The 115,343-nt window shown below is 39.8% G+C and carries 89 protein-coding genes and 2 tRNA genes (1 of these 91 running past the window's edge); 70 read left to right on the forward strand and 21 right to left on the reverse strand.

Annotation, left to right across the window (positions count from 1 at the left end; genetic code table 11):
• The 6 genes from E4661_RS19050 to infB form a co-directional block, all read left to right on the forward strand.
• Window positions 1-1,483, forward strand: a 1,483-nt coding sequence (locus tag E4661_RS19050) for a hypothetical protein (RefSeq protein WP_168796340.1), incomplete at its 5' end; no start/stop codon positions are given.
• Window positions 1,484-1,528: 45 nt separating this feature from the next.
• Window positions 1,529-2,092 (forward strand): REP-associated tyrosine transposase, encoded by a 564-nt coding sequence (locus E4661_RS06570; RefSeq protein ID WP_136466038.1) that lies wholly within the window; start codon window positions 1,529-1,531, stop codon window positions 2,090-2,092.
• A gap of 460 nt (window positions 2,093-2,552) precedes the next feature.
• Complete coding sequence (locus E4661_RS06575; RefSeq protein ID WP_136466039.1) at window positions 2,553-4,265, forward strand: hypothetical protein; 1,713 nt, start codon at window positions 2,553-2,555, stop codon at window positions 4,263-4,265.
• A gap of 286 nt (window positions 4,266-4,551) precedes the next feature.
• Window positions 4,552-5,013 (forward strand): ribosome assembly cofactor RimP, encoded by a 462-nt coding sequence (rimP, locus tag E4661_RS06580; protein ID WP_136466040.1) that lies wholly within the window; start codon window positions 4,552-4,554, stop codon window positions 5,011-5,013.
• Window positions 5,014-5,026: 13 nt separating this feature from the next.
• The gene (gene nusA / locus E4661_RS06585; RefSeq protein WP_136466041.1) at window positions 5,027-6,259 is read left to right on the forward strand and encodes a transcription termination factor NusA; all 1,233 of its coding nucleotides are present in this window, start codon (window positions 5,027-5,029) and stop codon (window positions 6,257-6,259) included.
• A 42-nt stretch (window positions 6,260-6,301) separates the two neighbouring features.
• Window positions 6,302-8,974 (forward strand): translation initiation factor IF-2, encoded by a 2,673-nt coding sequence (gene infB / locus E4661_RS06590; RefSeq protein ID WP_136466042.1) that lies wholly within the window; start codon window positions 6,302-6,304, stop codon window positions 8,972-8,974.
• Window positions 8,975-9,036: 62 nt separating this feature from the next.
• On the opposite strand, the gene E4661_RS06595 is transcribed toward infB, so the two are convergent.
• On the reverse strand, window positions 9,037-9,402 hold the full coding sequence (locus tag E4661_RS06595) for an SPOR domain-containing protein (RefSeq protein ID WP_136466043.1): 366 nt from the start codon (window positions 9,400-9,402) through the stop codon (window positions 9,037-9,039).
• A gap of 234 nt (window positions 9,403-9,636) precedes the next feature.
• Here E4661_RS06595 and E4661_RS06600 point away from each other — a divergent pair, with 234 nt between their 5' ends.
• The 9 genes from E4661_RS06600 to E4661_RS06640 all read left to right on the forward strand — a co-directional run bounded on the left by E4661_RS06600 (window position 9,637) and on the right by E4661_RS06640 (window position 22,219).
• Complete coding sequence (locus tag E4661_RS06600) at window positions 9,637-10,953, forward strand: c-type cytochrome (RefSeq protein WP_136466044.1); 1,317 nt, start codon at window positions 9,637-9,639, stop codon at window positions 10,951-10,953.
• Between the two features lie 32 nt (window positions 10,954-10,985).
• Window positions 10,986-14,117, forward strand: a complete 3,132-nt coding sequence (locus E4661_RS06605) for a TAT-variant-translocated molybdopterin oxidoreductase (RefSeq protein ID WP_136466045.1) — start codon at window positions 10,986-10,988, stop codon at window positions 14,115-14,117.
• 33 nt (window positions 14,118-14,150) lie between these two features.
• On the forward strand, window positions 14,151-15,878 hold the full coding sequence (nrfD, locus tag E4661_RS06610) for an NrfD/PsrC family molybdoenzyme membrane anchor subunit (RefSeq protein WP_136466046.1): 1,728 nt from the start codon (window positions 14,151-14,153) through the stop codon (window positions 15,876-15,878).
• A 2-nt stretch (window positions 15,879-15,880) separates the two neighbouring features.
• Window positions 15,881-16,408 (forward strand): DUF3341 domain-containing protein, encoded by a 528-nt coding sequence (locus E4661_RS06615; RefSeq protein WP_136466047.1) that lies wholly within the window; start codon window positions 15,881-15,883, stop codon window positions 16,406-16,408.
• 3 nt (window positions 16,409-16,411) lie between these two features.
• Window positions 16,412-16,981 carry a c-type cytochrome gene (locus E4661_RS06620; protein ID WP_136466048.1) on the forward strand — a complete coding sequence of 190 codons (570 nt, stop codon included), beginning with the start codon at window positions 16,412-16,414 and terminating at the stop codon, window positions 16,979-16,981.
• A 15-nt stretch (window positions 16,982-16,996) separates the two neighbouring features.
• Window positions 16,997-18,331 carry a quinol:cytochrome C oxidoreductase gene (locus E4661_RS06625; RefSeq protein WP_136466049.1) on the forward strand — a complete coding sequence of 445 codons (1,335 nt, stop codon included), beginning with the start codon at window positions 16,997-16,999 and terminating at the stop codon, window positions 18,329-18,331.
• Window positions 18,332-18,358: 27 nt separating this feature from the next.
• Window positions 18,359-19,417 carry a cytochrome c oxidase subunit II gene (locus tag E4661_RS06630; RefSeq protein WP_136466050.1) on the forward strand — a complete coding sequence of 353 codons (1,059 nt, stop codon included), beginning with the start codon at window positions 18,359-18,361 and terminating at the stop codon, window positions 19,415-19,417.
• Between the two features lie 40 nt (window positions 19,418-19,457).
• Window positions 19,458-21,275 (forward strand): cytochrome c oxidase subunit I, encoded by a 1,818-nt coding sequence (locus E4661_RS06635; RefSeq protein ID WP_136466051.1) that lies wholly within the window; start codon window positions 19,458-19,460, stop codon window positions 21,273-21,275.
• 119 nt (window positions 21,276-21,394) lie between these two features.
• Entirely contained in the window at window positions 21,395-22,219 is an 825-nt protein-coding gene (locus E4661_RS06640; RefSeq protein WP_136466052.1) for a GIN domain-containing protein, read from the forward strand.
• A gap of 1 nt (window position 22,220) precedes the next feature.
• Here the strand turns inward: E4661_RS06640 and E4661_RS06645 are convergent, their stop codons facing one another.
• Complete coding sequence (locus tag E4661_RS06645; RefSeq protein WP_136466053.1) at window positions 22,221-24,485, reverse strand: acyl-CoA dehydrogenase family protein; 2,265 nt, start codon at window positions 24,483-24,485, stop codon at window positions 22,221-22,223.
• 141 nt (window positions 24,486-24,626) lie between these two features.
• Between E4661_RS06645 and ruvB the strand changes: the two genes are divergently transcribed.
• A complete protein-coding gene (gene ruvB, locus E4661_RS06650; RefSeq protein WP_136466054.1) occupies window positions 24,627-25,649 on the forward strand; it encodes a Holliday junction branch migration DNA helicase RuvB in 1,023 nt (340 codons plus the stop codon).
• A gap of 1 nt (window position 25,650) precedes the next feature.
• The gene (queG, locus tag E4661_RS06655; protein WP_136466055.1) at window positions 25,651-26,574 is read left to right on the forward strand and encodes a tRNA epoxyqueuosine(34) reductase QueG; all 924 of its coding nucleotides are present in this window, start codon (window positions 25,651-25,653) and stop codon (window positions 26,572-26,574) included.
• Here queG and E4661_RS06660 read toward each other — a convergent pair.
• Window positions 26,560-27,585 (reverse strand): LacI family DNA-binding transcriptional regulator, encoded by a 1,026-nt coding sequence (locus E4661_RS06660; RefSeq protein ID WP_136466056.1) that lies wholly within the window; start codon window positions 27,583-27,585, stop codon window positions 26,560-26,562. The two genes, queG and E4661_RS06660, sit on opposite strands and share 15 nt — an antisense overlap.
• Window positions 27,586-27,866: 281 nt before the next feature.
• Between E4661_RS06660 and gtfA the strand changes: the two genes are divergently transcribed.
• The 8 genes from gtfA to E4661_RS06700 all read left to right on the forward strand — a co-directional run bounded on the left by gtfA (window position 27,867) and on the right by E4661_RS06700 (window position 42,507).
• Window positions 27,867-29,327 (forward strand): sucrose phosphorylase, encoded by a 1,461-nt coding sequence (gtfA, locus tag E4661_RS06665; protein WP_136466057.1) that lies wholly within the window; start codon window positions 27,867-27,869, stop codon window positions 29,325-29,327.
• Window positions 29,328-29,425: 98 nt separating this feature from the next.
• Window positions 29,426-30,730, forward strand: a complete 1,305-nt coding sequence (locus tag E4661_RS06670; RefSeq protein WP_417936349.1) for an MFS transporter — start codon at window positions 29,426-29,428, stop codon at window positions 30,728-30,730.
• A gap of 103 nt (window positions 30,731-30,833) precedes the next feature.
• Window positions 30,834-33,128 carry an NADP-dependent malic enzyme gene (locus E4661_RS06675; protein ID WP_136466058.1) on the forward strand — a complete coding sequence of 765 codons (2,295 nt, stop codon included), beginning with the start codon at window positions 30,834-30,836 and terminating at the stop codon, window positions 33,126-33,128.
• Window positions 33,129-33,141: 13 nt separating this feature from the next.
• Window positions 33,142-33,723, forward strand: a complete 582-nt coding sequence (gene ruvA / locus E4661_RS06680; RefSeq protein ID WP_136466059.1) for a Holliday junction branch migration protein RuvA — start codon at window positions 33,142-33,144, stop codon at window positions 33,721-33,723.
• Between the two features lie 5 nt (window positions 33,724-33,728).
• Window positions 33,729-40,856 carry a T9SS outer membrane translocon Sov/SprA gene (gene sov / locus E4661_RS06685; RefSeq protein WP_417936350.1) on the forward strand — a complete coding sequence of 2,376 codons (7,128 nt, stop codon included), beginning with the start codon at window positions 33,729-33,731 and terminating at the stop codon, window positions 40,854-40,856.
• 113 nt (window positions 40,857-40,969) lie between these two features.
• Entirely contained in the window at window positions 40,970-41,350 is a 381-nt protein-coding gene (gene gcvH, locus E4661_RS06690; protein ID WP_136466060.1) for a glycine cleavage system protein GcvH, read from the forward strand.
• A gap of 49 nt (window positions 41,351-41,399) precedes the next feature.
• On the forward strand, window positions 41,400-41,750 hold the full coding sequence (locus tag E4661_RS06695) for a VanZ family protein (RefSeq protein WP_136466061.1): 351 nt from the start codon (window positions 41,400-41,402) through the stop codon (window positions 41,748-41,750).
• A 52-nt stretch (window positions 41,751-41,802) separates the two neighbouring features.
• A complete protein-coding gene (locus E4661_RS06700; RefSeq protein ID WP_136466062.1) occupies window positions 41,803-42,507 on the forward strand; it encodes an energy transducer TonB in 705 nt (234 codons plus the stop codon).
• 81 nt (window positions 42,508-42,588) lie between these two features.
• On the opposite strand, the gene E4661_RS06705 is transcribed toward E4661_RS06700, so the two are convergent.
• The gene (locus E4661_RS06705) at window positions 42,589-42,960 is read right to left on the reverse strand and encodes a SnoaL-like domain-containing protein (RefSeq protein WP_136466063.1); all 372 of its coding nucleotides are present in this window, start codon (window positions 42,958-42,960) and stop codon (window positions 42,589-42,591) included.
• A gap of 165 nt (window positions 42,961-43,125) precedes the next feature.
• Window positions 43,126-44,004, reverse strand: coding sequence for an MBL fold metallo-hydrolase (locus E4661_RS06710; RefSeq protein WP_136466064.1), 879 nt, complete (start codon window positions 44,002-44,004; stop codon window positions 43,126-43,128).
• Window positions 44,005-44,131: 127 nt separating this feature from the next.
• On the opposite strand from E4661_RS06710, the gene cyoE reads away from it, so the two are divergent.
• The 16 genes from cyoE to E4661_RS06790 all read left to right on the forward strand — a co-directional run bounded on the left by cyoE (window position 44,132) and on the right by E4661_RS06790 (window position 59,049).
• Window positions 44,132-45,034, forward strand: coding sequence for a heme o synthase (cyoE, locus tag E4661_RS06715; RefSeq protein ID WP_136466252.1), 903 nt, complete (start codon window positions 44,132-44,134; stop codon window positions 45,032-45,034).
• 6 nt (window positions 45,035-45,040) lie between these two features.
• The gene (locus E4661_RS06720) at window positions 45,041-45,622 is read left to right on the forward strand and encodes a cytochrome c oxidase subunit 3 (RefSeq protein WP_136466065.1); all 582 of its coding nucleotides are present in this window, start codon (window positions 45,041-45,043) and stop codon (window positions 45,620-45,622) included.
• A 92-nt stretch (window positions 45,623-45,714) separates the two neighbouring features.
• Window positions 45,715-46,689, forward strand: a complete 975-nt coding sequence (locus E4661_RS06725; RefSeq protein WP_136466066.1) for a cytochrome c oxidase subunit 3 — start codon at window positions 45,715-45,717, stop codon at window positions 46,687-46,689.
• Window positions 46,690-46,736: 47 nt separating this feature from the next.
• Window positions 46,737-47,120 carry a cytochrome C oxidase subunit IV family protein gene (locus E4661_RS06730; protein ID WP_136466067.1) on the forward strand — a complete coding sequence of 128 codons (384 nt, stop codon included), beginning with the start codon at window positions 46,737-46,739 and terminating at the stop codon, window positions 47,118-47,120.
• A gap of 200 nt (window positions 47,121-47,320) precedes the next feature.
• The gene (locus E4661_RS06735; protein WP_136466068.1) at window positions 47,321-47,956 is read left to right on the forward strand and encodes a hypothetical protein; all 636 of its coding nucleotides are present in this window, start codon (window positions 47,321-47,323) and stop codon (window positions 47,954-47,956) included.
• Window positions 47,934-48,680 (forward strand): SCO family protein, encoded by a 747-nt coding sequence (locus tag E4661_RS06740; RefSeq protein ID WP_136466069.1) that lies wholly within the window; start codon window positions 47,934-47,936, stop codon window positions 48,678-48,680. Before E4661_RS06735 ends, E4661_RS06740 begins: the two co-directional genes overlap by 23 nt.
• Window positions 48,677-49,213, forward strand: a complete 537-nt coding sequence (locus tag E4661_RS06745; RefSeq protein ID WP_136466070.1) for a DUF420 domain-containing protein — start codon at window positions 48,677-48,679, stop codon at window positions 49,211-49,213. The genes E4661_RS06740 and E4661_RS06745 overlap by 4 nt, the downstream gene beginning before the upstream one ends.
• A gap of 5 nt (window positions 49,214-49,218) precedes the next feature.
• Window positions 49,219-49,431 (forward strand): hypothetical protein, encoded by a 213-nt coding sequence (locus tag E4661_RS06750; protein WP_136466071.1) that lies wholly within the window; start codon window positions 49,219-49,221, stop codon window positions 49,429-49,431.
• Window positions 49,432-49,543: 112 nt separating this feature from the next.
• On the forward strand, window positions 49,544-50,788 hold the full coding sequence (locus tag E4661_RS06755) for an ABC transporter permease (protein ID WP_136466072.1): 1,245 nt from the start codon (window positions 49,544-49,546) through the stop codon (window positions 50,786-50,788).
• A 20-nt stretch (window positions 50,789-50,808) separates the two neighbouring features.
• Window positions 50,809-52,068 (forward strand): ABC transporter permease, encoded by a 1,260-nt coding sequence (locus tag E4661_RS06760; protein WP_136466073.1) that lies wholly within the window; start codon window positions 50,809-50,811, stop codon window positions 52,066-52,068.
• Window positions 52,069-52,090: 22 nt separating this feature from the next.
• Window positions 52,091-53,203, forward strand: a complete 1,113-nt coding sequence (locus E4661_RS06765; protein WP_136466074.1) for an efflux RND transporter periplasmic adaptor subunit — start codon at window positions 52,091-52,093, stop codon at window positions 53,201-53,203.
• 98 nt (window positions 53,204-53,301) lie between these two features.
• Window positions 53,302-54,006 carry an ABC transporter ATP-binding protein gene (locus E4661_RS06770; protein WP_136466075.1) on the forward strand — a complete coding sequence of 235 codons (705 nt, stop codon included), beginning with the start codon at window positions 53,302-53,304 and terminating at the stop codon, window positions 54,004-54,006.
• Window positions 53,996-55,225: an ABC transporter permease gene (locus tag E4661_RS06775; protein WP_136466076.1), complete on the forward strand. Its 1,230-nt coding sequence runs from the start codon at window positions 53,996-53,998 to the stop codon at window positions 55,223-55,225. Before E4661_RS06770 ends, E4661_RS06775 begins: the two co-directional genes overlap by 11 nt.
• 1 nt (window position 55,226) lies before the next feature.
• On the forward strand, window positions 55,227-56,489 hold the full coding sequence (locus E4661_RS06780; protein WP_136466077.1) for an ABC transporter permease: 1,263 nt from the start codon (window positions 55,227-55,229) through the stop codon (window positions 56,487-56,489).
• 30 nt (window positions 56,490-56,519) lie between these two features.
• Entirely contained in the window at window positions 56,520-57,659 is a 1,140-nt protein-coding gene (locus E4661_RS06785) for an efflux RND transporter periplasmic adaptor subunit (protein WP_136466078.1), read from the forward strand.
• Between the two features lie 28 nt (window positions 57,660-57,687).
• The gene (locus E4661_RS06790) at window positions 57,688-59,049 is read left to right on the forward strand and encodes a TolC family protein (RefSeq protein ID WP_136466079.1); all 1,362 of its coding nucleotides are present in this window, start codon (window positions 57,688-57,690) and stop codon (window positions 59,047-59,049) included.
• Window positions 59,050-59,287: 238 nt separating this feature from the next.
• On the opposite strand, the gene E4661_RS06795 is transcribed toward E4661_RS06790, so the two are convergent.
• The 3 genes from E4661_RS06795 to E4661_RS06805 are packed head-to-tail and all read right to left on the reverse strand — an operon-like array spanning window position 59,288 to window position 60,150.
• Window positions 59,288-59,512, reverse strand: a complete 225-nt coding sequence (locus tag E4661_RS06795; RefSeq protein ID WP_136466080.1) for a hypothetical protein — start codon at window positions 59,510-59,512, stop codon at window positions 59,288-59,290.
• Between the two features lie 9 nt (window positions 59,513-59,521).
• Complete coding sequence (locus E4661_RS06800; protein ID WP_136466081.1) at window positions 59,522-59,821, reverse strand: helix-turn-helix domain-containing protein; 300 nt, start codon at window positions 59,819-59,821, stop codon at window positions 59,522-59,524.
• A 5-nt stretch (window positions 59,822-59,826) separates the two neighbouring features.
• A complete protein-coding gene (locus E4661_RS06805; RefSeq protein WP_136466082.1) occupies window positions 59,827-60,150 on the reverse strand; it encodes a type II toxin-antitoxin system RelE/ParE family toxin in 324 nt (107 codons plus the stop codon).
• Window positions 60,151-60,256: 106 nt separating this feature from the next.
• On the opposite strand from E4661_RS06805, the gene tsaB reads away from it, so the two are divergent.
• Window positions 60,257-60,934, forward strand: coding sequence for a tRNA (adenosine(37)-N6)-threonylcarbamoyltransferase complex dimerization subunit type 1 TsaB (gene tsaB / locus E4661_RS06810; RefSeq protein ID WP_136466083.1), 678 nt, complete (start codon window positions 60,257-60,259; stop codon window positions 60,932-60,934).
• On the opposite strand, the gene E4661_RS06815 is transcribed toward tsaB, so the two are convergent.
• The 4 genes from E4661_RS06815 to E4661_RS06830 all read right to left on the reverse strand — a co-directional run bounded on the left by E4661_RS06815 (window position 60,931) and on the right by E4661_RS06830 (window position 65,161).
• Entirely contained in the window at window positions 60,931-61,755 is an 825-nt protein-coding gene (locus E4661_RS06815; protein WP_136466084.1) for a mechanosensitive ion channel family protein, read from the reverse strand. The two genes, tsaB and E4661_RS06815, sit on opposite strands and share 4 nt — an antisense overlap.
• A 69-nt stretch (window positions 61,756-61,824) precedes the next feature.
• Complete coding sequence (locus E4661_RS06820; protein ID WP_136466085.1) at window positions 61,825-63,933, reverse strand: thioredoxin domain-containing protein; 2,109 nt, start codon at window positions 63,931-63,933, stop codon at window positions 61,825-61,827.
• 59 nt (window positions 63,934-63,992) lie between these two features.
• Window positions 63,993-64,193, reverse strand: coding sequence for a dodecin family protein (locus tag E4661_RS06825; RefSeq protein WP_136466086.1), 201 nt, complete (start codon window positions 64,191-64,193; stop codon window positions 63,993-63,995).
• Between the two features lie 71 nt (window positions 64,194-64,264).
• Window positions 64,265-65,161 (reverse strand): NifU family protein, encoded by an 897-nt coding sequence (locus tag E4661_RS06830; RefSeq protein WP_136466087.1) that lies wholly within the window; start codon window positions 65,159-65,161, stop codon window positions 64,265-64,267.
• Between the two features lie 126 nt (window positions 65,162-65,287).
• Here E4661_RS06830 and E4661_RS06835 point away from each other — a divergent pair, with 126 nt between their 5' ends.
• Entirely contained in the window at window positions 65,288-66,283 is a 996-nt protein-coding gene (locus tag E4661_RS06835) for a PorP/SprF family type IX secretion system membrane protein (protein ID WP_136466088.1), read from the forward strand.
• A 48-nt stretch (window positions 66,284-66,331) separates the two neighbouring features.
• Here the strand turns inward: E4661_RS06835 and E4661_RS06840 are convergent, their stop codons facing one another.
• Window positions 66,332-67,501, reverse strand: coding sequence for a vWA domain-containing protein (locus E4661_RS06840; protein ID WP_136466089.1), 1,170 nt, complete (start codon window positions 67,499-67,501; stop codon window positions 66,332-66,334).
• Window positions 67,502-67,713: 212 nt separating this feature from the next.
• On the opposite strand from E4661_RS06840, the gene E4661_RS06845 reads away from it, so the two are divergent.
• The 7 genes from E4661_RS06845 (at window position 67,714) to E4661_RS06875 (ending at window position 78,679) form a co-directional block, all read left to right on the forward strand.
• Window positions 67,714-69,921 carry a tetratricopeptide repeat-containing sensor histidine kinase gene (locus E4661_RS06845; protein WP_136466090.1) on the forward strand — a complete coding sequence of 736 codons (2,208 nt, stop codon included), beginning with the start codon at window positions 67,714-67,716 and terminating at the stop codon, window positions 69,919-69,921.
• Complete coding sequence (locus E4661_RS06850) at window positions 69,921-70,652, forward strand: LytR/AlgR family response regulator transcription factor (RefSeq protein WP_136466091.1); 732 nt, start codon at window positions 69,921-69,923, stop codon at window positions 70,650-70,652. Before E4661_RS06845 ends, E4661_RS06850 begins: the two co-directional genes overlap by 1 nt.
• Before the next feature lie 70 nt (window positions 70,653-70,722).
• Complete coding sequence (locus E4661_RS06855) at window positions 70,723-71,238, forward strand: gamma carbonic anhydrase family protein (protein WP_136466092.1); 516 nt, start codon at window positions 70,723-70,725, stop codon at window positions 71,236-71,238.
• Window positions 71,239-71,335: 97 nt separating this feature from the next.
• Complete coding sequence (gene fabD, locus E4661_RS06860) at window positions 71,336-72,217, forward strand: ACP S-malonyltransferase (protein WP_136466093.1); 882 nt, start codon at window positions 71,336-71,338, stop codon at window positions 72,215-72,217.
• A gap of 155 nt (window positions 72,218-72,372) precedes the next feature.
• Complete coding sequence (locus E4661_RS06865) at window positions 72,373-75,720, forward strand: T9SS type B sorting domain-containing protein (protein WP_136466094.1); 3,348 nt, start codon at window positions 72,373-72,375, stop codon at window positions 75,718-75,720.
• A 9-nt stretch (window positions 75,721-75,729) separates the two neighbouring features.
• Window positions 75,730-76,722, forward strand: coding sequence for a PorP/SprF family type IX secretion system membrane protein (locus E4661_RS06870; protein ID WP_136466095.1), 993 nt, complete (start codon window positions 75,730-75,732; stop codon window positions 76,720-76,722).
• A 1-nt stretch (window position 76,723) separates the two neighbouring features.
• The gene (locus E4661_RS06875) at window positions 76,724-78,679 is read left to right on the forward strand and encodes an OmpA family protein (RefSeq protein WP_136466096.1); all 1,956 of its coding nucleotides are present in this window, start codon (window positions 76,724-76,726) and stop codon (window positions 78,677-78,679) included.
• Here E4661_RS06875 and E4661_RS06880 read toward each other — a convergent pair.
• Window positions 78,672-79,925: an NRAMP family divalent metal transporter gene (locus E4661_RS06880; protein ID WP_136466097.1), complete on the reverse strand. Its 1,254-nt coding sequence runs from the start codon at window positions 79,923-79,925 to the stop codon at window positions 78,672-78,674. The genes E4661_RS06875 and E4661_RS06880 overlap by 8 nt on opposite strands.
• Window positions 79,926-80,010: 85 nt before the next feature.
• Between E4661_RS06880 and E4661_RS06885 the strand changes: the two genes are divergently transcribed.
• Complete coding sequence (locus E4661_RS06885) at window positions 80,011-81,018, forward strand: alpha/beta hydrolase (RefSeq protein ID WP_136466098.1); 1,008 nt, start codon at window positions 80,011-80,013, stop codon at window positions 81,016-81,018.
• A gap of 215 nt (window positions 81,019-81,233) precedes the next feature.
• Here the strand turns inward: E4661_RS06885 and E4661_RS06890 are convergent, their stop codons facing one another.
• Window positions 81,234-81,968: a hypothetical protein gene (locus E4661_RS06890; RefSeq protein WP_136466099.1), complete on the reverse strand. Its 735-nt coding sequence runs from the start codon at window positions 81,966-81,968 to the stop codon at window positions 81,234-81,236.
• A 297-nt stretch (window positions 81,969-82,265) separates the two neighbouring features.
• On the opposite strand from E4661_RS06890, the gene E4661_RS19270 reads away from it, so the two are divergent.
• Together E4661_RS19270 and E4661_RS06895 are read left to right on the forward strand one after the other, a co-directional pair.
• Complete coding sequence (locus E4661_RS19270; RefSeq protein ID WP_205728934.1) at window positions 82,266-82,610, forward strand: c-type cytochrome domain-containing protein; 345 nt, start codon at window positions 82,266-82,268, stop codon at window positions 82,608-82,610.
• 38 nt (window positions 82,611-82,648) lie between these two features.
• On the forward strand, window positions 82,649-83,293 hold the full coding sequence (locus E4661_RS06895; protein ID WP_205728935.1) for a DUF1549 domain-containing protein: 645 nt from the start codon (window positions 82,649-82,651) through the stop codon (window positions 83,291-83,293).
• Here E4661_RS06895 and E4661_RS19650 read toward each other — a convergent pair.
• Complete coding sequence (locus tag E4661_RS19650; protein WP_136466100.1) at window positions 83,174-83,689, reverse strand: Gfo/Idh/MocA family oxidoreductase; 516 nt, start codon at window positions 83,687-83,689, stop codon at window positions 83,174-83,176. The two genes, E4661_RS06895 and E4661_RS19650, sit on opposite strands and share 120 nt — an antisense overlap.
• 316 nt (window positions 83,690-84,005) lie before the next feature.
• On the opposite strand from E4661_RS19650, the gene E4661_RS06905 reads away from it, so the two are divergent.
• The 8 genes from E4661_RS06905 (at window position 84,006) to E4661_RS06940 (ending at window position 95,596) form a co-directional block, all read left to right on the forward strand.
• Window positions 84,006-84,596: an RNA polymerase sigma-70 factor gene (locus E4661_RS06905; protein ID WP_136466101.1), complete on the forward strand. Its 591-nt coding sequence runs from the start codon at window positions 84,006-84,008 to the stop codon at window positions 84,594-84,596.
• 140 nt (window positions 84,597-84,736) lie between these two features.
• The gene (locus E4661_RS06910; protein WP_136466102.1) at window positions 84,737-85,885 is read left to right on the forward strand and encodes a FecR domain-containing protein; all 1,149 of its coding nucleotides are present in this window, start codon (window positions 84,737-84,739) and stop codon (window positions 85,883-85,885) included.
• 128 nt (window positions 85,886-86,013) lie between these two features.
• A complete protein-coding gene (locus E4661_RS06915; protein ID WP_168796342.1) occupies window positions 86,014-89,652 on the forward strand; it encodes a SusC/RagA family TonB-linked outer membrane protein in 3,639 nt (1,212 codons plus the stop codon).
• Between the two features lie 11 nt (window positions 89,653-89,663).
• Entirely contained in the window at window positions 89,664-91,661 is a 1,998-nt protein-coding gene (locus E4661_RS06920) for a SusD/RagB family nutrient-binding outer membrane lipoprotein (protein WP_136466104.1), read from the forward strand.
• Window positions 91,662-91,769: 108 nt separating this feature from the next.
• Window positions 91,770-92,108 carry an SdrD B-like domain-containing protein gene (locus E4661_RS06925; RefSeq protein ID WP_136466105.1) on the forward strand — a complete coding sequence of 113 codons (339 nt, stop codon included), beginning with the start codon at window positions 91,770-91,772 and terminating at the stop codon, window positions 92,106-92,108.
• 436 nt (window positions 92,109-92,544) lie between these two features.
• A complete protein-coding gene (locus E4661_RS06930) occupies window positions 92,545-93,753 on the forward strand; it encodes a DUF5690 family protein (protein ID WP_168796343.1) in 1,209 nt (402 codons plus the stop codon).
• Window positions 93,743-94,900 carry a TIGR03364 family FAD-dependent oxidoreductase gene (locus E4661_RS06935; protein ID WP_136466107.1) on the forward strand — a complete coding sequence of 386 codons (1,158 nt, stop codon included), beginning with the start codon at window positions 93,743-93,745 and terminating at the stop codon, window positions 94,898-94,900. The genes E4661_RS06930 and E4661_RS06935 overlap by 11 nt, the downstream gene beginning before the upstream one ends.
• Window positions 94,901-94,909: 9 nt before the next feature.
• On the forward strand, window positions 94,910-95,596 hold the full coding sequence (locus E4661_RS06940) for a phosphonatase-like hydrolase (RefSeq protein ID WP_136466108.1): 687 nt from the start codon (window positions 94,910-94,912) through the stop codon (window positions 95,594-95,596).
• On the opposite strand, the gene E4661_RS06945 is transcribed toward E4661_RS06940, so the two are convergent.
• Window positions 95,589-96,155, reverse strand: a complete 567-nt coding sequence (locus tag E4661_RS06945) for a helix-turn-helix domain-containing protein (RefSeq protein WP_136466109.1) — start codon at window positions 96,153-96,155, stop codon at window positions 95,589-95,591. The genes E4661_RS06940 and E4661_RS06945 overlap by 8 nt on opposite strands.
• A 272-nt stretch (window positions 96,156-96,427) precedes the next feature.
• On the opposite strand from E4661_RS06945, the gene E4661_RS06950 reads away from it, so the two are divergent.
• From E4661_RS06950 to E4661_RS06970, 5 genes are all read left to right on the forward strand, one after another.
• Window positions 96,428-99,637 (forward strand): SusC/RagA family TonB-linked outer membrane protein, encoded by a 3,210-nt coding sequence (locus E4661_RS06950; protein WP_136466110.1) that lies wholly within the window; start codon window positions 96,428-96,430, stop codon window positions 99,635-99,637.
• Window positions 99,638-99,668: 31 nt separating this feature from the next.
• Window positions 99,669-101,114, forward strand: coding sequence for a SusD/RagB family nutrient-binding outer membrane lipoprotein (locus E4661_RS06955; RefSeq protein ID WP_136466111.1), 1,446 nt, complete (start codon window positions 99,669-99,671; stop codon window positions 101,112-101,114).
• A gap of 96 nt (window positions 101,115-101,210) precedes the next feature.
• Complete coding sequence (locus E4661_RS06960; protein ID WP_136466112.1) at window positions 101,211-102,869, forward strand: alkaline phosphatase family protein; 1,659 nt, start codon at window positions 101,211-101,213, stop codon at window positions 102,867-102,869.
• Between the two features lie 8 nt (window positions 102,870-102,877).
• The gene (gene pbfA / locus E4661_RS06965) at window positions 102,878-104,245 is read left to right on the forward strand and encodes a (R)-1-hydroxy-2-aminoethylphosphonate ammonia-lyase (protein WP_136466113.1); all 1,368 of its coding nucleotides are present in this window, start codon (window positions 102,878-102,880) and stop codon (window positions 104,243-104,245) included.
• Window positions 104,245-105,834 (forward strand): fibronectin type III domain-containing protein, encoded by a 1,590-nt coding sequence (locus E4661_RS06970; protein WP_136466114.1) that lies wholly within the window; start codon window positions 104,245-104,247, stop codon window positions 105,832-105,834. The genes pbfA and E4661_RS06970 overlap by 1 nt, the downstream gene beginning before the upstream one ends.
• A gap of 73 nt (window positions 105,835-105,907) precedes the next feature.
• Here E4661_RS06970 and E4661_RS06975 read toward each other — a convergent pair.
• From E4661_RS06975 to mutS, 3 genes are all read right to left on the reverse strand, one after another.
• Window positions 105,908-105,992, reverse strand: a tRNA-Leu gene (locus tag E4661_RS06975).
• 38 nt (window positions 105,993-106,030) lie between these two features.
• Window positions 106,031-106,103 (reverse strand) — tRNA-Gly (locus E4661_RS06980).
• Window positions 106,104-106,185: 82 nt separating this feature from the next.
• Entirely contained in the window at window positions 106,186-108,768 is a 2,583-nt protein-coding gene (gene mutS / locus E4661_RS06985) for a DNA mismatch repair protein MutS (RefSeq protein ID WP_136466253.1), read from the reverse strand.
• A 142-nt stretch (window positions 108,769-108,910) separates the two neighbouring features.
• On the opposite strand from mutS, the gene E4661_RS06990 reads away from it, so the two are divergent.
• Window positions 108,911-109,447 (forward strand): RNA methyltransferase, encoded by a 537-nt coding sequence (locus E4661_RS06990; RefSeq protein WP_136466115.1) that lies wholly within the window; start codon window positions 108,911-108,913, stop codon window positions 109,445-109,447.
• A gap of 121 nt (window positions 109,448-109,568) precedes the next feature.
• Here the strand turns inward: E4661_RS06990 and folK are convergent, their stop codons facing one another.
• On the reverse strand, window positions 109,569-110,714 hold the full coding sequence (gene folK / locus E4661_RS06995) for a 2-amino-4-hydroxy-6-hydroxymethyldihydropteridine diphosphokinase (protein WP_136466116.1): 1,146 nt from the start codon (window positions 110,712-110,714) through the stop codon (window positions 109,569-109,571).
• Between the two features lie 69 nt (window positions 110,715-110,783).
• On the opposite strand from folK, the gene sppA reads away from it, so the two are divergent.
• The 3 genes in view from sppA to E4661_RS07010 are tightly spaced (at most 38 nt apart) and all read left to right on the forward strand, a layout consistent with a single transcriptional unit that may run on beyond the window.
• Entirely contained in the window at window positions 110,784-112,544 is a 1,761-nt protein-coding gene (gene sppA / locus E4661_RS07000; protein WP_136466117.1) for a signal peptide peptidase SppA, read from the forward strand.
• Window positions 112,545-112,548: 4 nt separating this feature from the next.
• Window positions 112,549-113,256: a queuosine precursor transporter gene (locus E4661_RS07005; protein ID WP_136466118.1), complete on the forward strand. Its 708-nt coding sequence runs from the start codon at window positions 112,549-112,551 to the stop codon at window positions 113,254-113,256.
• A 38-nt stretch (window positions 113,257-113,294) separates the two neighbouring features.
• On the forward strand, window positions 113,295-115,343 hold the 5' portion of the coding sequence (locus E4661_RS07010) for an AsmA-like C-terminal region-containing protein (RefSeq protein ID WP_136466119.1). It continues 654 nt past the right edge of the window; the window shows 2,049 of its 2,703 coding nt (coding positions 1-2,049); its start codon is at window positions 113,295-113,297; the stop codon falls past the right edge of the window.

A 115,343-nucleotide genomic window follows, 5' to 3' on the forward strand; every position in this document is an offset into this window, starting at 1 on the left:
AGATGTGGATGATACCATTGATGCCATGATCGGGGGCATCAAGAACCTGTTCAATGATCTTTTTTCCCAAAAGGAAGATTTGCTGGACCAACTTTCGGAAACCCAAAGTGTGGAAGAGCAACAGAATATCATCTCAAAGATCAATGATGTGGAGGTGACCATTGCCCAACAGATAGACAATATCCCCGGTAAGGAGCATCTGCCCCAAGAATTGCAACAAGAGCTCCAAGACCTAAAACAAGAAGCAGGCATTGCAGGAACAGGGCAATTGTCGCCCCAAGAAATTGAGGATATCAAAACCGCCGATGCAGGGCGTAGGGAACGGATTAATGAAATCGCCACCGTTGCAGAGAATTATTCGCCCAGTAGTTCATTCGACTTTGAAATCGCACAATCTTTAGTAGGAATTTATAAGGAGGGAAAGCTTTCTTCAAGTATGAGTCCAAATTCAGCGAAACAAAACGTATTTGACTATGAAGGCCTATTTAGTGCACGGTTTGAAGAGTTTTTAACGAACCTTTTGATTGGTGGGGAATATAAAATCAAAATATATACCTACAACTCTCAATTAGAAATATTTGAAGCTATAGAATCTATTGTGCCAAAAAGTGACGAAGTCATCATTTTGATGCAAAAGAACACTTCCAAGGTTCTGGTAAAGCTGATTTTGGGAGAGGGTGTCAGTCGCGATTTGTTGGATAGGAACATCACGAAGGAAGAGCTTGTAAAAACAATACAAGAATCCACACCCTCTTCATTGAAATCGTCCATTCTTTTTGATGAAATAAAGCGACATTTAGCAGCGTATTCCCTAATTATAGAAGCTGAGGCTTATGACGGCAATGTGGTGGCGTTGATAGCCATAAAACTATTGGATTGGGGCATACAGGGTATAGAAAATTTTGAGTTACCGGGTAAATATTACAACCCGGCCGCAAACGATTATTCTCCGTTATTGGGTGGAGATGCAGTAAACAATGCTTTTGTATGCGGCATTTACAATGGATTGATACGTGAAGCGAAGGCATTGCCCGAGCTGGTATCGCTACTAATAAAAATATCTGCGTCTAAAGAGAACCAAACCAAGTTGCAAGAAGAAATTAATCGAATCTTGGAAACCGGCATTCTCCAAACCTTGATAGAGGAGTTGGTCGACAATTATGATTTAGATGCCAATGGTGTGGAAATGGTGGCCTACCAGTTTGGAATAGATATGGTGGCCCTGGCCACGATGTTTGTTTCTTTTGGAGAGCTTACTAAGGCAGGCAAAGTAACCAATATTACCAGATTGGCCGACCCATTACGCGATTCCTTTGGTGTCTTTAGGCTTTCTGCCAAGGCGAGGGCAAAAGTCAAGAGATCAGGTGACGAAATTGTACTACATCGTGGTCATGATTTTGGAAACCTTTTGGCAAAGGTAGATGCCAACAACATATACAGAGAGATTCCCCCGCTCCCGCACGAATCCTTTCGTGTGGTTTAGGAAAGCAAAAAAAGAAATAAAAAGAAATAAAAAGGAATAATATAAATGAGCAGAAACTATAAATTTCATAATCCAGAAGGCTTGTATTTTGTAAGCTTTTCAGTAGTGGAATGGTTAGATGTGTTTACAAGAAATCAATACAAAGATATCTTGATAGAGAGTTTAACATTTTGCCAAACCAATAAAGGCATGGAAATTATGGCATGGTGTATCATGACCAATCACGTGCATTTGATTTTTAGGAGTATAGCAGGAGAAAGGCCAGAACAATTGCTGGGAGATTTTAAACGATTTACAAGTAAAGAAATTGTTAAAGCTATTCAGGACAATCCGAAAGAGAGTAGAAAGGAATTTCTTCTAGAACAATTTAAGAAAGCAGCAGAGAAGTCATCTAATGTAAACCATTATCAATTTTGGAGACATGATAACAAACCTATAGAATTATGGAGTAATAAGGTCATTGAAGAGAAGATTATTTATATGCATAGCAATCCTGTAGAAGCAGGTCTGGTTTTCAAGCCAGAAGATTATGTGTATAGTAGTGCTTTGGACTATGCAGGAGAACAAGGTCTAATAGGGAATATATTGGTTTTCGAGTATTATGGCTAATCGTTGGAAAACAAAACCACACGATACAATCGTGCGGTAGCGGGGTAAGCGTACCGCTCAACAATAAGAAAAGAAAAAATAAACAACAATAAAACCTTTACCATGAAATAGACTAACAATAATTGACGCAGCATAACCCCAGATCAAACTTTCGTTTAACCTGGCCGGAGAATCATTTCTTAAAAAGGTTGTCTGGTCAAACCTAGGGAAGCAAACTATAACCATTTAAAATTTACTTATGCTACGCAACAATTATATAATGCTTTTTTTGCATTGTGCATGTCCACAATGCAGGCCCAAGAAAAACTATGGGAGGTCAACCTACAGAACAACCCATTCAACCACAGTTTAGCCCTAATGGTGAAGTAAAACCTTGGGCGTCAAACATATGATTTATGATTCATTGTAATTGCCCAGTAGTGTGCAGTGCTGCTGGGCAATCCAAACTTTACACTCTAAAATGGTGCTTTCCAAATTAAAAACACCTTGGCTTATTTGTTATTTTCTTTTTGTAACAGCTCCTTTGTCGGCCCAACATATAGATTTGGAGGCTTTTGGGCAAGGAAAGGCATTTAAATTAAGAGGAGGGATTTCGGCAAATGGTATTTTTTTTGATTCGGACCAAAACATTGGCAGAGAACCGTTCACTTATTTTTTACAGGGCAACCTCAATGTTACATTTTATCAATTTAGTATGCCCATAGGGTATAGTTATTCCAATCAAGGGAATCAGTTAAACTATAACCTACCCTTTGACCTTAACCGATTGAGTTTGCATCCAAAATACAAATGGATCCAAGCCCATATTGGTGACGTGGCCATAACATTTTCTCCTTATACCTTAAACGGACACCAATTTACGGGCGGTGGTTTGGAGCTTACACCAAAAGGTCCATTTAAGATAAGTGTTATGTCAGGCCGACTTTTGAAAGCAACCGAGGATGATGGAAAAGAACAAACCATTCCCGCATTTCTGCGAATGGGATATGGGATAAAAATGAAGTATGAAAAAGAACGCTATAGCCTTGGAATTATAGGGTTTTATGCAAAAGATAGGATAAATTCAATAACCAACATACCAGATGATAAAGGAGTGGCCCCTAAAGAAAACATGGTATTGGGGTTTGAGGGGTCTTACAAAGTGCAGGAAAACCTAAAGATAAATGCAGTATATGCCTTATCAGGCGTCACACAAGACTCAAGAGCAGACCCATTGGATGCAAACAATGGTAAGCCCGTTGGTTTGTTCCTTAAAAATAGGGCTTCAACCGAATATTATGAAGCAGGCAAATTGGGAATTGATTATAGTTTTGGTAAATCGACCTTGGGAGTTGCTTATGAGCGGATAGACCCCGGTTATGAGACCTTGGGAGCTTATTTTTTTAATAATGATTTTGAGAACATTACCCTCAACTGTAATACTATATTGCTTAATAACAAGTTGAGCTTGGCACTTAATGTGGGATATCAACAAGACGATTTGAAAAACCAAAAACAACAAGCAACCAATAGAACGGTTGGGGCCATAAATGCTACATATTCTGCTTCTGAGGTACTGACCATAACGACTTCCTATTCAAACTTCAGCACCTATACCAATAGTAAAGTAAATCAGTTTGAAGTTATAAATGACGATAATCTGTTAGATGATAATAATTTTGATTACAGGCAATTATCACAGAATGCCAATGTAAATATCAATTATGTGTTTTCAAAAGGGGAGAACCTGCATCAAAACATTAATATCAATTATGCTTTGGCCGATGTGTCCAATGCAGAAGATGGGATAGTGCGCATTGGCAATGCATCAACCTTTCACAATGGCAATGCTTCTTATACAATTGGGTTGCCCCAAAATGGGATGCGTGTTACCACTGCTTTGAACGGCACTCTAAATATTATTGGCGCGGAAGATTCCACTACATGGGGTCCTACTGTGGGGGTGGGGAATAAATTCCTTGACAATAATTTATCCACCAATTTGGGAGTTTCGTACAACACCAGTAACTCAAATACAGTTCGAACCAATGTCGCCAATCTAAGGGCCAAGATATCCTATCTGTACAAGAAAAAACATAACTTCAACCTTAGTGCGATTCAGCAGTTTAAAAACCTTCCATTGGAAAATTCTCGTGAGTTGACCATAACATTTGGGCACAGCTACAGTTTTTGAACACTACTTTAAAGTCATTATATGTTAAAATTGTTGTCACCTAAAAGGTTTATTGAAAATCTGATTCATTCGAGTCGATTAAAAAACCTTTGGGATAAAACATTAAATATCCTATATTTGCCCCACTGAACGGATATAAAAGTATTCATGAGGGGACTTCGAGTCCCCTCTTTTATTAGTGAAACTTAAATTTTTGGAGCCTTTCTAGGCGAACAAAACTTTATAAGCTGAATTAATTCCGTCTTTCGACGGAATCTTTTAAATAGTATTTTGAAGACTATTTTTTATGTTGAAGGAAAAAGTGGAATCGCTGTTGAACAAGGCATTGGAAGAGCATCCATCCTTGTTTTTGATTGATTTTACTGTTGGAGGCGATAATACTATCCGTGTGGTTTTAGATGGTGATGATGGGGTCAACCTTCAAGATTGTATGGATGTAAGCAGGGCCATTGAGCATAATCTGGACCGGGAAGAGGAAGATTTTTCGTTGGAGGTTACTTCAGCGGGAGCAACATCGTCTCTACAATTGCCACGTCAGTACAAAAAAAATATAGGAAGAAAATTACTGGTTAGGATAGAGGAAGGAGAATTGGAGGGGAATCTGACCCAGGCCACTGAAGAAAGTATTACCTTGGAATGGAAGGCTCGTGAGCCGAAACCTGTAGGTAAAGGAAAAGTTACAGTTCAGAAAAAAAGGGAAATACCTTTTTCTGAAATCCATGAAGCAAAAGTTATATTAAAATTTTAATTGTAGTTCAAAAATGGAAAACCTAGCGCTCATCGAATCCTTTTCGGAGTTTAAGGACGATAAGTTTATAGACAGGGTTACCCTTATGGCGATTTTGGAAGATGTGTTCCGAAATGCGCTAAAAAAGAAGTTTGGTTCAGATGAGAACTTCGATATCATTATCAACCCAGATAAAGGGGATTTGGAGATTTGGAGAAATAGAATTGTGGTTGAAGATGGAGCAGTGGAGGAACCAAATGAAGAAATTTCTTTATCAGAGGCTAGAAAAATTGAGCCTGATTTTGAGGTTGGGGAAGACGTGTCGGAAGAAGTAAAATTGATGGACTTGGGTAGACGGGCTATTTTGGCACTGCGTCAAAACCTGATTTCCAAGATTCATGAGCATGACAATACCACCATCTATAAGCAATTTAAGGATTTAGAAGGAGAAATATATACTGCTGAGGTTCATCATATCCGCCATAAAGCTATTATTTTATTGGACGATGAAGGCAATGAAATTATCCTTCCAAAGGAAAAGCAGATCCCATCGGATTTTTTCCGTAAGGGTGATAATGTTCGTGGAGTTATTGAAAGCGTTGAATTAAAGGGTAATAAGCCAGCGATTATTATGTCTAGGACATCTCCGGTTTTCTTGGAGCAGTTGTTCTTCCAAGAAATCCCTGAGGTTTTTGATGGATTGATAACAATCAAAAAGGCAGTTAGAATTCCCGGGGAGAAAGCAAAAGTGGCGGTAGATTCCTATGATGATAGAATTGATCCTGTTGGGGCTTGTGTAGGTATGAAAGGATCCAGGATTCACGGAATTGTTAGAGAACTGGGCAATGAAAATATTGACGTTATTAACTGGACAAATAACTCACAGCTTATGGTGACAAGAGCATTGAGTCCGGCAAGAGTTTCGTCTGTTAAGTTGAACGATGAGAAAAAAACTGCTCAAGTATATCTGAAACCTGAAGAGGTTTCTAAAGCAATAGGTAGAGGAGGACACAATATTCGTTTGGCGGGTCAATTGACTGGTTATGAGATTGATGTGTTTAGAGAAGGAGTAGAAGAAGATGTGGAATTGACAGAGTTCTCAGACGAAATCGAGGCATGGGTTATCGAAGAGTTTAAGAAAATCGGCTTGGATACAGCAAGAAGTGTTCTTGAGCAAGACGTCAACGATTTAATGAAAAGAACTGATTTGGAAGAAGAAACAGTTCTTGAAGTAGTGCGCATACTCAAAGAAGAGTTTGAAGATTAAGCTATATATTAGCAGCGAATTTAGGGCAAGGAAATACAATTTATGGCAGGAAACCCAACAATACGACTCAATAAAGTTCTAAGGGAATTGAACATTTCATTGGATAGGGCAGTTGACCACCTAGCGTCTATGGGGCACGAGGTGGAAGCACGTCCTACAACAAAGATTACCAATGAGGTGTATCAAGTACTGTTGGATGAATTTCAAACGGATAAGAGTAAAAAAGTAGCTTCCAAAGAGGTTGGGGAAGAAAAGCGGAAAGAAAAAGAAGCACTCCGTATCCAAATAGAACAGGAACAGGAAGAGCGTCGATTGGCTAGAGAGCGTAGAAATGCCGAACAGGTTATAAAGGCCAAAGCTGAGATTTCTGGGCCCAAGACTGTGGGTAAGATAGATTTGGACAAAAAGCCGGAGGTCCCAGTTGAGGAAGAAACCAAAACTGTGGAGCAGCCCAAGGTTGAAGAAGCGCCTAAGGCCAAGGAGGAAAAACCTGTGGCTGAAAAGGTTGAGGCTAAAAAAGAAGAGGTTGTTCAGTCGAAGGAGCCCGAAACAATCCAAACAAAGTATCAAAAACTTAGTGGCCCAAAAATAACTGGCGATAAAATTGACCTTTCCCAGTTTAATAAGCCAAAGAAAAAGAAAGAAGAGCCCAAGAAATCTACTGATGCGGCTTCCGATAATTCAGATAGGAAAAAACGCAGAAAGCGTATTGTAAGTAAGAATGCTCCTCATCAAGGTGGAAATCGACAACGCGGGGGTAATAACGGTCAAGGTAGAAAAGGGAACCAACGTTCTGTTCCAAAGGTTGAGCCTACCGAGGAAGAAGTACAAAAGCAAGTAAGGGAAACCCTTGAAAAGCTTCAAGGGAAATCCAATAAAGGAAAAGGAGCCAAATACCGTAGGGAGAAAAGAGATCAGCACCGTCAACAGACCGAAAAAGATCTTCAGCTTCAAGAATTAGAAAGCAAGATTCTTAAGGTTACGGAATTCGTTACGGTTAATGAGGTGGCCACAATGATGGATGTTACCACCACACAGATTATTTCTGCTTGTATGTCTTTGGGTATTATGGTGACCATGAACCAAAGATTGGATGCCGAAACTCTTTCGATTGTTACAGAGGAATTTGGTTATGAAGTAGAGTTTGTTACTGCTGAAATCGAGGAATCCATTGAAGAAGAAGTGGATGCCCCTGAAGATTTAAAAGCTAGAGCGCCTATTGTTACTGTAATGGGTCATGTTGACCACGGTAAAACATCATTGCTGGATTATATCCGCGAAGAAAATGTAATTGCCGGGGAGAGCGGTGGAATTACCCAGCACATTGGAGCCTACGGGGTTACTTTGGAAGATGGGCAAAAAATAACATTCTTGGATACACCGGGCCACGAAGCGTTTACCGCAATGCGTGCCAGGGGTGCCCAAGTAACGGATATCGCTATTATTGTTGTTGCGGCTGATGACGACATCATGCCACAGACTAAAGAAGCAATAAGTCACGCTCAAGCGGCCAATGTGCCAATTGTATTTGCAATAAATAAGATTGATAAACCCACGGCAAATCCAGACAAAATCAAAGAAGGTCTTGCTGCCATGAATTTGTTGGTCGAAGATTGGGGTGGTAAAATTCAATCTCACGATATTTCAGCTAAAACGGGGCAAGGTGTCAATGAACTACTTGAAAAAGTATTGTTGGAAGCTGAGCTGCTAGAGCTGAAGGCGAATCCTGATAGATTGGCAACTGGAACTGTTGTTGAGGCGTTCTTGGACAAGGGTAGAGGATATGTTTCTACGATTTTGGTGCAATCCGGTACTTTAGAGATTGGTGATTATGTCTTGGCTGGTACCTGCAGTGGTAAAGTGAAGGCTATGCACGATGAGCGTGGAAAGAACATCAAAAAGGCTGGGCCGGCAACACCAATTTCAATTTTGGGATTGGATGGAGCACCACAGGCGGGCGATCGATTCAATGTGTTGGACGACGAACGCGAAGCCAAGCAAATCGCTGCTAAACGTTCTCAATTACAACGTGAGCAATCGGTTAGAACTCAAAGACATATCACTCTGGATGAGATAGGGAGGAGAATTGCTCTTGGTGACTTCCAGGAGTTGAACATTATTCTTAAAGGTGATGTTGATGGGTCTGTTGAAGCATTGACGGATTCGTTCCAGAAACTATCTACGGATGAGATTCAGGTAAATATTATTCATAAAGGCGTTGGTGCCATCACGGAATCTGATGTGTTGTTGGCGAGTGCGTCCGATGCAATCATTATCGGATTTAATGTTAGACCGATGGGTAATGCCAGGTCAGTGGCGGATAAAGAGGAAATCGATATCAGAATGTACTCGATTATCTATGACGCCATTAACGACTTGAAAGATGCTATGGAAGGTATGCTTTCACCTGAGATGAAGGAGGAGATCACTGGTAATGCTGAAATCCGGGAGACATTCAAAATTTCTAAGATTGGAACCATTGCTGGGTGTATGGTCACAAGTGGTAAAGTCTTTAGAAATTCGCAAATCCGCTTGATTAGGGATGGAGTGGTCATCTTTACAGGTGAGCTGACTTCCTTGAAACGATTCAAGGATGATGTCAAGGAAGTTTCCAAAGGATATGATTGTGGATTGCAAATCAAGAATTATAATGATATCAAGGAAGGTGATATTGTAGAAGCCTTCCAAGAAGTTGCAGTGAAGAAAAAACTGTAAGCTTGATCATAGAAAATAAAAAATGCCGCTTAAAGCGGCATTTTTTTTGGTTTAAGGTTTCCTTATTTTTCTTCTGGTTTTAAGAGTATGGCTTCAGGATATTTTTTTCTTACTTCTTCAAACTTTCGATAAGCCTCTAACTTGGTTTTGAACTTTCCTAAACGAACACGATAAGTTGGAGATTCAAACTCAATTTTGGAATACCAGCTTGGAAAATCAATATCAACTTTGGTCTTAAGGTTTTGGGCTTTTTGGTAGCTTCCAAAACCTACCTGAATTTGATAAAAATCCGACTTGGAATTGACTTCGGCGTACATTTTTAATAGCTCATCAATCCGTGCATCCTGTTCAATGCTGACAGTGCCTTCTTGGGCATGGACTTGAATTGTGAGAGAGGTCAAAAGTGCTATATATAATAAGGTTTTCATGATATTTTGGAGCTTTTACAAATAGTGCTTGTACAAATGTAAATGATTAAGGGTTAAACAGTCAAAACGTTTCTTATTTAGAATGCATATAAATTATATATTATAAATACCTTAACATTTTAAAAAATGTGGCTATGTCGTACTTTTGTCACCGATTTTAGGCCGAGTAAAACTATTGTCCTCAGTATCAATGGAAATAACCGTGCCAAAGATTTCGATAGAAATTTCGTTAATATGAAAAAGGTTTTATACCGCCATCTATTTTCTAAAGTTTTAGGTTTTTCCTTCCTATTTTTTTCCATTTCATTTTATGCGCAAGATGCCGCTGAAGCTGCTGGGGGTGACCCTGCAAAAGGAAAGCAGTTGTTTAATCAAAACTGTGCTGCGTGTCATGCCTTGGATAGAAAAATGACAGGTCCGGCATTGGCTAATGTCGAGGCTAGATTGTCTGAGGATGAAGGGTTGGATAGGGAATGGCTTTCCGCTTGGATAAAGAATAGTCCGGGAATGATCAAGTCTGGAGATGCATATGCGAACAAGATTTATGCAGAATACAACCAGGCGGCCATGACTGCATTCCCAACTTTGTCTGACCAAGACATTAGCGACATATTGGCCTATACCGCTGCACCACCACCTGCTCCCGTAGCTGTGGCTGCTGTAGAAGGCGATGGGGATGGTGCAAAAGGAGGTTCATCAGGCATTTCGAATGAATTGATATTAGGTGCCCTTGCAATGGTATTTGGTCTTTTGGTCATCATGTTGATTTTGGTGAACAGGACTTTAAGAAGAATTGCGGAAGCTAATGGTGTTAGTATCGAAAAAGAGAAAGCTGAAAAGCGCATCCCGATTTGGAAAGCGTTTGCCCAGAATCAGTTTTTAGTATTGGTGTCGGTTATTTTTCTTTTGTTGGCCAGCGCTTATTTCGCATATGGTTGGTTGATGCAAATTGGAGTGGATCAAGGTTATGAGCCAATTCAACCGATTCATTATTCACATAGAATCCATGCTGGTGACAACAAGATTGAGTGTAAGTATTGCCATTCTTCAGCACGGGTTTCCAAAACTTCAGGAATTCCTTCATTAAATGTATGTATGAACTGTCATAAGTCCATTTACAAAGTGGCTGATGAAACTTTGGCTGAAGGTCAAAAAATTGGAGTGGATTATAATAAAGAAATCCAAAAACTCTACAAAGCTGTTGGTTGGGATGAAGAAGAGCAGGAATATACTGGCGAAACACAACCGGTGCAATGGGTTAGAGTCCATAATCTTCCCGATTTCGCCTACTTTAACCACTCGCAGCACGTGTCTGTTGCAGGTGTGGAGTGTCAAACCTGTCATGGTCCTGTTGAGGAGATGGAAGTGGTTTACCAGTACGCTCCATTGACTATGGGTTGGTGTATCAACTGTCACAGGGAGACCAATGTGAAAATGGAAGGGAACGAATATTACGCGGCCATTCATGCAGAACTTTCCAAAAAGTATGGAGTGGAAGAGTTGACTGCTGCTATGATGGGTGGTTTGGAATGTGGCAAGTGTCACTATTAAGAACAAAAAGAAGATAATCTCAGATATATCGTATGGCATCAAACAAAAAATATTGGAAAAACGAAGCGGAGCTAAATCCGAACGATTCCATTGTTGAGGCGCTAAGACAAAACGAATTTTCACAAGAAATCCCGGTTGATGAGTTTTTGGGTGATAAAGAAACTCTTTCTACTTCTACAACCAATAGAAGGGATTTTCTAAAATATGTAGGATTTAGCACTGCTGCTGCTACTGTTGCCGCGTGTGAAGGGCCGGTTAATAGGTCCATTCCCTATGTGGTTCAACCTGACAATATTGTTCCTGGTGTGGCAAACTACTATGCTACAACTATCGCTGATGGATTTGACTTTGCCAGTATTTTGGTGAAGACAAGAGAAGGTAGGCCGATAAAAATTGAGAACAATGCCGATGCTAAAGTAAACGGAGATGCAAACGCGCGTGTCAATGCTTCGGTGCTTACCCTTTATGATAGCAAGAGAGTTCAGGGGCCAATGGCAAACGGTGAGCCTGTTGAATGGAAGGTGTTGGATGCCACAGTTAGGGCTAAATTGGGAAGTTTGAAGGGTTCTGGCAAGCAGATTGTCTTGTTGACCCAAACCTATGCAAGTCCGTCTACTGATAAATTAATAGCTGAGTTTAAAACGCAATATGGTGACAATGTAAACCATGTGGTGTATGATGCTATTTCTGAGGATGCAGCTCTTAATGCGTTTCAGGCAGCATACGGAGAAAGAGCTTTAGCTGATTATGATTTTGAAAAGGCAGATGTAATAGTTTCCTTCGGCGCTGATTTCTTGGGAGATTGGCAGGGAGGTGGATATGACAGTGGCTATGCTAAAGGACGGGTTCCGAAAAATGGAAAAATGTCCAAGCACATCCAGTTAGAATCCAATATGTCACTTTCGGGTGCGAATGCAGACAAACGTTACCCAATGACACCTGCGCAGCAAAAGATTGCGTTGGCTAAATTGTACGGTAAATTGAACGGCACCAATGTGGGAGGGGGTACCTCGGATGTAGATGCTGCTGTTGAAAAGGTTGCTGCTCAAATCAAAAAGGCAGGTAGTAAAGCGGTCGTCGTTACCGGACTTAATGATATAAATGCACAAACCGTTGTGCTGGCGATCAACAAGTTATTGGGCAGTGAGGCTTTCGATACTGATAAACCTAAATATGTTCGTCAAGGAGATGTTGCCAAAGTGAACAAATTGGTTACCGATATGAATGCGGGGCGCGTAGGCGCTTTGATTATTGATGGTGTTAATCCAGTATATTCTTTGCCGAATGCGGCTGACTTTGTGACTGGTCTAGATAAAGTGGATGTTTCGGTAAGCTTTGCTTTCAATAACGATGAAACTGCTCAGTCTGTTGGTTATGTGGCAGCTGCTTCACATTATTTGGAATCTTGGGGTGATGCTCAGATTAAAAAAGGACATTACAGTTTAATGCAGCCAGTTATTCGTGAATTGTTTGATACCAGACAATTTCAATCTGCTCTATTGAACTGGATGGACAGCGATAAAACATATTACGAATACATCAAGGAAAATTGGAATACTGACATATTGCAAAGTTCTGATTGGAACAAAACATTGCAAGATGGTGTTTTTGTGGCGTCTTCCAATGGCGAAGAAGAAGAGGGTGCTGAAAGTGCTCCTGTTCAAGCTGAGGGAGTAGAAGAGGAGCAATCTGAGATCATTCCTATTGCATCTTCCATACGCTCTTTGATAAACGCCACTAGTCAAGGTGCTCAACTCGTTTTGTATTCTAAAGTAGGGATGGGTGACGGACGCCAAGCCAACAATCCTTGGTTGCAAGAATTCCCTGATCCAATTTCGAGGGCATCTTGGGATAACTATGTCACGGTTTCTAAGGCTGACGCTGAAAAATTGGAATTGGAAAATTATAACGTTGCCAATGGTGGATTGAACGGAAGCTATGTTAAGTTGACGGTTGATGGAGCTGTTTTGGAAAATGTTCCTGTTATCATTCAGCCAGGTCAAGCAAATGGTACGGTCGGTCTTTCTTTTGGATATGGAAAGAAAGCAGGTATGCAGGCGGAAATGGCAACAGGAGTGAATGCTTATACTTTGTATAAGGACTTTTCCGATGTGCAATCGGTCAACATAGAAAAAACTGCTGGGGAACATGAATTTGCATGTGTCCAGTTGCATAATACTTTAATGGGGCGTGGAGATATCATCAAGGAAACTACCTTGGAGATTTTCAATACCAAAGATCATCAAGAATGGAACCATATGCCTCAGGTTTCATTGAACCATCAAGAAATTCCAGTTACCTCTCCAGATGCTGATTTATGGGAAGAATTTGACCGTTCCATTGGGCATCACTTTAACTTGTCAATCGATTTGAATGCATGTACCGGTTGTGGGGCTTGTGTGATTGCTTGTCATGCGGAGAATAATGTTCCTGTGGTTGGAAAGAGAGAAGTGAGACTTTCGAGGGATATGCATTGGTTGCGTATAGATAGATACTACTCGTCAGAAGATACGTTTGTGCAGGATGATGAGAAGAAAGAAAATATGGATGGTCTTTGGGGGGACAATGGCTCATTGGGTGGATTTGGTCAAATGGAGGACCCTTCAGCTAACCCGCAAGTTGCTTTCCAGCCTGTTATGTGTCAGCACTGTAACCATGCGCCATGTGAAACCGTTTGTCCAGTAGCGGCAACATCACATGGTAGACAAGGGCAAAACCAAATGGCTTACAACCGTTGTGTAGGTACAAGATATTGTGCGAACAACTGTCCGTACAAAGTGCGCCGATTCAATTGGTTCTTGTATGCAGATAACGACGAATTCAATTTCAACATGAATAATGATCTTGGTAAAATGGTCATTAATCCAGATGTTAACGTTCGTTCAAGAGGGGTGATGGAAAAATGTTCTATGTGTATCCAAATGACCCAAAAAACTATTTTGGACGCTAAGCGTGAAGGTAGAACCGTTAAAGATGGCGAGTTCCAAACAGCTTGTTCAGCTGCATGTAGTAGTGGAGCCATGGTATTTGGGGATGTCAATGATGAGCATAGCAAGATTGCGGAGTTGAAGGAAGATGACAGAATGTACCATCTGTTGGAGCATGTGGGAACAAAACCTAATGTGTTCTATCATGTTAAAGTTAGAAACGACAACGAGGCTTAATCAATAATAAAAGAAGTAACTAGAAGATAAATTATGGCGTCGCATTACGAAGCACCTATTCGAAAGCCCTTAGTACTCGGAGATAAAGGATACCATGATGTTACCGTGGATATCGCTGCTCCTGTGGAAGGAAAGGCCAACAAACATTGGTGGATTGTTTTTACCATTGCTTTGGTAGCGTTCCTTTGGGGGTTGGGATGTATCATTTATACCATATCCACAGGTATTGGGGTTTGGGGTTTGAATAAGACCGTTAACTGGGCTTGGGATATCACAAACTTTGTTTGGTGGGTAGGTATTGGTCACGCAGGAACGCTGATATCGGCGGTATTGTTATTATTCCGTCAAAAATGGAGAATGGCGGTCAACCGTTCTGCTGAGGCGATGACCATATTCTCGGTTATTCAGGCAGGTTTGTTCCCAATTATTCACATGGGTCGACCATGGTTGGGTTATTGGGTACTTCCTATTCCGAACCAATTCGGATCACTTTGGGTAAACTTTAATTCGCCCTTGCTTTGGGATGTATTTGCGATTTCAACATACCTTTCGGTTTCTCTGGTATTCTGGTGGACGGGATTACTTCCTGATTTCGCAATGATTCGAGATAGAGCTGTCAAGCCTTTTCAAAAGAAAATCTACAGCTTATTGAGTTTTGGTTGGACAGGTAGGGCCAAAGATTGGCAACGTTTTGAGGAAGTTTCTCTAGTATTGGCAGGTTTGGCAACACCATTGGTACTTTCGGTACACACTATCGTATCTTTTGACTTTGCTACATCGGTAATTCCAGGATGGCACACAACCATATTCCCACCTTACTTTGTTGCAGGTGCGATTTTCTCTGGATTTGCTATGGTGAATACTTTGCTCATTATAATGAGAAAGGTTTGTAGTCTGGAAGCTTATATCACAGTACAGCACATTGAATTGATGAACATTGTAATTATGATTACAGGTTCAATCGTTGGATGTGCATATATTACAGAGTTGTTCATTGCCTGGTATTCTGGAGTTGAGTATGAGCAGTATGCCTTTTTGAACAGAGCTACTGGTCCTTACTGGTGGGCTTACTGGTCAATGATGACCTGTAACGTGTTCTCTCCACAGTTCATGTGGTTCAAGAAATTGCGAACCAGTATTATGTTCTCCTTCTTTATCTCAATTGTAGTGAACATTGGAATGTGGTTTGAGCGATTTGTAATTATTGTTACCTCATTGCACAGGGATTACTTACCATCTTCATGGACAATGTTCTCCCCTACATTTATTGATATCGGAATATTTGTTGGAACCATTGGTTTCTTCTTTGTGCTCTTCTTGTTGTACTCTAGAACGTTCCCGGTAATTGCACAAGCGGAAGTAAAATCTATATTAAAGTCTTCTGGGGCGCGCTTCAAAAATTTGAGAGCAGAAGGGAAACCACTGTATCAAACACCTTCAAAGCAGGGAGCTGTTAAAGCAACTGAGACTTCTAAAGAACAACCCACGGAGATAGATCAGTCCAAGGTGTCCTCTCTGTTGGATTCCATTGGTACTTTCGATGCTGATAAAGAAACAGCGGATGACTTGAAAAAAATTAAAGGTGTTGGTCCTCAAATGGAGGAAACCTTGAACCAGATAGGGATTTTTACATTCGCCCAGGTGAGTAAAATGACCGAAAAAGAATATGATTTGTTGGATTCAATCACAGGTTCATTCCCAGGTAGGGCGCAACGTGATGATTGGGCTGGACAAGCTAAAAAATTAAACGATAAAAAGTAGTTATGGCATCAAAAGTTATACAGGCACTTTATAATGATGACGATGTGTTGATGCATGCCGTAAAAAAGGTTAGGGCAGAGCACCACCATATCGAAGAGGTGTACACTCCTTTTCCTGTGCATGGTTTGGACAAGGCAATGGGCTTGGAAGATACCCGTATAGCCATTACATCGTTCATGTACGGATGTTTGGGGTTGACAGTGGCCATTGTAATGATGAATTATATCATGATTGAGGATTGGCCGCAAGACATTGGTGGTAAACCTAGCTTTAGCTACTTGGAGAATATGCCAGCCTTTGTTCCCATTATGTTTGAGATGACCGTTTTCTTTGCCGCCCACTTAATGGTGATTACTTTTTATTTAAGAAGTAGAATGTGGCCATTTAAAAAAGCTGAGAATCCCGATGTTAGAACAACGGATGACCACTTTTTAATGGAAGTTGGTGTAGGGGACAACGAAAAAGAATTGACAGCGCTATTGTGGGAAACAGGAGCTGTGGAAATAAATGTTACAGAAAAGGAGTCTTAAAATATGAAGCATTTAGGTAAAATAAGTGTTGTCTTGGTTTTGGCAATGTCCTTAACCAGCTGTTTTGACAAGAACAGTCCAAACTACCAATACATGCCAAACATGTATGAGCCTGTTGGCTATGAAACATACGAAGGTGTGGACAATGGATTGTTTCCTCAAGGCACCGAAGCTATGCTTCCACCTGAGAACACTATTGCAAGAGGGTATTTGCCATACAAATTTGAAAATACCATGGAAGGAAAAGAATTGGCAAGATTGGAGCCAAGTCCTTTGGACTCATTGAATAGAGAGGCCAACTTGGCTAAAGGTAAGGAACTATACGATATCTATTGTGCTATCTGTCATGGTCCAAAAGGAAAAGGACAGGGTACTTTGGTAAAACGTGAGAAAATATTGGGAGTTCCTAGCTATGATGATGTTGCTCGTAATATTACCGTGGGTACAACGTACCATACAATTTATTACGGATTGAACTCCATGGGATCTTATGCTGCACAATTGGCTAATGAGAAGGAGATGTGGCAAGTGTCCGAATACGTGATGAAGTTAAAGGAAGACCTAACAAAATAATTGGAAGAGCATATTATGTATACATTTTCAAACAGACTTAAGATAGGATCGTTTATCGCAATGGCGGTGGGATTCATTTGTTTGGCAACTGGATTTTTAAGTGCTCCCAGCACCGTAGAAGAGGCTAAGGCAATTGTGGCTTCTGCCCACGATGATCATCATGGGGGTGGCCACACGGAAGAAGCTTCCCATGGTGATGATAATGCACATGTAGCAGAAGCTGCTCATGGAGAGGAGCACGATGCTTCACACGATGAACACTTGTTGCACCAACTTAAAAATAGACCATGGGCTGCATTATATGTAGCTGCATTCTTTTTCTTTATGATTTCATTGGGTGTTTTGGCTTTCTATGCCATTCAACGTGCTGCACAAGCAGGTTGGTCCCCAATGCTGTTCAGGGTTATGGAAGGCATTACCGCATACTTGGTTCCAGGTGGGATTATTGTATTTGTGATTTTGGTGCTTTCTGTGATGCATGTAAACCATATGTTCGTTTGGATGGATGCCGATGTAGTTGCCCATGACAAACTTTTGCAAGGCAAGGCAGGATACTTGAACCCAACCTTTTTCTTGGTAAGAGCAGCCATTTTCTTGGGAGGATGGATTTTCTACCGACAGCTTTCAAGAAAGCTTTCATTGGCGCAGGATGAGTCCGATGACAATAGCAACTTTGTGAAGAACTTTAGATGGTCTGCCGGATTCTTGGTATTCTATCTGATATCTGAATCCATGATGTCATGGGATTGGATAATGAGTTTGGATCCACACTGGTTCAGTACCTTGTTTGGGTGGTATGTATTCGCAAGTATGTTCGTTTCCGGAATAACCGTTATCGCAATTATTACAATATACCTGAAATCCAAAGGATATTTGGAAAATGTAAATGACAGTCACATTCATGATTTGGCCAAGTTTATGTTTGCCATTAGTATTTTCTGGACCTATTTGTGGTTTTCACAGTTTATGTTGATTTGGTATGCGAATATTCCTGAAGAGGTAACCTATTACGTAGCTAGGTTCCAGGATTATAAATTACCATTTTTTGGTATGTTGGCCATGAACTTCATCTTCCCGTTATTGGTGTTGATGAACAGCGATTACAAACGTGTAAATTGGTTTGTGATCATGGCGGGTATTGTAGTGCTGTTCGGACATTATTTGGATGTGTTCAATATGGTGATGCCAGCAACAGTAGGAGATCAATGGCATATAGGAATACCGGAAATAGGTGGAATATTGTTCTTTGGTGGATTGTTTGTGTTCTGGGTGTTCAATACGCTCACAAAAGCACCATTGCAGCCAAAACGCAACCCATTTATTGAAGAGAGTAGACAATTTCATTATTAATACGATTAAGTCTTAGAAAGAGATACAATGACTGCATTATTAACATTGACTGTTTTAGTACTGGTAGCAATCGCAATCTGGCAAATGACCAAGATTTTCGAATTGTCTCAACTAAAATCAGAATATTCAGAGGTGGCCAACGATTCAGATAACAATTACAATGGCTATCTATTATTTGCGTTTTTAATTTTTATCTACGGTATTACCATTTTTAGCTTTGCCAAGTACTCGAAGATGCTGTTGCCAGAGGCGTCATCTGCCCATGGCGGTGAGTACGATCAGTTAATGTGGGTATCATTTGCCATTATCTTTTTTGTGCAGTTCATTACCCAAGCTTTATTGCACTACTTCGGATATAAATATCGAGGAAGAGAAGGCCAAAAGGCACTTTTCTTTGCTGATAATGATCGGTTGGAGTTTATATGGACCATTATTCCAGTAATTGTTTTGGCTGGTTTGATTCTTTGGGGATTGTACACTTGGACCAATATTATGGATGTGAATGACGAGGATGACCCACTTATAGTTGAGCTTTATGCCCAACAATTTAACTGGACAGCTCGTTATGCAGGTGACGATAATGTATTAGGAGATGCAAGTGTTAGATTGATAGATATTGACCGTGCCAACGTGCTTGGTTTGGATGAGGCTGACCCTAATGCCGCTGATGATGTAATTGTAAAAGAACTTCACTTGCCAGTGGGCAGAAAAGTGAACTTCATGATGCGATCACAAGATGTGTTGCATTCGGCTTACATGCCTCATTTTAGGGCCCAAATGAACTGTGTTCCGGGAATGATCACGCAATTTTCGTTTACGCCAACAATTACCACGGAAGAAATGCGCTTGAATCCGGACGTGGTTGATAAAGTAAAAAGAACCAACGAACTGCGGGCAAAATGGGCTGCCGAAGGCAAACCTAATTCAGAACCTTGGGAGTTTGATTATGTGCTCCTCTGTAACAAGATTTGCGGAAAATCACACTACAATATGCAAATGAAGATTATTGTGGAAACCGAAGAGGAGTTTAACAAGTGGTTGGCGGAACAGACCACGTTTGATCAAATTGTTACACCCGTCGAATAATACTCATAGGATAGAACCTTTATAAAACTTAAAACAGATTATGTCAGCTACAGGGCACGAACAAGGACACGACGATCACGGACATCATCATAAAGAAACCTTTATAACCAAATACATCTTTAGTCAAGACCATAAGATGATTGCTAAGCAATATCTTATTACTGGTGTTTTGATTATGGGCTTCATTGGAATTGCTATGTCATTGTTGTTTAGAATGCAATTGGCATGGCCAGGAGAATCTTTCTCTGTATTTGAAGCGTTTTTAGGTAAATGGGCTCCTGATGGGGTTATGGATGCAGATATTTATTTAGGTTTGGTTACCATGCACGGAACCATTATGGTGTTCTTTGTACTTACCGCTGGCTTGAGTGGTACATTCAGTAACCTATTGATTCCGTTGCAGATTGGTGCACGTGATATGGCATCTGGATTCCTAAATATGCTTTCATTTTGGATGTTCTTTGTCTCGGCCGTAATTATGGTCATTTCATTATTTGTTGAGGCAGGGCCAGCAGCAGCAGGATGGACGATATATCCACCGTTGAGCGCATTACCTATGGCACAGCCCGGTTCGGGTGCCGGTATGACATTATGGTTGGTATCCATGGCGGTATTTATTGCCTCGTCACTTTTGGGGTCTTTGAACTACATTGTTACTGTTTTGAACTTAAGAACCAAAGGAATGTCAATGACACGTTTGCCATTGACTATTTGGGCTTTCTTCGTAACTGCCGTAATCGGTGTAATTTCTTTCCCTGTGCTTCTTTCAGCAGCTTTGTTGTTGATAATGGATAGGAGCTTTGGCACATCTTTCTTCTTGTCCGATATTTTTATTCAGGGAGAAGTATTGCACTATCAAGGTGGATCTCCGGTATTGTTTGAGCACTTGTTCTGGTTCTTGGGCCACCCAGAGGTTTATATTGTTATACTTCCGGCAATGGGTATTGTATCCGAAGTAATGGCGGTAAATGCCCGTAAACCTATTTTTGGATATCGTGCTATGATTGCTTCCATTTTAGCTATTGCATTCTTATCTACCATTGTTTGGGGACACCATATGTTTATTTCTGGAATGAACCCATTCCTAGGATCTGTATTTACGTTTACAACCTTGTTGATTGCAATTCCATCTGCGGTAAAAGCATTTAACTGGATAACCACTATTTGGAAAGGGAATCTGCAGCTCAACCCAGGAATGCTCTTTTCCATTGGTATGGTTTCAACCTTCATCACTGGAGGTCTAACGGGAATCATTCTTGGAGATAGTACACTTGATATCAATGTTCACGATACATATTTTGTTGTGGCCCACTTCCACTTGGTGATGGGTATTTCCGCATTGTATGGTCTTTTTGCAGGAGTGTATCATTGGTTCCCTAAAATGTTCCAAGGTAGAATGATGAACAAGAATTTGGGTTATGTACATTTTTGGGTAACGGCTATTGGTTCCTATGGAATTTTCTTCCCTATGCATTTTGTAGGTATGGCAGGGGTTCCTCGTAGATATTATGAGAACACAGCTTTCCCAATGTTTGATGAGTTGACCAACGTTCAGATATTGATGACGGTATTTGCAATCATCACAGCTGCGGTTCAGTTGGTGTTTGTATTCAACTTTGTAAGAAGTATTTACTACGGAAAAAGAGGTCCATTGAACCCTTGGAAAGCCAATACTTTGGAATGGACTGCACCGCAAGAACATATCCACGGTAACTGGCCAGGAGCAATTCCTCATGTGCATCGTTGGGCTTACGACTATAGTAAAACCTATGAAAATGGAGAATATATTCTTCCTGGGCAAGATTTTGTTCCGCAAACAGTTCCTTTACAGGAAAATGAAGAAGAGCTTCATCATTAAAGATTTTCAATAAGATAAAAGCCCATCCTTTTGGATGGGCTTTTTTTGTTCAAGCAATTTGGTATGGCAATTGTGTCTGTAATTATAATATCTTTAATAACCCTTAAAGCGAACACAAAGTGAAAAATTTAGCTATTCTACTGTTGTTATTGTGCCATATTGCTGTAGTGGCCCAACGTAAGCCTAAAATAAAAGGAAGTCGGATTGTTACTGAAGTAAATGGTGAACTTCCCGCATTCAATGCGATACAATTGAATGATGATTTGGATATTGTTTTAAAAAAATCTTTTGGCCCCGGTTATGAAATTGTGGCCGATGATAACTTAATCGACATCCTAAAGTTTAAGGTAGAGGACAGCACCCTTGTTATTAGCTCCTTTTATAACGTTACCGCGAAGAAACAGTTTGATATTACAATTAATTATACCGAACTCAAAGCAATTACGTTGAAAAAGGGAAGTATAATTGCAGATGATATAATAAGTAGTGATGAACTTTTTGTAGATACTTTTGAAAATACAAGGTTGAACCTTAAAGCAAGTGCATCTGTGATGGATATCAACATGGAAGGCATTAGCAAAGGTGATTTCAATGTCGATGTAGATTCCTTGAATGTAAGTTTGGGCAATAGGGCAGAAGCATTTATTTATGCCGTCAATGAGGTCAGTTTGGTGGAACTTGACGCAAACGGAATGTTGACCTTGGAAGGAACATCGGATAGGATACAGGCAAATTTATCTGGGAATTCCAGATATAAAGGACAGACGATGGAAGCAGGCTCATTTAATATCAATATTGAAAATACGGCAAGTGCTAGGGTATATGCATTTCGAGATTTGGAACTTAATGCAAAAGGGAATACGAAAACATACCTTTATGGCAATCCTCAAATTACAGTGTTGGAGTTTTTGGATACTGCCCAACTTATTAAAAAACTGGAATAGCTCATTTTGTTATGGGAGCGGTAAGGCAATGTTGCGGTATTCCAAACCCATCGACCAAAACCTCGATGTGCGGGCGAAGTTCGGTGGATAAACGTTCTACTCGCTGTCGAATCGCTTTCGATTTAACCCCACCAAAATATCCCTGCTCCAAATACCATCTTGAATCGATATGCAATTCGTTAAGGGCGTAAAGTGCTCCTGCTTTTTGCATTAAACTTTTATACTTTTCATCAGGTATTGTAGTGCAATATTCAGAAAATGTCTGATATGCCAAATCTACACTATAAGCCTTTCCCAAGGCCAATAAATGCGTTTGGACCTTTAAAAAGGCCTGGTAAGAAGGAATACCCTTTTTAATATAGTTTCGAATACGCATTGCCAAGGTATAGGTCAACCTACGAGTTCTATAATCAAACGCATGCCTATGGAATTTTGAATTGTACAAATGCTCGGAATCCACCTTGTTTGAATAAATAGGATTGATGGTGCTTAACTTATCAGATAATTGGGTACGAAGTAATTTTAACACAGAAGTGAACCCTGCGCTATTGAACTCAGCCTTGAAGTCCGAAAGAATTCCTTTGGCGGCAAGTTGCAGCAATACATTGTTATCTCCTTCAAAAGTGGTGAATATATCTACATCCCCTTTAAGGTCGGTAATTCGATTTTCCAACAGATACCCTTTTCCACCGCAAGCTTCCCTGCATTCTTGAATGGTACTATTGGCAAACCAGGTAATGATTGACTTTAATCCAGCTACCTGTGTTTCAATTTTTCTCTTGTCAACCTGAGCGTCATTGCTGTACCTTTGCATGATTTCTTCTAAAGTAAAATGATAGACATAGGCACTGGCAACAGCTGGAGTTAAACGAAGTTGATGAGTGGGATAGTCCATAATCAAATCCTCTTGAATTTTGACACTGTCATTAAACTGTCTTCGGTTCAGTGCATACTTTACCGCAATGGCCAAGGCCATTTTAGCACCTCCCAGAGCACCTTTGGCCACACAGATGCGTCCGCCGACCAGAGTTCCTAACATAGTGAAAAACCTCTTGTTGGGGTTTTTTATGGTGGAAAAATAGGTGCCATCATCCTTAATTTCCCCATATTTGTCCAATAGATTCTCTCGAGGTACACTTATTTGGTCAAACCATATCTTCCCATTATCAACCCCGTTCAATCCGAGTTTGTAGCCGTTGTCTTTGATGGTTACTCCTTTAAGTAAATCATGATTTTCATCCCGTAGCGGAACCAAAATGGCATGGACGCCTTCATTCTTTCCATCCACAATAAGTTGCGCAAACACCGAAGCCATTTTAGAGTGTAAGGCGTTTCCAATGTATTCCTTGTTGTCGTTTTGACCAGGTGTATGGATTATGATGGAATCAGTTTTTTTATCATATGTAGCGGTTGTTCTTATGCCCCTTACGTTAGAACCGTGTCCTGTTTCCGTCATGGCAAAGCATCCTAGCAGTTTCGCCTTTCCTGCATCACCTAAATAAATATCATGATGTTTCTTTGTGCCCAATTTTTGTATGCTTCCCCCAAAAAGTCCAAATTGAACCCCGAATTTTACAGCAAGACTACCATCAACAAACATCAAATGTTCAAATATGGCTGCATAGGAGGGCATGTTGTCGGTTCCTCCATAAGGTTTGGGATAGGCCATGGCACCGTATCCTTTTTCACCTAAAAGGGAAACCTGTTTCAATACTTTGTTTCTGAATGCGTCCTTGTCTCGAAGGATACTCCATTTAAAAATATCTTGGTTTAAAAAAGTTCGAAACGCATCAATCTCAGCAGAGTGATTTCCTTTAAGTAAGGTATCAAAGCTTGCAGCATTGTATAGATTGGAGGTTTTTTCATGCTCAACTTCCACATCAAACAAGTGGTTGTAGTGGTTTGGTTGTATGCCTAAATTTATTTCGATGTGCTTTAAATGCTCGTTAAAGTCGCACTGATCGCAATACGCATTGCCCAAACGCTGGCTCAAAAATGCCAAAGGATAAGTGTCACTCTCAACAAGTTTCACTTTGGAACTGGCTATGGTTTGCTTCCATCGCTTAAATTCTTGTTCTGTTGGAGGTTGTTCCCGATTCAGCCATAGCAATAATTGCTTCTTTTCATCCGGATTTAATATGGGATCATCTTCTATGGTTTTTTTTACGACCGAAACCTCCGAAGCCGAAAGCAAATCGTCTGACCAGATTACGTAAAAGAAAGGTATGTATTGTAAAATGCCAATGGGGTAATTGGATGTTGCCATATTATACGGAATTGAGGAATGATATTTTATGTATCTAATTTAAGCCATAGATTTTTAAGAAGAGCCTACATATGCATACCTCTGGTTATTTTGATGGAATAGGTTTCAAGTACTTGGGGTTTCAACTATATTTGTTAGGATATGAATGAAAACCTAGACCCGACATCAGATAATTTTTCGCAGGAAGAACTGGATATCGAAAGGGCTTTGCGGCCCATTACCTTTGATGATTTTACTGGTCAAGAACAGGTGTTGGAAAACTTGAAGGTTTTTGTTCAGGCCGCCAACCTGAGAGGTGAAGCATTGGACCATACTTTGTTTCATGGTCCTCCTGGATTGGGGAAAACTACATTGGCGCATATTTTGGCGAACGAATTGGGAGTGGGCATTAAGATTACCTCTGGCCCTGTTTTGGACAAACCAGGCGATTTGGCCGGGCTTTTGACCAATTTGGAGGAAAGGGATGTGCTGTTTATTGATGAGATTCATCGTCTAAGTCCCATCGTAGAGGAATATCTCTACTCCGCAATGGAGGATTATAAGATTGATATTATGATTGAGACAGGCCCCAATGCCCGTACGGTTCAAATCAATTTGAGTCCTTTTACTCTGGTGGGGGCTACTACGCGTTCCGGATTGCTCACAGCACCGATGCGGGCAAGATTTGGTATTCAAAGTCGATTACAATATTATAACACCGAACTACTTTCGACCATTGTTGAACGAAGCGCGGATATTCTTAAAGTGCCCATTACCAATGAGGCTGCAATCGAAATAGCAGGCAGAAGTCGTGGCACTCCCAGAATCTGCAACGCTCTTTTACGTAGAGTTCGGGATTTTGCTCAGATAAAAGGTGACGGAAATATTGATATGAATATCTCTAAATTCGGGCTCAAAGCGCTTAATGTCGATGCCCATGGTCTGGATGAGATGGACAACAAAATTCTGAGCACTATAATTGACAAGTTTAAAGGTGGTCCTGTTGGGATAACAACTTTGGCCACCGCGGTTTCTGAAAGTGCAGAAACCATTGAGGAGGTATACGAACCTTTTTTAATCCAACAAGGATTCATTATGCGTACTCCAAGAGGGCGAGAGGTAACCGAATTGGCCTACAGGCATTTGGGTAAATTAAAAGGAGGGACACAGGAGGGACTATTTTAAGTTGAACCCAAAAAAAGGATATACAGAATTGATTAAGACCGAAGCCAAGCGCCTCGGTTTTTTGTCTTGTGGCATATCCAAAGCAGAATTTCTGGAGGAAGAGGCACCTCGTTTAGAAAAATGGCTTAACCAGAACATGCATGGGGAGATGCGGTACATGGAAAATCATTTTGATAAAAGGTTGGATCCCACAAAATTGGTTGAGGGGTCAAAATCTGTAGTTTCTTTATTGCTGAATTACTTTCCTTCCGAGCAACAGAACCCAGAATCCTATAAAATTTCCAAGTATGCCTATGGTACCGATTATCACTTTGTGATAAAGGATAAGCTTAAAAGCTTGTTGAGTTTTATCCAAGAGGAAATCGGAGAAGTTCATGGAAGGGCATTTGTTGATTCCGCACCGGTATTGGACAAGGCTTGGGCAGCCCGGAGTGGTTTGGGTTGGGTAGGCAAGCATAGCAACCTTTTGACCCAACAAGTAGGATCTTTTTACTTTATTGCCGAACTTATCATTGATTTGGAACTGGAATACGATTCACCGGTAACGGACCATTGTGGTACTTGCACGGCTTGTATTGATGCCTGCCCGACCGAAGCTATAGTTGAACCCTACGTTGTGGATGGGAGCAAGTGTATTTCTTATTTTACTATTGAATTGAAAGACAGCATTCCTTCAGCATTTCACGGGAAGTTCGATGACTGGATGTTCGGTTGTGATGTATGTCAAGACGTTTGTCCATGGAACCGATTTTCAAAACCACATCAAGAACCCTTGTTCAACCCGCACCCCGAATTGTTGTCCATGACCAAAAAGGATTGGGAGGAAATCACGGAAGATTTTTTTAGGCAAGTTTTCAAAAAGTCTGCGGTAAAGCGCACCAAATATACTGGCCTAAAAAGAAATATCGATTTACTTTCGAGTTGAAGATGCTCTCACAATGATTTCGGTTGGTAGAATAATGGTTTCGTGCTCAATATGCTGATTTTCCTTTCTTCTTTTCAATTGGGAAAATAGTGTATTGAAAGCTATTTTTCCCATTGAGTAACTTGGTTGTGCTACGGTGGATAAGGAAGGAGTGATTACCGAGGACAAAAACCAATTTCCGAAACCGATGATGGCAATGTCATTTGGAATGTCAACACCCTGATCTTTGAGCTCGGCCATGGCGCCAACAGCAATCATGTCAGTGTTGACAAAAATCCCATCGATTTTATGTCTCTTGCTCAACATTTTGCGGGCATTTTCCTTACCAATGTCAAAGCTCATTTCCTTACAGTGATAAACATTCGACTCGTTAAATTCTAAATCAAATTCTGCGAGGGCTTTTTTATATCCTTCGTAGCGGTCGATAGAATTTTGAGAAGTTAGAGGGCCTCTAAAATGTGCTATTTTGTTGCAGCCGGCCTCAATCAAATGTTTTGTGGCTTCATACCCGGCTTTCACATCGTCAATAATCACTTTAGAGCAAGGCACTGTTTTTCCAATTTTGTCGAACATTACGATGGGGAGGTCAATGGCTTGTGCTTCAAAAAGGTGGAAATATTCTACAGTTTCATCTGCTAGTGCGATTAGGATGCCGTCAACCTGCTTGTCCATTAAGAATTCTATTCTTTTCTTTTCAATTTCCAGATTTTGATTGGATTGCAATATGATGACCGTATACCCATTTTTTTCGGCTTCCTCAATAACACCTTTGACTACACTCGAAAAAAACTGATGTACAATTTCTGGAATGACCAAACCAATTGTTTTGGATTCTTGTGTTCGAAGATTTACAGCAAACGCATTGGGTTTATAATTTAGTTCGGCTGCGGCTTGTTTCACCCGATCTATGGTTTTTTGACTTACATCAGGGTATGATCTCAGCGCTTTTGAAACCGTTGTCACCGAAATATTCAAACTTAAAGCAATCTGTTGGAGGGTTGTTCTGCTCATAAGTTGGATGATTGCTGGTCACTGTCTAATCAAAAATAGCAAATTGTCAGAATCGAAAACGTTTTCGTCAAGAAAAACTACCAAGAGTAAAATTCAAATCCTAAATTAGAGAATCAATAACCTATTCCTTAGGATTATTGAGATTAGGTTAAGTGATTGTCAATCAGTATTTTTTGATGAATGGGATTTGTAAAAGAGTGAAAGTTTGATAAGACTTTCGCTCTTTGCATTTATGTTAGATTGACTTGTAAGCCTTCAGTTCAAAATTGAAAAAAAGACTGATGAAGAACAAAATACAGCTGATAACTTATGTGAACCGAATAGGCTGCGCTAATTTTCAGGAGCTCAAAGCTCTTTTGGAAAACGAGTTGGACGGGCTATTTGGTGGGGTGCATGTATTACCCTTTTTTAATTCCATTGACGGAGAGGATGCAGGCTTTGATCCTATCGACCATAAAACGGTGGATGCCAGACTTGGCAATTGGGATGATGTAAAAAGCTTGTCTGTTACAGCTGATGTTATGGCGGATCTTATTGTGAATCATATGTCGGCTGATTCAAAAGAATTTAGAGATTTTATCCAAAATGGCGATGATTCAAAGTTTTCTGCGCTATTCTTAACGAGGGATAAAGTTTTTCCAAACGGTGTAAATGAGCAAGAACTAGCCTTGATTTATAGGCCTAGACCGGGACTACCATTTACAAAATACCGATTTAAAGATGGTTCAGAAAAAATGATTTGGACCACTTTTACCTCAAAACAGGTGGATATCGATGTGAATTCCGTTGCCGGAAAGGCGTATCTGGATTCGATTTTGGAAATCTATCAAAAAGCGGGAATATCCATGATCCGTTTGGATGCAGCAGGTTACGCGATTAAAAAGGCTGGAAGTTCATGCTTTATGATACCTGAAACTTTTGAGTTTATTGATGCCCTTACCCAGAAAGCAAGAAAGTTTGGTATTGAGGTTTTGGTCGAGATTCATTCATTTTATAAAACTCAAATCGAGATAGCTCAAAAGGTAGACTATGTATATGATTTTGCCTTGCCCGTTCTGGTACTGGATGCTCTGTTCAATAAAAATGCTGAAAATTTAAAACACTGGCTTCAAATTTCACCTCGAAATGTTATAACTGTGTTGGATACTCATGATGGTATCGGGGTGGTTGATGTGGCATCTGAAGGGGAGGAAAAAGGATTGATTCCCGACTCCGTTTTGGAAGGTATAGTGGATACCATTCATGAAAATAGTGAAGGAAGGAGCAGAAAGGCAACAGGAGCCGCGGCTTCCAATCTGGATCTTTATCAAGTCAACTGCACATACTTTGAGGCTTTGAGGAAGAATGAGAATGCTTATCTGGCAGCTCGGGCAATTCAGTTTTTTGTGCCCGGTATTCCCCAGGTTTACTATGTGGGTTTGTTTGGAGATGACAATGATATGGAGTTGTTGAACAAGACAAATGTTGGGAGGGATATAAATCGGCATTACTATACCAAGGGAGAGGTTTTGGAGAAAAACAAGAGTGCAATGTTTCAAAACCTGTCCGCCCTGATGAAGCTTAGAAATTCCCATAACGCATTTAATGGAGATTTCAAGATAGAAGAAATTGACCAAGCCAATTTACATCTCAAATGGATAAATAATGATGAATGGGTAGCGCTGCAGGTAAATTTAATGCGGAATAAGTTTGAGATCTTTGGAACAGAGCAAAAACAAGAGAAATTATTGTTTAGTATTTAATCTTGTGAATGTGGGTTTACACCAAAATTCTCAAGATTAAAACCTTATATTGTTAAGGGCTTGCAATTGCAAATTGGAACAATCAAATGTTATAGTTAATGATTAAAATCACAAAACCTCGTCTGAATTTCTGGCAAATATTCAATATGAATGTTGGATTTCTGGGGATTCAATACAGCTTCGGATTACAACAAAGCGCCATCAACCCTATTTTTCTATTTCTTGGAGCTGCAGAAGAAATTTTACCTATACTCAATATAGCTGGACCCGTTACTGGGTTGATTGTTCAACCCATCATTGGTGCTATTTCAGATAAGACATGGTCACCAAAATGGGGAAGACGAAAACCTTTTTTCCTTATTGGCGCTATAATGGGCAGTATCTGTCTGTTTGCCTTTCCTCTCAGTCCCGCCTTATGGTTTGCAGTGGGTCTGTTGTGGATTTTGGATGTGGGCAACAATATGGCTATGGAACCTTATCGGGCGTTTGTGGGGGATAAATTACCAGATAGCCAATTGAGTATCGGATATCAAATGCAAAGTTTGTTTGTTGGTGCTGGAATTCTTTTGGCAAATGCCTCAATCTTTTTATTTCAAGATTGGTTTGGTGGAGGTCAAGAAGTAGAAGGAACCATCCCCAAGTGGCTATATTATTCTTTTTTCATTGGATCATTCTTGTCGATAGCGACAATTTTATGGTCGGTTTTAAAAACTCCGGAAATTCCGCCCAGTGATGAAGAGTTAAAAGAAATAAACAAGCATAAGAGCCTTCCGTTTATTGAGCGTTTTAAAATGCCTTTTGTTGAGATTTCCCATGCCGTAAAGGATATGCCAAAATTTATGTGGAGACTTTCGGCAGTTTACTTGTTTCAATGGTATGCCCTCTTTATTTATTGGCAGTTTATTACACCGTTATTTAGGACTACTTTAGGTTTTGATACTTCACAAGCAGCGGCTCAGGCAGCAAAAATGAGTACAACCTATAATGTGGTGACGGCAGTAGTGGCTTTGATATTAGTGCCATTAACATTTAAGTTTGGAGGAAAGAAAATATACGCTTTAAGTCTTTTCGGGACTGCATTGGCCTTGTTGGCAATTCCCAACATTACGGATCCAATTTATGTGCTGTTTCCCATGGTTTTATTTGGAATTGGATGGGCCGCGATGATGGGTATTCCATATAGTATGGTCTCCAAAATTGTTCCTCAGGAAAGGAGAGGGGTTTATATGGGGATTTTGAATATGATGATCGTGATCCCAATGGGAATACAAACATTGAGTTTTGGACCTATTTTTAAAAATCTTTTGGGCGGAAACTCTGTTAACACAATGTTTTTTGCCGGGACTTGCTTTGTAATTGCTTCAATTTTAGCAATGCGTTTAAATGTTAAGGAAGAAGATTGATAGCTCTTTTTATAATCAATAAAAGCTCCAAAATGTTTTGGGGCTTTTAATTTTAAATACCTTTGACGTTTCGAAAATAACAAAGCAGTTCTAAAATTCAGGTATGAGCAAAGAAAATCAGCGTAAGGAAGCACTATTGTACCATGCTGAACCACAGCCAGGAAAAATAAAAGTTGTCCCCACTAAACCATATGCCACTCAACGCGATTTGGCATTGGCCTATTCACCTGGGGTTGCAGAACCTTGTTTGGAAATTGAGAAAAATCCAGAAGATGTATACAGATATACTGCAAAGGGGAATATAGTTGCCGTGATTTCCAATGGAACTGCCGTGCTGGGGTTGGGGAATATTGGCCCTGAAGCTTCAAAGCCTGTGATGGAAGGTAAAAGCTTGCTGTTCAAGATTTTTGCTGACATTGATGGTATGGATGTCGAGCTTGATACTACTGATGTTGATAAGTTCATCGAAACTGTAAAGATTATAGCTCCGACTTTTGGTGGAATCAATCTGGAAGATATTAAGGCACCTGAAGCTTTCGAAATTGAACGTAGACTCAAAGAAGAGCTCGATATTCCTGTAATGCACGATGACCAACATGGAACGGCCATAATTTCTGCAGCCGCATTACTCAACGCGATAGAATTGGCTGGTAAGAAAATGGATGAAATCAAAATTGTGGTCAGCGGAGCTGGGGCAGCTGCTGTATCATGTACCCGCTTATACAAAGCTTTTGGTGCAAAAGCCGAAAATATAGTGATGTTGGACAGCAAAGGAGTGATTCGAAATGATAGGGAGAACCTTTCTGCCGAAAAAAGGGAATTTGCTTCTGAGAGAAAAATTGACACATTGGAAGAAGCTATGGAAGGTGCCGATGTTTTCATAGGACTCTCCATAGCAAATATCATGACTCCAGAAATGCTCAAGTCTATGGCTAAGAATCCCATCGTTTTTGCTATGGCAAATCCTGACCCCGAGATTGAATATAATTTGGCCTGTAAAACTCGTGATGATGTGATTATGGCGACTGGTCGTTCGGACCATCCTAATCAGGTGAATAATGTTTTGGGATTCCCATTTATTTTCAGGGGTGCTTTGGATGTCCGTGCCACCAAGATCAATGAAGAAATGAAAATGGCCGCAGTAAGGGCTTTGGCAGAGTTAACCAAAGAACCTGTTCCGGAACAGGTGAATATTGCTTATGATACAACCCGAATTGCTTTTGGAAAGGAGTATATCATCCCTAAACCATTTGATCCCCGTCTAATTACCAAAATACCACCTGCCGTAGCTAAAGCTGCTATGGAAAGTGGTGTGGCCAAAGCTCCAATTAAAGATTGGGGAAAATATGAAGAACAACTGTACCAAAGATCAGGGAATGATAACAAGGTCATGCGGTTGATGCATAATCGCGCCCGAGTCAACCCGAAACGTATCGTTTTTGCCGAAGCCGAACTGTTGGATGTAATGAAGGCAGCTCAAATAGTTCATGATGAAGGCATAGCCATACCAATTTTATTGGGTAACAGGGAAGTAATCGAAAACTTGAAGAAGGAACTGGATTTTGATGCGGATGTGACTATTATCGACCCAAGGTCAGATGAGTCCAAGGAAATCAGAACCAAATATGCCATGAAACTGTGGGAGTCCCGAAAACGAAAAGGAGAGACTCAATACAGTGCCAGAATCAACATGGGTAAACGTAATTATTTTGGCTCAATGATGATTCTTGAAGGCGATGCAGATGGAATGATTTCAGGGTATTCTAGATCTTATCCGAAGGTTTTGAAACCGGTTTTTGAGGTGTTGGGTAGGGCCAAAGGAGTCAAAAAAGCTTCTACGGTCAACATCATGATTACTGAAAGAGGTCCCCTTTTTCTAGCGGATACTTCTATAAATGTCGACCCAAATGCTGAAGAGTTGGCAGAAATTGCATTAATGACCGCGAATGTTGCAAGTACCTTTGGGTTTAGTCCGGTAGTTGCTATGTTGTCATATGCAAACTATGGTTCATCTAACCATCCTAATGCGCAGAAAGTAAGACAGGCCGTGGAGATACTTCACGAACGTAACCCAGATATTATCGTTGATGGGGAAATTCAGACTGATTTTGCTTTAGATCAGGAGCTTTGCCATAATAACTTCCCCTTTTCCAAGCTAGCAGGTAAAAAAGTGAATACACTGATTTTTCCTAATTTGGAAGCCGCCAACATTACCTATAAATTACTTAAAGGGTTGCATAATGCAGAATCCATTGGGCCTATCATGTTGGGCTTGACAAGACCGGCACACATCCTTCAGTTGGGGGCAAGTGTTGACGAAATGGTGAATATGGCCGCAGTAGCAGTGATTGACGCCCAAGAGCGAGAAAAAAGAAGGAAAGCAAAACAAGAACATTAATCCATCGGTCTAAATGATTGCCCATCTCAAAGGAAAACTGGTCGAAAAGAATCCTACCTATGTTATTATAGAGTGCAATGGGGTGGGATATTTTCTTAACATATCACTTCACACATTTTCCCAACTCAAAGATCAGGAGAATATTCAATTGTTTACCCATCTGCAGGTTAAAGAGGATTCACATACCCTTTTCGGATTTGTGGAAAAAACCGAACGCGAAGTTTTTAGATTATTGATTTCCGTTTCTGGGGTGGGCTCCAGTACCGCTCGAACAATGTTATCATCTTTGTCTCCTGCTCAAGTTCGTGATGCAATCGCCAATGGTGATGTGCCTATTATTCAGGGAGTCAAGGGGATAGGAGCTAAGACTGCTCAGAGAGTAATATTGGACTTAAAAGACAAAATTTTGAAAGTCCAAGATATGGGAGAAGTTTCCCTTCAATCAAACAATACAAGCAAAGAAGAAGCGTTATCTGCTTTAGAGGTTCTTGGTTTTGTCCGAAGACAATCCGAAAAGGTTGTGGACAAGGTGTTATCCGAAGATCCTTCACTAAGCGTTGAGAACATTATAAAACTGGCGCTGAAAAATTTGTAACTAGTTTGAAAAGAGGGGCAAAACCAATACTTAGATTTTTAAGATCTAAGCACTTTTTCTTTGTTGTAAGTTTCTTGGTCACCATGCAGATTGTGGGGCAAGAAGCTGATGTCCAGGCTCAAGACTCTGTCCAAACCGGAGTGGCTTTGGGGCGTCTGATATTGGAAAACCCCGATAGTATTATTGCCAAATACACCTATGACCCTAATTTAGATCGTTATATCTATACAGAAAGTATTGGTGATTTCAACATTACCCATCCTACAATCTTAACCCCTCAACAATACTATGATTTGGTCCAGAAGGAGCAAATGAAATCCTATTTCAAGGAAAAGATAGATGCTTTTGTTGGGAAGAAACAAGGATCGGAAGAGGCCAGAAAAAACCTTTTGCCCAATTTTTATGTAAACAATAGTTTTTTTGAATCTGTTTTCGGAGGGAATACCATTGAAGTAATTCCGCAAGGGTCCGTGGCAATGGATTTAGGGGTTTTGTGGCAAAAAAATGACAACCCTGCACTTTCACCACGTAACAGAACGAATCTCTCCTTCGATTTTGACCAAAGAATAAGTCTAAGTTTATTGGGGAAGGTGGGTGAACGGCTGCAAGTAACCGCCAATTATGATACTGAAGCGACATTCGATTTTCAGAATCTGGTTAAACTGGATTATACACCAGATGATGATGACATACTTCGAAGTATCGAAATCGGTAATGTGAATATGCCTCTAAATAGTTCACTGATTACTGGGGCACAAAGTCTGTTTGGGGTAAAAACGCAGCTACAATTCGGGAAAACTACCGTTACTGCAGTGTTTTCTGAGCAACGTTCGCAAAATAATACAGTTGTGGCCCAAGGTGGAGGAACACTGAACGAGTTTGCATTGACTGCTTTGGATTATGATGAGGACAAACACTTTTTCTTGGCGCAATATTTCCGCGATAATTATGACCAAGCTTTGGCAAATTATCCATTTATAAGAAGTAATGTTCAAATTACCCGTTTGGAAGTTTGGGTGACCAACCGAAACCAACAAACTCTGAATGTTAGAAATGTTGTGGCAATTCAGGATTTGGGTGAAGCTATAGAAAATAGGACTCGGATTGGAATAAATGGAGGTGCCCCAGCTGGTTTCTTTGATACTTCCGCTATCGCTACGGGCTACCCTCAGAACGGTGCAAATAATTTTGACCCCGATCAAATTGGAACAGGAGCTTTGACGCAATCCATTCGTGACATTGCGACTGTAGAACAGGGATTTAACATTCCTGGATATCAAGTAAACCAAGGTTTCGATTATGCTATTTTGGAGAACGCTAGAAAATTGGAAATAGGTCGGGATTATCAATTCGATTCACAATTGGGCTATATTTCCTTAAATCAACGCTTGAGCAATGATGAGGTATTGGGGGTCGCTTTCCAATATACTATTGATGGTCAGGTATTTCAAGTTGGGGAATTTGCCAATGGCGGAATTGACGCCACAACAATTTCCGGAGGAGTTAATCCGATTATTGAGAACAACACTTTGATTCTTAAGCTTCTCAAAAGCAACATTACCAACGTGGAAGACCCTATCTGGGATTTGATGATGAAAAACATCTACTCCACCGGGGCATTTCAATTAAGTCAGGAGGATTTTAAACTGAATATTTTATACTCAGACCCTACACCTAGAAACTATATTACCCCAGTTGACCCCAACATGGGATGGCCAACTGGTCTAGAGGAGCGTATTCTGATAGATGTGTTTAATCTAGATCGCTTAAATGTATACAACGATGTGCAACCCGGGGGGGATGGTTTCTTTGATTATGTCCCGGGAATTACTGTGGACCCACAGTCGGGTCGCATCATTTTTACAAAGGTTGAACCTTTTGGAGAGTATCTTTTTGATCTTCTTGGAGGTGGAAACTATAATGTGGAAAATGATGCCGGTTATAATGCCAACCAAGAGCGCTACGTATTCAGAAATATGTACGCCAAAACCAAGGCAGCTTCCTTACAAGATGCCGAAAAAAATCGCTTTCAAATAAAAGGACGTTACAAGTCTGAGGGTAATAATGGTATCCCTATTGGTGCTTTTAACGTGCCGAGGGGTTCCGTTCGAGTAACAGCAGGAGGGAGACAGCTGCAAGAAGGGATTGATTATACCGTCAATTATCAAGCTGGAACGGTGCAAATACTGGATCCAGGTTTGGCGGCTTCGAATACCCCAATCAATATTTCTGTTGAAAACAATGCCGTATTTGGACAGCAAACAAGAAGGTTTACAGGGATAAATGTGGAACACAAATTCAACGAAAACTTTGTCCTGGGTGGTACTTTATTGAATTTAAATGAACGTCCGTTGACCCAAAAATCCAATTTTGGAGTCGAACCGGTAAACAATACCATCTTCGGATTAAACGGAAATTTCAGTACTGAGATTCCGTTTTTGACTAGGTTGGTCAACAAATTGCCAAACATTGATACTGATGTCCCTTCTAATCTTTCCATTCGGGGAGAAGTAGCCTTTTTAAAACCAAGTTCGCCCAAAAATGCGGATTTTGAAGGTGAAACAACTACATATATTGATGATTTTGAAGGAGCACAGGCCTTGATTGATATTCGGTCATCTTTGGGATGGTCTTTGGCGAGTCCTCCAGTGGAATTTTTACAAGATCGAACGGATATTGATGTAGGTTATGAGCGTGCAAAACTGGCTTGGTATACCATCGACCCAATTTTTTACACCAACCAAAGACCCACAGGGCTATCTGATAATGATGTCTCCTTGAATACCACTAGACGGGTATTCATCAATGAAATATTTACCGAAACCGATATCGCCCAGGGTCAGACTCAAGTACAGGGTACTTTGGATTTGGTATATTATCCAGATCAAAAAGGGCCCTATAACGCAAATCCTGATTTTGCAGCAGAAACTCCTCAAGAAAAATGGGCAGGGATTATGCGTCCTTTGAGCAGCACCAATTTTGAGCAATCCAACGTAGAATTTGTGCAGTTCTGGGTATTGGACCCTTATATAGATGGTGAAACCTCTGATGCCAATGTTGGAGAATTGGTGCTCAATCTAGGTAACATTTCTGAAGATATTTTACGGGATGGAAGAAAACAATATGAAAATGGACTTCCGGCAAGTACAAATAACGAAATCCCTAGAGAGACCATTTGGGGGCAGGTGCCTTCGACTCAGTCTTTGGTCTATGCCTTTGATGCCGATGAAGGCAACCGTGATCAACAAGATGTTGGTCTGGATGGATTAAACGATTCTGAGGAAGCAACAATCTATAACGGGCCAAGTGAAGACCCCGCTTTGGATAATTATCAATATTATTTGAACAGGGAGGGAAGCATTTTAGAACGTTATATCGATTTCAATAACCCTGATGGAAACTCTCCTGTAGCGGTCACCAATACAAATAGAGGGTCAACAACTTTACCAGACGTGGAAGACATTGATCGGGATTTGACCATGAATACGGTAAACAGTTACTTTGAGTACCGTATTCAAATCAGGCCTAATACCACGATTGATGATCAGTACGTAACGGACATTCGTCAAGGTATGACGCCACCACTTCCTAATGGAGGTCAACTGAACAGGAGATGGATTCAGTACAAAATTCCATTAAGTGATATTTGTGACGATTGCAGAATTGGAGGAATTTCTGACTTCCGCTCCGTGAGCTTTATGCGTATGTACATGACTGGATTCACCGATGATATTGTACTTCGTTTTGCTACTTTGGATTTAGTGAGGGGCGATTGGAGAACCTATACCAACTCTCTGGAATCGGATAACGATGACCCTTCGGACGATGACACGGTTACCGATGTGAATACAGTCAACATTGAAGAGAATTTTGGCAGACAGCCGATTCCCTATGTTTTGCCTCCTGGAGTTATTAGGGAACAATTGAACAATAACAACACCATTATTCGGCAAAACGAACAATCTTTGTCGTTTGTGGTCGAAAATTTACAACCTCAGGATTCTAGGGGAGTATTTAAGAATGTAAATATGGATGTTAGGCAATATGAACGCATTAAAATGTTCATGCATGCCGAAAAGATATTGAATGGCGATTATTCCGATAGCGACACACCCTTGGTCGGTTTCCTTCGAATTGGAACAGATTTCTCGCAGAATTTCTATCAGATTGAATTACCCCTTCAGTTTACACCTTTCAATGTAACTTCAGCTGATGAAATCTGGCCAGAAGTCAATGAGATTGATATTGCCCTAAGTGATTTGAACAAAGTAAAATCACGTGGTATTGCCGAGCAAACTTTGGATCAAATCCGTTATTACGAAATTGTGGATGGTGCCGCGGTTCCTGTAGATGAATTTGCCCCAAGGGAATTGGGTAGGCTTCGGATAGGAATTAGAGGTAATCCATCTTTAGGAAGCCTGCGTGCAATGATGGTGGGTGTTAAGAACATTGATAATTTACCTGCGCGGGGAGAGGTTTGGTTTAATGAATTACGACTTGCTGGTTTAGATAACAATGGAGGATGGGCTGCCATTGCAGCCTTGGATGCGAATATGGCCGATTTTGCCAATGTTACTGCTACGGGTTCAAGAAGTACCTCGGGATTTGGTTCCATTGATCAAATGCCCAATGAGCGATCCAGGGAGGATGCTATTGCCTATGATGTGGTCACCAATGTCAATGTTGGGCAATTGTTGCCTAAAAAATGGGGGATACAGATACCTTTCAATTACGGAATTTCCGAAACCCTTATTACCCCTGAGTTTGATCCGGTCTACGATGATCTTAAGTTGGATGACCGAATTGCCGCCGCGACAACACCTGAAGATGCAGAAACTATAAAAAAACAGGCAGAAGATTATACCAAAAGAAGAAGCATAAATCTTATCGGAGTTCGTAAAAATAGAGGAGAAGAGGCCAAGGAAAATTTCTTTGATGTGGAGAATTTTACATTTAACTATTCATACAACGAAACCAATCATAGGGATTTTGAGATTGCTAATCTGCGTGATCAAAATGTCAATACCGGATTTGTGTACAATCACAACTTTAAACCTTCACCTGTAGCGCCATTTGCTAAGAACGACTCCATTTTAAGAAGCAAATATTGGCAATGGCTCAAAGAGTTAAACTTTAATGTGCTGCCAACAAGTTTGTCGATAAATACAAATTATAACAGGTCGTTCAACCAACAACGGTTTAGGGAAGTTATTGAACCCAATGTAGATGCGTTGGAATTGCCTTTGTTGCAACAACGTAATTATCTCTTCAATTGGCAGTATGCACTTAATTATAATGTAACAAAATCTTTGCGATTGCAGTTTACCGGGTCTAATAACAATATTGTTCGAAACTATTTTAACCTTGATGGTGACCCGGACTCAGGAATTAACGAAGAACTGGATTTATGGGATGGGTTTTTCGATGTGGGAGAACCAAATCGACATTCTCAGCAGATGCAACTAAACTATGAGTTGCCATTCGATAAGTTTCCATTTCTGAATTTTATGAATGCCCAATACACGTATACCAGTAATTTTGATTGGCAACGGGGTGGTGATGCTCTTAATGAAGTTGTACAGGAAGAAAACCCTGGGGAGCAGGTAAATACAGTGCAAAATGCCAGTACACATAATCTTACCGCTAATTTGACCATGCAACGGTTTTATGACTTTTTGGGCCTGAAAAAACGTGATGGCAAGGTAACGGCCAGTCAGGCACGCCAAAGAAGGGATAAAGCCGGTAATCCAGCTTCTGGAGCAGAAGATGAAAAGCCTCTGAAGAAAACAAGCAAAGCCTATAACACTTTGGTAGATATATTGACAATGGTCAAGAGAGTCAATGTCAATTATAGTGAGAATAGAGGAACAGTGTTGCCGGGATATACACAATCCATTGGGTTTCTGGGAACAACACGTCCAACTCTTGGTTTTGTTTTCGGAAGTCAGGCAGATGTTCGCTTTCAAGCTGCTCGTAATGGTTGGTTGACTACATTTCCAGAATTCAATTCTCAATATTTACGAAATGTTAATCGACAATTAAACGTTACGGCTACAGCACAACCTACACAAGATTTAACCATAGACCTTACTGCGGACAGACAATATTCAAGTAGTCTGCAAGAAAATTATAGCCCTGAGGAATGGATAAATGGCAGAAGTGGACTTATAAATGAGTTAGGAAATTTCAGTATCTCCACCGTGATGATTGGAACCATTTTCAACAAAAGTGACGAATTTGATTCCAAAACATTTGAGCAGTTCAAAGCAAACCGAATTACCATTGCCAATAGATTGGTTTCCGATAGGGGGGAGTCTCCTGGTACTTTGGATGATGATGGATTTCCTCAGCGTTATGGAAAAACCCAGCAAGAAGTTTTGCTTCCAGCGTTTTTTGCTGCCTATACTGGTCAGGATGTGAATCGAGTGAATCTAGATGCTTTCCGGCAAATACCGATTCCCAATTGGAACATAAAGTATACAGGTTTAATGAAAAATAGGTGGTTCAAAAAGAAGTTCAAACGTTTTTCTTTGACCCATGGATACCGCGCCGCTTATAGTATCAATTCTTTTCAGACCAATCTGGAAAAGGAAAACAATCAGTATGACCCTGAAACAGACGATATTTTGCCTGAAAATATTATAGGGAATGTAGTTCTCAATGATGAATTTAGTCCTCTTATTCGAGTAGATTTTGAAATGAAAAACTCGTTTAGTTTCTTGGCTGAAGTACGCACGGACAGAACATTGTCGTTGAGTTTTGATAATAATTTGATGACGGAAATCAACGGTAAGGAATATACTTTAGGATTGGGGTATCGATTTAAGGATGTGAAGTTCGTTACCAATATTGGAGGAGAGAGAACTCGTTTAAAAGGTGATCTCAACCTCAAGGCAGATTTATCACTTAGGGATAACATTACGATTATCAGAAATCTAGATATAGATAATAACCAAATTACTTCCGGTCAAAAATTAATGTCCGTAAAATTCACGGCCGACTATGCCTTGAGCAAAAGTTTGAATGCACTTTTCTTTTATGATCATTCGTTTTCTCAATTCGCTGTGTCCACTGCATTTCCTCAAACTACCATTAATACCGGTTTCACCCTTCGGTACAATTTTGGGAACTAGTTAAGGAGCATAGGAAGCTCTCCTTTATAACCTTTTATTTTTGTTGTAAAGTTTACTTGAAAAGCTATGCTTTATCCGTTACATTTGTCTTCGTACTTAAACAAAACGAAACAATGAACATACCAGCAGAGTTAAAATACACAAAGGACCATGAGTGGGTTAAAATCGAAGGAGATGTTGCCACTGTAGGTATTACGGATTTTGCCCAAGGCGAGTTGGGGGATATTGTATATGTAGAAGTAGAAACGGTAGACGAAACCTTGGACAAGGAAGAGGTATTTGGTACAGTTGAGGCTGTAAAGACCGTTTCTGACTTGTTTTTGCCATTAAGTGGCGAGATTATTGAGTTTAATGAGGTTCTGGAAGATGAGCCGGAAAAGGTGAACACTGATCCTTATGGCGAAGGTTGGATGATTAAAATAAAAATGAGTGATTCGTCCGAAACAGAGGGATTAATGAGCGATGAAGATTATAAGGCATTGATTGGTGCTTAAAACATACATTTTTACCATTTTATTTCTAAGTTGGATATTGTTTATAACAATGCTCAGCTTATTTTCTTTTTCGGACTTTAATTTGGATGTTGGTGAATTAAACATTCCCTATGCCGATAAGATTACCCATTTTACTTTTTATCTTGTTTTTTCTATTTTGGGGTGCCTTTTTTTACGCGAGCGAACCCAAGGTGGTATCGCATTGAGGAAAAGTACGGTTATAATAGGTTTTGCTGCAGTTTTTTATGGTATGTTTATTGAGATTTTGCAACATACCATAACCATTGACCGTATGGCTGAGTTTGGAGATGTTATTGCCAACACCCTTGGTGCAATTGTAGGCTTAGTCTTAATTAAATGGTATTTTTCTAAAGAAAGGCCGTTAAAATGGAAATTTTAATTGTTTATTTCATCAATTAATAATTAAATTAGCAAACACTAAAATCAAAACGATGGAACTAAAAAAGAATCCAAAAGCGGATGTAGGAAAAAACAGTTCACTCTATTTTGTAATAGGGCTAGCCGCTGTTTTAGGGTTGGTTTATGGAGCCATGGAGTGGAAAAAATACGATAAGGCAAATGATTATGACATTTCAATGAATGTCGAAGATCAATTGGACGAGGAAGTGCCAATGACCGAACAGATAAAAACTCCACCACCTCCACCACCTCCAGCTGCTCCTGAGGTAATCGAGGTTGTTGAAGATGAGGAAGAAGTTGAGGAAACCGTTATCGAATCCACAGAAACTAGCCAAGAAGAAGAGGTTATGGAAGTGGAAGAAGTAGAGGTTGAAGAAGTGGAGGAAGATATTTCAGTTCCTTTTGCGGTAATCGAAGATGTACCAGTTTTTCCTGGGTGCGAAAGATCAAAAAATAAAAAAGCATGTTTTCAGGAGATGATGCAGAAGCATATCCGTAAAAACTTCCGTTACCCAGAAATTGCCCAAGAAATGGGTGTTCAGGGAAGGGTAAACGTAATTTTCGTTATCCAAAAAGATGGAAGTATCGGTAATATTAGAATGCGTGGGCCTGATAAAAACTTAGAAAAAGAAGCTTTGCGTATCATTCAAAAGTTACCAAAAATGACTCCAGGTAAGCAAAGAGGTAGAGCGGTGAAAGTTCCATTTAGTATTCCAATTACCTTTAAGCTACAATAAGATATTTAAGGTTCCTGCTGAGGTGGGAATGGAAAAAGCCCTAGCTTTTTAAGCTAGGGCTTTTTTATTCAGTAGTTTTGGCTATGCATGATAATAGCGCTCATTGACGATTTTTCCATCCTTCCATTGAGTACGTACTACCTGTTCAAAACGATGTTTAGTTCCATCATTTGTATCAAATTCCATAACGGCTTCATAAAAAGTAGTGTCACCCTTTACAGCGGGGCCACTGATAATCTGATAGCCATGAAAGGCAGTTACTGTATCCAATAATTTTTGCTCCTCCGCAAGACAGAATTCCTTGCCCACTTTTGCCGGGTTGTTTCCTTCAAAAAGTTGAACGTCATCCGCCAAATAATTCTCCATTGCCTCAATAAACTTTCCCTCAGCTAATAAGTTGATAACTTCACTGGTCTTTGCCAACATTTCTTGCTCTTGTATTGTAGTTTCCATTGATAAGTATTTAAGATTAATATTTTGTTTAAGCAAAAATACTGGCGGAGTGAGCGGTTCGAATTGCAGATTTTTCCCGAATACTATTATGGATTTCCCATATATCGAAAAGAATGAATGATTATGATGAACAAGGCCTAAAGTGAAATGGCCATCCTTTAAAATTTATCTTAAACTTCTGTATAAAGTTTCACGCATTTTTTCAGGATTGATATAACCGTTGCCATGGGTTGCATCATATTTGGATAGTAAGGAAGAGTTATTCTTGACCTGATCTAAGGTCTTTCCCTGATCAATTTCATTTTGAACAATAGCCTGAATGTCTTTCAACATTGCGGTATAGGTTTCCAGTTCTCTCTTGTTAGAAGGTCGACCATGGCCAGGGATGATCTTCGTGTTTTCATCAATTAACAGCAATGCTTTATGATGTGCTGCAATATACCCCTGTATACTACCTCCATTGTTAAGATCTATGTACGGATATCTTCCAGAAAAATAGGTGTCTCCCATGTGCAGTACATTTTCGTTCAGGAAATAGATCATGGTGTCACCGTCGGTGTGAGCATTGTGAACATGTAGGGCCATTATGGTTTCATCTCCGTCATAAAAGGTCATTCCTTCCGAATAGGTAATTTCAGGCAAACTTTTTTTGTAGTCTGACGGGCTCATTTTGTTGGCTTCTACATTTTTAAGTCCATTTTTCTTAAGTTTTTTCCGAACGTTATCATGGGCGATAAGAGTTGTGGTCTCTGAATTGAAATTAACGTTTCCACCAGTATGATCTCCATGCATGTGTGTATTGACTAAATAGGATATAGGTTTGTTTGTCAGCGTCGCAATCGCTGCTTTTATCTTGTTGCTCAAAGGGGCAAATTGGTCATCGATCATGAACACCCGATTATCTCCCACGTAGATTCCAATATTTCCACCCCTGCCGGTTAGCATATAAGTATTTTCACTTAAGGTGTCTATTGAAATGGTAACATCTTGACCGTAAATTGAAAATGTCAAAAAGAATATCAAAGAAAATAAGGAGGCGCGCATAATTAAAGTTTTATGTTTGATTGCAATTAATAAGACGCAAGGTCTTTTCAAAAATAACATAAAGACTAACAATAGGTTGGAAATGAGATATCCCAGAGTTATCTTTGCCAGCCAATTGAATTTGTGGATGAAACCTGCCGTAAGTTCCGTAAAAAGTACACCTTTGACTTTGACTTTTGCCGATTTTAAGGAAATCACTAAAGCCAAACTGGCCGTTAGTGTGGTTTTTTCTTCCATAGCCGGCTATTTTTTAGGAGCTTCCCAAATCGATTTGATGTCGGTTGCATTGCTTGCCTTTGGTGGATATTGCATGGTCGGCGCATCTAACGCATATAACCAAGTCATTGAAAAAGATTTGGATGCTCTAATGAGTAGAACCAAAAACCGTCCGATTCCGGCGGGAAGAATGACAGTTCAAACGGCGATGGCAATTGCAATATTATTGACCGTATCTGGCGTGGTGGCTTTATACATGCTAAGCCCAAAAACGGCAATGTTCGGAGCCATTTCGATTTTTCTGTATACAAGTGTCTATACACCTTTGAAAACCAAAACACCACTTTCGGTGTTTGTCGGAGCTTTTCCAGGAGCTATTCCCTTTATGTTGGGATGGGTGGCAGCAACAAATGAGTTTGGTATTGAACCAGGAACCTTATTTATGATTCAGTTTTTTTGGCAATTCCCCCATTTCTGGGCATTGGGATGGATGCTTGATGATGATTATAAAAAGGGAGGGTTTAAAATGCTTCCTACAGGTAAGAAGGATGCGGGAACAGCACTTCAGATTATTTTGTATACCATTTGGATGATGGTTATCTCCGTTATGCCAGCTTTTGGTTTTACGGGAAGGTTGCACTTATCCATTCCCGCAGCTGTCATTGTATTGATTGCGGGATTTGTAATGCTGATATTCGCTTTTAAACTGTATGAAAAAAGAGATAATGCATCCGCTAGAAGGTTAATGCTGGCCAGCGTGACCTATATTTCATTGATTCAAATAATATACGTAATAGATAAGTTTGTAAGCTAAACCACTATGGATTTGACCGAGGTAGATATTGAAGTAAAAAACAAACGTGCAAAAAAAATGATGCTGTGGTTCGGTATTTTGAGCCTGATCATGGGGTTTGCCGGATGGACGAGTGCATATATCGTAAGTAGTAAAAGAGAAGATTGGATTAGTGACTTGGAATTACCACAAGCCTTTTTCTTTAGTACTGGCATTATCATTTTAAGCAGTGTAACCTATTATTTGGCAAAACTAGCTGTAAGCAGAAATGACCAATCCAAAGGAACACTTTTATTGGTAATCACCCTTGTGTTGGGGCTTGCGTTTATTGTTATGCAGTTTATGGGATTTTCCCAGATGCTCGAAAATGGTTATTACTTTACGGGCCCGACCAGTAATATCAAAATGTCGTATGTTTTTTTGATAGCCGCTGTCCATATTGTACACGTTGTTGCGGGGTTGATTTCATTGTTGGTGGTAATGGTGCAACAACTACGGGGAAAATATATGCCTGAAAATATGTTGGGAATGGAACTAGGCGCTACTTTTTGGCATTTTTTGGATTTCCTATGGGTGTATTTAATACTATTCATGTATTTCGTGAAATAAAAATATATCTAAACAGTTTTCGTTAAAGTTTATCTTTTCGAATACACCAAAAGGTGTATTTTTGTGAAAGTTTTATTAAAACGACCTTTTTTATGAATACAACGGTGACTACCGGTACTGATGAAGGCGTTTGGGATGGCGGAAATCGCCCACTGAACGCTAGCTATGGAAAAATGATGATGTGGTTTTTTATTGTCTCGGATGCCTTGACCTTTTCTGGCTTCTTGGTTTCCTACGGCTTTTCCAGGTTCAAGTTTATTGAAACTTGGCCGATTGCCGATGAGGTGTTTACCCACGTTCCTTTCTTCCACGGGAATTACCCCATGATTTATGTGGCCTTTATGACCTTTATTCTGATTATGTCTTCCGTTACTATGGTGTTAGCTGTGGATGCTGGGCATAAAATGAAGAAAAACCGTGTTATTTGGTACATGTTCGCAACTATTATAGGTGGGGCCATCTTTGTGGGTTCGCAGGCTTGGGAATGGGCAACATTTATCAAAGGAGATTTTGGGGCATTGGAAACAAAGGGAGGACGAATTCTTCAGTTTGTCGATGCTGAGACCGGCGAAAGAGCTGCTTTGGCCGATTTTTCTAAAGTTCTACCAGAAGATAGAGTGAAGCACGAGAGCAGTGAAGGTGTTTGGTTCATGCAGGAAGGACACCAAACTTCGTTTTCCTTGAACGAAGTAGTGGCCGGATTCAAAGCGACGCCAAACATATTGATTCGTACCGAGACCATTAATGAAGAAGGTGAAAAAACTCTTTTGTCACGTCAAGAATCTTTGGTCAAACTTAAAGATGCCGTGCAGGTAGTAGAAGGGGCAAACCTTATCCATAACGAATATGGAAGTCGACTTTTTGCAGACTTTTTCTTTTTCATTACCGGATTCCACGGGTTTCACGTGTTCTCAGGGGTCATCATCAATATCATTATTTTCTTAAATATCATTTTAGGAACCTATGAACGTCGTGGGCACTATGAAATGGTTGAGAAAGTTGGTCTGTACTGGCACTTTGTAGATTTGGTATGGGTATTCGTATTTACATTCTTTTATTTGGTATAATTTTTATGTCATTCCTGGGAGTACAGGAATTCAAACAATAATATATAATGGCACACGAGCATAAACTGGAAATATTTAGAGGGCTTTGGAAATTCAAGTCGAACGTCCAAAAAATTTGGGGTGTATTGGCATTTTTGTCCCTTGTAACAGCAGTAGAGGTCGTTTTGGGGATTTATAAGCCTGAAATTTTCACAAAAAACTACTTTATCGGAATGAAGCTCCTTAACTGGATATTCATTATCCTGACCTTGGTAAAAGCGTATTACATTGCCTGGGATTTTATGCACTTGCGTGACGAGAAGAGTGCCTTGCGCAGGTCAATTGTATGGACGCCAATATTTTTGATATGCTATTTGGTGTTTATCCTCCTATTTGAAGCAGATTATATTTATACTGTTTTCAAAGAAGGGTATTTTGCATGGAACTTCTAAAAGAAAGTATTAACAATTGAAAAGGCGGTTTTATAACCGTCTTTTTTATTTTTGCACAACCCAAAATCTTATGAAATGAGCATAAACAAATCTCAACACTAAACCTACCTCTAGGAGTGATGGAATTTTTTATGTGAATTACTGAATATGAAGAAATTTTAGGTTTCTTCATTTTTTGGGAGCCATAAAGTTTTAAACAGATGAAAAAAACATTTGTCTTAGTTGTTCTATTTATCTTTCCTTTGGTAGCGTACCTTTTCTTTGCTTCGGGAGTGAACAACTTTGGTAAATTACCTACACTTACGGAAAATATCCCAGATTTGTCCAATTTTGAAGGAGATGTGTCTTTAAAGGATAAAATTACCATTCTAGGTTTTTTGGGAAACGAAGTGGATGAAAGAAAAGGAAATGCCTTCAATCTTAATCAAAAAATTTATAAACGTTTCGGGAAGTTCAAGGATTTTCAGATTGTAATGCTGGCCACCGAAGGAACTCAAGATAAAGTAGCTTCTTTAAAAAAAGAACTGGGGAAATTGTCCGAAATCACCAAGTGGAATTTTGCCTTCGGTACTCAAAAAGAAATTGCTTCGTTTTTCGAAACAATGGGAACCGATTTGAAACTCGATGAAACCATGGCCACTCCTTATGTGTTTATAATAGATAAAGATTTGAATCTTAGGGGAAGAAACGATGACGAAGATGACGGTGTCAAATATGGATTCAATACAACCTCAGTAGCGGAACTGAACAATAAAATGGAAGACGATGTCAAGATTATTCTTGCCGAATATCGTCTTGCCTTAAAGAAAAACAATGCCGACAGGAGCGAACAGTAAGAGGAAATACAATTACGTTTGGATATCAGCCGTTATTCTGATTTTTGGAATTTTCGCCGTATATGAGATGACCAAAAAACTCAAAGATGGGGAGCTGGTCGAAAAGGATAGAATGAGCGTGCAATCACTGCAACAAAAGGTTGGCTATGTGGTGGGTAATGGTCAAAAAAGAAAGGTGCCCCCATTTTCTTTTTTAAATCAAGATAGCACCTTGGTCTCCAATAAGGATTACTTGGGCAAAGTATATGTTGTTGAGTTTTTCTTCACCACTTGTCCAACTATTTGCCCTGTAATGACCAAAAATCTTGTGGAGTTGCAAAATACGTTTAAGGATTTTGAAGACTTTGGGGTTGCTTCCTTTACTATCAACCCACGTTACGATACTCCTGGAGTACTCAAAAACTATGCGGATAAATACGGAATAAAAAATAAGGATTGGCATTTGTTGACCGGGGATAGGGATACCATTTATAGGTTGGCACAAGAAGGGTTCTATATAGTGGCGAATGAAGTGGAAGATGCTCCAGGTGGATTTGAGCACTCCGGAATGTTCGCTTTAGTAGATAAACAAGGATACATTCGTTCTAGGGACGATGCACATGGAAATCCTTTAATATATTATAGGGGCACAATTACAGAAAAACAGGGCGTGAATGCCGAGGGCGAGGCACAGCAGATAACAATGTTAAAAGAGGATATTAAAAAACTACTGTTGGAGAAATGAAAGAAACAATTTCGGCAAACGAAAAACAATTCAAAAAATGGATAATGGCAGTTTCCATTGCGGTGCCCTTATTGGTTGTGCTGCTTTTTATGTACAAGATACCTAATGCCAAACCACTTACCTTTTTACCCCCAATTTATGCATCAATTAATGGCCTAACCGCTATTTTGCTTGTTGTTGCGGTGATAGCAATAAAAAATGGCAATAGAATACTACATCAAAGGTTGATGACCACATGCATTGTGCTTTCGGTACTGTTTTTGGTAATGTATGTTGCATATCATATGACATCCACAAGAACTGATTTTGGCGGGGAAGGAACCATAAAATATATCTACTATTTTATTTTGCTTACCCATATTTTGCTTTCCATTGTCATAATACCGTTGGTGCTGAATACGTATTCAAAAGGCTATTTGGGTGACTATAAGGCCCATAGAAAATGGGCCAAATATACATTTCCCATTTGGTTATATGTGGCTGTTACCGGGGTTATCGTGTATGTGATGATTTCACCCTACTATCAATATTGAGCAAAATGAAGGCAAGGTCTGTTATTGTGTTGTTGATTTTTACTGTTTTTCCGCTCATGGCTGAAGCACAGTGTGCCATGTGTAGAGCTGTCGTGGAAAGTGAGATTGGAGGAAACACAGCGGAAGGAATCAATAATGGTATCGTTTACCTTATGGCCATTCCTTATATTTTGGTGGGTGGACTCTTCTATTTTGTTTATAAGAAGTTACGTAACTAACATTTTTTAAATCTTTTTGCACTTTTTTACACTTAAAGTGTAACAATATGGCATAACTATTGTCATATTAGAGTACGTCAACGTATTTCATCAATCATCAACACCAACCATTATGTTCGACATTGAAAGGTGGCAAGAAATTTTTGACACCATAAGGAAGAACAAATTACGTACCTTTTTAACTGGGCTTTCAGTTGCATCTGGTATTTTCATACTTGTAATTTTACTTGGATTTGGACAAGGAATGCAAAATGGCATTGAACATGAGTTCAAGCAAGATGCCATGACCAGTGTATGGGCATGGTCTGGTATTACTTCAAAAGAATTTAAGGGTCTCAATCCTGGAAGGCGGATCCAATTCAATAACGATAACTTTGAGGCTACGGCTGCAATGTTCAAAGAGACTGTAGAACATAAATCCCCTCGGATATTTGTTCGAAATGTCACCGTGAATTACGGAAAAGAATCCTTGGTGTATAGCATTCAGGGTATCAATTCAGATTTTCAATTCATTGAAGGGCCCAAAATGAAAGAAGGTCGATTTATAAACTATCAAGATGAAATTTCAACAGGTAAGGTCGCTGTAATAGGAGACAAAATAAAAAAAGATGTCTTTACAGATGTTGATTCTCCGGTTGGTGAGTTTATTGAGATTTCAGGAATACCCTTTAAAATAGTGGGCGTTTTTGGAGAGATGAAGGACAGGGAGGAAGAACGCATATACATCCCAATAACCACAACACAACGGGTTTTTAATGGAGGGGACAGAGTTAATAGTTTATCATATACACTTCCTGAGGTTGAAAACTTTGAGCAAGCCGTTGCACAAGCTACAAAATTCAAAGATGGGCTGAGAACCTATTTACAACAAGCACATATCGTTGCTCCGGATGATAATGGTGCTTTGGAGGTATGGAGTGCTATGGAAGAGGCTAAAAGATATTATGGCATCACCAACAATATGAAATTGTTCTTTTGGTTCGTCGGGGGGTGCACTATAATTGCCGGAGTTGTTGGAGTCAGCAATATAATGCTGATCGTGGTAAAGGAGCGAACACGTGAGATAGGCATTCGTAAAGCCCTTGGTGCCAAACCATGGTCAATAGTAGGCATGATTATGCACGAATCCATTTTTGTGACCGCTATTTCTGGATTTTCAGGTTTGATTTTTAGCATGACCCTGCTGGAGATTTTAGGACCACATGTACAAATTGATTACGTGGTAAATCCATCAGTAAACTTCAATGTGGCCTTTTCTACCGTGTTGGTGTTGATTTTGGCCGGGGCATTGGCCGGTCTGATACCAGCCTTGAGAGCGGCAAAAGTGCAGGTTATCGAATCATTAAGAGAAGAGTAAATTCATAACGACAAGTAAAAATGTTCAGCAGAGACAGATGGAGAGAAATATTGGAGGTGCTCACAAGCAATGTGGGCAGAACCATTCTCACTGCATTTGGTGTGTGCTGGGGGATTTTCATCTTGATTGTTTTATTGGCGGCGGGAAAAGGTTTTGAGAATGGCATTAGGGCGGACTTTGGCGACATTGCCACAAATACCATGTTCATGTGGACTCGTAGAACGACCAAACCTTATGAAGGCCTCCCAAAAGATAGAAGTTTCGAATTTAAGGTAAGCGATGTACAAGCAATTTGGGATAATGTGCCCAATCTACGTTTCGTTTCACCAAGAAACCAATTGGGGGGATTTCGAGGCGCTGGTAATGTAATTAGGGGGATTAGAGTGGGAGCCTATAACGTTTATGGCGATTATCCGGAAATTATTAATCAAGACCCAATGACGGTTACCTCTGGTCGCTTTATAAATCATAATGATATCCGTGAGAAAAGGAAAGTAGCGGTGATTGGTCTGGGTGTGAAATCAGAACTTTATGACAAGGGAGAGGAAATCTTGGGGTCTTACATCAAAATCCAAGGGGTCAATTTTATGGTTATCGGGACTTATAAGAAAAAAAACAATGATGGTGATGGGGAGGAAGCCCAAAAAGAAATATTTGTTCCATTTACCTCTTTTTCCCAAGCTTTCAATAGAGGGGAGGAAGTAGGTTGGATGGCAATCACCGCCAAAGATGGAAGCTCAATTTCCAAACTAAAAGAGAACATCATCAACGTGATGCGCAAAAGGCATAAAGTGCATCCTGAGGACAAAAGAGCCATAGGTTATTTTGATCTCTATGAGCAGTACAATAGGGTAGAAAGCCTCTTTGTTGGTCTAAAGGCCATCGCATATATCGTTGGCATAATGGTATTACTGTCCGGAATTATAGGAGTAAGCAATATTATGCTCATTGTGGTAAAAGAGCGCACCAAAGAAATTGGCATTCGAAGAGCACTTGGAGAACAACCTTGGTCCATTAAAAAACAAATTCTTATGGAATCCATTTTCTTGACCATTATTTCAGGCATGGTTGGAATCATTTTTGGGTCGTTGGTAATCTATGGGATTAACTCATTGTTAGATAGCGTAGGGCCTGTCGATATGTTCATCAACCCAAACGTTAGTGTGGGCGTTGTTTCTGGTGCATTGGTAATATTAATGATTTCGGGGCTTTTGGCAGGATTTATTCCCGCCAACAGTGCCATTCGTGTACGTCCAATAGAAGCTTTGCGAACTGAATAAAAAATCAATCAAAATAAGTGAAATGAAAAAATCGGTAACCATCATCATTTTATTGCTCATAGTAATCGTCTTTGGGGGAGCTATGTATTATTTATACCAAAAAAATAATGAGGACCCCGTGGTGTACGAAACGGAAAAACTATCTAAGCAAAGCATTGTAAAAAAAGCAGTGGCAACGGGCAGCATTCTTCCTTTGGAAGAGGTATTGATTAAGCCCAATATTTCTGGTGTCATTGAGGAAATTTACGTTGAAGGAGGCGATTATGTGAAATCGGGTGATTTATTGGCCAAGATTAAGGTGGTGCCCAATTTGAGCGCATTGAACGATGCGAAGAATGCCATAGATGAAGCTAAGATTAATCTTGATGACCAAAAACGAAACTACGAAAGGCAGTTATCTCTTTTTGATAAAGGGGTAATATCCAAGGCTGATTTAGAACGTGCCCAAGTTGCGTTTGAACAGGCTAGGCAATCTTATGGTGCCGCGAATAAACGATACGATATTGTGAAAACTGGAACAACATCTGGCTTTAGCAATGCTGCCAACACCTTGATTCGTTCAACCGTTGGTGGAATGGTATTGGAAGTTCCGGTAGAAGTGGGAAATCAAGTTATTGAAAGCAATAATTTTAATGAAGGAACCACCATAGCCGCAGTTGCGGATGTGGAAAAGATGATTTTTGAGGGAAAAGTTGATGAATCCGAAGTGGGAAGGATAAAAGAAGATTTACCGCTTGAAATAACCGTTGGAGCAATCGAAAATAAAGTTTTTGATGCGGTTTTGGACTACATTGCTCCTAAAGGAAAAGAAGAAAATGGAGCTATCCAGTTTGAAATAAAGGGAACTCTAAAAAAACAAGATTCGGTATTCATAAGAGCTGGGTTAAGCGCAAATGCTTCCATTATATTGGCACGCGCAGATAGTGTAATGGCCCTTAAAGAGGCGTTGGTCCAGTTTGATGATGATACTAAAAAACCTTACGTTGAAATAGAAACTTCTGAACAAAAGTTTGAGCGTAGAGACGTTGAATTGGGTGTTAGTGATGGTATTTTTGTCGAAGTAAAATCAGGACTCGATAAGGAAGATAACATCAAAGTTTGGAACGCTATTGAGAAAGAGGAAAGTATCAATTAACCATTTAACAAAATTTTTCGACATAATCTTGTAACATTTCAACATCTTGTAAGTCTTATTACCGGATGTAAAATCCCAGATAGCTAATAGCGCCAATCATGATAGAAATCAAAGACCTTCACAAGTCCTATAAAATGGGCAGCAATTCCCTTCATGTACTAAAAGGAATCAATTTTAAAGCCGAAGCTGGAGAGCTGGTGGCCATTATGGGATCTTCTGGTTCGGGTAAATCTACTTTACTGAATATTTTGGGAATGTTGGATGAAGCAGATGAGGGGGAATATACTTTGGATGGTGTGCCCATTAAAGATTTAAGTGAAACCAAGGCGGCACAATACAGAAATAAGTTTTTAGGTTTTGTATTTCAATCCTTCAATTTGATCAACTATAAAAACGCAATGGAAAATGTGGCGCTTCCCCTCTATTATCAAAAGGTGTCGAGAAAAGAGCGTCAAGAAAAAGCATTGAGCTATTTAGATAAGGTAGGGTTGAAAGAATGGGCTACGCATTTGCCCAACGAACTTTCTGGAGGTCAAAAGCAGCGGGTTGCCATTGCCAGGGCTATGGCTGCGGAGCCTAAAGTGCTCTTGGCAGATGAACCTACTGGTGCGTTGGATAGTAAAACTTCCTATGAGGTGATGGATTTAATCCAAAAAATCAACGATGAAGGCAATACCATTTTAGTGGTAACACACGAGGAAGATATCGCACATATGTGCAAACGGATTGTTCACCTTAAGGACGGCGTAATTGTTGAAGACAAAAAAGTAGAACAAGTTAGAGCATCCGAATATGTTCAATAGGGATACATGGCAGGAAATATTTCTGTCAATCAAAAAAAATAAGCTCCGTACGTTTCTAGCTGGATTTACGGTGGCTTTGGGTATCCTAATTTTTGTCTCTTTGGTAGGATTGACCAATGGACTTCGAAATACTTTTGAGGAGTTCTTCAGTGATGATGCCACCAATACAATTTTTCTTTTTGCAGGTCGCACTTCCATGCCATACAAAGGGTATAAATCCAATAGGATAATTGAATTTGATAATTCGGATTTGGAGGATATCAAAAAGAATTTTTCCATGTTCTTGGAGTATGTTACCCCAAGAATATCCCGTTCAGCTCTGACCAAATACAAGGAAGAATCCAATAACTACATTACACGTGCTGTAGGTCCAGGTCATCAGTTTAATGAAAAAACCATTATAATGAAGGGGCGCTACATAAATGAGCGCGACGTAGAGGCCAAAACCAAATATGCAGTCATAGGACGTTTGGTTGAACAGGATTTGTTCGGAACTAAAAATGCCATTGATAAATACATTGACATTGGAGGCAGTGTCTTTAAGGTAATCGGAGTTTTTCAAGATGACGGAGGAGACAACGAGGAACGTTATATCTACATCCCTTATACCACAAGACAACTTATTGAAAAAAATACGGATAAGATTGATCAAATCATTCTTGGTTTTAGGCCAGAAATCGGATATGCTGGTGCAATGGCTTTTCAAGCAAGCCTGGACAAGTTTCTAAGGGATAAAAAGTATATCAGTCCACAGGACCCTAATGGTCTGTTTATCCGAAATGTGGCAGACCAACTAAAACAAAACCAGCAGTTTGCCAATATTTTGGCGATAATAGCATCGGTTTTTGCTTTGGGTACCCTTATTGCTGGAATTATTGGGATAAGCAACATCATGGTATTTGTGATTAAAGAACGTACCAAGGAAATTGGAATAAGAAAAGCCATGGGAGCAACCCCTAAAGCAGTGATTAGCTCCATTCTTTTGGAATCTATCTTTATCACTACCATTTTTGGCTACTTGGGAATGTTAATAGGCTTGATTGTCTTGAATTCTATTGGGGAAAGATTGGAAGATTTCTTTATTAAAAATCCATATATAAATACCACAGTGGCAATCGTAGCTACTGTGTTCTTGATTCTTTTCGGCGCTTTGGCCGGATATATTCCTGCTCGAAGAGCAGCAAAGATTAAACCCATAGTTGCATTAAGGGACGAATAAGATGAGACTTTTATTTGATAGAAATACCTGGCAAGAAATTTTCGGATCCATCCGAAAAAATAAAATACGTACCATAATTACGATTATCGGTGTGCTATGGGGGATTTTTGTATATATAGCCATGTCAGGAGCCGCAAAAGGTATGGACAATGGATTTGAAAAATCTTTTGAAACGGTTGCCATGAACAGCCTTTTTGCATGGGCTCAAAGTACCAGCAAACCGTATGATGGTTTCAAAACAGGGCGCCAGTTACAACTGAAGTTGGGCGATGCCACAGTGTTACAAAATCGGATTCCCGATTTGCAGTACATAGCACCGAGAAATGTTAAGGGAACTTTTGGTTCTGCACCAGCATCCATTACTAGAGGCTCAAAATCAGGAAGTTATCCTGTGTATGGCGATTTTCCAGTATTCACCAAGATTGCCACCAAAAAAATATATGATGGAGGAAGGTTCGTAAACGATGACGATATTGAACAAGCAAGAAAAGTGTGCATCATAGGAGAACGGACCCAAAAAGAGTTGTTCGAGGAGGATGAAGACCCTATAGGCGGGTATATTCGTATAGATGGTATTTATTTTCAGGTAGTGGGCGTACATAAGTTTGTTCAAAACGCCCCATTCGATTCCGATAGTGATATTTACATTCCTTTCACCACCTATAGAAGACTTTACAACTCAGGTGATGAAGTGGGTTGGTTTTCCATGGCCGCTTACGATGATGCAGATGTAGTGCAGGTAGAAGAAGATGTAAAGGCCGTTCTGAAAAGTATTCACCGTGTGGACCCTACAGATGAAAGAGCCTTTGGAACTTTTAATCTTGGAGAGATGTTTGGAAAAATAATGGGATTCTCCAAGGGACTTACGTTTATCTCTCTGATTGTTGGGATTGCCACCATTCTAGCTGGTATCATTGGTATTGGAGCAATACTGTTGATTTCAGTTAAGGAGCGTACCAAAGAACTTGGGGTAAGAAGAGCACTTGGGGCTACACCGGGCGAGGTTAGGACTTTGATAATTCTTGAATGCTTGTTCCTTACATTGATTGCTGGGGTTATGGGAATTATTTTAGGGGCGTTCACCCTGAACATAGTCAATAATGCAACTCAGAACATCGATTTTCCGTATACGAATCCAACGGTACCTATTCCATTGGTTGTGGGTGCTTTTGCATTGATGCTGGTATTGGGGATTTTAATAGGCTTGATACCGGCACAAAGAGCTGTGAGTATTAGACCAATAGATGCATTGAGAGAAGAATAAAAAAAACAATAAAACTAAATAATCTAGAAAATGAAGAAAATTTTAAAATGGGTAGGGCTTGCAGTACTTGTTTTTGGTGCTTTATGGGCTGCTACGTTCTTTATTAAGTCCAACAGTAAATCGGCTGTCACCTACGAAACCCATAAACCGTTTATTTCGAGTATAGAAAAGAAAACGGTTGCCACTGGAAAAGTAATTCCAGAAGATGAAATAGAAATTAAACCCCAGATTTCTGGAATCATTGATAAGATTTATTTGGAAGAAGGTGTTAAAGTAAAAGCTGGCGATTTGATTGCGGTGATAAAAGTGGTTCCCAATGAACAATCCTTGAACCAAGCTGCTGGCCGGGTTCGAAATGCAGAATTAGCATTGAACAACGCAAAAATTGAGTATGAAAGGAATAAGGGACTGTTCGAAAAAGGAGTTATCTCAAGTCAGGATTTCAACAATCAGCAGTTGACGTACGACCAAGCACAGCAGGAGCTTAAAAATTCTAGAGCGGATTATCAAATCATTAGAAGAGGTTCCGCTGGTGGATCTGCAAGTGCAAATACCAACATTAGAGCTACTGTTACGGGTACTATTTTAGAGATTCCTGTTGAAGAAGGGGACCAAGTAATCCAAAGTAACAATTTTAACGATGGTACCACAATTGCGTCAATTGCAGACTTGGGTAAAATGATCTTTGAAGGAAAAGTGGACGAAGGCGAAGTAGGTAAATTGGAATTGGGAATGCCTTTGAAGATTAGTTTAGGAGCTATCGAGGACAAAGAATTCGATGCAAATCTCAAGTTTATCGCACCAAAAGGTGTAGAGGAAGCCGGGGCTGTTCAATTTAAGATTGAAGGGGATGTCGCTGTGGAAGATGACTTCTTAATTCGAGCTGGTTATAGCGCCAATGCTTCGTTGACGCTGGAGAAAAAAGATAGTATACTGGTTATTCCTGAAGCATTGCTTCAATTTGACAAAGAAACCGACAAACCTTATGTTGAAATTGCAACAGGCGAGCAGAAGTTTGAAAGAAGGGACATTGAAATAGGCATTTCTGATGGCATAAATGTTGAAATTGTCTCAGGTCTTGATGAATCTGATGAGGTAAAGCAATGGAACAAGACCGAACCAATCAAGAAAGGACAAGAGGACGAGGAAAAATCTGAGGAGGATGCCTAATCCCGTAACTTAAAAAATCAAAAAACGAATGAAAAGTAGATTATTTACACTACTGTTATTGGTGTGCGCGATGACGGTTTCAAATGCACAAATGCGTAAATGGACGTTACAAGAATGTGTCGAATACGCAGTAGAGAACAATCTTAGCATTGAACAGTTTGAACTCGATTTGGAAAACGCTAAAATAGATAAGTCCGATGCATTGGGTAATATGCTGCCAAATTTAAATGCCTCTGCAGGAGGGTCTAAAAATACAGGATTTACCATTGTAAGTACATCAAACGTTCCGGCATTGGGGAATTCATCCAATGTTAGCGCAAATGGAGGTTTTAGTTCAAGCATAACACTTTTTGATGGATTACGTAACGTCAAGCGCTTGCAGCGAGCCAAATTGAATAGGATAGCAAATCAGTATAGGTTGGATGATTTAAAAGATGATATTCGTTTGAACGTGGCAAATGCTTATTTGCAAGTACTTTCCAATAAAGAACAATTAAAAACCTTTAAGGCGCAATTGGAGGTAACTGAGCAAGATTTAAAACGAACCAAAGAGTTGGTGGAATCGGGGGTTTCTCCAAGAGGAGACTTATTGGAAATTGAAGCTACAGCGGCCAATCAAGAACAACAGGTCGTAAACGGAGAAGGTCTAGTGTTGATTTCAAGAGTAAGTCTGGCCCAATTGCTTCAAATCACCGATTATGAGAATTTTGATATAGCCGATGAGGAGTTCAATATTCCGCCATCCGATATTTTAAGCAATTCTATGAAAGTGATTTTTGATAAGGCATTAAGTTATAGAAATGATATAAAACTATCAGAAACAAATGTGGAACTTGCTAAAAAAGACCTTCAGATTGCAAAGGGTGCCATGTATCCATCTATAAGTGGTAATTTCAATTATGGAACCAGATATTCCGATGCTACAGGGGAAGTCCCAGATGGTAGTGGGGGTACTTTCACCCCAGGGTTTAAAGATCAATTATGGATTTTTGATGGTGTTTCTTTTGGCGCCAGTCTCAATGTTCCAATCTTCAATGGATGGGGTACAAAAAATAATGTAAAGCGCTCTAAAATAAATCTGGAAAAAGCTAGACTGCAATTGGAACAGGATAAATTGGATTTAGAGACCAATATTCAACAGGCTTACGTAGATGTTACTACATTTTACAAGGCTTATGAAGCTGCCGAAAAAACGCTTGAGGCTAGGAGATTGGCTTATGATTATGCCAAAGAACGTTTTAATGTGGGGTTGATGAACGCGTTCGATTTCAGTCAAGCACAATCTAGGGTTGACAATGCTGAAGCAGATGTTATCAGAACCAAATACGACTATATTTTTAGATTGAAAATATTGGAGTTCTATTTTGGTATTCCGATTTCCCTAAATTAACTGGGTTAGACATAATAGATGTTTGTTTTTCAGTATCAAATCCTTGTAATTAAGGTAATTTGTCACTTTGGGCCTGCCTGACAGACGAGGTATTATCTTGAAAAAGAAGAAATGGAATTGCCGCAAGGTGTAAAGAAGCTACTTATCTGTTTATGTAAGATTCGATAGCTGATTTACTCTCCCGTAGTTGGCGAAGGCGAATGTAGGAAACTATGCATTTTACACTTCTAAGGGTGCATTATTTTTCTCTTTGCTTCTCTATTTCAAGTAATTCAATAGCCTTTGATAATTCATTCTGAAGTTCGTCATAGCCTATAACTCTTCCAATTCCAGAAAGTTCCAAAAAGTGATACCTTAATTGTTGATATAGAGATTCTTTGATTTGGTTTTTAATTTGAATCACTTCTTCTGTTTGACTCATGCCTTCAAGTTGTTTGTAGGTCTTTAGTAGTTCTGTATTCATAAGTTTTATTTATAAAAAGGTCAACCCTATTTTTCTCCCTAACCCTTGCTCAAATATTCGTATCAGAGTGGACAATTGGATATTTCCTTTAGCATTTTCTAATTTAGAGATATAACTTTTTTTTGTCCCTGCTTTTTCCGCTAATTGCTCTTGAGTTAAGTTCGCTTCTTTTCGAGCTTCTTTTAGCATTTCGCTAACGATGAACATTTGGGAACCTTCTTCATATTTATTGCGGCTTTCCGTTCCAATTTTTCCGTGCTCTAATTCAATAAGCTCATCGAATGTTCTTATGTCCTGATACTTTTTCATGACTTTTATTTTTTTGAATTGAAATAATTTTTCATTAATCGTTCCGCTTTATCGATTTCCTTTTGTGTCTTTTTGTGGAAGCCATTGAAAAGAACCACAAGTTGTCCGTCATCGAAACAACAGAAAATCCGATAGATGTTCGATTGGTATTCCACTCGAATTTCATAAAGTCCCTTCGTTTCCGCTAAATGTTTCAGGAACTTTTCGGGAATCCGGTCAACCTGTTTTATCAGTTCGAAAACATATTGAATTTTTTCTTTGACTTTTCTATTCTGTTTTTGGTAGAATTCAATAAAGTGGTTTTCGTAAAAAATTATCTTTCTTGTCACATCACAAAGTTATCTTTAAAGATAACATTTTCCAAGTTTTTCGTGAAGTTTCTTGTAATGCAACCCAACATCCAACAACTACAAAACCCATATCTTTGTGGCTACTATGACCAAAATATTAAACGTAGAGACTGCAACTACAAATTGTTCCGTAAGTATTTCAGAAGACAATAATATTGTTTGTCTGAAAGAGAATAATGCCATAAACTATTCCCATTCGGAACAATTACATGTTTTCATAAAGGAAGCTCTTGATGAGGCCTCCTTGTCTTTTTCAGATTTAGATGCCGTAGCGGTAAGTAAAGGTCCAGGGTCTTATACCGGACTTAGAATTGGTGTGTCGGCTGCGAAGGGCCTATGCTTTTCATTGGATCTGCCATTAATTGCCATACCTACATTGCAAAGTATGGCGCTTCAAGTTTCAAGTGAAGAAGGTGAAGTGATTATCCCTGTATTGGATGCGCGTAGAATGGAAGTGTATTCATGTGTGTTTGACAACGGTTTTCAGGAAATAAGAGAGACTAGAGCAGAGATAATTGATGAGGATTCTTTTCAAGAATATTCTTCTTTTAAGAAAGTACATATTGTTGGCAATGGAGCAGAAAAGTGCCAAGGGGTACTCTCACATGATAATTTTCAGTTTGATACTTCCATAGTTCCTTCGGCCAAAGAAATGGCAACTCTTTCCTTTGAACATTTCAAAGATGGTATTTTTGAAGATGTGGCCTACTTTGAACCTTATTACTTAAAGGATTTTGTCCTTCAAACCAAAAAGAAGCGCTAATCAGCTACTTCATGAACAACGCGTTGCGGGAATGGAATTTCAATTCCTGCCTGATCAAAACGTAACTTGGTTTCTTCGATTACGTAGAAATGGGCTGGCCAAAACAAATCGTTTTGGGCCCAAAAACGCAAGGTGAGATTTACAGAACTGTCAGCTAATTCACCTACATAAACCTCAGGAGCTGGCTCCTTTAAAATATCAGGGTTGTCTGCACAGATATGCAACAGAATTTCCTTGGCTTTTTTAATATCCGAGCCATAACCAATCCCTACGTCAAACTTATCTCTACGTGTATTTTCCATGTTGTAGTTGACGATGCTTCCGTTAGAAAGTTGTCCGTTGGGAATAATAGCTATCTGATTTCCGAAAGTGTTGAGTTTGGTACTGAAAATGGTAATTTGTTTCACCGAACCTTCTACACCTTGGGCCGAAATCCAATCGCCTACCTTAAATGGTTTAAAAACCAGAATCAACACTCCACCGGCAAAATTAGCCAGGGAACCTTGTAAGGCTAAACCGATAGCTAACCCAGCAGCGCCAACCATGGCGATAAGCGATGAAGATTGCACTCCAAGTTCTGTTACTACCGCAACCACCAAAAGTACTTTCAGGCCAATGTTGATAAAACTTTGAAGAAAGCTCTCCAGAGTTTCATCATAGTCTTTTCGCTCGAAGAATTTATGGACCAAACGATTGATGATCCTAATTATCCATAGACCAACTACAAATATTACAACGGCCAAAATTAACTTGGGAAGGTAGTCCAAGAATATTCTGATAGCTTTTTCTAGCTGCTGCTCAAGATTCCAAAATTCTTCCATTAGATTTAATTAAAGCACAAAGAAAAATCAAACCATTGTTTTTCACAACTTGATCATATTAAAGTATAATCAATTCTTCAGCTGTCCTAAAGCTTGTTGTGCAGAAGTTACAGGGAGTTTGCAAGCACCTTCAATACATACAAAAACCAATGTTTGGCCTTCATTATATCGACTTTTCAATAGTTCTATATTACCTTCTTTTGGTGATCCGACCAAGATGCTGTTGGGAAGGTAATTACTGGCAATTTCTTTCCCTAAATTTTTAAAGTTTTCACCGACTACCGCAATTTCATGGAAATTCTGGTTTTTATAAAGAACCAAATGAAGCCAATTGGTAAACCCTTGTGCACTTTCGTCAAAATCGACCTGTACATTTTTAACCATTTGTTCGGCCATTTCACCATAACCTTCCTCTGAAAACAACTTGTGGTACTTTAAAAGGTTCTTTGCCATTATGGAGTTGGAAGAAGAAATCTCCTTGTCGTAGGTTTCTATAGACTTTCTAATTAGCGAATTATCTTCATCTGAAGTATAAAAGAACATTCCCGATTCATCGTTAAAAAAATGATCTTTCGTATAATCCAGTAATTTTTTGCCAAGCATTAACCACTTTTCATCAAAAGTAACCTCATAAAGGGCAAGGTAGGCTTCTATAACAGTCGCATAGTCATCTAAAAATGCATTAATGCTGCTTTTACCTTCTTTGTGATTTCTAAAAAGGGAGGAGTCATTTTTGATTACCTCCTTTTCAATAAATGCAGCATTTTTAAGCGCTAGTTCTAGATATTCCTCATTTCCCAAATAGCGATAGGCATCAACAAGTCCCTTTAGCATTAAACCGTTCCAAGAGGTAAGAATTTTGTCATCCAACCTCGGTTTTGCTCGTTTTGCTCTCTCTTTTTTCAAGATGTTAAGAGACTGTTTCATTTTCTGTCTTAGGTCGGATGGTTCAATGTTATGTTTTTGAGAAATTTCATCATCACTCTTATCTCGAATTAATACATAATTTCCATTTTCCCAGAGGCCATATGAATTGATGTTGAAATAATCCTTGAAAATATCATAGTCAGCACCTAACAATTGTTTTAATTCTTCTTTTGTCCAGACGTAATAGGCACCTTCTTCCAATTCACCATGTTCATCTAAGCTGTCTGCATCCAAAGATGAGTAAAAACCACCGCTTTTATCCAGAAGCTCTTCCTTAACAAACTCAATGGTCTCTTCAACAACATTTTTATATAGATTATTTTTTGTTACTGCATACGCTTTTGAGTAAAGGCTGGTGAGCTGTCCGTTGTCATATAGCATTTTTTCAAAATGGGGCACATGCCACTTGTTGTCGACCGCGTATCGCGAGAATCCACCGCCCACATGGTCGTACACTCCTCCATAGGCCATTCTGGTCAATGTGGTGCCTACCTGCTCCATTATTTCATCATTGTCAGTTGCCGTCGCATAATGCAATAAAAAGTCCCAATTATTGGGCATCATAAACTTTGGTGCCCGTTTGTATCCGCCTAAATAATTATCGAAATGTTTGGACCAATTTGCCACAGCTTTTTCGAGTTGCTCCAAAGAGTAGGTGTCTGCATCTGCTTGGTTCTGTACTAAGTTGATGGCATTGATGCCGTTGGACAAATCCGTAGCAACCTGAACTATTCTTGGTTTATCTGTTTTGTAGAGTTCAACAAGTCGATTCAAGGATTTGATCCAGTTATCTTTTGGGACATACGTGGCTCCCCAAAAGGGCCTTCCATCTGGCAGGGCCACAATGTTCAATGGCCACCCTCCATTTCCAGACATCATCTGAATCGCATCCATATATATTTGATCCACATCAGGTCTTTCTTCCCTATCAATTTTAATATTGATGAAGTTTTCGTTCATCATTTTGGCCACTTCCTCGTCCTCAAAACACTCTTTTTCCATAACATGGCACCAATGACAAGCTGCATAACCAATACTGATCAGAAGTGGTTTGTCCTCTTTTTTTGCCCGTTCAAGTACTTCAGGTTTCCATGCTTCCCAGTTTACGGGATTGTGGGCATGCTGTAATAAATAAGGACTGGTCTCATGGACCAGGGCATTGGTGTATTTGTGATTCACGTTTTTTGTTTTTTGGGTACATCCTTGAGTTAAGGAAAGTATAACCCATAAAATGGTAATTCTTTTGATCATAACAACATTTTAAGCATAAAAAAAGCGCCCTCTCAAGGCGCTTTCATTTGCCCTTTCGATTATTTTACCTCGAAGGTAATCTTTACATTCACTCTGTATTCATCAATCTTGCCATCTTTTACCGAGGCGCTTTGTTCATTGATATAGACCGAACGGATGTTTTTAACTGATTTGGACGCTTGGTCCAATGCGTTCTTTGCGGCTTGTTCCCAACTCTCGTCTGAGTTGGCCAAAACCTCAATTACTTTTAATACTGCCATAATAGTTAATGATTTTAAATTTATCCAATTTAGGAAAAAAATGACCATAAAGAGGTCAATAAGCCCTAAAATCAACCGTTTATGGCAATTACTTCGTTTACCTTATCGCCCAACATATTTTTGAGCATGGTCTCGATTCCGTTTTTTAGGGTAAAAGTGGAAGAAGGACATCCACTACAGGCACCTTGTAAAATAACATTTACCGTTTTACTTTCTTTTTCGTAGGATTGGAAAAGTATATTGCCTCCATCACTGGCAACTGCAGGTTTTACATATTCTTCAAGGATGCCCACAATTTGTTGGGATGTAGCATCGTATTGGGTTTGATTTACCTGTTGCTCGGCAGTTTCCTTAGCTTTTTCTGTTGCTGCCTCTGATACTACTTCTTTGCCGTCAGCAAGGAATTCCCTAATGAATTCTCGTACTTCCATGGCAATTTCTTCCCAATTTGCCACATCATATTTGGTAACGGAAACATAGTTTTCGTCCAAAAAAACCTCTTTTACAAAAGGAAAATGAAAAAGTTCACGAGCTAGTTGCGAATCCTTGGCCTCATCAATGTTCTTAAACTCGTATGTGGTAGGTACAATTCTCTTGTTGGAGACAAATTTCATTACAGCAGGATTTGGAGTTACTTCAGCATAGACTGTAATGGGTTGTTTCTTTTTGGACACTTCCTCGTGTACAATAGGCTCATCCGCATTCAAATATTCCACCAACTGTTGGGCTACTTCGTCCTTTACATCGCCCCATTCAACTATATCGAAGCGTTCAAGAGCAACAAAATTACCCGAGATGTATACAGTTTTGATAAATGGAAGATAGAACAATTGTTGGGCTAAGGGTGAATTTTTAGCCTCATCTATATTTTTATACTCATAGTTTCCCTTGGCCAAAAAATGATTTGCCTCGAACTTTAAGATTTTTGGGTTATTGGTGGTGACAACTGTTATGTTATATTCTTTCATAGCAACTATTTGGTGCAAAAATACCAAAGTAAACAAGAGGGTCAAAATATATAATAATGTATCGGTTAGACCGTTATTTAAATGTTTGATTACCTTTAAACCCCAACTATAGCCCAAAATCGTTGCATGAGACGCTATTTAACCCCATTGATCTTAACCCTATTTTTTGGGCTGACTACTAAGGCTCAGGAGGGAATTCCTGTTTATTTTGATTATTTATCGGATAACTACTATTTGGTGTATCCTTCTATGGCTGGAATTGCAGAAGGAACCAAAATAAGGCTTACAGCGCGCAAACAATGGTTCAGTGTTGATGAGGCGCCAAGCCTTCAAACCTTGAATTTCAATTCTAGGGTTGGTGAGCGCAGCGGAATAGGCGCTATTTTATTTAATGATTCCAACGGATATCATTCGCAGACTGGGTTTAAAGCTACGTATGCGCATCATCTGCAATTGGCAGGTGATTTCAGGACTCTGAACCAAATTTCCTTTGGATTGAGTGCTGGGGTTATTTTAAGTAGTTTGGACGAGACGGAATTCAGGTCGATAGTGCCGGATCCTGTAATCACAGGAGTAAAGAATACCGCTAGCTATTTTAATGCGGATTTAGGGATGTCCTATAATCTTATGGAGTTTTATGCCCATGCTGCCGTTTTGAATATACTTGGAAGTGGACGAGATTTGTATACTGCTGCTGAATTTGACAACTTAAGAAGATATTTGCTTTCTGCAGGGTATGTTTTTGGGAAAAAGACACGGATTGAGCCGTCTATTTTGTTCCAAATGACTGATTTTACCAAGGAAAAGACCATTGATTTCAATGCGAAAGTCTATAGGGATGTTAGTTTCGGAACCGTTTGGGGAGGATTATCCTATCGTAGAAGCTTCGATGGGGCGCAATTTCAGACCAATGGAGGTTTTGGAGAGCAGCGCTTACAATTGTTCACACCAATAGTGGGTGTAAATGTGAACAATTTCCTGTTTTCATATAATTATTCTTATCAATCAGGAGACATTCGTTTTGATAATGGTGGGTTCCATCAGATTACCTTGGGTTATGACTTTGGTCAGAATGATCAAGGCAAGCGATACGATTGCTACTGTCCTGCCGCTAATAATTAAAAAAGGCCTATCCAAAGGATAGACCAGTTTTAATTTGTAATCAGGAGCTTAGTCCCATTTATAATTTTTCTTTGAAGCTTGTGTTTTTATTGCGGATAGCATAGCATTTTCGAGTTCCCCGGTTTCCTCTTTTTGGTTTTTGGCAATATAGGCTTCGCGCTTTTTGTTCAATTCCTGAATTTGTTTTTGGATTTTTTCACGCTCGTTTTTTTTCTCTGCTATATATACCTTGATTTCCTTCTCTGACTTTCCTTTTAATTCGGTAGGAAGGTCATTTTCGGGCATTTCCTCTAACAATTCTTCATCATTCTCCAAAGCATCCACCAAGTCCCAATTGGAGTTTTTATATAACCTGGAGCTTTTGCTGACAGCCCTTTTTACTGCGACCACCTCTTCCAATTCAGCGGCGTTGCTATCTTGCGTTGCCTGAGCCATTTTCTTTTGCCTTCCCATAGAACCATAAGAAATATAGGTGTTGTTCAATTGACCATTTAACTTGATTATAATATCGTCATAGGGAGTTTCAATATGGACCACCTGTCGATTGTGGTCTATGGCCATGTACTCCCCACCAGTTATAGTGGCACCGCTTTTCCATTTTGTGGAAATACCTTGATTGTAGTTACCACAGAAAATGGTGTTTACAATAACATCTTTTTCTTTGGCATTATATGCGGCATCTTGATAGTTTAATTTACCCTGGGTAAAAGGTTCGTTCCCAGCAATAAAGATCATTTTCAAGTCATCTGGATTTTTCCCCCAATCCAATTGTTTCAATGAAGTATGAATAACCTCTCCGCAATATTCCTCACCGCCATTTGTGGTTAGGGAAAACAGTTTCTCGGAAATTTCATCAAGATCTTTGCTAAAGCCAATAACTTGCCTAATGTAACCCTCTCTAGAGCTTAAGTTATCGTTTCCATATTCATAAAGTGCTATTTGAAGCAGGGGCCTTGTTTCATTACCACATTTTGCATGGGTAAATTCATTTACAATATCCCAAAGTTGGGCCTTTGCTTGATTGATAAGTCCATCCATACTGTTGCTTGTGTCCAGTAGTAAAGCAATTTTCACATATTGCTTGGATGGTTTTTCATCAATTGATTTGGTGATTAAAGTCGTTTTTGAGTAATTTCTTTCCTTCAAGGTGTCTCCATAAATGTTTCCAATGGTTATTGAGGCTAACATAAAACTCAGTACATATTTAACGTTTTTCATGATTCAAGATTTTTTAAATGATGGCCTAAAAGTATTTTCAACTTTTTTCAATAAAAATTGAAAACGAGGGAACAGTTCGCGCCAATGAGTGAATGGTCGAGTTGATTTTGTTAAGCGGCAAAATGGAGCTATTTGGGACTGTTTTTTACAATGTGTCCATTTTTTAATACGTTTTAGATCAACTAAGTTTACCTATAGTTTTAAAGGCACAGATGGTAAAAAAAGCACCTTTCATATTCCTTTTTCTCCTTTCCATGTTTACAGGCTTGTCCCAAGTAAATAACAATGGTTCTTTAATTCAGATTAAAGGATCGGTAAAGGGAAAGGAAAATTTTGAACCTATTTCTGGGGTTGAGATTTACACCAATAAAGGAAGATTTACCACTACCAATGCTTTGGGAGAGTTTAAGATTGAGGCCTCAATTGGTGATATGCTGATTGTGGAAAGCCCAGAGTTTATAACCGTGAGACATCGTATAACCTCCGATGAAGATATTGATGTTCAGGTTCAGGGATATTCACCAAGCGATGTTAGACAAAAAAAGAAAAGTGAGGCAAGAAGGAATGCGATGAACCACGAACGATTTCTGGATTCTGCTAATTTTTACAAAAAAACCGACCTTGAAAAAAGTATAGACTTTATTGCTAAATCAATTTCACAGCTTGGGAAGAGGGGAGATAAAAAAGAACTGTCATCGGCTTTGACAACTTTGGGAGACATCTATCTGTTTCATCAGCAATATGATTTGGCCATTACCAACTTAAAAGATGCATTGGCAAACCAAGAATCGGTAAAGGCCAAATTACTACTTGGAAAAGCTTATCTATTCAATGATGAGTTTCAAAAAGCGGAGAGAACACTTTCCCCTTTGTTGGATGCAAAAAATATGATTCCCTATCAACGCATCGAGCTGTATGAGGCATTAGGTGATGCAAATAAAGCACTGTCCAATCTCAAAAAAGCTTTGGATTATTATCGGGAAGGTTTGGAAGTAGCGCAGAAAAATCAGATTTCCCCTAAGGTAATCGATTTAAACTCTAAAATTGCCGACGCCTATGCCGATGAAAATCGAATCATTGAAGCAGAAGGGTTTTATAACAACTCATTGAATCTTTCCAAACAAGTGGCCCCCGAAAGATTGATTGAAGAGAACGAAAAAGTGGCGGATTTTTACAACGAGAAAAACAGATACGATGACGAGATACGGTTACGTAAAAAGAGCTTGAACGAATTAAGGCAGTTACCGCAACAAGCAGTAACCAAAGCAAATGCGGGGTTGTTGAGTCCCGATTCCATAACATCGCAACGTATCAACTATAAAATTGCCAATGCATATATTGCTCAAGATAAATTGGACGAGGCAATTCCTTATTTGGAACGCAGCATTGTTGAGGCCGATGGGGAAGATGATCTTGTGGTGCAAAAAGATGCCACTAGAAAATTATCGGAAGTATATCGATACAAGGGAGATTTTTCAAAAGCCTTGGAATCCTATCAAAATTATGTTGCAGTTGTAGACAGTCTTTATGTAAGAAAAGAACAGGAGATTTCAAGGGCAGCCCGATTCAATCGTGAAATCGCTACAAAGCAGAATCGTATTTCAAGCTTGGAACAAGAACGTCAGTTGTCCCAAAGCAAATACAATTTGGCCGTTACCGAGCAGCAATTGTTCCAAGAAACAAGTAAAAAGCAAAAATGGATAATCTATTCATTGGCTCTAGGAATTGTTCTTATGACATTAACAGCCTTTTTGTACTATCGTAGCAACAGGCAACAAAAATTAGCAAATAACCTATTGGCTTTAAAATCACTTCGTACGCAAATGAACCCACATTTCATTTTTAACGCACTTAATTCGGTCAACACCTATATTGCCAAAAGTGATGAACGAAGTGCCAATCGGTTTTTAAGTGAGTTTTCCATATTGATGAGAAGTGTGTTGGAGAATTCCGAAGAAGATTTTATTCCGCTTACCAAAGAACTGGAACTTTTGGAATTATACGTGAAATTAGAGCATTCCCGTTTTTCTGACAAGTTTGATTTTGAAATTGACATTGATGAAAAAATTGATGTTGATGCTTTTGAAATTCCGCCTATGCTACTTCAACCCTATATTGAAAATGCTATTTGGCATGGTTTGCGATACCGCGAAGAAAAGGGATTCTTAAAAATAAGTGTAAAACAACTTGATTTGGACACGCTTGAAATTGTCATTGCTGACAATGGCATAGGTAGAAAAAAATCTGCCGAATTGAAAACCTCAAATCAGAAGAAACAAAAATCCAAGGGAATGGGGAACATCAAAAAACGGATCCAAATTCTTAATGATATGTATAAAAACAAGGTGGATGTTTTTATTTCGGACTTGCACGATGACCAAACCGGAACAAAAGTATCACTCAAGCTTAAAAAAGATTAATGGAGCTAAAAACGATTATTGTTGAAGATGAGGCAAATAGCAGGGAGATACTTAGAAATTATCTCTCCAAATATTGTAAAGGAATAAAAATTTTAGGAGAGGCTTCCAATATTGAGGAAGGACACAGGCTGATTGAGCAATATAAACCTGACCTCGTTTTTTTGGATGTGGAAATGCCTTTCGGAAATGCCTTTGACCTTTTGGATAAAGTTCCTGACCGTAATTTTGAAACCATTTTTGTCACCGCTTATAATCAATATGCCATTGATGCACTAAATAACCATGCTGCATATTATCTGATGAAACCAATCAATATTGATGAATTGATCAAGGCTGTTGACTATGTAAAAGAAATCAAGGAAAAAGAAAATGCCTTGGAAGGCCAAGTTCTCGAAGCCAAAACAACTAAGACCGAAGGTAAAATAACCTTGCCCCAACAAGATGGGTTTCAAGTGCTGGATGTTAATGATATTTACTTCTGCAAGGCAGATGATAATTATACCGAGATATACTTGGAGCACAAAAAGATTGTGGTGAGCAAAACCCTAAAGTATTTTGAGGACGCACTTTCTTCATATACATTTGCTAGAATACACAAATCTTATCTGGTTCATGTTGGTAAAGTGATAAAATATAAAAAAGGAAAAGGTGGAAGCGTAGTGTTGACAAATGGCAAAGAACTGTCGGTTTCTGCCTCAAAAAAAGCTACATTACTCTCCTATTTTCAATAAGGAAATGTCCCCTTGAAGGGACTTTAAGGGTGTTCCGTAAAAACCTATCAAACAAAAGAAGAAATTAAAAATGATCATTAAACCCGTTAAAGGAAAATTTCCAAACATAGGTGAGGATTGCTTTATTGCTGAAAATGCCACAATAGTTGGTGAGGTAACTATGGGGAATCAATGCAGTATATGGTTCAATGCGGTGGTTCGTGGAGATGTTCATTATATAAAAATGGGCAATAAAGTTAATGTGCAAGATGGAGCGGTTATTCATTGCACTTATAAAAAATCCCCTACCAATATTGGAAACAATGTATCCATAGGGCATAACGCGATTGTGCACGGTTGCACAGTAAAGGACAATGTACTTATTGGGATGGGAGCCATAATTATGGATGACTGTGTGGTTGAGAGCAATTCCATTATCGCCGCAGGCGCCGTTGTAACCCAAGGAACGCGTGTTGAATCTGGAAGCATTTATGCGGGCATGCCCGCGAAGAAAATCAAAGAAGTAAGTCCGGAATTGAGTGCTGGGGAAATAGATCGTATTGCGGATGCGTATGTGATGTATTCCTCTTGGTTCAAAAAAGAATAAGGAATATTTTAACTTCACCCTTCACCCTTCACCCTTCACCCTTCACCCTTCACCCTTCGAAATAATCTCTATTTTTGCACAACTAAAAACTAAACTGATGAACGCATATATTTTTCCAGGGCAAGGAGCTCAATTTGTAGGTATGGGGTTAGATCTTTACGAAAACCATCCTTTAGCACAAGAGTTGTTCGAACAAGCCAATGATATTTTAGGCTTTTCTATTACTGATATAATGTTTGAAGGGACAAAAGATGATTTGAAGCAAACCAAGGTAACACAACCTGCAATATTTTTACACTCTGTTATTCTAAGTAAGGTTTTAGGAGAAGATTTTAAACCAGATATGGTCGCAGGGCATTCTTTAGGGGAATTTTCTGCCTTGGTGGCAAATGGAACCCTAAATTTTGAAGATGGCTTAAAGCTGGTTTCCCAACGGGCCTTGGCAATGCAAAAAGCATGTGAATTACAGTCAAGCACAATGGCCGCGGTTTTGGGGTTGGATGATGAAATAGTTGAAAAGATTTGCAGCGAAACAGAAGGGATTGTTGTGCCTGCCAATTACAACTGTCCAGGACAATTAGTAATATCAGGCGAGGTGGAAGCGGTCAATTTGGCCTGTGAAAAACTGAAGGAAGCAGGGGCGCGAAGAGCATTGTTGCTTCCTGTAGGAGGAGCTTTTCATTCCCCGTTGATGGAACCGGCAAGGGAAGAATTGGCTGCCGCCATAGAAGCAACAACATTTAATGCTCCCGGTTGTCCAATCTACCAAAATGTGACTACAACGGCTGTTACGGATTCGGATCAAATAAAGAACAATTTGATTCTGCAACTTACCGCTCCGGTAAAATGGACGCAGAGCGTACAACAAATGATTAAGGATGGAGCAAAGTCCTTTGTTGAGGTAGGTCCAGGAAAGGTATTGCAAGGATTGGTACGAAAAATTGATTCAGGAGCGGAAACTTCATCCGCAACCGTTTAAAAATAGGATTTTTCTGACATCTGAACCGTTCACCCAAGAAACTTAGATTTAATCTGTTTAGTTGGGGCATTCCTCTAATTTTTAGTAATATTGGTTCTTCCCAAATCACCAACCAAAGTATGAGTAAAGAACAATACTGAAATATAGTATAGGTGATGTTATCTTTTTTAGAAAAAGCCCCAAAAACACGGTTCTCCAGCTATGGATATAGAGTATTTCTACTTATAGCATTTACCTTTTTTTCACTGAATTTTGGATTTGGTCAGGTGGCGACGATAGTGGCGATAGACGGCGCCGCCTCCGAGAGCCCTTTGGACACGGGCACCTTCCGTGTGAGCCTTGACGTTCCCAACAGCAGCGGCGGTACCATAACGGTCGACTACAGCATATCGGGCACTGCGGGCGCGGGCGACTATTCCGGCCTCACGGGCAGTGTCGACATATTGGACACCGAGCAGACGGCGGACATCACGCTGACCCCTGTCAACGATGCGGAGGTGGAGGTGGACGAGACGGTCATCGTGACCCTTGATGCGGGCACGGGCTATACGGTGGGGGCTCCCGGCAGTGACAGTGTCACGATAAGCAGCGAGGACGTTGCCCCGGACCCGGTGGCGACGATAGTGGCGATAGACGGCGCCGCCTCCGAGAGCCCTTTGGACACGGGCACCTTCCGTGTGAGCCTTGACGTTCCCAACAGCAGCGGCGGTACCATAACGGTCGACTACAGCATATCGGGCACTGCGGGCGCGGGCGACTATTCCGGCCTCACGGGCAGTGTCGACATATTGGACACCGAGCAGACGGCGGACATCACGCTGACCCCTGTCAACGATGCGGAGGTGGAGGTGGACGAGACGGTCATCGTGACCCTTGATGCGGGCACGGGCTATACGGTGGGGGCTCCCGGCAGTGACAGTGTCACGATAAGCAGCGAGGACGTTGCTGCTGTAACAATTGACAATGAGAGTGGAAACGAAGATGACGGCTCTATAACCATGAGAGCAACACTTGACAATCCGGTGAGTGGTGGTTTTACCGTAAGGGTTTTTACAGATGATGGCTCAGCAACTTTTGCTGATAATGACTATGCTGATATTGATAATTTGGTGCTGACATTTGCTGGGACGGCCGGAGAATTTGAAGAATTTGATGTTACTCCTAGTGCTGATAATGTTATAGAACCAAATGAAACAATAATTGTCAGAATGGCCAATTTGGCCAATACTTCTTTAGCTGTTGATATCTCTGATACTGCAACGGTTACCATTATCAATGATGATTCCTGCGCAGCAGGAAACAATGCGCCAGTGTTGAATGGATTAGTGATTAGAGGTTTCTGCGACGCTTTCACACAAGACCTCGATGCGTATACTGACACAGCGATACCTTCAGGATCGAATTTAAGATGGAGTACAAACTCAGATACAAGTGCTACTGGTGATTATTTACCAACAAGCACCGTGAATACACCGGGAACTTACTTTGGATTTTTCTATGATGCAGTAAATAATTGCGCAAGCCCAACGTTGAGCGTGACAATTACACAGAGTTCTACACCTTCGGCAGGAAATACTAATAATGTAGCTACATGTAATGATTCCAGTGAGGGAGATAGTGTTGTGGATTTGGACGATCAATTGACAGGGGCAGATGCAGGTAATTGGACGTTAAGCAATGCCCCAGGAGGAGCATCGATTACTATCAATGCAAGTAATATTGTCAACTTTAACGGACAGCCGCTGGGAGATTACACCTTTACTTATACTACTTCCGGAGCTGTGGCGCCCTGCGTTGATCAATCGGTGGATTTGGTGATAACGGTCCAAGATTGTGCCATTCCTTGTAATGCTGGTATCAATGCACCTATGTTGGATCCTGATGTATCCACGGAATTTTGTGATACCGTTTTGGCTGATTTGGACAATTATGTCACGAATTCTCCACCAGCAGGAAGCGAACTAACATGGAGCACAAACCCGGACCCATTGCAAACAGCTGCCCATAGGAATAGTCTGGTCAACGCCCCTGGAGCTTATTTTGGATTTTTCTATGACTCAACAAATAGTTGCGCAAGTCCGGTACTTACGGTTACCTTAGAGCTTTTCAGTACACCAACCATAAATAGTACTTCAGGTGACTCAAGATGTGGAGAAGGTACCTTGACATTAACCGCTGTAGTGAGTGATGATAGCACTCTAAACTGGTATGATGTAGCCACTGGTGGAACGATTTTGGGATCTGGGCCTTCTTTTGAAACCCCAAACATATCCGCTTCGACTTCGTTTTATGTAGAAGCCACTGCAAACGGATGTAGCTCGGAAAGGATTGAAGTAGTTGCCGAGATAAACCAAACCCCTTCTGCAGGTACGCCTGAGAACACAGAAGCTTGCAATATGGAAGATGAAGGTGGTCCAACAACCATAGACTTGGATAATACACTAACCGGTGCTGATGTGGGAACTTGGGCAATAGTAACAGACCCATCAAATGGAGCAGTAGTTATAGATTCCGAGAACAATGTTGATTTTGAGGGTCTGCAAAGTGGAAATTATGTTTTTGAATATACTACAACCGGAGCGGTAGCCCCATGTACTAACACCTCTGTTCAGGTGACCATTTCGGTAAACGATTGTACGGTGGACACTGATGGAGACGGATTGACTGATAGTGAAGAAAATACTTTGGGAACAAACCCTAATGATTCTGACACTGACGGTGATGGACTAACCGACGGTGAAGAAGTATTGAATGTCGATGATCCAAGTACTACAGCTGTCCCTGAAAATGCAACGGATCCATTGGATGCATGCGATCCTTTCTTGACCCCTGATTGTAATCCTGAGCCAATTGATTTGGCTTTGACTAAGACGGTGAACAATGACACTCCTTTATTAAATAGTGAAATTATTTTCACCATTACCTTGGAAAATACTGCTAATGAAAGAGTTTTAAACGTTATAGTAACAGATTTGATGGGAGGAAACACAGGGTTTGAATATGTTTCCCATACCGCTTCCAAAGGAACATATGATCAAAATTCGGGAGAGTGGACCATTGCCGAGATAACTCCTCCTGAAGAAAGAATTACCTTAGATATAACAGTTAGGGTCACTTCGTTAGGACAGCTTCAAAATACAGCCACAATTACTTCGACCTTTCCGATAGACGGGGTATCATCCAATAATGTTGCCACCATTGCTGTTAGGGTGGTAGAAAGTCCTTGCAATGACCCAGGAACTATTTGTAACATATTTTCTCCCAATGGAGATGGTATTAATGATACTTTAGTATTTGTAGACCCTAATAATGAGTATTCCAACAATAGTATAGAAATATTTGACCGCTATGGAAATAGTGTCTTCCAAATGAACCGATATGATAGCTCGTGGGATGGTACCGGAAGCAATGGTAATTTACCGAAAGGAACATATTTTTATATTCTGGATCTTAATGGAGACGGGAGCAATGTGGTCAAAGGTTGGATTCAAATCATAAGATAAAAAGGGAATATGCCAAATAAGGGTTTAACATTGTGCAAAAGAATTACGCTCGTATTTTTAATGGGCTATGTGGGCACCTGCTTTGGACAGAAAGAGCCACAGTATACACAATACATGTATAACATAGGGAGCTTTAATCCAGGGTACGTGGGTACGGTGGAAAGCCCCGAGATTGCAGGCTTGTATAGGGCGCAATGGGTAGATATTCCAGGTGCTCCAACAACTATCCGTTTTGGAGCGAATGTTCCTTTGGCCAATGAAAAAAGTGGACTGGGGCTAAACGTGGTTCAAGATGAGTTGGGACCATCTAAGCAGACCTATGCGAATCTTTCTTATTCCTATCAGATTAATCTTTCTGATAACACCAAGCTTTCATTTGGTATGGTGGCCGGAGGATCCTTTCTAAATTTGGATTATTCCAAAGGGACTGTTGTAAACCCATCTGATCCGACATTGGTTGGTGAAAACCAAAGTAATTTTTACCCAACGGTGGGTGCTGGGCTTTTTATGTACGGTGATGAAGATTGGTATCTTGGACTGTCAGTACCAAATTTCCTCACCAATGGACTGTATAACGATGAAGTGGCCACGGTTGTTGAAGACAATATGCAGTTCAATGCCATTGGTGGATACGTTTTTCAGATTTCTGAAAGAACCAAGTTTAAACCGGCATTTTTGATAAATTACTTGTCAGGATCACCTTTAAATTTAAATTTATCCGCTAACTTTCAGTTTATTGATGCATTGACACTAGGCGCTTCCTATAGATTTGATAACGCGGTTAGTGGCTTGGCCGGTTTCCAGATATCAAACACACTATTTATTGGATATACGTATGACTACAATACCAACGGGCTAGGCGAGTATTCAGGAGGAAGCCACGAAGCCATATTAAAGTTTTATATCGGAAGGGAAGGTGCTGGTCGAGGCTCGAGAAACAGGAACAAGGATAAAAAACAAAAAGGTAGCTCCAAACAAATAGACTCCCCAAGATTCTTCTAATATGCTAAGAACAAAGAAAATATTCCTTACGTACTCTATTTTTATTTTGGGAATGATGATGGGTTTGTCCCAATCCAAAAAGTCAAAAGGAGATACGTATTTTTTTCAGTACGATTATAAAAATGCAATTCTTGCATATGAATCTGAACTCGTTAATGGAACGTTGACTGAAGAACAGTATTTGAACCTTGGGGATTCCTATTTTAATATAGATGGTTTTGAAAAAGCCTCCAAGGTTTATATAGACCTCTTTGAGCAAGATAAACTGGATGATAAGCATCATTTGAACAAAATGCTCCGAAGCATATCCAAAAGCTCTGAAAAAGGAAGAAAAGAAGAAATTTTGAAAATTATATCATCAAAATTCCCGAAAGAGTTTTTGGAAAATATGGAGTTCAATACCCAATTATTGAATGGTGATGCATTGATTGAAAATTTAAATTTCGAGATTTTTAATTTAGAAGAAAACAGCCCCCAACTGGATTTCTCTCCAAGCTTTTATAATAATAAAATTTTGTTTACTAGTGGTCGTCGAGTGGAGAGAACGGATAAGAAGAGGAGAAAATCAAACGGTGTGGGATACCTAAATATTTTTGAAGCTAACATACAGGAAGATGGGCAGATTTCCACGGTCATTCCCTTTTCAGGTCTTCAAAGCTCTAATTTTCATAAAGCTACTCCCAGTTACTCAAAGGAATTGGAAAGTATATTCTATGTCATGTCCAATACTGAAGATGGAGAGATGTCCTTTGATGAAAATGGTAAAAATGCCTTGTCTATAGTAATGCAGCGAAAAGATGATCCCGTTAGATTATTGTTGAAAGATTTGAGCACTTCGTTTTATTATCCTTTTTATGACCATAAGAGCGGGAAACTGTATTTTTCCGCCGATTTTGAAGATGGTTACGGCGGTACAGATATCTATTATGTGCATACCAATAATGGACAGATTATGTCGGCACCGGTAAATCTTGGGCCTCGAATAAATTCATCGGGAAACGAGATTGCACCGTTTATTTTTGAAAACAGTTTCTATTTTTCATCTGACGTGTTCTATGGCCTTGGAGGTATGGATGTCTACAAAGCTGAAATTGAAGATGGAAACTTTAGCATTCCAGTAAATCTGGGAAGCGGAATCAATTCTGCTGAAGATGATTTTGGATTGGTCATGCGAAACGCGGGAGATGGTCTTTTGGGGTATTTCGCGTCAAATAGGCCCGGAGGAAAAGGAGAAGATGATATTTACGGCTTTAAAGTGGACCAAAAACCTGGACTTAGAACCTTAGCCCTAAAGGGAAAAGTGGTGAAATCCAATAAGAAATCGGATATTTTGGATAGGGTATCAGTTGGGTTGTGGGATGTGGATGGAACTCTTTTGGCAGAAACCCTTTCCGATGAAAATGGTGATTATCGCATAGAGATTCCCTGGAGAGAAACGGTTGTTGTCCAAGCGGATAAGGAACGGTACTCAACCTTTAGTAAAAGACTTTCAAAAAACGAAGTTGAAGCGTTGGAGAATAATCCCGAATTCGATATTGAAATAGCATCCTATGATGATTTAGTTGAAGAGAAAGAAGGTCAAAAAGTTGTAAAGACCAAGAAGCTTTTCTTCGGAAGAAGTTCTACGCGGTTAACACCCGAGATTGAAGCCGAACTGGATAAAGTAGTGGCGTTCGTCAAAGATTTTCCTATGGTTCAATTAAGAATAGAAACGTATACCGATAGTAGGGGCGGTAGCAGTACAAACTTTCGTCTGACCCAAGGTAGGTCAGATGCGATTAAAGCATATTTGATTGGAAAAGGGGTTTCTTCGAGCAATATTTTGTATTCAATTGGTTATGGCGAGGATAAAATTTTGAACAACTGCACAAATGGTGTCTATTGTTTGGAGGTTTTACACCAACAAAACCAACGTTCATTGATTGTTGTATTGAATGACAATGTACTTTTTAACTAAGTAAAATCCAGCAGTAGTATACCGAAAAGAAAGAAAGGAACACCATCCCTAGGTAGGTTAGCCATTGCAACCCTTTTTTAGGTCTATGTTCAACAGGCATATCGTTTCCCATTACGGTTTTCAGGTTCATCCATCCTATCAAGGGGGCCATAACAAAAGAAACAAACGTTGCAAGTGCTACCAAATCACCCATATTCGCACCGAAAACAACAATAACTATCCAATTTACAACAGCCATAAAGACCACAGCTGCGGGAAATGAATGTCTACTTATCAAGGACTTCATATTTGGAAAGAGCTTTTGGAGTACATCCAGACTTACCCTTGATACCGCATCATGGGCGGTCATGCAGGTGCTGAACATGGTTGCAAAAGCGGCCACAGCGATTAAAATATAGGCCCAATTACCAATATGGGAAGTAAAAAGGTTCACAACCTGATCTGCAAATACCACAGCACTTCCGCTAAGCTCTGTTCCCGTACCATAAAGGGTCATCCATCCAATGATCAAAAAGAAAATGGCGAGAAGTGCCGTTAAAAAATAACCTAGACCAAACTCTTGAAGTGCTTCTTTTAATGAGGGCCTTTCCTTCATCGTTTTCATATTTTCCATACTCCATAGACTAACCCAGCCCGATGCTTCCACTGCTGTGGGCATCCAGCCCATAAGACTAATTAAAAAAAGGACACCTATTTCATTGAATATTTCTGGTCTTTGGTATGATTCTGCACCGGATACGCCACCTTTGTTGATGACCATTGCCGTTGTGATGAGCAATGCCACAAACAGGATAGAGATGATGGCTTTCAACGAATTTTCAAGAAATCGATATTTGCCTATGATTAGTAAAGTTCCGATAAATACAAACAAGCAAAGGGCAACAGTACCTATACCAACACCGGAAATATGGAACAAGTTCATGAAGAGACCTGCAGTTACCACATAGAGCGCTGCCAGTATGGTGAATGTGGAAATTACCGTTACAAAGGCATAGATCCACAGATATTTTTTTCCCAGTTCAAGATAGCCCTGTATCAAGCTTTTCCCGGTTACGGTGGTATATCGTATCCCGAATTCAAAAAAAGGATATTTTAGAATATTGGCCAATAAAATGGGAATCACCATGATCCAACCGTATTGGGCACCTGCCTTTGTTGAAAGCACCAAATGGGAAGTTCCTATGGCCATGCTGGCAAACAATAAGCCTGGGCCAAGGTTTTTTAGAAGAATCTTAAGTTTTGACATGAAAGCTAAAGTACATCTGACTAAAATAGTATATTTATGTAACTCCGTAAAAATCATATTGACCACCGTCAAATAATAACATTTCATGAAACTACTTCTCAAGATTCTCAAAGGTTTTTTATTGCTTGTTGCCCTGCTAGTGGTTGTCTATTTGCTAGGTCCGAAGGTGAATAAACCAAATATGGACAAAACGCTTCCAGAAGTACCTTCAAATTTGGTGGAACTAGAAAAATGGATAGATGAAAAAGAAGATGGAATAACCAATATAAAACCTGAAAATGAGGCAAGAATAGTTTGGTTTGACAGCATTCCATCCAAAACAGATTACAGCATTGTATATATTCACGGATGGTCGGCCAGCGGCAAAGAAGGAGACCCAATCCATTTGGAGACCGCAAAACGATATGGTTGCAACCTCTATTTGCCTCGTTTGGCCGGACATGGATTGAATGAAAAGGAAGGGATGCTGCAACTGACCGCTGACGATGTAATAGATTCTGCAAAAGAGGCTATTGCGGTCGCAAAGCGGATTGGCAAGAAAGTCATTATTATGGCTACATCCACTGGGGGGACATTGGCTTTGCATTTAGCTGGTGGAGATGCCGACATAGCCGGAATATTACTCTATTCGCCAAACATTGAAATTTATGACCAAAGTGCAAAACTGTTATCGAGGCCATGGGGTATACAGTTGGCAAAAGCAGTAAAGAAGAGTGATTATTACGAGTTTGAAGCCACGGAGGAAAAGAAAAAATACTGGACAACAAAATATCGAATGGAAGCATTGACACAACTTCAAGCATTAGTGGATAATACCATGAATACTGAAACTTTTGAAAAAGTGACCCAACCAACGTTCATGGGTTATTTTTATAAAAACGATTCCATACAGGATAAAGTAGTTTCAGTACCAGCGATGTTGAAAATGTATGACCAATTGGGAACACCACCTGCAATGAAACGCAAAGTGGCGTTTGCAGAAGTTGGAGACCATGTAATTGCCTCATACATTACCTCAAAAAAATTGGACGCTGTTAAAAGGGAAACCAACAAATTTTTGGAACAAGTATTGGGGTTGTCTCCAATAAAATAGGAGGGTCTAAAAAAGGTAAAAACTCGTCATTCTGAATTAATTTCAGAATCTCAACAATTTGACAACCAATGTTTATGGGAAACTTAAACAAGTTCAGTTTGACGAACCATATTTCTAGATACCCTCCTCCCTATCTGTTACTTTTTAATAGTGTTAATTATGGGCCTATGATGAAGCCACCGTCTTCAGCCAAATTACAGATGCTTGTTCCTATTTTAATTATCTAAGTCTTGCTCAATCTGTTCCAGCACGTAAACGTCTGCCGTACCTGAAATGGAAAGGTCGTTCCCAGAGTCGTTGTTGTTACCATCTACGTTAAGACTGTAAGAAAAGGTAAGATGGTTGGTTTCTGCATCAAAAGTGATATCCGTGATTTCGAAGCCGGAGACCCCTTCGCTATCTGTGTAAAAGGTGTCATCCATTATAAAATACTTGTTGTCGTCCCCTATTACAGCATATTGTCTAATAGATAGCTGTACATCAACTACTTCTTCGTTATTCTCACCTAGATTGTCAATGCTGAAATTGCTAAAATCAAGCCTGCTATATTGATAGCTATCGTCAGGGGAGCTAAAAAAACGTCTAATCTGAAATTCGTAATTGGTAATGTCAACGTTTTCCGTAACCTTTAGTATGTTGGAGACATTTAATTCGTTGCCTTCCACTGGAGTAAACTTAAATGCGGTAGAATTCCTAAACTCCACGCCATCGGGTCGTGTACCTTCCAGTACCATGGTAAGGTGGCCGTATTTAGTAAGCTCGTCAAAGCCCACTCCGTTTGTACCATCGGCACCGTCAGCGCCTTGGCCTCCCTGTTCTCCCTGTGGGCCTCGTTGACCTGTAGGGCCTTGGGGGCCAATTTCACCATTTATGCCATCTTTTCCTGAGCAAGAAGTCAATGCTAGGGCAATGGCCAAACTAAAAACATAAAGTAAGTTAAACTGTTTCATAATATTTTCTAGGTTTAATTCATATGAATAAGCGAAGCTATAGAAAGGTTATGTGGGATTGGGCTATGATTTGATGGATGCCCCTTTTGAACCAATGGATACTCTTTTTAAATTGACGGAGCGATAAGATGAGGTTGGTTATAGGGTAAAGAAAGGAATTCAGAAAAGAGGTGCGTAGCTTTTACTCAATGAAGGGCTCTTTTATATTTTCTTGATAAAATGTTTGTAAAGCTCACGTGAGCATTTTAAATAACGGGGAAAACTCCCCGATCAAAAGAATTTTATAACTTGACTGATGTGTTCACGTTTAAGGAAAGCATAGGAATATACCGAAGGGGAGGTGCATTGTTTGCTATTTGTGCCATGCTATTTTCTTGTGGAAATTCTGAATCAGCGTACGAACCACTTCCAAAAACAGTTGACTTTAATTTTCATATACGGCCCATACTTGTCCAGAACTGTTATTTGTGCCATGGTCCCGACCCCAGCAGTAGAAAAGCGGATTTACGTTTGGATACTTTTGAAGGAGCTACGGCTGCGTTAAAAGATGGTGGCTATGCGGTTGTTCCGGGTAAACCGGACAAAAGTCATCTGATGCACCGCATAAACCATGAGCACGATGATAAGATTATGCCCCACTAGAAACCAATAGTAAGCTTACCCAAAGGGAAAAAGATCTCTTGGCAAAATGGATAAAACAAGGAGCACAGTGGAAACCGCATTGGTCATTCATCAAACCCGTCCAGTCAGAAGAAAACAAGGGGGCTGATATCGACTTTTTTGTTGATGCGCAACTAGAACAAAAAGGACTTGAAAGAGCACCGGAAGCTGACAAGAACACTCTTGTCAGAAGAGTAGCATATCTGTTGACAGGGCTTCCGCCTTCTTCAGAAGAGGTGGACGGTTATATTTCGGATACCTCCAAAAATACTTACGAAAAAATGGTGGACAGATACCTAAACTCCAAGGCCTTTGGCGAAAGATGGGCAAGGCATTGGATGGATTTGGTTAGATATGCCGAAACCAAAGGACATGAGTTCGATTATCCCATTACAGAAGCTTGGAAGTATCGCGATTACCTTATAAGGACATTCAATAATGATATTCCCTATGATCAATTGTTAAAAGAGCATTTAGCTGGAGATCTTTTGCCGGAAAAACGATATGATTTGAAAAGTGGAATTTTTGAATCACAAATCGCAACCTCATTTTATGCCATGGGCGAAGGTACCCATAGTCCCGTGGATGTAAAACAAGATGAGGCCAATCATAAGTGGAACGTTCAAATCGGAGATTATGTTTACAGTTTCACTTGCTTTTTGTAAAGGTTTGTCAATGGGTTTTTCGCAGAAAATTGCTTTGCCAGCTTTAACTGCAAAATCAGAATGGGTATCACTTGAAGAACTTATGAGGACAGCATCAATTTCAGGATTGTCAATGATAATGTCAATGTTTCCCGAAACATTTTTGACTCCATGATCTAAAGCGAATTTTTGACCCTCAGTACTGGGGTTTACTGCAGCTATAAGTTCTACCCCTTCAATTTTTGTGGAAAGATTTTCAAGGTGGATTTTTCCCATTCTTCCCACCCCGATTATTCCAATTTTAATCATTTGGTATGGTTTATATAAATATAAGTTTCGTAGGTTATTATTGCAACTGTTTTTTGTTGTAGAAGTGACATCTGTATACCAAAAAACTATCCAGTTTAGATCAATCATTTGATTTAATGATCAGTATATCGGTCTTGCACAATTTTTAGGTGAAAAAACAACAAGTTGAACAGTCAATTATTGAAGGTTGAGGTATGCTAAATTCTTAGCAAAAAAAATACTTAAATAGGTGAATTTTTGTTTAAATAATTCTATAGGAAAATACATACAATTATGTTAATTTTCATAAATTAGAGCTTAATCGAATAGTTTTTGCAAAAAAAATACAACATTGTGCTAAAAAATTGTAAAGTTTGTATTGGTAATTTTTTATTACTTGGGAGCATGGATTTTTTGTTTTGCAAAAATTCCGTAGATCAACCTTATGGCTAAACTTATTAAAACCTCTATCCTTCACACCGATGAAGCACTATTAGGTCGTTTGCAAATGAACGATGAGAGTGCTCTTGCGGAACTCTATGACCGATATTGGGATTCCGCTTATTTGGCTGCGTATAATGTGCTTAGAGATAAAAAGCTATGTGAGGATGTAGTGCAGGAGGTTTTTATGGATATTTGGAATCGACGGAAAAAAATTAAAGTAAAGTCTACATTCAAAACCTACTTTTTTTCGTGTGTGCGTTATCAGGTTTTTGCGCAAATACGAAAAAAGGAAAAAACCGTTAGAACCGAACTTTTTGAAGGCCTGGATCATAGAATACATCACAACTGCCCTGAATCCGAATACTTGTACCAAGAACTTGTAGAGAAAATAAATAGGACAGTTGCACACTTACCAAAAAAATGTCGAGAAGTTTACATTCTAAGTAGAAATGAGCACTTAAGCCATGCCGAGATTTCCGTACGACTACATATTTCTACTAAAACGGTTGAAAACCACATGACGAAGGCGTTAAAAATTCTACGAAACTCTGTTGGTAGCCTACTTTTGGCCATAATTTTGATGGTATCTTAAATTATTGACTGTCAAATAATTAACCTAATTTTATTGTAATTCCTTAAAAAAGGAGTTAAAAAAATCGACCCTTGACTAGGGGGTGCCCTTAATTATTGACACTATAATACAAAGGCCATGTTTTGGCTATTAAAATCAATATGGATAAAAATAACTTTTTGCGCCTGTTGGAAAAACATCATAAAGGAATCACCAATAAGGAAGAAGAAGGATTTCTCGTAAACTATTTTAACAGTTTTCAAGAAGACGGATTTGAGGATTGGCCTAAGGAATTGGGCAACCCTCAAGAGTTGAAAGAAAAGATGTTGGGTAGATTAACGGATGACATCGATAAAAAATCCCGTCGCGATAATAAGGTAAGACGTATTGTGCCTCTGTTTATTAGGTATGCGGCAAGCATTGCAATTATTGCTGGGGTTCTTTTTGTTTTCTTAAATGATAAAGATGCGATTCCAATGTTGGAAACAAATCAAGATGTTTCGAATTCGATTGTTTTGATACAAGAAGATGGAAATGTTGATGTGATTTCCGAAAATGACGAAAAGAAGATTACGGATTCCAAAGGTAACGTGATAGGTTTTCAAAAGGGCGGCACAATTGCATATGAACAAAACCCGACTCAGTCGAAAGAGTTGGTTTATAATGAATTGACAGTTCCTTTAGGTAAAAAGTTTGATTTGGTATTATCAGATGGCACACAAGTAAAGGTTAATGCAGGAAGTACCATTAAATATCCAATTCAGTTTATTGAAGGCCTTTCCAGAGAGGTCGAAGTGTGGGGTGAAGCCTATTTTGATGTTACCAGAGATGAAAATCACCCTTTTCTTGTAAACGCGAATAATATTCAGGTAAAAGTTCTCGGAACCAAGTTCAATGTGTCTTCCTACCCTGAAGATGACGATATCAATACGGTGTTGGTGGAAGGGTCAGTGCAATTATTTGATTCAAAAAATGGTAACACACAAGAGTCGTCATATATCATAACACCAAATCAGAAAGCTTCATGGAACAGGGAATTAGGTAGAATGACTATAGAAGAGGTGGACACCAATATTTATACCTCGTGGATAAATGGTAGGATGGTTTTTAAGAACACTCCGTTTAAAAATATTAGGAAAAAACTGGAAAGACGCTATAACGTAACCATTGTGAACAATAATGCATCATTGGATGAAAGATTTTATAATGCTTCTTTTGATATAGAGACGATCGAGCAAGTAATGGAAGCATTTAAAGAGAACTACGCAATAGATTATACCATAACCAACAGTCAAATAATTATTAACTAAACGCTAACTTAAATATGACCAACAACTAACGACCCAATAAATCACAAAAATCGGAGGATGGGCCAACATCCCCCGATAGCTAATCGTGATTCTAACTAATGTACAACCACAATAACGCTTTTAAAAGTATGAAAAAAACAACTAATTCAGGTGTGCTATTATGGGGCATCCCGAAATTTGATCTAAAAATGAAACTAACTACAATTTTAATGATTGTTTCGTTGTTCAGAATTCAGGCCAGCACATACTCTCAAACAACGAAAATCACGCTCGACCTAAATCAGGTTAGTGTGGAACAAGTGCTCGACGAGATAGAGCGCAATACCGATTTTAAATTCTTGGCTGATACTCAAGAAGTTAACTTAGGGAGAATTGTTACTATCAAGGTAAGAAACCAAAAGATTAAGTCCATTCTTAATAGAATATTCGACAATGGCGACGTTGTGTATTCCATATTGGGCAAACAGATAGTACTTAAAAAGAACCAGTCGCCGCGGTCAGATACTAATACGGCCGTTGCGCAGCGAACCATTTCTGGAACAGCCGTTGATGCTACTGGACAACCTTTGCCAGGAGTAAACGTGGTGCAAAAAGGAACAGGAAACGGTACGTCAACTGATTTTGATGGTAATTATACCATCAATGTATCCAATGATTCTGCCATCTTGGTATTTTCCTATATAGGTTTTGTGACAGTGGAAGTTCCTGTGGAGAATCAGACTACAATCAACGTGACTATGAATGAAGATGCAAGTCAGTTGGATGAGGTGGTAGTAACTGCTTTGGGAATCAAAAAGGAGGCAAAAGCATTGGGTTACGCAGTGTCCAAGGTGGATTCCGAGAGAGTCCTTGCCAGTGGGTCTCCTGTCAATGCTTTGCAATCGCTTTATGGAACCGCATCAGGGGTGCAGGTAGCTGGTACGGCTAGTGGACCTACAGGTGGTTTTAAAATCAACATCCGTAATGCGGTATCTTTTGACCAGAACTCCACCACTAGACCTTTGATTGTTGTGGACGGTATCCCGATTTATGATCAAGATACTGGGATTACTCGAAATGCAAGAACAGGAAGGGACAATGGAACGGGTATCAATGATATCAATGCTGAGGACATTGAGTCCATGGAAATCCTTAAAGGAGCAAAAGCCTCTGTACTTTACGGTAGTGAAGGGGCCAATGGGGTATTATTGATTACTACCAAATCTGGATCCAGAAGTCGCGGACTTGGTATTAGCGCTTCCATGACCACAACTATTGAACAAAGCGCGTTTACACCTGTCCTTCAAGATCAGTATGGAACGGGTCGTAGCGCAAGTAGTGATGCAAATGACGACCAAGGGTTTTATATCAATGAAGCGGGCGAAAGGGCACTGGATGTAGCCGGACCTGGTTTTGGCCCCAGATATGACCCTAATGTACAACTTCGCTGGTGGGATGGCTCCGTGCGTCCTTGGCAAGCCACAAGAAGGGATGTTTTTGACCAACTTTTCAGAACAGGTAGTCAAAGGCTTCTCAATGTAGCTGTAAGTTCAGGTGGAGAAAAGGGTTCCATACGTTTTGCATACACCAATATGAACTACAAGCCCATTACCAGGGGCGGAGATTACGATAGAAATACCTTTAGTATAAATGCTTCATACAAGCTAAATGATGCTATTTCGCTTAAATATGTAGGTAATTATTTTGTGACCGATAATTTAAACCCCTCTTTTGAAGGGTCTGCGGACGCACAAGGTTCCACATCGAATTTGGGGGGGTATACCCGAGATGTTGATGTTGATCTCTTACGTAGCTTTTTGGTAACTGAAAATGGCTTTAACTATTTTAACGCCGAAGAGCGGCAAAGGGATTTTATCTCCACTGGAAGAAGTACTGTGGTAAACTCTCTTTGGGATTGGACTCAGGACGAAAGTGAGTTTAGACGTATTCACGGTATACAGTCCTTAACCTTGGATCTAACCTTAAGCAAAGTGTTCAGTGCGCAAGTTCTTGCGGGAATAGATAATACTGATGAAAGAAGAATTTACAGAGGTAAATTACGTGATCCCGGTTTAATAGGGCCAAATAGCGGCTCAATATTCACTGATCAAAATCGTCAGATTAGAAGGTCATATATTCAAGGGACACTTAACTTTAATACTCGCTTCAACGACTGGGGTATTTCAGGTCTTGTAGGTGCCATACATAGGGATAATCGCTTTCAAACTAAAGGAGCTGAGCGTATCGGTGGATTTGTAATCCCTAACTTCTTCTCTTTTACCAACTTGCCTTCCGGTCAGCAGCCAAACTACATTAACGACAATGGGCGTGATGTACTTTATGGGGTTTTAGGATCTGTACAAGTAGATTGGAAAGATCAGATTTTTGTCGAGGCACAAGCTCGTCAGGACTGGTCCTCTATCTTGCCTCCTAACAACAATAGCTATTTTTACCCAGGTGTAAGTACTACTTGGATTGCTTCCAATTCCTTGAACCTTCCTTCTTTTGTTAAGTTTTTGAAACTTAGGACTTCTTGGGCAGATGTGGGAAGACCAGGACCATTGTATTTTGGTAATGTAAACCTTGGGGTTTCGCAATCAGGGAATGGATTCATTCTAAGTCCTCCGAGTTCCCTACCTCCAATCGATGCCGAGTTTGTACAAAACCTGAAACCAGAAAGGAAACGTGAGTTTGAAGCAGGTCTAGAGGCTTTCTTTTTTGAAAACCAAAGAATAGGTATTGACTTCTCGATATATAGAGCAAATACCTATGACCAAATTATGGCGATTACCGCTCCCCCTGGACTTGGTGTAAATACGATTAGGATAAATGCAGCGGATGTACAGAACACCGGATGGGAATTGGGGCTTAGGACCAAGCCAATCTTCAACAAGAACTTCCAATGGGGATTGGATATGACCTTTGCTTCGGCCCAGACCAAGGTGAATGGTCTAACAGATGATCTTACTTCCCAATTGTTGTTTTCTAGAAACGGCCTTAACTATGTTGCTGAAATTGGGGGAGAGTACGGGACCATCATCCAACAACAAGGATTCCAGAACTACATAAACCCATCTGACGACAATGACCCCAATAATGGTGCGCGCATTGTTGAAAATGGTGGAGCTCGTTATGCATATAGTAGGAGCAGTAACAGAAAGGTAGGAAAATTGCTCCCAGATGTAACAGGGGGTGCATTCAACAGATTTAGCTATAAGAACTTCACATTAGTGGCCAATATAGATTATTCCTTTGGTGCTACTTTCGTAAGTGAAGCTGAAACGTATATGTTGGCCGCAGGAGTTTTGCGAGAAAGTTTGCCCTTTAGGGATGCTGCTTCTGGAGGTCAAGCCTATTATATAAATGATGAAGGTGCCAGAGTTGCGGGAACAAACCCCGGAACCGGAGCAACTTTTAATGACGGAGTTATATTGGATGGTGTGCGTAACGATGGTACACAAAATGCCCAAATTGTATCCGCTCAGGATTATTATGGATCATCTTACTTTTCCAACGGTTTCTTCCCAGAAGACCGTATTTTTAAAAGTGATTATATAGCGTTACGTAATGTGTCATTGGATTATAGGCTTCCCGTTATTGCTGAGAAAATGGGATTGTCAGAAGCGGTAATCTCCGTTTTTGCCAATAATGTTGCTTATCTTTATAAAGCTGCGCCTAACTCTATTCCAGAAGCTAGCAATGGAACTGGTTGGTCGGCTGGTGCTTTTTCCACTACAGCATTACCGCTACAAAGATCTTTAGGATTATCTTTAAGAGTTAAACTATAAAATTGCGTATTATGAAAAATGTATTAACTAAATTAACTTTATGTGCTCTGGTTTTGGCCACATCCTATAGTTGTCAAGATCAGCTAGAGGAACTTTACCAAGATCCAGACGGTTTTTCCAAAACCCAAGCAGATGCAGCCGGCGTTAGTATTATTGCTGGATACTTTACCTCCCAGTTGACCCAGGGATTTTATTTAAGGGGTGATTATGGCGCCCAATACCATCAGCTGCGAAGCGGATCTCGTGTAATGGGAACCGGGGTGCAATTGTATTATATGGCGCCTGAGGCATTTGGGGTTTCATACACCTTGCGTGATGTTGAAAACGATTGGGGATCCAATGGGTTTAACCGATCAGTTTTTAATCAATTGAACAGTAATTGGGTAAAGGGTATTCTTTGGGCCCAAAAAGAGTTCAATAATATTGCTGAAGCAGATCGCACCAAATTGGATGTGCTTTTTATGCGATTGCTGCATGCTTTGAAGGGATATGCTTACCAACGTGGAATTGATGGTTATGAGAACGTCCCATATTTTCAGACCGGATCTGCCGGAGCCTTGGATGGAGATAGAGCTGAATGGCTGGGCCAAGAGGAAGTATACCCTATCATTATTGCTGAACTAGGCGAGATTGAAGAGTATTTGTCCACCTTGGAATTGGATTCTAGCGAACTTAGTGTTTTCCAAAATCAGGATGTTATTTTTAATGGTAGCATTATGCAATGGAGGAAGTATATTAACTCCTTGCGACTAAGATGGGCCATGACTGTTAGCGAAAGACTTCCAGATTTAACCACGGCGACTATCAACGAGTTGGCAGGAAAACCACTTTTTGACGAGGCCAATGATGTAGCTGGATTGGCGGATATTGCCATTGTGGATTCTTCCCGCTTGCAGCGTGAATTGGGAATAACACGGGCTTTTCGCGAAAGAGCAGATGAATGTCGTGCTCCAAAACGTTATTTGGAAGATAGCATGTTTTGCATCCCTACTGAAGAAAGTGTGGTAGTGGAAGGAGAAACCTTGTACTATTTTAGTGGTGATAATGCCGCTGAAGGACTTGAGAATGGTACGGTGGACCCTAGAATCAAATACGTTTTCTCTGCTGATATCTTAGGACGATACATCGGTGCCGAAACCAGCTGGGATAATGGTAGCGACCCCAATAGTTATTTGAATAAAATAATTCGTACCTATTATATTAACGAGCCCATTATGACGGATGTAAGTGTTACTGAAGTTTCTTTTGGTTCAGAAGATGGAGATGAGCAGACTATTTCGCTGAGTGCGGAATTGGAGGGTACCTTGGTAGGTCGAGAGGCTTTCTTACTAGATGCTTTCCGTGGGTACCTTACAAGTTCTAGTGATACTAATTTTCGAATTGGTACTGACAACAACATGATTGCAGAATTCAACGTGCGTCCTTTGTACAATTTTGACATTAGATACCCCACGTTACATGCTGTGGAAACGGAGCTTTCACTTGCTGAGGCTGCAGTGCGTGGTTTTGGTAACGCAGGGTCAGCTCGTCAACATTATGCAAATGCGATTAAATTGTCCTGTGATTACTGGTATGGAGTTAATACCGAAAATACCTATAGTCAGCAAACAGTACCTGCATTCCCAAGCAATATGGATCCATCCAGAATTGAAAGGGATAGACCTACAAAGCAATATAATGCCGCTGCCTTTGCTGAATATGCTGCTCAGCAGTTCGATACTATGACAGATCAGGAGAAGGTTCAAGCCATTTTCAATCAATTGCAGCTGCACTATGGACTATTCAATTTTGAGGTGCCATGGACATCTGCCAGACGTTTGATAAAATACTTGGGAGACAATCCAGGGTCACCTTATGAAACATTTCGATGGAAGGAGCGCTTTTTGTACAATCCTAATATTCAGGCAACTGATCCAGCGGCTTGGGCAATCATTAGCCAAACCGACGATCCGAATATCCCAGTTTGGTTTACTGGACGGGATACTAAATGGAGAAACACACTTGAATAAAATCTAAACATGATCAAATAGATGTCACGAAGCCAAAAAATGATTAAAGCAATTCGTTGGAAGTAAAATTTTGGCTTCGTACAACGATCAAAAAAATATAATAAACAAATGAAAAGACTTTTTTATGTTATCCTGACATTGGTTTTGGTGGTTTCTTGTACCAAAGATGATGAAGGATCTATATTCGGAAACGCAAGTGGAGATGACGGCAACATACTATCGGGCATTACTGTAAAGTTGTATTCCGAGAATACAGCATTGCTCACACAAACGACCACAGATGCAGAAGGTAACTTTACCTTTACGGGCCTGGATGCCGCCAATTATTATGTTGGTGCTACCATTACTGTTGGTGACGTGGTTTGGGATACAGGTAATACCCCTCAAATTGTATATGTAGGAGGAGAGGCAGCTAGAGAAGTTGTACTTACCTTGAACCAGAAATAACCATTTGACTTTATTCGAACATTGTTTGAGTTAGTTCGTTGGATTGCCGGCCATTTTATGGTCGGCTTTCTTTTTTGATATAACGTCAAAGCAGTACCTACCCATTAATAAAAAGGAACTGAACAAGGCATAAATCAGTTGTTTTGTTCCATTGCATGCAAGCTTTTCGATATTTTACCACCTTGGTACCCATACTATAGCTTCAACATGGATGATTAGCTGATAAGTGCAAAATATCCACTTCGAATTTTAATAATTTTTTCCTAACAATTATTTAATTGGAAACCTATCAATCCTCAACTAAAAAAGTGAGTAATTTGAAACATAATTTTATTATTTGTAAACATTGGCGTTATTCAGACGAACATCTGGGACAAACTCTAGGACTCCATTTGTATTGCACGCTTCCCTCGCGGCATTTGGAACCTATTTTTGCATGTACGCCTATAGAAAACCGTTCTCTGTAGCAACATTTGAAGGATTAAGTTTTGCTGGGGTCGACTATAAGATATTGTTGATTATTGCCCAAGTATTGGGGTATGCCCTATCAAAGTTCATAGGCATAAAGTTAATCTCCGAATTAAGATCAAACAAACGGTTACTTTACCTACTTATCTTCATTGCCTTTGCAGAAGCATCGCTATTCTTTTTTGCATGGGTTCCTGCTCCTTACAACATACTGTTCATGTTTTTGAATGGTATCCCTTTAGGGATGATTTGGGGAATTGTGTTTTCTTATTTGGAGGGAAGAAGGGTAACGGATATTTTGGGAATCGCACTTTGTGCAAGCTTCATTGTATCAAGTGGAGTGGTGAAATCAGTAGGACTTTACGTAATGACCTCTTGGGGTATTACAGAATTTTGGATGCCTTCCGTGACCGGAGCTCTGTTCTTGGTTCCGTTGGTAATATTTTCTTTATTGTTGCAGCAGGTCCCCCCACCGACGTCCAGAGATATGGAGCAACGTGCGGAACGAATTCCTATGACTAAAGAAGATCGTATCAAACTTGTAAAAAATTTCTTTTTCCCATTATCTATAATTGTCATTTTCTACACTTTTCTAACCGCTTTTAGGGATTTCAGGGATAATTTTGCCAGGGAACTTTGGGACAGCATAGGATACAAAGGAGATGCCTCCGTTTTTTCTACATCGGAGATTATAATTGCGATTATTGTTCTACTCATGATTGGTTCCGTTTTCTATATCAAAGACAATCTCAAGGCTCTTTTTACTTATCATTCGTTGCTTTTGTTGGGTACTCTGGTTCTTGGGCTGGCAACATTATTTTTTCAAATAGGGTTTTTAGACCCGTTCCTATGGATGGTACTTACAGGTTTTGGGCTTTACATTTGTTATGTACCCTTTAATTGCCTATTCTTTGACCGATTTATTGCCACCTTTAAAATAAAGGGCAATTCCGGTTTCCTTATCTATATAGCGGACGCTTTTGGATATGTTGGAAGTGTTCTGGTCCTACTTTACAAAAACTTCGGACAAGCCAATCTTTCATGGCTTAATTTTTTTGTCTATGGCGCATACGCGGTCGCCCTGATTGGAACCGCAATTACCCTTACCTCGTTCTTTCATTTAAGGTCGAGGTCCAAATTAGATAACTTTAACGAACATTTATATAATGAACAATAAATACGATGTCATCATTGTTGGAGGTGGTGTTTTAGGAACTTTCCATGCCTACCACGCACTAAAATTAGGTTTAAAGGTCTGTCTAGTGGAAAAAGATGCCTTCCCCAAAGGGGCAACAACGCAAAATTTCGGACAAGTGGTTCCCTCGGGTATGAATGTGAAATGGCAGAAATTTGGAAGGGAAAGTTTACAGATATACAAAGAAATACAGTCCTTATTCGATATTACAGTTCGCCAGCACGGAACCGTATATTTAGCCTCCAATGAAGAAGAAGAACAGTTGTTGGTGGAACTTAGAGCTATCAACAGTAATAATGACTACTGCTCGAAGATGCTCACACCCACTGAATGTTTTAATCAGTATCCAGGATTACAGGCAAATTATGCGAAGGCAGGGCTTTACTTTCCAGAAGAAGTAACCGTAGAGCCCAGAACAATGATTCATAGGTTGCAACAATATTTAGTAGATTACATGAATCTTGAACTTATTACAAATTTTTCTGTAACCTATTGTGAGAGCATTAATGGCGGAGTAGAAGTACACAATTCGAAACACCACAAATTGGTTGCCGAAAAGGTTATTGTTTGTAATGGAAATGACTTTAAAACGCTCTATCCCGAAATTTTTGAAACCAGCGATTTAGAGGTGTCTAAACTGCAAATGATGCAGACAAAACCCCAAGAAAATTATTTATTAAAAGGGTCTGTATTGACAGGTTGGTCAATAAGGAGGTATGAAGCCTTCGCAGAGTGTCCTTCCTATCATGCCATAAAGGCCAATGAGCCCGAAGATAGCTTGCAAAAAAAATGGGGAGTACATATATTGTTCAAGCAAGCTTTTGATGGTTCGGTGATTTTGGGAGATTCACACCAATATGCCGATGCCAACCGTATAGATGATTTGGGATTTGATTTGGATATGGATATCGACAACTTTATGTTGCAAGAAGCCAAAAAAATCTTCCAATTGCCAAACTATGATATTCAGCATAGGTGGTACGGAATGTATTCCCAATGCAAAACAAAGGACATTTTTAATACAACTATAGATAAGAATATCCATATCGTGACCAGTATTGGTGGCAAAGGAATGACAGGCAGTGCAGGATACTCCAAAAAGAACATCTCCAAAATTTTTAATGCATAACCATAACTTATGAAAGAAATAAAATTGACAGTCTTTGATATGGCTGGAACTACGGTAAACGAAAACAATGTAGTCTACAAAACCGTACAAAAAGCATTAGGCCATGCAGGTGTTGAGGTAGATTTGGATACCGTTTTAGAGTTTGGTGCGGGCAAGGAAAAATATAAAGCTATATTTGATATACTGGATAACAATACCGGTATAGGCGATTTAGAGGCTAAGGCCCATGAAGTTTTTGGTGTTTTCAAGGATATGCTCAAGCAAGCCTATCAAGAATTGGAAGTCACGCCATACGATGGGGTTGAGGAACTCTTCCGTTGCTTAAGGTCGAACAACATCAAAGTGGTTCTGAATACAGGATACGATTCGAAAACTGCCAATACTTTATTGAGCAAACTTGGATGGAAGGTGGGCAATCAAATTGATGGGTTGATTACCGCAACTGACGTCATAAAGGGAAGGCCTTCTTCTGAAATGATCGATAAAGCAATGGAGCAATTCAACATTACAGATCCATCTCGAGTGTTAAAAGCAGGGGACTCAATAATAGATATAGAAGAAGGTAAAAATACTAACTGCGGAATGACAGTGGGAGTATTGACTGGAGCCCATACTAGGAAACAACTCGAAACAGCTGGGCCAACATTGATTTTAGACTCGCTCCAAGAGCTCAAAGAGGTATTATTGCTTAAATAAAGAAATAAACCACTAACATTTTCGAGCTTATCTTTCCTTTGTTGATTGGAACATGTGGTATGCGTCCATCAAAAAAAATGGAGTCACCTTCTTTTAAAAGTACTTCTTGGTCACCAATGACGTAACAACATTCACCTGTCAGAATGTATTTGAACTCAAAAGCATCGGTAACTACCTTGTCTCGTTTGGAATTGGGCTGTACTTCTAAAAAGACACTCTCAAAACCTACGGAATTAAGCTGTTTCCCAAATATGTAATTGTATGTAAATCCAACAGCCTCATCCTCTTTTTCAATCAAGGTTTGATCGTCCTTTCTCGAAACTAAAAAGTTGACTCCGTTTACTTTTGGCATCCCATCAAAGAAAATGGTCATTTCGGATTCCAGAGCATCTACAATTTTCAAAAAAACAGGTAATGAAGGTATGGTGCGACCATTTTCAATACGGGAAATCAACCCAGCAGTGACCCCCGCCTTAATGGCAATATCACTGATTGTTTTTTTGTTGTTTTTCCTGATTTCCTTTATTCTTTTTCCGATATTGATAAGATAATCCTCCATATATTGTGCAATTTCTACTTTTTTAGTATTTATAACTTTATTGAAGTGTAATTCTTTTTGTTAACTTATTGCTATACAATAAAATACCAAATACTTCGCAGTGTGCAAGATAACATAAAAAGTGAGTATTTGTAAATAATATTAAACTAACCTTAGGCTACTTCTTTTAACTTTTCGGTATCTATTTTTTAATCTAGATACTCCCGTCTCTTAACAATGGTGTTGGATATTTGTTGATAAATAATTAACCAAATTTTACAAATACTCAACAAATGAAAAAAACACTAGTTACATTTTTATTCGTCTTATTGGCGAGCATCATGGGCTATTCCCAGGTTGTATTCACAGGAACGGTCTTAGATGAAAACAATGTGCCGCTGCCTGGGGCATCGGTAGTCATCAAGGGCAGTAGTACGGGCGTAGCAGCCGATTTCGATGGAAAATTCGAAATTCAACTCTCTCAAGATGGAGATGTTTTAGTGGTTTCTTATATAGGTTACTTGTCACAGGAATTTGACACAACTGGAGAATCCACTGCAACAATTATTTTACAACCCGATTCGCAAAAATTGGATGAGGTAGTTGTTACCGCACTTGGTATTGAGCGTGAAGCGAAAAAACTGGCATACGCTGTACAAAAAGTTTCTGGAGAAGAGATTTCTGAAGCGAAAGAAACCAATGTTGTAAACTCGTTATCCGGCAAGATGGCCGGAGTTCAGGTGACTGGTGGCAACTCTGGTGTAGGATCATCTTCACAGATTATTATTCGCGGTGAAAGCTCGTTGAATCCAAATCCTAATGCAAATTCCCCGTTGTTCGTTGTTGATGGAATTCCAATCAACAATAATGTAAGCAGTTTTAGTTCAGAAGGGAATATGGAAGTGGACCTTGGAAACGGGGCTATGGATATTAACCCTGATGATGTGGAAACAATGACAGTTTTAAAAGGCCCCAGTGCAACGGCATTGTATGGCTCTAGAGGAGGTAATGGTGTGATCTTGATCACCACAAAGTCAGGAAAAGGTAGGGGAGGTATAGGCGTATCCTTTACGAATAACACTACCTATGAAACTATCTTAACGCTTCCTGAATATCAGAATAGATATGGGCAGGGTTCTAATGGGCAATTCGCTTTTGGTGATGGAGGACAAAACAGATCTGTGACAGGCGGTATCAATGATCATGTTGATGAGAGTTGGGGTCCAGCATTGAATGGTCAATTGATTGCTCAGCATGATAGCCCAACCTCAAGTGGTCTGCGTGCTGGTGATGTTAATGTTCGTCCAAGAAACCCAGATGGCACTTTTGCCGATGAGATTATTGCAACCCCTTTCAGCCCTCATCCAAATAATATTCGTGATTTCTTTAGAACTGGTTTTACCCTAAGTAATAATATTGCGCTGACTGGTGCTAACGAAGATGGCAACTTTAGAGTGTCATTTACAGATTTGCAGTCGGAAAGCGTAATTCCCAATTCCAATTTTAAGAGAAGGACCTATGCGGTCAATGGCTCGTACAATCTTACGGATTGGTTGAAGGTCACGGGATCCATGAATTACATCAATAGTAATTCACGTAATCGTCCCAATAATTCGTACGGTACAGAAAATATTATGTATTTGTGGATTTGGTTTGGACGCCATATAGATATGAACCCTTTAAGGGATTACTGGCAGCCTGGCCTTGAAGGCGTGCAGCAATTCAATTACAATTATAACTACCACGATAACCCTTATTTTACAGTTTTTGAAAACACCAATGCGTTCAATAAGGATCGTTTGATTACCAACATGCGTGCTGATGTAAAACTGGCCAAAGGCTTGGATTTCATGTTCCGTACAGGTTTCGACTATTCCAATGAATTGAGTATGCGAAAAAGGGCTTATTCTACCCAACGTTTTCCAAACGGACAATATCGCGAGGATTATAACTATGCATACGAGCAGAATACCGATTTTTTGTTGACGTACAATACTGAGGTCAATAAAGATATAGACTTTGGAGCTTCGTTGGGAGGCAACCATCGTGCGGCAAAGAGCAGCTATCAGCGAATTAGCGCAAACTCGTTGTCAGTTCCTGGTATTTACAACTTTGGAAATGCAGCTGAGCCATTAACTTCAAGTGATTTTGATAGTAAAAAAGAGGTGAACAGTTTGTATGCTTTTGCAAACGTGTCTTACAAGGATTATTTGTTTTTGGATATAACGGGACGTAACGACTGGTCATCCACGCTGCCAAGTGACAACTGGAGTTACTTTTACCCGTCTGTGGGGGCAAGTGCCATAATATCAGACATGTTTACCATGCCAGAGTATATCAGCTTTATCAAGTTAAGGGCTGGTTGGGCGAGTGTCGGTAATGATACGGATCCGTATAATTTGGCTGCTACTTACGGTTTTGGAACGGCATTTAATGGTTTTTCAAGAGTGGACTCGCCGTCCGAGTTGAAAAACTCTGAACTTAAGCCAGAACGGACTAATTCTTTCGAGATTGGGGCTGATTTAAGGTTCTTCCAAAATCGTTTAGGCTTTGACATTGCGGCATACAAATCCATTACCAATGATCAGATTCTTTCCTTGCCTGTTTCAAGTACATCAGGTTTCACCACTAGAGTTATCAATGCCGGTGAGGTAGAGAACAAAGGTATAGAGGTCACTTTGTCGGCTACACCATTGAGAACAGATAATTTTAGCTGGAATACCAATGTGAACTTTACCATGAATAGGGGTAAAATCAAAGAACTTACTGATAATCTAGATTTTTACCGAATTAAGAGCAATTACTTGATTGTAGGAGCTGAAGTTGGTGAAAGAATGGGTGATTTGTATGGTACGGGCTTTGAAATGGTTACAGATAGAAACAGTCCATTTTTTGGTCAGTGGATTATAGATGAAGGTTCTGGATTGCCAATTAGAAGTAGTGAATTACGGAATTTAGGAAACTATAACCCTGACTTCATGGTAGGCTTTCAAAACAGCTTTAGATATAAGAATTTAAGCTTAGGTGTATTGTTCGATTGGAGACAAGGAGGAGTTTATCACTCAAGAACTGTGGCTATTGGTGGTACAACAGGTATGTTGGATTTCACCGTGCCAGGCCGCGAAACCGGCATAGTTGCTGAAGGGGTTATTGATAATGGGGATGGAACATACACTCCAAATACACAAAGTGTAACAGCATCGAATTACTATTCGCATGTATATAGCCGTAGCAATGAGCAAAGTTCTATGTTCGATGCCACATATGTAAAACTTCGAGAAGTAAAATTGAGCTACTCGTTGCCACAGAGCTTACTTAAAAAATTGCCTGTAAGATCGGCCAGTATTGCTCTTGTTGGAAGAAATCTTGCTCTTTGGACAGAGAATGATCATGTAGATCCAGAATCCATCTCTTTTTCAGGTGGAACCATTGTTCCTGGAGTGGAAGATATGGCCCTGCCCAGCACCAGAAGTTTTGGACTTAACCTTAATGTAGAATTCTAATAGAATAGATATCAAATCAAGATATAGTAAAATGAAAACATATAAAAAAATAGCAGCTTTTATTTTGACGGTGGGCATTACTTTTGCATGCACAGATCGATTTGAAGATATAAATACCAATCCAAACGCACCAGAAATGGTGAGCGCAGACTTGTTGGTTTCAACAGTAACCTCCAATATCACCCGTACGCTGACGCAAGAGGGGTACAGCGATGGTAACACTATTACCCAATTAATGGCCAAAAATAACTTTCCAGGGTTTGGTCAGTTCGATTGGGGGGATCAGGGAATGTGGAGATTTTTCTATAATATTTTACCGGAAGTGAATGATATCATTGAAATCTCAAGGGCTGAAGGATCCCAGAATAGTACCTTTGAAGGTATTGCCTTGACACTAAGAGCTTTGTGCTTTGCCAATTTAACTGACCTGTATGTCAATGTACCTTATTCACAAGCTTTGGCCGGAGCAAGCGAAGGAATTTTTACGCCAGCTTATGATAGCCAAGAACAAGTGTATGACGGTGTGCTTCAGGATTTAGTCGATGCTGACGCGGCTTTGGCCCAAGGAGAAGTTATTGCTGGTAATTCTGGCGACGTGATCTATGGCGGCGATGCTTCTAAATGGAGGAAATTGGCCAATTCACTTCGATTACGCTATTTGTTGCGTATTTCAAAACAAAGAGACGTATCTTCAGAAATGCAAGCTATAGTTGCTTCCGGAAACTTTATAGCAACCAATGATGATAATGCTATATTAACTTATAGCGGCACCTCAAATACTGATTCATGGCCGCAAAGTACAGGCCGTATTGGAGGGTTCGATGAGAAAAGTTTATGTACAACCGGTTTGGAGTATTTAACTCGTTTCAATGACCCTAGATTGGATATTTGGTTTGATCGCAATAGTGCCGGTGAATGGGTAGGTATACCAATTGGTTTGAATCAAGACAACGCAAGGGTTTATGATGATGCCAACAGTCCAAGCCGTTTAGATGTGAATTTGTTCTATTTTTCAAGAACAGATGCCGAAGCGTTTATAATGAAAGCCTCCGAAGTACATTTTATTTTAGCCGAGGCTGCTGAAAGAAACTTCATTTCAGGTGATGCTGAAACATATTATAATGAAGGTATCCGCGCCAGTCTTGCGTATTGGGGTGTTGGTGAGGCTGATATTGATGCCTACCTAACTCAAGATGAGGTAGCATATACCGATGGAGATTTTGAGTTGTTAATGACCCAAAAAACCTTGGCTTTGTGGAACGTTGATTATCAAGGATGGTTTAATTATAGAAGAACAGGTATGCCAGAGCTTGTTGCAGGCCCTGATAACTTGAACCAAGATCAGTACCCTGTTAGGTTTTTATACCCTTCATCAGAGCAGGCCGAAAATGAAACTAATTATAATGCTGCGGTAAACGCTATTGGTGGAGATAATATTAACTCAAAAGGTTGGTGGGAGACCGGTACAAGATACTAGGGCCCAATAAATATAAATAACTTTAAAGGGTTGCCTTGGTTACTATTATCTGGGGCAGCCCATTATTACCATAAAGTGTTAACAAAAATCAACGCCATGCGAATAGCAAAGTTTTTCATAATCGCGCTAACTATACCTTTACTTTCTTGTGAGGTTAAGAAGAAATCCTCAACCGCACAGATTGAGCATGTAGTAGTCATTGGAATCGATGGAATGAGCCCCGATGGAATTCAAAATGCCCGCACCCCAATGTTGGACAGTATGATACAAAAGGGAGCTTCAACCATGCATGGCAGGGCTGTCCTGCCCTCCAGTTCAAGTCCTAACTGGGCCAGCATGATTATGGGTGCGGATACTGAGCAACACGGCATTACCTCCAACGGTTGGGAAAAATTTGACCACCAACTCCCTCCTGTAGTAGTTACTCCAAATGGCACTTTCCCTACTATTTTTACCCTGTTTAAAGACCAAAAACCAGAAGCCCATATAGGTGCCATTTATGATTGGGATGGTTTTGGAAGATTATTCGAAAAAAGTGATGTTGATTTTGATATTGATGGAGATCATGAAGAAGGCACAACCCTAGATGCCATCAATTATATTAAAGAACATACTCCGGATTTCACCTTTATTCATCTGGATCATGTTGATCATGCCGGCCATAGTATGGGACATGGAAGTCCAGAATATTATAAATCTGTTCAAAAGGCAGATTCCTTAATTTCTCAGATTGTGGAAGCAACAAAAGCAGCTGGAATGCTCAAAAAAACGATGTTTATTGTTACCGCTGATCATGGCGGACTTGGTTTTGGCCATGGAGGAGAAAGTCTGGCAGAGATGAACATCCCGTTTATTTTATTTGGTGCGGGAATCAAAGAAGGATATGATATTGAAGAGACTGTCTATCAAATTGACAATGCTCCCACCGTAGCCTATGCAATGGGATTGGAAATACCCCAAGCTTGGATAGGAAGACCAGTCATGGGAGCTTTTCTTGGAAACGAAAAACCAAGGCTAACCTATAGAAGACAAGAACAAATAACCCCTCCCAAAATTCTTCCTGATGCAGGATATTTTGAGCCTGCTGGTGGTGTTTTTAAAGCAGATTCGGTTCCCGTAGTCATTCAAAATCCAAATAATAAAGGGATTATCAGATTCACTTTGGGTGGTAGTTTACCAACACTGGAAAACAGCCAACAATACACCGATACCTTTTATTTGAAGAAAACAACAGTGCTAAAAGCGGGGATTTTCCAAGATGGAGCCATTAAGAGCACGGTAACAGAAGGAAGTTTCAGGATAGTTCCAAAAACAAAGGAAGATCCCGTAAGGTATCAGCTGTTTCATGGTGAAAAACTGGAAAAGCTTCCTGATTTTTCCACCTTAAAACCGGTTCAAGAAGGTTTTGTCATTGAGCTTTCCCACAAACAGTTAATCAATAATACAACCAAGGAAGACCAAATTGCCTTGGCTCTAGAAAGCTTTATAGAAATTGATGAGGAGGGAAAGTACACTTTTTTCACGAACAGCGACGATGGCAGTAAACTTTATGTAAAGGGCAAACTGCTGGTTGATAATGACGGCAACCACGGTGTAAGGGAACGAAACGGTAGTATAAATCTCAATAAAGGAAGGCATTTGATTCGGGTTGAATATTATAACGGTGGCGGAGGCTATCATTTGGCTGCCAAATATCAGGGCCCCAACATTGTCAAACAGATTATTCCTTCCAATCACCTGTACCCAACAAAATAAAATACTTCATGCAACAGAATACTTCAGGAATCAGCCTAGAACATTTGGTTGAGGGAGACATTAATTTGACTCCGGCAAGGGGGCAATGGAATGGCTTTGTAGATAACCAAGAGGTAAAAGACTTACTGGAAAAAGATGCCAAATATTTTTTGCATCAGTCCATGTCTACACCCTGTTTAGATGTTTTAAAACATTGCGAAGGATCTTACATTCAAAGTGTTTCAGGTAAAAAGTACTTGGATTTCCATGGCAATAATGTGCATCAAATAGGATTCTCTCATCCAAAATTAATCAATCGCCTTAAGGAACAATTGCAGAACCTTACTTTTTCTACTAGAAGGTATACAAACGAAGTTGCCGTGGCTTTTGCGGAAAAATTGGTTTCGGTAACTCCGCAAGGGCTTGATAGAGTATTGTTCACTCCAAATGGAAGCTCTGCGGTTGGGATAGCATTAAAATTGGCCAGGGCTGTAACCGGAAAGTATAAGGTAGTTTCTTTTTGGGATTCGTTTCATGGCGCTTCTTTAGATGTGGTTGGAGCAAGTGGAGAGTCGATTTTTAGGGAACATATGGGGCCTTTGATGCCTGGGGTCATTCGTATTCCACCTCCGATTACTTACAGAGGTATTTATGAAGGTAGAGAGGAAAAGGCCTTGGAATACTTGGAATATGTCCTTTCAAAAGACAATCAGATAGGAGCTTTTTTGGCCGAAACTATAAGGAATACCGATGTTCAAATTCCATCAAAACACTTTTGGCAAGAAGCTAGAAGGTTATGTGATAGGTACAATGTACTGTTGATTTTGGATGAGATTCCCATTGCCTTGGGCAGAACAGGAAAAATGTTTGCTTTTGAACACTTTGGTATTGAGCCAGATATCTTATGTTTGGGTAAAGGTTTGGGTGGAGGTCTAATTCCTCAAGCAGCTATAGTCACTCGAGATGAATACAATATCTTTCAGCATATTTCATTAGGGCATTATACCCATGAAAAAAGTCCGATGGGAGCAATGGCGGGGCTAACAGTACTTCAAATTATTGAAGAAGAAGATTTGTTGGGGAAAACCTGTCAATTTGAAAAGTACATGAAATCAACCTTACATAGAATGCACCGAAAGTATTCACTGATTGGTGATGTAAGAGGTATGGGATTGTTGTGGGGAATAGAATTGGTAACTGATAGGACAGGTAAAAAACCTGCTTTGATTGAAGCAGAGGAAATAATGTACGAATGTCTCCGAAATGGTTTAAACTTTAAGGTATCCAAAGGCAACGTCATCCAGCTATCCCCTGCACTGACTATCTCTGAAGAAGAACTTCAAGATGCCTTAAGAATATTAAATGAAGCATTTCTAAAAATAAACACCATCACATAATGAGAAAAATTAGCCTTATCCTTAGTTGTTTTTTAATAGGTGCCGGAGTTATGGTAGCACAAGAAAAGCCACAAATTTTGGTTCAACCCTACTTGCAAAACGCAGAACCCAATTCCATTACCATAAAATGGGAGACCAGTTCCGGTGAAGAAAGTATTGTGGAATGGGGAACAACACCGAAATTGGGCAAAAAAAGTAAAGGCTTTGCTTATGATATCAATTTTTCGGATTCAAGGGTACATGAAGTTGAATTGACCAACCTTGAAAGGTTTACAGAATATTATTATCGCGTTAGGACAGACAAAACCTATTCGGATATTTTCCAATTCAAAACTCCTCCATTTGCCAGTGACAATGAATCCTTCAACATGGTAGCTATGAGTGATATGCAAATTGACCACAATGAACCTGACAAGTTTCGAGAGATCATTAATGATGGGTTAATTCAGTATCTAAAGAAAACGTATGGAGGAGATGTCCCAAGCAATCTCGCGATGGTCTTAGTTCCAGGAGATTTGGTAGAAAACGGTGCGAAATACCATCAGTGGAAAGACCATTTCTTTAATCCTGCGGAAAAACTCTTTGCCGAAGTACCGGTGTATCCTGTTTTAGGTAACCATGAAAGAAATTCGGTTTTCTATTTCAAATATTTTAGTCTTCCAGAGAATGGTACCCCCGCTTATGCTGAACATTGGTGGTACAAAGATTATGGCAATGTTAGAGTTATTGGCCTTAATTCAAATGAAGGCTATCGCGATGTGGGCTACCAATATGAATGGCTTCAAAAAGTTTTGGATGACACGGCCAAAAATGATGACATCGACTTTGTATTTGCGCAGTTGCACCATCCCCATAAGTCAGAACTATGGATTCCTGGGGAAGAAAAATCATCTGGAAAAGTAGTTAAGATGTTGGAGGGGTTTTCCACCAAAACTGGCAAACCCAGCATTCATTTTTTTGGCCACACCCACGGTTACTCTCGAGGGCAATCAAAAGATCATAAGCATCTTTGGATCAATGTGGCTTCCGCAGGAGGAGCCATTGACAATTGGGGTGAGTTTGAAGGGCGCGATTACGACGAATTCAGTGTGACCCAAGATGAATACGGATTTGTAATGGTCGAGGTGGATGGAAATCCATCTGATCCAAAATTTACCATTAAAAGGATAAGCCGAGGCAACCAAGAACATTTCAGGAACAATGAACTTCGTGATAGCATTACCATCTTTAGAAAAGCTCGAAAGCCCATAACACCAAAACTTATCAGTCCCGAAAACAATGAAACCGTTGATTTTAAAGGAGTGTTTTTAAAGGCTAATGCATTTGAAAGTCCTTTTAATCGGGCTTTTCATGCGGCAAGCCATTGGCAAGTTTCAGAAAATACAGATTTTGAAAAATTGAGCTTTGAGCGTTGGAAACAACATGAAAACTGGTACTATAAGGTCAACAGGCAAGAAAACGACAACCTTACCGATGAAAAAACCGAGCGTTTAAAGCCCAATACTACCTATTATTGGAGGGTGCGCTATCGAGATCAAAATTTGAACTGGAGCGATTGGTCCCAAACATCATCCTTTAAAACCAATTAAGAGGAAAAAAATATCTTAATTGTTTTTGGGTTGTTAAACAAAAAAGCTGAGATATCAATCTCAGCTTTTTAAGTACTCGAGGCGGGACTTGAACCCGCACGGGCAAAATGCCCACAGGATTTTAAGTCCGGCGTGTCTACCAATTCCACCACTCGAGCAGGACTTAAACAAAAAAACGCTGCAAGCAGCGTTTTTGAGCGAAAAACGGGATTCGAACCCGCGACCTCCACCTTGGCAAGGTGATGCTCTACCAACTGAGCTATTTTCGCATTTTAAAGAACATCTACAACACCGTTACTGCCGATGCGGATGCAAATTTAAAACATTTCTACAAAAATGAAAGAAATTTTTTTATGAGGAAGCCTTTTTCTTTTTGCCCAGCAATCTTTTGATCTCATTAAGTTTCATCAATGCCTCAACAGGGGTAAGGGTGTCGATGTCCAAGTGTAAAATCTCTTCCTTGATTTCTTCCAACAGAGGATCATCCAAGTTAAAAAAGCTCAGTTGCATCTCATTTTGAGCGACTTGCAACTTATCAGATATTTCCTCGCTCGAGTGTGATTTCTCGAGCTTTTTTAGAATTTTATTGGCTTTTTGAACCACTTGTTGGGGCATTCCAGCCATTTTGGCTACATGGATTCCGAAGCTATGTTCACTTCCACCAGGAACCAATTTTCGAAGGAAAAGTACATTGTCCTTCAATTCTTTGACCGAAACATTAAAGTTTTTGATGCGCTCAAAGGTATTGGTCATCTCATTGAGCTCATGATAATGTGTGGCAAACAACGTCTTTGCCCTAGAAGGATGTTCGTGTAAATATTCCGAAATGGCCCAAGCAATGGAAATACCATCATAGGTACTTGTACCCCTGCCAATCTCATCCAACAACACCAAACTGCGTTCAGAAAGGTTGTTCAAGATGGAAGCGGTCTCGTTCATTTCCACCATAAAAGTTGATTCACCCATTGAGATATTGTCGCTCGCACCTACGCGCGTAAATATCTTGTCCACAACCCCAATATGGGCTTCTGAAGCAGGGACAAAGCTACCCATTTGGGCTAAAAGTACGACCAGTGCGGTTTGTCTAAGAATGGCCGATTTACCACTCATGTTGGGACCAGTAATCATGATAATTTGCTGTTTATCACGATTCAGGATGACATCATTGGTGATATAGCTTTCCCCCAAGGGCAGCTGTTTTTCAATCACTGGATGTCGTCCATCTTTAATTTGGAGCACCGTTGATTCGTTCACATGCGGGACAACATAGTTATTTTCCTTGGCCAATTGTGCAAAACCAGAAAGACAATCCAATTGAGCAATCAATTGGGCATTCTTTTGAACGGGAACAATATATTCTTGCAGCCAGACCAAAAGTTGTTCAAAAAGCTGCTGTTCCAAATGGAGAATGCGCTCTTCAGCACCCAATATTTTGGCTTCGTACTCCTTAAGTTCTTCCGTAATATATCGCTCGGCATTGACCAAGGTCTGTTTTCGAATCCAAGTTTCGGGCACTTTATCCTTGTGGGTATTGCGGACTTCGATATAGTAGCCAAATACGTTGTTTGAAGCTATTTTTAGTGAAGTGATTCCCGTTAGTTCGGTTTCCCTTTCCAGCATCTTATCGAGATAATCCTTACTTGAAAATGCCAGATTTCGAAGCTCATCCAGTTCTTCAGAATATCCTTCGGCTATGGTATCTCCTTTTTGGATATTAATGGGAGCGGCTTCGTTGAGTGTTTCTTTAACCTTATTGCGAAGTGTTTCACAATCATTGAGCTGTTGGCCAATTTGTTGAAGGGAAGCATTTGTGCTTTGCGTAGCTAGTTGCTTGATAGGGCCAACAGCTTCGAGCGAATTTTTAAGCTGTATGACCTCTTTTGGATTGATTTTTCCCGTGGCCAGCTTGGAAATCAAACGTTCCAAGTCGCCCATTTGCTTAATCCAATGTTGGTTTTTTTCAAGCTGTGTCTCCTCATCTTTAAAATAAGAAACCACCTGATGCCGCTCTTTTATTTTTTCAACATTTTTAAGCGGAAGGGCCAACCATCTTTTTAATAGTCGACCACCCATGGGTGAAATGGTCTTGTCGATAATATCCAATAACGTAACCGCGTTGAGGTTGTGCGAATGATAAAGCTCAAGATTACGAATAGTGAAACGGTCCATCCAAACATATTCTTCCTCTGCAATACGTTGTATTTTATTGATGTGCTGCAACTGGCGGTGCTGGGTCTCGGATAGATAATGGAGCACCGCACCGGAGGAAATGATACCGTTCCCCAGATGGTCAATTCCAAAACCTTTAAGGTTTTTTGTTTTAAAATGGTTATTCAGACTTTCATGGGCAAAATCCTCTTGAAAAATCCAATCCTCCAAGAAAAAGGTGTGGAATTGTGTCCCAAATTGATCTGTGAAATCATTCTTATGTGATTTGGACACCAAAACTTCGTTTGGAGCAAAGTTCTGTAGCAATTTATCAATCTGTTCCGCAGATCCTTCGGAAGTTAAGAACTCACCAGTGGAAATATCCAAAAAGGAAACCCCCAATTTGTTACGCCCAAAATGAACCGCACATAAAAAATTATTGCTTTTGGAAGATAAAATGTCGTCGTTCAAAGCCACTCCTGGCGTTACCAATTCGGTGACCCCTCTTTTTACAATACTCTTGGTCAGTTTTGGGTCTTCCAACTGATCACAGATGGCCACACGTTGACCTGCTTTCACCAATTTGGGTAAATAAGTGTTTAAGGAGTGGTGGGGAAATCCTGCCAGTTCTGTTTTATCACCTCCATTGTTTCGGTAGGTTTGGATAATGCCTAATATTTTTGCGGCTTTTACGGCATCTTCGCCAAAAGTCTCATAAAAATCCCCCACACGAAAGAGTAGGAGGGCATCAGGATGTTTCGCCTTGATAGCATTGTACTGTTGCATCAAGGGAGTTACTTTCTTTGTTTTTGAAGAAGCTGCCAAAGCGATAGATTTCCGTTATTTTTGAATCGGGTAAAAACGAAAATACCGTTTTCATCATAGTTCAAGAATTTTTGTTGATATTTTCACTTTTGATGTTGAAAAAATGAAGCGTAAACTGGAAAATAGCGAGCTGGACAGGCTGGATGTTGAAGGATTTAAAAATGCTGAGAAGTCTCCGATTATTTTGATTTTGGATAATATTCGCAGCCTAAATAACATTGGGTCGGTCTTTCGAACGGCGGACGCTTTTCTTATTGAAAGGATTTATTTGTGTGGAATTACGGCCACCCCACCGCATAAAGACATTAGAAAAACAGCTTTGGGGGCTACGGAAAGTGTGAATTGGGAGTATCGTAAAAGTACTTTGGAGCTCGTCAAGGAACTTAAAAAGGAAGGTGTGAGTACTATTGCTGTAGAGCAGGCTGAGAATGCCACAATGCTAAACAACTTTCAGGTAAATACTGGAGAAACCATGGCTTTTGTTTTGGGTAATGAAGTAAAAGGCGTTGATCAAGAGGTGGTCTCAGCTTGTGATGAGGTTCTGGAAATCCCTCAATTTGGCACCAAACATTCCTTGAATATTTCGGTAACCGCTGGGGTTGTGGTTTGGGATGTTTGGGCTAAAATGAATACCCTATAAAACAAAAAAAGCCCTGAAAATCAGGGCTAAACATATAGTTTGAGTTAGTTAGTTTCTCTAAAAAGAGATGGCTAATAAAATAAAACCATTCGTTATATCCAAACATTTTCTAAAAATTCTCTTAAAAGCAGGACAAAATAATTTGATCTCCTAGAGCCTTGAGTATAGTCCCGTAGTCGCCGGTATTGTTTACAAAATCTAGGTCTCCCAGATTTAGAATCATGCTATTTTGGTTGGGGTGGGCCTTTATAAAATCGAGGTACCCTCTGTTAATTTTATCTAAATATGAAGGACTAATATCCTGTTCGTAATCTCTTCCTCTTTTTTTTATGTTTTCTAGAAGACGTTCAGTGTCTTGATGGAGGTACAAATAGATGTCCGGTTTTTTAACCTCTTTGTACATAAAATTAAACACCTTGCGATATAAATTGAATTCCTCCTTCTGTAAAGTGATTTGGGCAAAAATCAAAGATTTGAAAATATCATAGTCACTGACCATGAAATTTTTAAAAAGATCAAATTGTAAGGTGTCATCCGTAAATTGTTGATAGCGGTCCGCCAAAAAGGACATTTCCAAAGGAAAGGCATATCTCGCCTGATCTTTATAGAATTTGGGAAGAAAGGGATTGTCTGCAAAACGTTCCAACACCAATTTTGCATTGAAGTCCGATGCAATCATTTTGGTTAAGGTGGTTTTCCCTGCTCCTATGTTGCCCTCTATCGCAATGAACTGCAACTGGGAAAAAAGCTCCATTCTAGACTTAAAGAGTCTATGTTGGGTTTTTTGTAGTTTGCTTCGGTCTTTGCACTGTTGCAACAAATTACGAATGTCTTTATTTATTATGGGATGATAAAATTGAGGAACGATATCTGATAAAGGCTTGAGTACAAAGTTTCGAAGCGCCATGCTTGGGTGGGGGATGGTCAACTCCTCAGAGGAGACAATCTCGTTTCCATAAAAAATGATATCGATATCCAAAGTTCTGGAGTGGTATCCTTCAGAGGTGTTTCGCTCACGTCCAAAATCTCTTTCAATCTGTAAAAGTGAAGCAAGTAATTTGGTGGGCGGGAGTTCGGTCTGCAAGGCAATACATGCATTTAAAAAGTCACCTCCCTCAAAACCCACTGCAGGATTTTCGTAAACTCCGGAAACCGAAACGATTTCGCCAATATTGTTTTGAATACTGAACAAGGCATTTTGCAAGCTAAGAATGCGATTGCCCATGTTGCTTCCCAACGAAAGATATACCTGTTGTTTTTGACTCATAATCAGAAAAACAAAGAAACAAAACAATATAACAATGGTTATATTTGACGAGGAATAAAATTTTTATAAATGGCGTTTTTGAGGAACCTGTTGGCCGCAATTTTGGGGAGTTTGGTGGCATTTGGAATAGTGATGGGTATATTTTTCGTGTTTGCCACCTTGGTGAGTACTGCTGATGACGGTGTGGTAGTTAAGAAAAATTCGGTATTGGAAATTAGTTTCACGGAACCTATCAGGGATTATCTGGGCAAAGATGAGACGAATCCTTTCTCAGCATTTTCTGATGATGAAGCTGGACTGGATGAGATAATCCATGCAATTAAACTGGCTGAGCAAGACGAGAACATCCAAGGTATCAGTCTCACTACTAGTTTTTTAAGAGCAGGATTGGCCCAAGTTCAAGAAATAAGAAAGGCGTTCAACGAGTTCAAAGAGTCTGGAAAATTTGTTTATGCCCACTCTGACTTTTTCACTCAAAAAGATTACTATTTGGCTAGTGTCGCTGACGAAGTATACCTAAATCCGGTAGGGGGGATGGATTTTAAGGGGTTGTCCACCGAAGTGCTCTACTTTAAGGATTTACAGGAAAAATCCGGAATAAAAATGGAGGTCATTCGACATGGAAAGTACAAAAGTGCGGTAGAGCCCTATCTTTCGGATACCATGAGCCCTGAAAATAGGGAACAGATCAAGGAATTAATTACCTCATTATGGAATGAAATGGTTGGTGAAATAGGAACCTCCCGTGGAATGACGGGTCAACGATTGAACATGATTGCCGATACCTTAGGTGGTCGTACTCCAGAATTTGCTGTAGCATCTGGCCTCATTGACGGGAATCTTCATTTTGATGAATACGAGGTATTGCTGAAAGACAAACTTGGTTTAAATCAGGAGGAGGCTATTGAATATGTCGGTTTTTCCGATTATGTAAGCCTCGCCAATAGAAAAAAGCTGCATGTTGGCAAGAACAAAGTTGCGGTAATCTATGCTCAGGGAGAAATATATTATGGAGAGGGTTCTAAAGAAACTATAGGGCAGGGTATTATATCCACTGCATTACAAAAGGCCGTAGAAAATGAGAATGTTAAGGCGATTGTACTACGCGTCGATTCCCCTGGTGGAAGCGCCTTGGTTTCGGATATCATTTGGAGAGCGGTCGAGTTGGCCAAAGAGACCAAACCTGTTGTGGTTTCCTTTGGAAACGTAGCTGCATCGGGTGGATATTATATTGGAGTGGGTGGCGATAAGATTTTTGCTGAACCCACTACCATCACAGGGTCCATAGGTGTTTTTGGGACCATTCCCAATGTCAGTGAACTGGCAGGGAAAATTGGAATCAACGCTGAACAGGTAGGTACCAATAAAAATTCAGTGGACTATTCGTTGTTTGAACCCATGAACCCCAAGTTTAGAGATGTGATTCAAGAAGGAATCGAAGATACGTACAATACCTTTTTGGAACGGGTTGCATCTGGAAGAGATATGAGTGTTGAACAAGTGGATGCTATAGCTCAAGGCAGGGTGTGGAGTGGGGTTGATGCAAAAGCAAATGGATTGATTGATGAGCTGGGAAGTTTAGATGATGCCATAGCCGCTGCGGCAGAAATGGCCGAGCTTGATACTTACGGGGTTCGAAAATATCCCAAGTATAAATCCGATTTTGAACGGTTTATGGAAAGTTTTGGTGGGGCCAAAGTCAAAATTGGGGAAACTCTGATTCGTGAAGAAATTGGAAATGAAGCCTTTCAAATCCTAAAAGAACTCAAACAATTGACGAAACAAAAGGGAATACAAGCCAAGATGCCTTTTAGTCTAAATATTAAATAATCGGATGACGCCGAGAGATAAAAAAGTCGCGTTTTCCATCTACCTGTATTTAGGGGCGCTGTTTATTACTTCATTGGTGGTGTCCAACCTTATTTTTCAGAAGTTTTTTTATTGGAATCCTTTCGGAGATATCACCATTTTTGGTGCTCCGCTATTTGAGGTGTCTGTAGGCATTTTACCTTATCCCATTACCTTTTTGATTACCGACCTTATTTCTGAGATTTTCGGAAAAAAGAAGGCCAATCAAGTAGTTGTGGCCGGTATTTTTGCTTCATTCTTTTCTTTATTGATCGTTTATACAGCATCGGCGGCATCAGCAACAGACTGGTCTCCCGTTTCCAATGAACTGTTCCATTCGGTTTTCGGCAATACCATTGTGGCAGTTTTTGCTTCAATGATGGCCTATCTATTGGCTCAATTTGTGGATATTCAGTTATACCATTTCTGGAAAAGGCTCACCAAAGGGAAATATTTATGGCTTCGAAATAACTTTTCTACCTTTTCCTCACAGTTTATAGACACCTTTACTGTGGTGTTGTTACTATGCAGTTTTGGCGAGATTCCATGGAAACTTTTCTACGGTCTTGTCATCAGTGGATTCTTTTTTAAGGTTTTTATTGCCCTGCTCGACACCCCTTTGCTCTATTTTTTCGTATATCTCATACGAAAAAGATTTAACCTAAAATTAGGGGAAGAAATAGACCTTAATTAAGCACTTCTTGCTTATTTTGTTATTATAAAGCCCAAATTATGAGAACTAAAGCCTTTAAAATCATTGGCATAACCCTACTTGTCCTTGTTACGCTGATTATTTCCCTACCCTTGTTGCTAGAAGGGAAGATTGCGGAAATTATAAAGAATAAGGTCAACAATAATATCAACGCGACGCTCGATTTTGATGATGCGAGCTTGAGCCTGATCAAAAGTTTCCCAAGTGCAAATGTAGAATTACAACAGATTTCGTTGGTAAATAATGCTCCATTTGAAGGAGATACCCTGTTTGCATCGAATCAAATTGAGCTCAAAATGTCGATTAATGAGCTGTTTAAATCGGCAGAAGAACCCATAACCATTAAAAGATTGTTGATTGACGGTGCTAAACTCCACATAAAAGTAGATGCCCAGGAAAATGCCAATTACGATATTGGAAAGCAAGAGGATGAAAACACAGTAGCAGAAGAAAGCGGAGAATCCTCCAATTTCACCTTAGCAATGGATTCATATGAAATTACCAATTCCAACATTATATATGAAGACTTGGCTGCTGGTATGCGTTTGGAAATTTCAGAGATGAACCATTCTGGTACTGGTGACCTTTCTATAGAAACATCTGAGCTAAAGACCATGACCGATGCCCTTGTTTCCTTTGAAATGGACAGCACCAAATATTTGAACAAGAACAAGTTGTTTTTGGATGCTCTGATTGGTATAGACCTTAAAGAAAACAAATATTCATTTTTAGAGAACAAGGCTATGGTAAACCAATTACCGTTGGTTTTTGACGGTTTTGTTAAGGTGAACGAAGAGAATCAGGAAGTTGATATTAGTTTTAAGACACCTTCTTCTGATTTTAAAAATTTCCTGGCGGTAATCCCTGAAACGTATTCTAAGAATATTGAAAATGTTCAAACTACGGGTAATTTTGAGTTGGCCGGACAATTTAAAGGCATTGTTGATGAAACTCATATACCTGCTTTCAACATCAAAGTGAATTCAGAGAACGCTTCTTTTAAGTATCCGGATTTACCAAAATCAGTACGCAATGTATTTATCGATACTGAAATCAACAATACCACAGGAATAACAGAAGACACCTACGTGGATATCCAAAAGTTATCGTTTACCATTGATCAAGACAAGTTTAGTTTGACCTCAAAGATTCGGGACTTGATGGGGAATACCAAGATAAGCGCCCATTTGGACGGAAAAATGAATTTGGAGAATATTTCCCAGGCTTATCCGATTCCTTCTGATTACGATTTGAAAGGTAAGCTGGAAGCTGATGTGACCACTTCCTTTGATATGGCTTCTTTAGAAAATAATCAATATCAGAACACTAGGACCAATGGTAATTTGGAACTTACCGATTTTGAATATGCCTCAGACGAATTGAAGAATCCCGTAGCAATCAATTCGGCAGCGGTGACTTTTACTCCAGAAACCGTTTCGTTGAATTCTTTTCAAGGAAAAACAGGTCAAACGGATTTTGATGCAAGCGGTACACTGACCAATCTGCTCGGATTTTTATTCAACAAGGAAAACATCAAAGGAGATTTTAGGCTCTCCTCGAACACTTTTGCCCTAAGTGACTTTATGGTTGAAGAAGAAAGCTCTATGGAAGAAATAGAGGGTAATACCAATTCTGAAGGAGAAATTGAAGAGCGTATCAAGATTCCGTCTTTTTTGGATTGCAAGATTGATGCTTCCGCTGGAACAGTGCTTTATGACAACCTTAAATTGAAAAATGTGAAAGGAACATTGGTCATTAAGGATGAAACCGCAACGGTTCAAAATCTAACTTCCGATTTATTTGGAGGTACTTTAGGAGTATCTGGTGCTGTCTCCACCAAGAATGAAACATCCACTTTCAATATGAATTTGGGAATGAACAATTTTAATATTGGAGAGTCCTTTTCCTCATTGGAACTTTTCAAAGTATTGGCTCCTTTGGCGAATGCGCTTCAAGGAAAACTTAATTCAGATATTAAAATATCCGGAGACTTGAAAGAAGATTTTACGCCTCATTTGGCTTCGGTCTCAGGAGATGTACTGGCAGAACTGCTTTCCACAAAGGTAAGT

Source organism: Flagellimonas onchidii (assembly GCF_004804315.1).
GTDB classification, from domain to species: domain Bacteria; phylum Bacteroidota; class Bacteroidia; order Flavobacteriales; family Flavobacteriaceae; genus Flagellimonas; species Flagellimonas onchidii.

Bases quoted from the DNA above. Each gene is read 5' to 3' on its own strand.
- E4661_RS06570 (WP_136466038.1), top strand. From the start codon at position 1,529: ATGAGCAGAAACTATAAATTTCATAATCCAGAAGGCTTGTATTTTGTA.
- E4661_RS06575 (WP_136466039.1), top strand. From the start codon at position 2,553: ATGGTGCTTTCCAAATTAAAAACACCTTGGCTTATTTGTTATTTTCTT.
- rimP (WP_136466040.1), top strand. From the start codon at position 4,552: ATGTTGAAGGAAAAAGTGGAATCGCTGTTGAACAAGGCATTGGAAGAG.
- nusA (WP_136466041.1), top strand. From the start codon at position 5,027: ATGGAAAACCTAGCGCTCATCGAATCCTTTTCGGAGTTTAAGGACGAT.
- infB (WP_136466042.1), top strand. From the start codon at position 6,302: ATGGCAGGAAACCCAACAATACGACTCAATAAAGTTCTAAGGGAATTG.
- E4661_RS06595 (WP_136466043.1), bottom strand. From the start codon at position 9,402: ATGAAAACCTTATTATATATAGCACTTTTGACCTCTCTCACAATTCAA.
- E4661_RS06600 (WP_136466044.1), top strand. From the start codon at position 9,637: ATGAAAAAGGTTTTATACCGCCATCTATTTTCTAAAGTTTTAGGTTTT.
- E4661_RS06605 (WP_136466045.1), top strand. From the start codon at position 10,986: ATGGCATCAAACAAAAAATATTGGAAAAACGAAGCGGAGCTAAATCCG.
- nrfD (WP_136466046.1), top strand. From the start codon at position 14,151: ATGGCGTCGCATTACGAAGCACCTATTCGAAAGCCCTTAGTACTCGGA.
- E4661_RS06615 (WP_136466047.1), top strand. From the start codon at position 15,881: ATGGCATCAAAAGTTATACAGGCACTTTATAATGATGACGATGTGTTG.
- E4661_RS06620 (WP_136466048.1), top strand. From the start codon at position 16,412: ATGAAGCATTTAGGTAAAATAAGTGTTGTCTTGGTTTTGGCAATGTCC.
- E4661_RS06625 (WP_136466049.1), top strand. From the start codon at position 16,997: ATGTATACATTTTCAAACAGACTTAAGATAGGATCGTTTATCGCAATG.
- E4661_RS06630 (WP_136466050.1), top strand. From the start codon at position 18,359: ATGACTGCATTATTAACATTGACTGTTTTAGTACTGGTAGCAATCGCA.
- E4661_RS06635 (WP_136466051.1), top strand. From the start codon at position 19,458: ATGTCAGCTACAGGGCACGAACAAGGACACGACGATCACGGACATCAT.
- E4661_RS06645 (WP_136466053.1), bottom strand. From the start codon at position 24,485: ATGGCAACATCCAATTACCCCATTGGCATTTTACAATACATACCTTTC.
- ruvB (WP_136466054.1), top strand. From the start codon at position 24,627: ATGAATGAAAACCTAGACCCGACATCAGATAATTTTTCGCAGGAAGAA.
- E4661_RS06660 (WP_136466056.1), bottom strand. From the start codon at position 27,585: ATGAGCAGAACAACCCTCCAACAGATTGCTTTAAGTTTGAATATTTCG.
- gtfA (WP_136466057.1), top strand. From the start codon at position 27,867: ATGAAGAACAAAATACAGCTGATAACTTATGTGAACCGAATAGGCTGC.
- E4661_RS06670 (WP_417936349.1), top strand. From the start codon at position 29,426: ATGATTAAAATCACAAAACCTCGTCTGAATTTCTGGCAAATATTCAAT.
- E4661_RS06675 (WP_136466058.1), top strand. From the start codon at position 30,834: ATGAGCAAAGAAAATCAGCGTAAGGAAGCACTATTGTACCATGCTGAA.
- ruvA (WP_136466059.1), top strand. From the start codon at position 33,142: ATGATTGCCCATCTCAAAGGAAAACTGGTCGAAAAGAATCCTACCTAT.
- gcvH (WP_136466060.1), top strand. From the start codon at position 40,970: ATGAACATACCAGCAGAGTTAAAATACACAAAGGACCATGAGTGGGTT.
- E4661_RS06695 (WP_136466061.1), top strand. From the start codon at position 41,400: ATGCTCAGCTTATTTTCTTTTTCGGACTTTAATTTGGATGTTGGTGAA.
- E4661_RS06700 (WP_136466062.1), top strand. From the start codon at position 41,803: ATGGAACTAAAAAAGAATCCAAAAGCGGATGTAGGAAAAAACAGTTCA.
- E4661_RS06705 (WP_136466063.1), bottom strand. From the start codon at position 42,960: ATGGAAACTACAATACAAGAGCAAGAAATGTTGGCAAAGACCAGTGAA.
- E4661_RS06710 (WP_136466064.1), bottom strand. From the start codon at position 44,004: ATGCGCGCCTCCTTATTTTCTTTGATATTCTTTTTGACATTTTCAATT.
- cyoE (WP_136466252.1), top strand. From the start codon at position 44,132: ATGAAACCTGCCGTAAGTTCCGTAAAAAGTACACCTTTGACTTTGACT.
- E4661_RS06720 (WP_136466065.1), top strand. From the start codon at position 45,041: ATGGATTTGACCGAGGTAGATATTGAAGTAAAAAACAAACGTGCAAAA.
- E4661_RS06725 (WP_136466066.1), top strand. From the start codon at position 45,715: ATGAATACAACGGTGACTACCGGTACTGATGAAGGCGTTTGGGATGGC.
- E4661_RS06730 (WP_136466067.1), top strand. From the start codon at position 46,737: ATGGCACACGAGCATAAACTGGAAATATTTAGAGGGCTTTGGAAATTC.
- E4661_RS06735 (WP_136466068.1), top strand. From the start codon at position 47,321: ATGAAAAAAACATTTGTCTTAGTTGTTCTATTTATCTTTCCTTTGGTA.
- E4661_RS06740 (WP_136466069.1), top strand. From the start codon at position 47,934: ATGCCGACAGGAGCGAACAGTAAGAGGAAATACAATTACGTTTGGATA.
- E4661_RS06745 (WP_136466070.1), top strand. From the start codon at position 48,677: ATGAAAGAAACAATTTCGGCAAACGAAAAACAATTCAAAAAATGGATA.
- E4661_RS06750 (WP_136466071.1), top strand. From the start codon at position 49,219: ATGAAGGCAAGGTCTGTTATTGTGTTGTTGATTTTTACTGTTTTTCCG.
- E4661_RS06755 (WP_136466072.1), top strand. From the start codon at position 49,544: ATGTTCGACATTGAAAGGTGGCAAGAAATTTTTGACACCATAAGGAAG.
- E4661_RS06760 (WP_136466073.1), top strand. From the start codon at position 50,809: ATGTTCAGCAGAGACAGATGGAGAGAAATATTGGAGGTGCTCACAAGC.
- E4661_RS06765 (WP_136466074.1), top strand. From the start codon at position 52,091: ATGAAAAAATCGGTAACCATCATCATTTTATTGCTCATAGTAATCGTC.
- E4661_RS06770 (WP_136466075.1), top strand. From the start codon at position 53,302: ATGATAGAAATCAAAGACCTTCACAAGTCCTATAAAATGGGCAGCAAT.
- E4661_RS06775 (WP_136466076.1), top strand. From the start codon at position 53,996: ATGTTCAATAGGGATACATGGCAGGAAATATTTCTGTCAATCAAAAAA.
- E4661_RS06780 (WP_136466077.1), top strand. From the start codon at position 55,227: ATGAGACTTTTATTTGATAGAAATACCTGGCAAGAAATTTTCGGATCC.
- E4661_RS06785 (WP_136466078.1), top strand. From the start codon at position 56,520: ATGAAGAAAATTTTAAAATGGGTAGGGCTTGCAGTACTTGTTTTTGGT.
- E4661_RS06790 (WP_136466079.1), top strand. From the start codon at position 57,688: ATGAAAAGTAGATTATTTACACTACTGTTATTGGTGTGCGCGATGACG.
- E4661_RS06795 (WP_136466080.1), bottom strand. From the start codon at position 59,512: ATGAATACAGAACTACTAAAGACCTACAAACAACTTGAAGGCATGAGT.
- E4661_RS06800 (WP_136466081.1), bottom strand. From the start codon at position 59,821: ATGAAAAAGTATCAGGACATAAGAACATTCGATGAGCTTATTGAATTA.
- tsaB (WP_136466083.1), top strand. From the start codon at position 60,257: ATGACCAAAATATTAAACGTAGAGACTGCAACTACAAATTGTTCCGTA.
- E4661_RS06815 (WP_136466084.1), bottom strand. From the start codon at position 61,755: ATGGAAGAATTTTGGAATCTTGAGCAGCAGCTAGAAAAAGCTATCAGA.
- E4661_RS06820 (WP_136466085.1), bottom strand. From the start codon at position 63,933: ATGATCAAAAGAATTACCATTTTATGGGTTATACTTTCCTTAACTCAA.
- E4661_RS06825 (WP_136466086.1), bottom strand. From the start codon at position 64,193: ATGGCAGTATTAAAAGTAATTGAGGTTTTGGCCAACTCAGACGAGAGT.
- E4661_RS06830 (WP_136466087.1), bottom strand. From the start codon at position 65,161: ATGAAAGAATATAACATAACAGTTGTCACCACCAATAACCCAAAAATC.
- E4661_RS06835 (WP_136466088.1), top strand. From the start codon at position 65,288: ATGAGACGCTATTTAACCCCATTGATCTTAACCCTATTTTTTGGGCTG.
- E4661_RS06840 (WP_136466089.1), bottom strand. From the start codon at position 67,501: ATGAAAAACGTTAAATATGTACTGAGTTTTATGTTAGCCTCAATAACC.
- E4661_RS06845 (WP_136466090.1), top strand. From the start codon at position 67,714: ATGGTAAAAAAAGCACCTTTCATATTCCTTTTTCTCCTTTCCATGTTT.
- E4661_RS06850 (WP_136466091.1), top strand. From the start codon at position 69,921: ATGGAGCTAAAAACGATTATTGTTGAAGATGAGGCAAATAGCAGGGAG.
- E4661_RS06855 (WP_136466092.1), top strand. From the start codon at position 70,723: ATGATCATTAAACCCGTTAAAGGAAAATTTCCAAACATAGGTGAGGAT.
- fabD (WP_136466093.1), top strand. From the start codon at position 71,336: ATGAACGCATATATTTTTCCAGGGCAAGGAGCTCAATTTGTAGGTATG.
- E4661_RS06865 (WP_136466094.1), top strand. From the start codon at position 72,373: ATGTTATCTTTTTTAGAAAAAGCCCCAAAAACACGGTTCTCCAGCTAT.
- E4661_RS06870 (WP_136466095.1), top strand. From the start codon at position 75,730: ATGCCAAATAAGGGTTTAACATTGTGCAAAAGAATTACGCTCGTATTT.
- E4661_RS06875 (WP_136466096.1), top strand. From the start codon at position 76,724: ATGCTAAGAACAAAGAAAATATTCCTTACGTACTCTATTTTTATTTTG.
- E4661_RS06880 (WP_136466097.1), bottom strand. From the start codon at position 79,925: ATGTCAAAACTTAAGATTCTTCTAAAAAACCTTGGCCCAGGCTTATTG.
- E4661_RS06885 (WP_136466098.1), top strand. From the start codon at position 80,011: ATGAAACTACTTCTCAAGATTCTCAAAGGTTTTTTATTGCTTGTTGCC.
- E4661_RS06890 (WP_136466099.1), bottom strand. From the start codon at position 81,968: ATGAAACAGTTTAACTTACTTTATGTTTTTAGTTTGGCCATTGCCCTA.
- E4661_RS19650 (WP_136466100.1), bottom strand. From the start codon at position 83,689: ATGATTGATCTAAACTGGATAGTTTTTTGGTATACAGATGTCACTTCT.
- E4661_RS06905 (WP_136466101.1), top strand. From the start codon at position 84,006: ATGGCTAAACTTATTAAAACCTCTATCCTTCACACCGATGAAGCACTA.
- E4661_RS06910 (WP_136466102.1), top strand. From the start codon at position 84,737: ATGGATAAAAATAACTTTTTGCGCCTGTTGGAAAAACATCATAAAGGA.
- E4661_RS06915 (WP_168796342.1), top strand. From the start codon at position 86,014: ATGAAAAAAACAACTAATTCAGGTGTGCTATTATGGGGCATCCCGAAA.
- E4661_RS06920 (WP_136466104.1), top strand. From the start codon at position 89,664: ATGAAAAATGTATTAACTAAATTAACTTTATGTGCTCTGGTTTTGGCC.
- E4661_RS06925 (WP_136466105.1), top strand. From the start codon at position 91,770: ATGAAAAGACTTTTTTATGTTATCCTGACATTGGTTTTGGTGGTTTCT.
- E4661_RS06930 (WP_168796343.1), top strand. From the start codon at position 92,545: ATGTACGCCTATAGAAAACCGTTCTCTGTAGCAACATTTGAAGGATTA.
- E4661_RS06935 (WP_136466107.1), top strand. From the start codon at position 93,743: ATGAACAATAAATACGATGTCATCATTGTTGGAGGTGGTGTTTTAGGA.
- E4661_RS06940 (WP_136466108.1), top strand. From the start codon at position 94,910: ATGAAAGAAATAAAATTGACAGTCTTTGATATGGCTGGAACTACGGTA.
- E4661_RS06945 (WP_136466109.1), bottom strand. From the start codon at position 96,155: ATGGAGGATTATCTTATCAATATCGGAAAAAGAATAAAGGAAATCAGG.
- E4661_RS06950 (WP_136466110.1), top strand. From the start codon at position 96,428: ATGAAAAAAACACTAGTTACATTTTTATTCGTCTTATTGGCGAGCATC.
- E4661_RS06955 (WP_136466111.1), top strand. From the start codon at position 99,669: ATGAAAACATATAAAAAAATAGCAGCTTTTATTTTGACGGTGGGCATT.
- E4661_RS06960 (WP_136466112.1), top strand. From the start codon at position 101,211: ATGCGAATAGCAAAGTTTTTCATAATCGCGCTAACTATACCTTTACTT.
- pbfA (WP_136466113.1), top strand. From the start codon at position 102,878: ATGCAACAGAATACTTCAGGAATCAGCCTAGAACATTTGGTTGAGGGA.
- E4661_RS06970 (WP_136466114.1), top strand. From the start codon at position 104,245: ATGAGAAAAATTAGCCTTATCCTTAGTTGTTTTTTAATAGGTGCCGGA.
- mutS (WP_136466253.1), bottom strand. From the start codon at position 108,768: ATGCAACAGTACAATGCTATCAAGGCGAAACATCCTGATGCCCTCCTA.
- E4661_RS06990 (WP_136466115.1), top strand. From the start codon at position 108,911: ATGAAGCGTAAACTGGAAAATAGCGAGCTGGACAGGCTGGATGTTGAA.
- folK (WP_136466116.1), bottom strand. From the start codon at position 110,714: ATGAGTCAAAAACAACAGGTATATCTTTCGTTGGGAAGCAACATGGGC.
- sppA (WP_136466117.1), top strand. From the start codon at position 110,784: ATGGCGTTTTTGAGGAACCTGTTGGCCGCAATTTTGGGGAGTTTGGTG.
- E4661_RS07005 (WP_136466118.1), top strand. From the start codon at position 112,549: ATGACGCCGAGAGATAAAAAAGTCGCGTTTTCCATCTACCTGTATTTA.